This window comes from Exiguobacterium sp. s194 (genome assembly GCF_018618275.1).
Lineage (GTDB): Bacteria > Bacillota > Bacilli > Exiguobacteriales > Exiguobacteriaceae > Exiguobacterium > Exiguobacterium chiriqhucha.
This window is the reverse complement of sequence record NZ_JACSLT010000003.1, coordinates 112683-226572: the sequence shown is the minus strand read 5'-3', so window position 1 is coordinate 226572 and position 113890 is coordinate 112683. Positions and strand designations below refer to the sequence as shown.

119 protein-coding genes and 1 pseudogene (1 of these 120 running past the window's edge) are annotated in these 113890 nt (G+C 52.2%); 77 read left to right on the top strand and 43 right to left on the bottom strand.

What is annotated here, in order from left to right:
- A protein-coding gene (locus KNP85_RS05035; protein WP_214801734.1) for a chitobiase/beta-hexosaminidase C-terminal domain-containing protein crosses the window boundary here: on the bottom strand, positions 1 to 2754 show its 5' portion. It extends 753 nt beyond the left edge of the window; 2754 of the gene's 3507 nt are visible here — the first part of the coding sequence; its start codon is at positions 2752 to 2754; the stop codon falls past the left edge of the window.
- A gap of 384 nt (positions 2755 to 3138) precedes the next feature.
- Here KNP85_RS05035 and KNP85_RS05030 point away from each other — a divergent pair, with 384 nt between their 5' ends.
- The 6 genes from KNP85_RS05030 to KNP85_RS05005 all read left to right on the top strand — a co-directional run bounded on the left by KNP85_RS05030 (position 3139) and on the right by KNP85_RS05005 (position 8360).
- Positions 3139 to 3894, top strand: coding sequence for an alpha/beta hydrolase (locus KNP85_RS05030; protein ID WP_128123028.1), 756 nt, complete (start codon positions 3139 to 3141; stop codon positions 3892 to 3894).
- A 141-nt stretch (positions 3895 to 4035) separates the two neighbouring features.
- Positions 4036 to 5733: a glycoside hydrolase family 13 protein gene (locus KNP85_RS05025; protein ID WP_214801732.1), complete on the top strand. Its 1698-nt coding sequence runs from the start codon at positions 4036 to 4038 to the stop codon at positions 5731 to 5733.
- A 48-nt stretch (positions 5734 to 5781) separates the two neighbouring features.
- Positions 5782 to 6114, top strand: coding sequence for a hypothetical protein (locus tag KNP85_RS05020; protein ID WP_214801730.1), 333 nt, complete (start codon positions 5782 to 5784; stop codon positions 6112 to 6114).
- A 64-nt stretch (positions 6115 to 6178) separates the two neighbouring features.
- The gene (locus tag KNP85_RS05015) at positions 6179 to 6382 is read left to right on the top strand and encodes a YwbE family protein (RefSeq protein WP_021067949.1); all 204 of its coding nucleotides are present in this window, start codon (positions 6179 to 6181) and stop codon (positions 6380 to 6382) included.
- Between the two features lies 1 nt (position 6383).
- Positions 6384 to 6551, top strand: a complete 168-nt coding sequence (locus KNP85_RS05010) for a hypothetical protein (protein WP_021067950.1) — start codon at positions 6384 to 6386, stop codon at positions 6549 to 6551.
- 345 nt (positions 6552 to 6896) lie between these two features.
- Positions 6897 to 8360 carry an alanine/glycine:cation symporter family protein gene (locus KNP85_RS05005; RefSeq protein ID WP_029596374.1) on the top strand — a complete coding sequence of 488 codons (1464 nt, stop codon included), beginning with the start codon at positions 6897 to 6899 and terminating at the stop codon, positions 8358 to 8360.
- Positions 8361 to 8411: 51 nt separating this feature from the next.
- Here KNP85_RS05005 and KNP85_RS05000 read toward each other — a convergent pair whose 3' ends face one another.
- Together KNP85_RS05000 and KNP85_RS04995 are read right to left on the bottom strand one after the other, a co-directional pair.
- Positions 8412 to 9212 (bottom strand): formate/nitrite transporter family protein, encoded by an 801-nt coding sequence (locus tag KNP85_RS05000; protein WP_214801728.1) that lies wholly within the window; start codon positions 9210 to 9212, stop codon positions 8412 to 8414.
- A gap of 95 nt (positions 9213 to 9307) precedes the next feature.
- Entirely contained in the window at positions 9308 to 9694 is a 387-nt protein-coding gene (locus KNP85_RS04995) for a VOC family protein (protein ID WP_214718672.1), read from the bottom strand.
- Positions 9695 to 9775: 81 nt separating this feature from the next.
- Here KNP85_RS04995 and KNP85_RS04990 point away from each other — a divergent pair, with 81 nt between their 5' ends.
- The 3 genes from KNP85_RS04990 to KNP85_RS04980 are packed head-to-tail and all read left to right on the top strand — an operon-like array spanning position 9776 to position 13062.
- Positions 9776 to 10894 (top strand): GTPase, encoded by a 1119-nt coding sequence (locus KNP85_RS04990; protein WP_214718671.1) that lies wholly within the window; start codon positions 9776 to 9778, stop codon positions 10892 to 10894.
- A gap of 12 nt (positions 10895 to 10906) precedes the next feature.
- The gene (locus tag KNP85_RS04985; RefSeq protein WP_214799430.1) at positions 10907 to 12049 is read left to right on the top strand and encodes a YcjF family protein; all 1143 of its coding nucleotides are present in this window, start codon (positions 10907 to 10909) and stop codon (positions 12047 to 12049) included.
- A gap of 50 nt (positions 12050 to 12099) precedes the next feature.
- On the top strand, positions 12100 to 13062 hold the full coding sequence (locus KNP85_RS04980; protein ID WP_214708328.1) for a 2-hydroxyacid dehydrogenase: 963 nt from the start codon (positions 12100 to 12102) through the stop codon (positions 13060 to 13062).
- A 46-nt stretch (positions 13063 to 13108) separates the two neighbouring features.
- Here KNP85_RS04980 and KNP85_RS04975 read toward each other — a convergent pair whose 3' ends face one another.
- From KNP85_RS04975 to mgsA, 4 genes are all read right to left on the bottom strand, one after another.
- The gene (locus KNP85_RS04975) at positions 13109 to 13807 is read right to left on the bottom strand and encodes a YflT domain-containing protein (protein ID WP_214801726.1); all 699 of its coding nucleotides are present in this window, start codon (positions 13805 to 13807) and stop codon (positions 13109 to 13111) included.
- Between the two features lie 13 nt (positions 13808 to 13820).
- Positions 13821 to 14336 (bottom strand): YflT domain-containing protein, encoded by a 516-nt coding sequence (locus KNP85_RS04970; RefSeq protein WP_214801723.1) that lies wholly within the window; start codon positions 14334 to 14336, stop codon positions 13821 to 13823.
- Between the two features lie 113 nt (positions 14337 to 14449).
- The gene (locus tag KNP85_RS04965; RefSeq protein ID WP_251130268.1) at positions 14450 to 15259 is read right to left on the bottom strand and encodes a hypothetical protein; all 810 of its coding nucleotides are present in this window, start codon (positions 15257 to 15259) and stop codon (positions 14450 to 14452) included.
- Positions 15260 to 15349: 90 nt separating this feature from the next.
- The gene (mgsA, locus tag KNP85_RS04960) at positions 15350 to 15763 is read right to left on the bottom strand and encodes a methylglyoxal synthase (protein ID WP_214718660.1); all 414 of its coding nucleotides are present in this window, start codon (positions 15761 to 15763) and stop codon (positions 15350 to 15352) included.
- A gap of 223 nt (positions 15764 to 15986) precedes the next feature.
- Here mgsA and KNP85_RS04955 point away from each other — a divergent pair, with 223 nt between their 5' ends.
- Both KNP85_RS04955 and KNP85_RS04950 read left to right on the top strand, forming a co-directional pair.
- Positions 15987 to 17774: a mechanosensitive ion channel gene (locus KNP85_RS04955; RefSeq protein WP_214801720.1), complete on the top strand. Its 1788-nt coding sequence runs from the start codon at positions 15987 to 15989 to the stop codon at positions 17772 to 17774.
- 112 nt (positions 17775 to 17886) lie between these two features.
- Entirely contained in the window at positions 17887 to 19365 is a 1479-nt protein-coding gene (locus tag KNP85_RS04950; RefSeq protein ID WP_214801717.1) for an HD domain-containing phosphohydrolase, read from the top strand.
- A 36-nt stretch (positions 19366 to 19401) separates the two neighbouring features.
- On the opposite strand, the gene KNP85_RS04945 is transcribed toward KNP85_RS04950, so the two are convergent.
- Both KNP85_RS04945 and KNP85_RS04940 read right to left on the bottom strand, forming a co-directional pair.
- Positions 19402 to 19704: an AzlD domain-containing protein gene (locus KNP85_RS04945; protein ID WP_214718657.1), complete on the bottom strand. Its 303-nt coding sequence runs from the start codon at positions 19702 to 19704 to the stop codon at positions 19402 to 19404.
- Positions 19701 to 20429 carry an AzlC family ABC transporter permease gene (locus KNP85_RS04940; RefSeq protein ID WP_214718656.1) on the bottom strand — a complete coding sequence of 243 codons (729 nt, stop codon included), beginning with the start codon at positions 20427 to 20429 and terminating at the stop codon, positions 19701 to 19703. The genes KNP85_RS04945 and KNP85_RS04940 overlap by 4 nt, the downstream gene beginning before the upstream one ends.
- 111 nt (positions 20430 to 20540) lie before the next feature.
- On the opposite strand from KNP85_RS04940, the gene KNP85_RS04935 reads away from it, so the two are divergent.
- Positions 20541 to 21242, top strand: a complete 702-nt coding sequence (locus KNP85_RS04935) for a CBS domain-containing protein (protein WP_214718655.1) — start codon at positions 20541 to 20543, stop codon at positions 21240 to 21242.
- Here the strand turns inward: KNP85_RS04935 and KNP85_RS04930 are convergent.
- On the bottom strand, positions 21225 to 21560 hold the full coding sequence (locus KNP85_RS04930) for an antibiotic biosynthesis monooxygenase (RefSeq protein ID WP_214801714.1): 336 nt from the start codon (positions 21558 to 21560) through the stop codon (positions 21225 to 21227). The two genes, KNP85_RS04935 and KNP85_RS04930, sit on opposite strands and share 18 nt — an antisense overlap.
- Before the next feature lie 78 nt (positions 21561 to 21638).
- Entirely contained in the window at positions 21639 to 22478 is an 840-nt protein-coding gene (locus tag KNP85_RS04925) for a M15 family metallopeptidase (protein WP_214801711.1), read from the bottom strand.
- A 208-nt stretch (positions 22479 to 22686) separates the two neighbouring features.
- Between KNP85_RS04925 and KNP85_RS04920 the strand changes: the two genes are divergently transcribed.
- A complete protein-coding gene (locus KNP85_RS04920; protein WP_021067968.1) occupies positions 22687 to 22905 on the top strand; it encodes a hypothetical protein in 219 nt (72 codons plus the stop codon).
- A 61-nt stretch (positions 22906 to 22966) separates the two neighbouring features.
- Positions 22967 to 23437 (top strand): hypothetical protein, encoded by a 471-nt coding sequence (locus KNP85_RS04915; protein WP_214801708.1) that lies wholly within the window; start codon positions 22967 to 22969, stop codon positions 23435 to 23437.
- Between the two features lie 19 nt (positions 23438 to 23456).
- Here KNP85_RS04915 and KNP85_RS04910 read toward each other — a convergent pair whose 3' ends face one another.
- Complete coding sequence (locus tag KNP85_RS04910; protein ID WP_214718643.1) at positions 23457 to 24563, bottom strand: glycerol dehydrogenase; 1107 nt, start codon at positions 24561 to 24563, stop codon at positions 23457 to 23459.
- Positions 24564 to 24934: 371 nt separating this feature from the next.
- Here KNP85_RS04910 and KNP85_RS04905 point away from each other — a divergent pair, with 371 nt between their 5' ends.
- The 5 genes from KNP85_RS04905 to KNP85_RS04885 all read left to right on the top strand — a co-directional run bounded on the left by KNP85_RS04905 (position 24935) and on the right by KNP85_RS04885 (position 28724).
- Entirely contained in the window at positions 24935 to 25594 is a 660-nt protein-coding gene (locus KNP85_RS04905) for a type 1 glutamine amidotransferase domain-containing protein (protein WP_021067971.1), read from the top strand.
- 113 nt (positions 25595 to 25707) lie between these two features.
- Positions 25708 to 26133, top strand: coding sequence for a DMT family transporter (locus tag KNP85_RS04900; protein WP_214718641.1), 426 nt, complete (start codon positions 25708 to 25710; stop codon positions 26131 to 26133).
- An 11-nt stretch (positions 26134 to 26144) separates the two neighbouring features.
- Complete coding sequence (locus tag KNP85_RS04895; RefSeq protein ID WP_214718639.1) at positions 26145 to 26816, top strand: Crp/Fnr family transcriptional regulator; 672 nt, start codon at positions 26145 to 26147, stop codon at positions 26814 to 26816.
- Between the two features lie 11 nt (positions 26817 to 26827).
- A complete protein-coding gene (locus KNP85_RS04890; protein ID WP_214718638.1) occupies positions 26828 to 27304 on the top strand; it encodes a DMT family transporter in 477 nt (158 codons plus the stop codon).
- Between the two features lie 91 nt (positions 27305 to 27395).
- The gene (locus tag KNP85_RS04885) at positions 27396 to 28724 is read left to right on the top strand and encodes a hemolysin family protein (RefSeq protein ID WP_214718636.1); all 1329 of its coding nucleotides are present in this window, start codon (positions 27396 to 27398) and stop codon (positions 28722 to 28724) included.
- 10 nt (positions 28725 to 28734) lie between these two features.
- Here the strand turns inward: KNP85_RS04885 and KNP85_RS04880 are convergent, their stop codons facing one another.
- Both KNP85_RS04880 and KNP85_RS04875 read right to left on the bottom strand, forming a co-directional pair.
- A complete protein-coding gene (locus KNP85_RS04880) occupies positions 28735 to 29919 on the bottom strand; it encodes a M20 metallopeptidase family protein (RefSeq protein ID WP_251136221.1) in 1185 nt (394 codons plus the stop codon).
- Between the two features lie 14 nt (positions 29920 to 29933).
- Positions 29934 to 30362 carry an NUDIX hydrolase gene (locus KNP85_RS04875; protein ID WP_214801702.1) on the bottom strand — a complete coding sequence of 143 codons (429 nt, stop codon included), beginning with the start codon at positions 30360 to 30362 and terminating at the stop codon, positions 29934 to 29936.
- A gap of 137 nt (positions 30363 to 30499) precedes the next feature.
- On the opposite strand from KNP85_RS04875, the gene KNP85_RS04870 reads away from it, so the two are divergent.
- Positions 30500 to 31048, top strand: coding sequence for a LemA family protein (locus KNP85_RS04870; RefSeq protein WP_021067978.1), 549 nt, complete (start codon positions 30500 to 30502; stop codon positions 31046 to 31048).
- A 21-nt stretch (positions 31049 to 31069) separates the two neighbouring features.
- Positions 31070 to 31951 (top strand): zinc metalloprotease HtpX, encoded by an 882-nt coding sequence (htpX, locus tag KNP85_RS04865; protein WP_286038398.1) that lies wholly within the window; start codon positions 31070 to 31072, stop codon positions 31949 to 31951.
- 290 nt (positions 31952 to 32241) lie between these two features.
- On the opposite strand, the gene nagE is transcribed toward htpX, so the two are convergent.
- From nagE to KNP85_RS04850, 3 genes are read right to left on the bottom strand one after another with little or no spacing between them, the layout of a single operon-like run.
- On the bottom strand, positions 32242 to 33729 hold the full coding sequence (gene nagE / locus KNP85_RS04860; RefSeq protein ID WP_214801699.1) for an N-acetylglucosamine-specific PTS transporter subunit IIBC: 1488 nt from the start codon (positions 33727 to 33729) through the stop codon (positions 32242 to 32244).
- The gene (locus KNP85_RS04855; protein WP_021067982.1) at positions 33726 to 34574 is read right to left on the bottom strand and encodes a PRD domain-containing protein; all 849 of its coding nucleotides are present in this window, start codon (positions 34572 to 34574) and stop codon (positions 33726 to 33728) included. The genes nagE and KNP85_RS04855 overlap by 4 nt, the downstream gene beginning before the upstream one ends.
- Before the next feature lie 19 nt (positions 34575 to 34593).
- Entirely contained in the window at positions 34594 to 35082 is a 489-nt protein-coding gene (locus tag KNP85_RS04850; protein WP_251130266.1) for a PTS sugar transporter subunit IIA, read from the bottom strand.
- 461 nt (positions 35083 to 35543) lie between these two features.
- Between KNP85_RS04850 and KNP85_RS04845 the strand changes: the two genes are divergently transcribed.
- Together KNP85_RS04845 and KNP85_RS04840 are read left to right on the top strand one after the other, a co-directional pair.
- Positions 35544 to 37454, top strand: coding sequence for an endonuclease MutS2 (locus KNP85_RS04845; RefSeq protein WP_214801696.1), 1911 nt, complete (start codon positions 35544 to 35546; stop codon positions 37452 to 37454).
- A gap of 89 nt (positions 37455 to 37543) precedes the next feature.
- On the top strand, positions 37544 to 38251 hold the full coding sequence (locus KNP85_RS04840) for a hypothetical protein (protein WP_214801693.1): 708 nt from the start codon (positions 37544 to 37546) through the stop codon (positions 38249 to 38251).
- A 28-nt stretch (positions 38252 to 38279) separates the two neighbouring features.
- Here the strand turns inward: KNP85_RS04840 and KNP85_RS04835 are convergent, their stop codons facing one another.
- On the bottom strand, positions 38280 to 38849 hold the full coding sequence (locus KNP85_RS04835) for a hypothetical protein (protein WP_214801690.1): 570 nt from the start codon (positions 38847 to 38849) through the stop codon (positions 38280 to 38282).
- A gap of 142 nt (positions 38850 to 38991) precedes the next feature.
- Here KNP85_RS04835 and KNP85_RS04830 point away from each other — a divergent pair, with 142 nt between their 5' ends.
- From KNP85_RS04830 to KNP85_RS04805, 6 genes are all read left to right on the top strand, one after another.
- Positions 38992 to 39639, top strand: a complete 648-nt coding sequence (locus KNP85_RS04830; protein ID WP_214801687.1) for a response regulator transcription factor — start codon at positions 38992 to 38994, stop codon at positions 39637 to 39639.
- Positions 39639 to 40910, top strand: coding sequence for a HAMP domain-containing sensor histidine kinase (locus KNP85_RS04825; RefSeq protein WP_214801684.1), 1272 nt, complete (start codon positions 39639 to 39641; stop codon positions 40908 to 40910). Before KNP85_RS04830 ends, KNP85_RS04825 begins: the two co-directional genes overlap by 1 nt.
- Positions 40901 to 41641 (top strand): AAA family ATPase, encoded by a 741-nt coding sequence (locus tag KNP85_RS04820; RefSeq protein WP_214801942.1) that lies wholly within the window; start codon positions 40901 to 40903, stop codon positions 41639 to 41641. Before KNP85_RS04825 ends, KNP85_RS04820 begins: the two co-directional genes overlap by 10 nt.
- A 212-nt stretch (positions 41642 to 41853) precedes the next feature.
- The gene (gene licT / locus KNP85_RS04815) at positions 41854 to 42705 is read left to right on the top strand and encodes a BglG family transcription antiterminator LicT (protein WP_021067990.1); all 852 of its coding nucleotides are present in this window, start codon (positions 41854 to 41856) and stop codon (positions 42703 to 42705) included.
- A 99-nt stretch (positions 42706 to 42804) separates the two neighbouring features.
- Positions 42805 to 44658 (top strand): beta-glucoside-specific PTS transporter subunit IIABC, encoded by a 1854-nt coding sequence (locus tag KNP85_RS04810; protein ID WP_214801682.1) that lies wholly within the window; start codon positions 42805 to 42807, stop codon positions 44656 to 44658.
- 9 nt (positions 44659 to 44667) lie between these two features.
- A complete protein-coding gene (locus KNP85_RS04805; RefSeq protein WP_031200425.1) occupies positions 44668 to 46119 on the top strand; it encodes a glycoside hydrolase family 1 protein in 1452 nt (483 codons plus the stop codon).
- A 120-nt stretch (positions 46120 to 46239) separates the two neighbouring features.
- Here the strand turns inward: KNP85_RS04805 and KNP85_RS04800 are convergent, their stop codons facing one another.
- Positions 46240 to 46713, bottom strand: a complete 474-nt coding sequence (locus KNP85_RS04800; protein ID WP_125318031.1) for a DUF6188 family protein — start codon at positions 46711 to 46713, stop codon at positions 46240 to 46242.
- A 200-nt stretch (positions 46714 to 46913) separates the two neighbouring features.
- Here KNP85_RS04800 and KNP85_RS04795 point away from each other — a divergent pair, with 200 nt between their 5' ends.
- The gene (locus KNP85_RS04795; RefSeq protein ID WP_214801679.1) at positions 46914 to 48431 is read left to right on the top strand and encodes a sensor domain-containing diguanylate cyclase; all 1518 of its coding nucleotides are present in this window, start codon (positions 46914 to 46916) and stop codon (positions 48429 to 48431) included.
- Complete coding sequence (locus tag KNP85_RS04790) at positions 48428 to 48922, top strand: hypothetical protein (RefSeq protein ID WP_214801676.1); 495 nt, start codon at positions 48428 to 48430, stop codon at positions 48920 to 48922. Before KNP85_RS04795 ends, KNP85_RS04790 begins: the two co-directional genes overlap by 4 nt.
- A 40-nt stretch (positions 48923 to 48962) precedes the next feature.
- On the opposite strand, the gene KNP85_RS04785 is transcribed toward KNP85_RS04790, so the two are convergent.
- Together KNP85_RS04785 and KNP85_RS04780 are read right to left on the bottom strand one after the other, a co-directional pair.
- Positions 48963 to 49835 (bottom strand): ROK family protein, encoded by an 873-nt coding sequence (locus KNP85_RS04785; protein WP_214801673.1) that lies wholly within the window; start codon positions 49833 to 49835, stop codon positions 48963 to 48965.
- A 16-nt stretch (positions 49836 to 49851) separates the two neighbouring features.
- Positions 49852 to 51636: a type I phosphomannose isomerase catalytic subunit gene (locus tag KNP85_RS04780; protein ID WP_214801670.1), complete on the bottom strand. Its 1785-nt coding sequence runs from the start codon at positions 51634 to 51636 to the stop codon at positions 49852 to 49854.
- A gap of 141 nt (positions 51637 to 51777) precedes the next feature.
- Between KNP85_RS04780 and KNP85_RS04775 the strand changes: the two genes are divergently transcribed.
- The 9 genes and pseudogenes from KNP85_RS04775 (at position 51778) to KNP85_RS04730 (ending at position 59009) form a co-directional block, all read left to right on the top strand.
- Positions 51778 to 52074, top strand: coding sequence for a PTS sugar transporter subunit IIB (locus KNP85_RS04775; RefSeq protein ID WP_021067999.1), 297 nt, complete (start codon positions 51778 to 51780; stop codon positions 52072 to 52074).
- Between the two features lie 4 nt (positions 52075 to 52078).
- A complete protein-coding gene (locus tag KNP85_RS04770; RefSeq protein WP_058765348.1) occupies positions 52079 to 52423 on the top strand; it encodes a PTS sugar transporter subunit IIA in 345 nt (114 codons plus the stop codon).
- A gap of 23 nt (positions 52424 to 52446) precedes the next feature.
- On the top strand, positions 52447 to 53757 hold the full coding sequence (gene celB, locus KNP85_RS04765) for a PTS cellobiose transporter subunit IIC (protein WP_214801940.1): 1311 nt from the start codon (positions 52447 to 52449) through the stop codon (positions 53755 to 53757).
- Positions 53758 to 53789: 32 nt separating this feature from the next.
- The gene (locus KNP85_RS04760; protein ID WP_214801667.1) at positions 53790 to 55214 is read left to right on the top strand and encodes a glycoside hydrolase family 1 protein; all 1425 of its coding nucleotides are present in this window, start codon (positions 53790 to 53792) and stop codon (positions 55212 to 55214) included.
- 79 nt (positions 55215 to 55293) lie between these two features.
- Positions 55294 to 56022 (top strand): GntR family transcriptional regulator, encoded by a 729-nt coding sequence (locus KNP85_RS04755; protein WP_214801664.1) that lies wholly within the window; start codon positions 55294 to 55296, stop codon positions 56020 to 56022.
- A gap of 39 nt (positions 56023 to 56061) precedes the next feature.
- Positions 56062 to 56736, top strand: coding sequence for an ABC transporter ATP-binding protein (locus tag KNP85_RS04750; protein WP_029596334.1), 675 nt, complete (start codon positions 56062 to 56064; stop codon positions 56734 to 56736).
- Positions 56733 to 57721, top strand: a pseudogene (locus KNP85_RS15955) (ABC transporter permease). The gene KNP85_RS04750 and the pseudogene KNP85_RS15955 overlap by 4 nt, the downstream one beginning before the upstream one ends.
- Complete coding sequence (locus KNP85_RS04735; RefSeq protein WP_058765356.1) at positions 57718 to 58329, top strand: class I SAM-dependent methyltransferase; 612 nt, start codon at positions 57718 to 57720, stop codon at positions 58327 to 58329. Before KNP85_RS15955 ends, KNP85_RS04735 begins: the two are co-directional and overlap by 4 nt.
- A 17-nt stretch (positions 58330 to 58346) precedes the next feature.
- Complete coding sequence (locus KNP85_RS04730; RefSeq protein WP_214801658.1) at positions 58347 to 59009, top strand: NAD(P)H-dependent oxidoreductase; 663 nt, start codon at positions 58347 to 58349, stop codon at positions 59007 to 59009.
- A 36-nt stretch (positions 59010 to 59045) separates the two neighbouring features.
- On the opposite strand, the gene KNP85_RS04725 is transcribed toward KNP85_RS04730, so the two are convergent.
- The gene (locus KNP85_RS04725) at positions 59046 to 59681 is read right to left on the bottom strand and encodes a nitroreductase family protein (RefSeq protein WP_021068008.1); all 636 of its coding nucleotides are present in this window, start codon (positions 59679 to 59681) and stop codon (positions 59046 to 59048) included.
- The gene (locus KNP85_RS04720) at positions 59678 to 60124 is read right to left on the bottom strand and encodes a MarR family winged helix-turn-helix transcriptional regulator (RefSeq protein ID WP_021068009.1); all 447 of its coding nucleotides are present in this window, start codon (positions 60122 to 60124) and stop codon (positions 59678 to 59680) included. The genes KNP85_RS04725 and KNP85_RS04720 overlap by 4 nt, the downstream gene beginning before the upstream one ends.
- A 181-nt stretch (positions 60125 to 60305) precedes the next feature.
- On the opposite strand from KNP85_RS04720, the gene KNP85_RS04715 reads away from it, so the two are divergent.
- The 6 genes from KNP85_RS04715 (at position 60306) to modB (ending at position 66461) form a co-directional block, all read left to right on the top strand.
- Positions 60306 to 62489: a malate synthase G gene (locus KNP85_RS04715; protein WP_214801655.1), complete on the top strand. Its 2184-nt coding sequence runs from the start codon at positions 60306 to 60308 to the stop codon at positions 62487 to 62489.
- Positions 62486 to 62782 (top strand): hypothetical protein, encoded by a 297-nt coding sequence (locus KNP85_RS04710; RefSeq protein ID WP_021068011.1) that lies wholly within the window; start codon positions 62486 to 62488, stop codon positions 62780 to 62782. The genes KNP85_RS04715 and KNP85_RS04710 overlap by 4 nt, the downstream gene beginning before the upstream one ends.
- 66 nt (positions 62783 to 62848) lie before the next feature.
- Positions 62849 to 64129: an isocitrate lyase gene (gene aceA / locus KNP85_RS04705; protein ID WP_214801653.1), complete on the top strand. Its 1281-nt coding sequence runs from the start codon at positions 62849 to 62851 to the stop codon at positions 64127 to 64129.
- Between the two features lie 148 nt (positions 64130 to 64277).
- The gene (gene ric / locus KNP85_RS04700; protein WP_214801649.1) at positions 64278 to 64985 is read left to right on the top strand and encodes an iron-sulfur cluster repair di-iron protein; all 708 of its coding nucleotides are present in this window, start codon (positions 64278 to 64280) and stop codon (positions 64983 to 64985) included.
- A gap of 106 nt (positions 64986 to 65091) precedes the next feature.
- A complete protein-coding gene (gene modA / locus KNP85_RS04695; protein WP_214801647.1) occupies positions 65092 to 65823 on the top strand; it encodes a molybdate ABC transporter substrate-binding protein in 732 nt (243 codons plus the stop codon).
- Complete coding sequence (modB, locus tag KNP85_RS04690; RefSeq protein ID WP_214801645.1) at positions 65820 to 66461, top strand: molybdate ABC transporter permease subunit; 642 nt, start codon at positions 65820 to 65822, stop codon at positions 66459 to 66461. Before modA ends, modB begins: the two co-directional genes overlap by 4 nt.
- On the opposite strand, the gene KNP85_RS04685 is transcribed toward modB, so the two are convergent.
- Positions 66458 to 66829 (bottom strand): DUF3221 domain-containing protein, encoded by a 372-nt coding sequence (locus KNP85_RS04685; RefSeq protein ID WP_214801642.1) that lies wholly within the window; start codon positions 66827 to 66829, stop codon positions 66458 to 66460. The two genes, modB and KNP85_RS04685, sit on opposite strands and share 4 nt — an antisense overlap.
- Positions 66830 to 66963: 134 nt before the next feature.
- On the opposite strand from KNP85_RS04685, the gene KNP85_RS04680 reads away from it, so the two are divergent.
- From KNP85_RS04680 to KNP85_RS04650, 7 genes are all read left to right on the top strand, one after another.
- A complete protein-coding gene (locus tag KNP85_RS04680) occupies positions 66964 to 68091 on the top strand; it encodes an MFS transporter (RefSeq protein ID WP_214801640.1) in 1128 nt (375 codons plus the stop codon).
- Positions 68072 to 68359 carry a hypothetical protein gene (locus KNP85_RS04675; RefSeq protein ID WP_114164958.1) on the top strand — a complete coding sequence of 96 codons (288 nt, stop codon included), beginning with the start codon at positions 68072 to 68074 and terminating at the stop codon, positions 68357 to 68359. Before KNP85_RS04680 ends, KNP85_RS04675 begins: the two co-directional genes overlap by 20 nt.
- Positions 68352 to 70598: a molybdopterin oxidoreductase family protein gene (locus KNP85_RS04670; RefSeq protein ID WP_058765372.1), complete on the top strand. Its 2247-nt coding sequence runs from the start codon at positions 68352 to 68354 to the stop codon at positions 70596 to 70598. Before KNP85_RS04675 ends, KNP85_RS04670 begins: the two co-directional genes overlap by 8 nt.
- Positions 70595 to 71137 (top strand): 4Fe-4S dicluster domain-containing protein, encoded by a 543-nt coding sequence (locus KNP85_RS04665; protein WP_021068020.1) that lies wholly within the window; start codon positions 70595 to 70597, stop codon positions 71135 to 71137. Before KNP85_RS04670 ends, KNP85_RS04665 begins: the two co-directional genes overlap by 4 nt.
- 20 nt (positions 71138 to 71157) lie before the next feature.
- Positions 71158 to 71664: a QcrA and Rieske domain-containing protein gene (locus KNP85_RS04660; protein ID WP_214801637.1), complete on the top strand. Its 507-nt coding sequence runs from the start codon at positions 71158 to 71160 to the stop codon at positions 71662 to 71664.
- Entirely contained in the window at positions 71654 to 71857 is a 204-nt protein-coding gene (locus tag KNP85_RS04655) for a hypothetical protein (protein WP_214801634.1), read from the top strand. Before KNP85_RS04660 ends, KNP85_RS04655 begins: the two co-directional genes overlap by 11 nt.
- A gap of 111 nt (positions 71858 to 71968) precedes the next feature.
- Complete coding sequence (locus tag KNP85_RS04650) at positions 71969 to 72661, top strand: Crp/Fnr family transcriptional regulator (RefSeq protein WP_021068023.1); 693 nt, start codon at positions 71969 to 71971, stop codon at positions 72659 to 72661.
- Here the strand turns inward: KNP85_RS04650 and KNP85_RS04645 are convergent, their stop codons facing one another.
- On the bottom strand, positions 72662 to 73174 hold the full coding sequence (locus KNP85_RS04645; protein WP_021068024.1) for a hypothetical protein: 513 nt from the start codon (positions 73172 to 73174) through the stop codon (positions 72662 to 72664).
- 222 nt (positions 73175 to 73396) lie between these two features.
- On the opposite strand from KNP85_RS04645, the gene KNP85_RS04640 reads away from it, so the two are divergent.
- The 10 genes from KNP85_RS04640 to KNP85_RS04595 are packed head-to-tail and all read left to right on the top strand — an operon-like array spanning position 73397 to position 80650.
- Complete coding sequence (locus KNP85_RS04640) at positions 73397 to 74713, top strand: MFS transporter (protein ID WP_021068025.1); 1317 nt, start codon at positions 73397 to 73399, stop codon at positions 74711 to 74713.
- A gap of 57 nt (positions 74714 to 74770) precedes the next feature.
- Complete coding sequence (moaA, locus tag KNP85_RS04635) at positions 74771 to 75778, top strand: GTP 3',8-cyclase MoaA (protein WP_214801631.1); 1008 nt, start codon at positions 74771 to 74773, stop codon at positions 75776 to 75778.
- A 5-nt stretch (positions 75779 to 75783) separates the two neighbouring features.
- The gene (locus tag KNP85_RS04630; protein ID WP_021068027.1) at positions 75784 to 76287 is read left to right on the top strand and encodes a MogA/MoaB family molybdenum cofactor biosynthesis protein; all 504 of its coding nucleotides are present in this window, start codon (positions 75784 to 75786) and stop codon (positions 76285 to 76287) included.
- A complete protein-coding gene (locus KNP85_RS04625) occupies positions 76284 to 76826 on the top strand; it encodes a molybdenum cofactor guanylyltransferase (RefSeq protein WP_214801627.1) in 543 nt (180 codons plus the stop codon). Before KNP85_RS04630 ends, KNP85_RS04625 begins: the two co-directional genes overlap by 4 nt.
- A 4-nt stretch (positions 76827 to 76830) precedes the next feature.
- The gene (locus KNP85_RS04620; RefSeq protein WP_214801624.1) at positions 76831 to 78066 is read left to right on the top strand and encodes a molybdopterin molybdotransferase MoeA; all 1236 of its coding nucleotides are present in this window, start codon (positions 76831 to 76833) and stop codon (positions 78064 to 78066) included.
- On the top strand, positions 78042 to 78518 hold the full coding sequence (gene mobB, locus KNP85_RS04615) for a molybdopterin-guanine dinucleotide biosynthesis protein B (protein ID WP_214801622.1): 477 nt from the start codon (positions 78042 to 78044) through the stop codon (positions 78516 to 78518). The genes KNP85_RS04620 and mobB overlap by 25 nt, the downstream gene beginning before the upstream one ends.
- Positions 78496 to 78951 carry a molybdenum cofactor biosynthesis protein MoaE gene (locus KNP85_RS04610; RefSeq protein ID WP_021068031.1) on the top strand — a complete coding sequence of 152 codons (456 nt, stop codon included), beginning with the start codon at positions 78496 to 78498 and terminating at the stop codon, positions 78949 to 78951. Before mobB ends, KNP85_RS04610 begins: the two co-directional genes overlap by 23 nt.
- Positions 78948 to 79175, top strand: coding sequence for a MoaD/ThiS family protein (locus tag KNP85_RS04605; RefSeq protein WP_021068032.1), 228 nt, complete (start codon positions 78948 to 78950; stop codon positions 79173 to 79175). Before KNP85_RS04610 ends, KNP85_RS04605 begins: the two co-directional genes overlap by 4 nt.
- 3 nt (positions 79176 to 79178) lie before the next feature.
- On the top strand, positions 79179 to 79643 hold the full coding sequence (gene moaC / locus KNP85_RS04600) for a cyclic pyranopterin monophosphate synthase MoaC (RefSeq protein ID WP_214801619.1): 465 nt from the start codon (positions 79179 to 79181) through the stop codon (positions 79641 to 79643).
- A complete protein-coding gene (locus KNP85_RS04595) occupies positions 79640 to 80650 on the top strand; it encodes a ThiF family adenylyltransferase (RefSeq protein ID WP_214801616.1) in 1011 nt (336 codons plus the stop codon). Before moaC ends, KNP85_RS04595 begins: the two co-directional genes overlap by 4 nt.
- A 41-nt stretch (positions 80651 to 80691) precedes the next feature.
- Here the strand turns inward: KNP85_RS04595 and KNP85_RS04590 are convergent, their stop codons facing one another.
- Positions 80692 to 81708, bottom strand: coding sequence for a LysM peptidoglycan-binding domain-containing protein (locus KNP85_RS04590; RefSeq protein ID WP_214801613.1), 1017 nt, complete (start codon positions 81706 to 81708; stop codon positions 80692 to 80694).
- 278 nt (positions 81709 to 81986) lie between these two features.
- On the opposite strand from KNP85_RS04590, the gene KNP85_RS04585 reads away from it, so the two are divergent.
- Positions 81987 to 82736, top strand: a complete 750-nt coding sequence (locus KNP85_RS04585) for a FixH family protein (RefSeq protein WP_214801610.1) — start codon at positions 81987 to 81989, stop codon at positions 82734 to 82736.
- Positions 82737 to 82766: 30 nt separating this feature from the next.
- Here the strand turns inward: KNP85_RS04585 and KNP85_RS04580 are convergent, their stop codons facing one another.
- The gene (locus KNP85_RS04580; protein ID WP_214753607.1) at positions 82767 to 84392 is read right to left on the bottom strand and encodes an ABC-F family ATP-binding cassette domain-containing protein; all 1626 of its coding nucleotides are present in this window, start codon (positions 84390 to 84392) and stop codon (positions 82767 to 82769) included.
- Between the two features lie 133 nt (positions 84393 to 84525).
- On the opposite strand from KNP85_RS04580, the gene KNP85_RS04575 reads away from it, so the two are divergent.
- On the top strand, positions 84526 to 85137 hold the full coding sequence (locus KNP85_RS04575; protein ID WP_021068038.1) for a stage II sporulation protein M: 612 nt from the start codon (positions 84526 to 84528) through the stop codon (positions 85135 to 85137).
- Positions 85138 to 85160: 23 nt separating this feature from the next.
- On the opposite strand, the gene KNP85_RS04570 is transcribed toward KNP85_RS04575, so the two are convergent.
- The 5 genes from KNP85_RS04570 to KNP85_RS04550 all read right to left on the bottom strand — a co-directional run bounded on the left by KNP85_RS04570 (position 85161) and on the right by KNP85_RS04550 (position 88783).
- Positions 85161 to 85844 carry a DNA/RNA nuclease SfsA gene (locus KNP85_RS04570; RefSeq protein ID WP_214801607.1) on the bottom strand — a complete coding sequence of 228 codons (684 nt, stop codon included), beginning with the start codon at positions 85842 to 85844 and terminating at the stop codon, positions 85161 to 85163.
- A gap of 41 nt (positions 85845 to 85885) precedes the next feature.
- Positions 85886 to 86332 carry an SACOL1771 family peroxiredoxin gene (locus KNP85_RS04565; RefSeq protein ID WP_214801604.1) on the bottom strand — a complete coding sequence of 149 codons (447 nt, stop codon included), beginning with the start codon at positions 86330 to 86332 and terminating at the stop codon, positions 85886 to 85888.
- 55 nt (positions 86333 to 86387) lie between these two features.
- Positions 86388 to 87626 carry a peptidase T gene (gene pepT / locus KNP85_RS04560; RefSeq protein ID WP_029596316.1) on the bottom strand — a complete coding sequence of 413 codons (1239 nt, stop codon included), beginning with the start codon at positions 87624 to 87626 and terminating at the stop codon, positions 86388 to 86390.
- A 129-nt stretch (positions 87627 to 87755) separates the two neighbouring features.
- The gene (locus tag KNP85_RS04555) at positions 87756 to 88430 is read right to left on the bottom strand and encodes an LrgB family protein (protein WP_214801601.1); all 675 of its coding nucleotides are present in this window, start codon (positions 88428 to 88430) and stop codon (positions 87756 to 87758) included.
- Positions 88427 to 88783, bottom strand: a complete 357-nt coding sequence (locus KNP85_RS04550) for a CidA/LrgA family protein (RefSeq protein WP_214801599.1) — start codon at positions 88781 to 88783, stop codon at positions 88427 to 88429. The genes KNP85_RS04555 and KNP85_RS04550 overlap by 4 nt, the downstream gene beginning before the upstream one ends.
- A gap of 151 nt (positions 88784 to 88934) precedes the next feature.
- On the opposite strand from KNP85_RS04550, the gene KNP85_RS04545 reads away from it, so the two are divergent.
- Positions 88935 to 89672: a YwqG family protein gene (locus tag KNP85_RS04545; protein ID WP_214801595.1), complete on the top strand. Its 738-nt coding sequence runs from the start codon at positions 88935 to 88937 to the stop codon at positions 89670 to 89672.
- A gap of 44 nt (positions 89673 to 89716) precedes the next feature.
- On the opposite strand, the gene KNP85_RS04540 is transcribed toward KNP85_RS04545, so the two are convergent.
- A complete protein-coding gene (locus tag KNP85_RS04540) occupies positions 89717 to 92860 on the bottom strand; it encodes an efflux RND transporter permease subunit (RefSeq protein WP_214801593.1) in 3144 nt (1047 codons plus the stop codon).
- Between the two features lie 24 nt (positions 92861 to 92884).
- Complete coding sequence (locus KNP85_RS04535) at positions 92885 to 93457, bottom strand: TetR/AcrR family transcriptional regulator (RefSeq protein WP_021068045.1); 573 nt, start codon at positions 93455 to 93457, stop codon at positions 92885 to 92887.
- 228 nt (positions 93458 to 93685) lie between these two features.
- On the opposite strand from KNP85_RS04535, the gene KNP85_RS04530 reads away from it, so the two are divergent.
- From KNP85_RS04530 to KNP85_RS04520, 3 genes are all read left to right on the top strand, one after another.
- On the top strand, positions 93686 to 94756 hold the full coding sequence (locus KNP85_RS04530) for a Fe(3+) ABC transporter substrate-binding protein (RefSeq protein ID WP_214801591.1): 1071 nt from the start codon (positions 93686 to 93688) through the stop codon (positions 94754 to 94756).
- A gap of 134 nt (positions 94757 to 94890) precedes the next feature.
- Positions 94891 to 96528 carry an ABC transporter permease gene (locus KNP85_RS04525; protein WP_058765398.1) on the top strand — a complete coding sequence of 546 codons (1638 nt, stop codon included), beginning with the start codon at positions 94891 to 94893 and terminating at the stop codon, positions 96526 to 96528.
- Complete coding sequence (locus tag KNP85_RS04520; RefSeq protein WP_021068048.1) at positions 96528 to 97235, top strand: ABC transporter ATP-binding protein; 708 nt, start codon at positions 96528 to 96530, stop codon at positions 97233 to 97235. The genes KNP85_RS04525 and KNP85_RS04520 overlap by 1 nt, the downstream gene beginning before the upstream one ends.
- A gap of 96 nt (positions 97236 to 97331) precedes the next feature.
- Here the strand turns inward: KNP85_RS04520 and KNP85_RS04515 are convergent, their stop codons facing one another.
- From KNP85_RS04515 to KNP85_RS04505, 3 genes are all read right to left on the bottom strand, one after another.
- Positions 97332 to 98228 carry a class F sortase gene (locus tag KNP85_RS04515; RefSeq protein WP_214801589.1) on the bottom strand — a complete coding sequence of 299 codons (897 nt, stop codon included), beginning with the start codon at positions 98226 to 98228 and terminating at the stop codon, positions 97332 to 97334.
- Positions 98229 to 98248: 20 nt separating this feature from the next.
- Positions 98249 to 99589 (bottom strand): globin family protein, encoded by a 1341-nt coding sequence (locus tag KNP85_RS04510; RefSeq protein ID WP_214801587.1) that lies wholly within the window; start codon positions 99587 to 99589, stop codon positions 98249 to 98251.
- A gap of 82 nt (positions 99590 to 99671) precedes the next feature.
- Positions 99672 to 100451, bottom strand: coding sequence for a helix-turn-helix domain-containing protein (locus KNP85_RS04505; protein ID WP_214801585.1), 780 nt, complete (start codon positions 100449 to 100451; stop codon positions 99672 to 99674).
- Between the two features lie 114 nt (positions 100452 to 100565).
- Here KNP85_RS04505 and KNP85_RS04500 point away from each other — a divergent pair, with 114 nt between their 5' ends.
- Together KNP85_RS04500 and KNP85_RS04495 are read left to right on the top strand one after the other, a co-directional pair.
- Positions 100566 to 102215: a glycoside hydrolase family 13 protein gene (locus KNP85_RS04500; RefSeq protein ID WP_214801583.1), complete on the top strand. Its 1650-nt coding sequence runs from the start codon at positions 100566 to 100568 to the stop codon at positions 102213 to 102215.
- 103 nt (positions 102216 to 102318) lie between these two features.
- Entirely contained in the window at positions 102319 to 102825 is a 507-nt protein-coding gene (locus KNP85_RS04495) for a flavodoxin domain-containing protein (protein ID WP_021068053.1), read from the top strand.
- Here KNP85_RS04495 and KNP85_RS04490 read toward each other — a convergent pair.
- Positions 102789 to 104387, bottom strand: coding sequence for a glycoside hydrolase family 55 protein (locus tag KNP85_RS04490; RefSeq protein WP_214801580.1), 1599 nt, complete (start codon positions 104385 to 104387; stop codon positions 102789 to 102791). The genes KNP85_RS04495 and KNP85_RS04490 overlap by 37 nt on opposite strands.
- Before the next feature lie 267 nt (positions 104388 to 104654).
- Between KNP85_RS04490 and KNP85_RS04485 the strand changes: the two genes are divergently transcribed.
- From KNP85_RS04485 to KNP85_RS04470, 4 genes are all read left to right on the top strand, one after another.
- Positions 104655 to 104855, top strand: a complete 201-nt coding sequence (locus tag KNP85_RS04485) for a cold-shock protein (RefSeq protein WP_016507985.1) — start codon at positions 104655 to 104657, stop codon at positions 104853 to 104855.
- A gap of 126 nt (positions 104856 to 104981) precedes the next feature.
- Entirely contained in the window at positions 104982 to 105395 is a 414-nt protein-coding gene (locus KNP85_RS04480; RefSeq protein ID WP_021068055.1) for a pyridoxamine 5'-phosphate oxidase family protein, read from the top strand.
- A gap of 191 nt (positions 105396 to 105586) precedes the next feature.
- A complete protein-coding gene (locus KNP85_RS04475) occupies positions 105587 to 106090 on the top strand; it encodes a DoxX family protein (protein ID WP_021068056.1) in 504 nt (167 codons plus the stop codon).
- A gap of 82 nt (positions 106091 to 106172) precedes the next feature.
- The gene (locus KNP85_RS04470) at positions 106173 to 106469 is read left to right on the top strand and encodes a DUF3817 domain-containing protein (RefSeq protein ID WP_214718520.1); all 297 of its coding nucleotides are present in this window, start codon (positions 106173 to 106175) and stop codon (positions 106467 to 106469) included.
- Positions 106470 to 106490: 21 nt separating this feature from the next.
- On the opposite strand, the gene KNP85_RS04465 is transcribed toward KNP85_RS04470, so the two are convergent.
- Entirely contained in the window at positions 106491 to 107744 is a 1254-nt protein-coding gene (locus tag KNP85_RS04465; protein WP_214715122.1) for an MFS transporter, read from the bottom strand.
- 110 nt (positions 107745 to 107854) lie between these two features.
- Between KNP85_RS04465 and KNP85_RS04460 the strand changes: the two genes are divergently transcribed.
- Entirely contained in the window at positions 107855 to 109045 is a 1191-nt protein-coding gene (locus KNP85_RS04460) for a helix-turn-helix domain-containing protein (RefSeq protein WP_214801577.1), read from the top strand.
- A 4-nt stretch (positions 109046 to 109049) separates the two neighbouring features.
- On the opposite strand, the gene KNP85_RS04455 is transcribed toward KNP85_RS04460, so the two are convergent.
- Together KNP85_RS04455 and KNP85_RS04450 are read right to left on the bottom strand one after the other, a co-directional pair.
- Positions 109050 to 110057, bottom strand: coding sequence for a S66 family peptidase (locus tag KNP85_RS04455; RefSeq protein ID WP_214801575.1), 1008 nt, complete (start codon positions 110055 to 110057; stop codon positions 109050 to 109052).
- Positions 110058 to 110120: 63 nt separating this feature from the next.
- A complete protein-coding gene (locus KNP85_RS04450) occupies positions 110121 to 110447 on the bottom strand; it encodes a winged helix-turn-helix transcriptional regulator (RefSeq protein ID WP_214715116.1) in 327 nt (108 codons plus the stop codon).
- A gap of 106 nt (positions 110448 to 110553) precedes the next feature.
- Between KNP85_RS04450 and KNP85_RS04445 the strand changes: the two genes are divergently transcribed.
- A complete protein-coding gene (locus KNP85_RS04445) occupies positions 110554 to 111354 on the top strand; it encodes a VOC family protein (protein ID WP_214718516.1) in 801 nt (266 codons plus the stop codon).
- 13 nt (positions 111355 to 111367) lie between these two features.
- On the opposite strand, the gene KNP85_RS04440 is transcribed toward KNP85_RS04445, so the two are convergent.
- Entirely contained in the window at positions 111368 to 112360 is a 993-nt protein-coding gene (locus KNP85_RS04440; protein ID WP_021068063.1) for a 5'-3' exonuclease, read from the bottom strand.
- A gap of 192 nt (positions 112361 to 112552) precedes the next feature.
- Positions 112553 to 113875 carry a hemolysin family protein gene (locus KNP85_RS04435; protein ID WP_035385700.1) on the bottom strand — a complete coding sequence of 441 codons (1323 nt, stop codon included), beginning with the start codon at positions 113873 to 113875 and terminating at the stop codon, positions 112553 to 112555.
- Positions 113876 to 113890 lie beyond the last annotated feature (15 nt).

Here is a 113890-nt window from a genome sequence, read left to right as displayed (position 1 = left end):
TTTCGAGTTCCAGTGGTTGGCGATGACGACGACGTTCTCGCCTTGGAAGTCGAACTGGGCCGCGAGCGGTTTACGTGAGCTGTTGAACGCTGGGTTGAGCGGGTCGATGCGGCCCGGGTTGTGCGTCAACTTGCCGTTTTCATAACCGACAGCTGTCGTTGCGTCACCGGCAGGGATGCCTTCTGTGAGCGAGACACGTTCCGGGTCATACAAGAAGCCGACACGGATGTTGGCATTTGGTGCGCCGCCGTCTTTATTGTACTCAGGGTCGATGTTGACGTACTTGTACGATTTGCCGCCAATCGAGACGATATTGTCGATCAAACGTTGGTAGCTTTGATCGGCCGCAGAATCGCCTGTACCTTCCCCGTTGTTATCTTGGACTTCGGTCACGCCGATGATGTCCGGGCTGTTCAACTCCTCGACGAACGCTTTCGCGAGTTTGAGGGCTTTCTCGTCCGACGTCTCTTTGACGTTGTTCGAGAAGTTCTCGAGGTTGTAAGAGGCAATCGTCAATTTGTCCTCTTCAGCTTCGATGAACGTCGTCTCGCGCTTGGCATCACCTTTGACGAAGGCAGCCTTCATCTCATCAAGACCAGCTTGAATCTTATAGTTGCCGTACGAGTATCCAACGACACCGACGATCGGGCCGTTGAAGCGGTCACCGGTCGCGACATCGAAATCACGAGCGTCGGCATTTGGTTCGAGACGGAATTGAATCCGTTCCGGGTTGGCATCATCTTTTTTCAACAGAATACCACCGTTGAACGTCTCGGTCGGTGTTGCTTCGAGCACGGTCACGAGGTCGCCGTTCTGTTGCGGTGATACCGATTTGAGGTTGCCCGTCTCGACGCGCATCCCTTCAAGGCTCTCCCAGAAGTCGATGGCGTCTTTGTCCGGGTTGAAGACGGCGAGGGCATCGCTGTCGATGAACTCGGTCGGCAAGTTCGACGCGTCGATTTTCACTGGCGTCGGGAGTGTGACACCGCTCTTGACGACGTTGACACTTCCGTTGCGTGTATCGATTTGCGTCATCTTCATATCCGTCTGTTGACGGTCGCTGTAGCCTTCGATGGCGTACTCGCTGACGAGACCTTTCACGTTGACGAGGTCACCGACTTGGATGCCCGCGATTGAACGGCCACCATACAAGATGATTCCTTCTGACGTTCGTGCATCTTGGTCGGCTTCCGTGTCAGGCGTTTGGATATAGTAATACGTGGTACCCATCGATACGAACGAGTACGTGACGACGCCCTCGACGCCTTCAACAGTCTGTCCGTTCATCGGTGACGTATGGCTTGCGCCTTGGATGTCATGAATGCGGATTTTGTCCGTGATTTTATAGTCGAACGTCGTCACGGCGCTGAACGCATCACCCGATTTGACGGCAACTTTGAGCGTTTTCGTCTCCTCGATGCGGACTGGTGACGTATAAAGGGTACCGTTCACTTTCGGGTCCGACCCGTCGAGTGTGTAATAGATGTCAGCGCCCGCTGTCGTCGTCGAAAGTGTCACGTCTTGTGGACCGACGAACGTGCCTGCACCTGGCTTCGCTGTTGCCGGACGGAGTACCGATGCGTCGATTACTGCGTCAGATACGTCGCGCGGAATGATTTGATACGTGTTATCGAACTGTTGCACGATACCCGTGATTGACGAGTAGTTGACGTCCGTCTGTAAATCGAGAATGCCGCGCTCATCACGCACGACGAACTCTTTCGTTCCATCCGTGGCCGTCAAGTTTTGCCCGCTGCCCGAGAGTTTAACGTTCTTCACGGTGACGAGTTCCGACTCGACGTCCTCATTGATTTGTTCGCCAGTTAGGACTTGCGCAGCTGGTACGCTCGCCGCTTGTTTCGAGACGACGACGGCGCTGTTCAATTGAAGGAGTTCGCGGTACGAACCGATGGCACCCGTGACGACGACTTCATCACCGACGTTGACGGCGAGTGACGTCGGACGGACCGAGAGGCCGCCTGTCGCATCTTGAATCGAAATCGTATTGGCCAGCTTCGCTGTGACGACACCTTTAATCGTGACGGTTTCGCCTTCGGCTTTCGACCGGGCGTCACTGATTGAAATCGGAGTGACCGGAGCCGGTGGTTCGACCGTACCGCCATCGCCGTAGACGACGCCTTGGAACGTGTGCGATCCGAGGTTCGTGAACGTATCGATTGGTTGTGAGTTCCATTCAACGGCCGGGTCGAACGCATCCGCTCCGTTCGCATCGCCAGTCGTCACCGTATCTTTACGGACTAACGACTGGTCCACCGTGGCGACCGTCGTTCCCCATTTCGTGCCCGGGTCGAATCCGATTTGACCGAAGACGTCGAGCACCGTGTCTCCTTTTTTCAAGACGAGCGTGTCGTCGCCGTTAAAGTTCGTCACACCGCTCGTCGCGTTCGATTTTGCTTTCAAGGCATCGTTCGCACTGCCGTTGACGATGACGTATGTGCCACCTGGTTGAAGCGTACCTGTCAAGTTGAGCGTCGTGCCTGGAGTGGCCGCTCCGTTCGCATACAATTCAAGTCTATAGGCCGAGAGGTCGATGGCCGCATTCGTTCCATTGAACAATTCGATGGCTTTGTTGTTACTAGACCCTTCAACGTATTCCGAGATGAATAGGTCTGAAGCGTTCAATGTCTCTGCGTGTACGTTTGCCGCGATCGGCGTCATGCTGCTGACGATGAGTCCGGCTGATAAGGCGAGGCCGGTCATTTGTTTGAATGAACGTGCTTGTGGTTTCCCCATGTGTTAGTCTCCCTTTGATTATGTAGATGGCCGATACGATGTCCCAGTTCGTGTGGTCACTTGCTTGAGCGGATGCCCCCTTAATCCAAAAAAATGATAGCGCTTACATTACTCGACTTGACGCCAGGAAGACATAATCGTACTTCCCCATCGTTTGACGTATTTCACTATCATTTACCAACTTTTCAACTACATGTTAAACATAACCAAGCAGACGTCAGAACTCAATCCACTTATTGCGAAGTTCATATTACAGTTTGATTACAGACATGAAGAGAACTGAGCAAGTAGGCAATCGGGTTGACGCGACGTGTTGCAACTCTTACAATTCATTAATACAACTAAGTGTATCGGTTAACTGTGGATTAAATAGGGAGGAAACGAATGACGACAATTACTTATCCGGTCATCCCGGGAGCGGGCGCGTTTTATTATGAAGGAAATGATATTGGCATCTTGTTATGCCATGGCTTTAACGGGACGCCTCAAAGTGTGCGTGACGTTGGAACCGCCTTGATGGAGAAAGGATTCACCGTCTTCGCACCGCGGCTCAAAGGACATGGGACGGATCCGGAAGAGTTTCGGCAATCGACACGCCGCTGCTGGTATGAGTCGATGGAAGCCGGTATCCGTCTCTTGCGTGAGCGATGTCGACACGTCATCGTTGTCGGGCAGTCAATGGGCGGGACGCTGGCGATGAAGGCCGCTTTGGCCGGGCAGGCCGATGCGATCGTCACCATCAATGCGGCCTTGTCCGTGCCAGGCTATGCCTGTCACGCCACGGACGATGTCTGTCGTTTCATTGATGAAGACGAACCGGATATCTGTGCGCCGGGTGTGTATGAAATTGTCTACGACAAAGTGCCGACGTCAGCCATTCGGGAATTACTCGCGCTCATCGAGGAAGTGCGACCGATGGCGGCCGAGGTGACCGTGCCGACGTGCGTCATCCATTCGGCCATCGATAACGTCGTGCCGCCCGAGGACTCGATGTGGTTGTACGAAACTGTTCAAGCCCCAAAACAACGAGAGGTGCTCGAACAGTCGTATCATGTGGCGACGATGGACCATGACCGGGAGCGGTTAGCGGACGTCATCGGTGCATTCTGTGAACAAGTTGCGACAGCCCCGAAAATGTAGTCTCCGGACTACATTTTTTTATATCTCATTATTTGCAAACGCTTGCACAAGTGCTATTGTAGTATTAGATTCAGCCTAAAACAGGTATTGCTGTTCAAGTACATAAAATATAAATGATGAGATGTAGGAGGCAAGCGGCGTATGGAGTCAATGGTCAGCAGAGAACAAGTGGCGAAAAAAACGGTCACCCGCACGTGGTGGAAAGAAGCGATCGCGTATCAGATTTACCCGCGTAGCTTTAAAGATTCGAACGGAGACGGGATTGGTGATCTCCGCGGTATTATCGAGAAGCTTGATTATTTAGAAGACCTTGGCATCGATGTGATTTGGCTATGTCCGATGTACAAATCTCCGAACGATGACAACGGCTATGATATCTCGGACTATCAAGACATCATGCAAGAGTTTGGGACGATGGAAGACTTTGACGCATTGCTCAAAGCCGTCCATGCACGCGGCATGAAGCTGCTCTTGGACCTCGTCGTCAACCATACGTCCGATGAGCACCCGTGGTTCGTCGAATCGAAACGCTCGAAAGACGACCCGAAACGCGACTGGTATATCTGGCGCGATGGGACGGATGGGGGACCCCCGAACAACTGGGCGAGCATCTTTGGTGGTTCAGCGTGGGAGTACGATGAGACGACCGAGCAATACTATTTGCACGTCTTCTCCAAAAAACAGCCGGACTTGAACTGGGAAAATGAAGACGTGCGTGTTGCCGTCTACGATATGATCAACTGGTGGCTCGACAAAGGCATCGACGGATTCCGGGTCGACGCAATCAGCCACATCAAGAAGATGCCAACCGAGACGATGTTGCCGTCCCCAGACGGAAAACCGCACGTCACGGCGTTCTCGATGTATTCGAACATCGATGGCATCCACGACTATCTCCAAGAGATGAAGCAGGAGACGTTCGCCAATTACGATATTATGACGGTCGGCGAGACGAACGGGATTGAACCGCAAGCCGCCGATTTATGGATGGGGCCGGAGAACGGGGCGATGAACATGGCGTTCCACTTCGACCATGTCGATATCATGCGGCAATCACGTCTGGCGCCGCTCGATGTCGTCAAGCTGAAGCGCATCTTTGACAAGTGGCAACAAGGCCTACTCGAGACGGGATGGAACGCTCTCTATATCGAGAATCATGACATGGTCCGTGCCGTCTCGCTCGTCGGGGATGAGAACCACTATTGGCGCGAGAGCGCGACTGCGCTTGGTATGACGTATTTCTTCATGCACGGGACACCGTTCATCTATCAAGGGCAGGAAATCGGTATGAAGAATGTGCCGCTTCCGTCCATCCATGACTATGACGATGTGGCGACGAAAAATGAATACTTCGAACGGATTGCCAACGGGATGAGCGAAATCGATTCGATGCAGCACGTATGGGGCACATCACGCGACAACGTCCGCACCCCGATTCAATGGGACGCGTCACCGAACGCTGGTTTCTCGACAGCGTCGCCATGGATGCCGATTCATGAAGAGTATGAGACGCTCAACGTCGACGCCCAATCGAAGGATGCCCATTCGATTCTTTCGTTCTATAAAGCGATGATTCGTCTTCGTCGGACGGAAGACACGTTCACGTACGGCAGTTACCGCGATTTGTTGCCGGAACATCTGCAAGTGTTCGCCTATGAGCGCACGTTCGAACAACAGACGTTTTATGTCATCGTCAACTTGACGGCAAACCCTGCCGAGACGACGCTGCCTGGTCTCGACAAAGCGACGCTCGTGTTAACGAATGAGATGGATCCTGAGACGATCGAGACGGACACGTTTATGCTACGGCCGTTCGAAGCAAGACTGTACCGCTTATAAAGAGAAGACACCTTCCCGGCGAAGGTGTCTTTTTAGGAGGTAAGGAACATGCATCACATCGAAATGGGAAACGATGAGACGATATTCGAGTTCGTCATCGCGGAAGCGTCACGCGACACGTTACGACTCGTCCATGCGCAAGTCATCGAGACGGTCCGGACGGAGGCGTATGTCCAATTTGCACGGGATTTGACCCATGCCTTTCACGCGTTGCAAGGAGTGGCTCGATTACAAAATGAGGCAGGGCGAGTGATTTTGACAATCTCGTTCGAACGAGGCCGCGTCGAGGTCGAGACGGCTTGGGGGAAGGAGACGAACCGATTCGAGACCGATCAAAGTTATTTGACGAGGACGGTCGGACAAATCGGCATCGTGGAATAGATTGTGACAAACGCGGGAAAAGAGCATATGATAGAGGTTGACTATACGGAAAGGGGTGTCGGGTATGGATGGCACGAAACGCGCGGACATTCGCCCAGGGCTCCACGTCCAGATTGTCCTAAAACAAGATCAGCGGAGTGGGAAGTTGACGTCAGGCGTCGTCAAAGACATTTTGACGAACTCGCCGCGTCACCCGCACGGCATTAAAGTACGCTTAAGCGATGGACAGGTCGGTCGGGTGAAAGTGATCGAAGCTGGAGGTGAATGACATGACTGAAAAGAAATTAAGTTTCCAAGAGGCGATGAAGCAAAAGCTCGCCGAGAAGAAACAGAACGAGACGAAAGTGCCGACAGGACTTCGTGGGACGAAGCAAAAACCGTTGACGAACCAGTTGACGAAGAAGCCGAACAACCAGAAGAAACGGACAGGCGTTTAAAAGCAGCCGCTCAATGAGCGACTGTTTTTTTATTTCCCAAATAGGAAGTGAGATTGATACTTTCTACACATTAAAACCTATTCACAAAGCGAATAGTTTGAAACAAGTTGAATGAGGACGTCAAAATACAGCAGGGAAATAAAGATTTATTATTTCTTTCAGATAACTTTGTAAGCGCTTTAAATAAAGCTATAACTCAACTTTTGTTATATAACATATGAAATAAGTGTGAACTGACCTATAAAAAAATTATTGATAATTGTCAGAATCTTTGTATAATTCAAAACAAGACATTATAAAACATCTTAACAACTTTAGATTCACACAACAGGGAGGAACTTATTTATGGAAGCCGTGCAAAGCATGTTACAAGGAAGCGTCGATTACATGAACAACATCTTATGGACGTATGTTCTCATCGTCGCGCTCGTCGGAGCCGGGATTTACTTTACAGTGAGGACACGCTTTATGCAGTTCCGTTACTTAAAAGAGATGTTCCGGGTCGTCGCTGAAAAACCGGAGGTCACAGACAGCAAGAGCATCAGTTCAATGAAATCGTTCTTCATCGGAGCAGCCACACGAATCGGGACGGGTAACTTGGCCGGTGTCACCGTCGCCGTGACGGTCGGTGGACCAGGAGCGGTCTTCTGGATGTGGATCGTCGCGCTTCTCGGTGGAGCGACAGCGATGATTGAGAGCACGCTCGCACAAGTCTATAAAGTAAAAGATGACGTCGCGTACCGCGGCGGTCCAGCATACTACATTGAAAAAGGACTCAACAACCGGGCCCTTGGTATCGTCTTCGCCGTCTTAATCGCGGTGACGTTCGGTCTCATCTTCAACTCAGTGCAATCGAACACGATCGCGGCCGCGTTTGATAACGCGTTCGGCATCGATGCCGTCGTCGGTGGAGCCATCCTCGTCGTCTTGACTGGATTGGTCATCTTCGGTGGTGTACACCGTGTCGCCAACTTCTCGGCAATCGTTGTACCGATTATGGCTGGATTGTACTTGGCCATCGCCGCTTATGTCGTCGTCGTCAACATCACAGAAATCCCAGGCGTGTTCGCGATGATCTTCCAGAGCGCATTCGGTCTTGAGCAAGCGTTCGGTGGATCGGTCGGAGCAGCCATCTCGATGGGTGTACGTCGCGGTCTCTTCTCGAACGAAGCAGGTATGGGTTCGGCACCAAACGCGGCAGCAGCCGCAGAAGTTTCACACCCAGCGAAACAAGGTTTCCTTCAAGCGCTCGGCGTCTTCTTGGACACGTTGATCGTCTGTACGGCAACAGCGGCCATCATCCTCCTCTCAGACAGCTATGCTGCCGGTAACGGAGAAGGAATCGTCATGCTTCAAAATGCATTGAGCGAACAAATCGGATCATGGGCGCCAGCGTTCGTCGCTGTCAGTGTCTTCTTGTTCGCCTTCAGTTCAATCGCAGGTAGCTACTACTACGGTGAAACAAACATCGAGTTCATCAAGAAGAGCAAAAACGCAGTTCTTGGTTTCCGCCTTGCGACAATGGCGTTCGTCTTCATCGGAGCGGTCGCAAGCCTCGGCTTCGTCTGGAGCTTGGCTGACTTGTTCATGGCAGGGATGACGTTAATCAACATTGCAGCCATCACGTTACTCGGTGGCGTCGCCTTCAAAGTCCTTCGCGACTACGAAGAGCAGCGTGCCCAAGGGCTCAACCCACGCTTCTCGGCCCGTAAACTTGGCATCGAGAACACGGAATGTTGGGACGTCGAAGAAGAAGAAGTCGCACAAGGTGCAGTCCAAGCGGCTGCTGCCGATACGACAAAAGGTTAATTCGTTCAATGTGCAACAACAGGGGCCCTGCGCATCGGGGTCCCTGTCTTTTTATGCTTGTTGACGGATGGATTCGATTTTCGTATCGGCTGGCTTGGAGTTCAAATGGACGTACGTCCCGGCGACGAACAAGGCACCGCCCACGATATTGCCGAGTGTGGCAAAGACGAGGTTATGCAGCGCCAGACCGATATTAATCGCCTCGGACGGCACATAATAGAGCGCGAGCCCGAAGATGCCCATATTGGCGATCGAGTGCTCGAAACCGGCGGCAAAAAAGACGATGACCGGTAGCATCGTCAGCATGATTTTGGCGACATCATTCTTCGTTTTCAGCGGCATGAAGATGGCGATACACACGAGGATGTTACACAAAATCCCTTTTAAGAAAATCGCGAACGCCTCGCCGCCCATCTTTTTCGCAGCGACGACCGACAACAGGTGATCCGTATCGATGTCACCCATGCTGTGGGCCCCGATGACGAGTCCGACGAGGAGAAGCGCACCGACGAGGTTACCAATCCAACTGATGCCCCAGACGGCCGTCAAATCGCGCCAGTCGACACGTCCGCGTTTCGCGCCCGTATACAAATACATCGTGTTGCTCGTGAACAGCTCGCCGCCCATCCAGACGATGAAGACGAGGGCGACCGAGAAACTCATCCCGGCAAACAGCATCGTCCCGGGAACATCGATGAACATGTTACCGACCGAAAAGGCAAACACGACCCCAATACCGATTAGAAACCCGGCGACGATGGAGCGGAGTGCGTAGTGACCGAACGCATGACGCAACAGCGTCGCTTTTTTATAGGCGGCTTCTTCCATATACTCGACAGCTTGTTTTTCCATTTGAACACGGCCTCCTTTAGACAACTTAAGTCTAGGAGGTCCACTGAAAGTTTGCAATTGTTTTCACAAACTTTTTTGAAAGCCGTTTCAACTGTTCACATCGTTGCCACGAGTTCGACTTTCATGCGGTCGGGATCCTCGAAATAAAGAGCGATATAGTTCGGACCACCGGCGTAAGGGAATCGATCGGCATAGAGCTCCGTGAATCCGTGCTGAGGCAATTCTGAGCGCAGTCGCTCGAGTTGCTCCAATGAGGAGGCATGAAAAGCGAGGTGGTTCAACCCCGTCTTTTTACGATGATAGGGCGGTTCGAGGTGGTCGGCCTCGGTTTGGACGAAGACAAGATACGTGGCGCCGAAGCGATAACTTCGCCCTTCGTCCCATTGTTGATAGACGGTATAGCCGAGCTCGGTGAGAAGCCAGTCCCAAGCGTTGAGACTCTTCGTTAAATCGGAAACGTACAGTTCGACATGGTGCAGCATCGGTCTCATCCTTCCGTCGGACGTTTCAAATGCGTCCGTTTAGTATAATGGTTATTATATAACGAATGCAGGGGGAACCATATGGACAACACGGGGCTTGTCTCGAACATATTGATCGCCGGGAAGACCGGGGTCGGGAAGAGCGCTTTTTTAAATTACATTTATGGGCGTGACGTTGCCGAGTCACGTGCCGGCAGCCCGGTGACGGCCGAAGGACTTCACGAATACGAGTACTACGATCTCGAGCGCGGTATCCTGTTCCGTTTCTTCGATACGTGGGGACTCGAAGCGGACCGGTCCGACGAATGGCATGAAGCGGTCCTCTCCATCGTCAACAAGCGAGAAGGTGCGCTCGATATCGCCGACTGGTTCCATACCATCTATTATTTACTCTCGATCAACTCGGGGCGCGTCGAGGCGTACGAACTCGAATCGATTCTCAAACCGCTCTACGCGAAGCGAAGCAATGTGACGATCATCTTGACGAACTATAACCCAGACAGTGCGATGAACGTCGAGAAGGCGGAAGCGATGGAGGACGTGCTCATGCGCGAACTCGGAATTTCACGGGATGCGATGATTCGCGTCAACAGTGTCGAAAAGAAATTGCTCGGCGGACAAGTCGTGCCGCATATCGGCTATGAAGCGGTGTGGCAACGTAATCGGACCAACCTTTGGAAAGACGTCGAACGAAAACTACCGCATAACTTGACGCGTCATTTATTGACCGAGTTAGAGGCGTGGCGCGCCCGGAGCTATCATTCGGCTGAGACGATTCGCATGATCACCCCGCAAGTGATGATCAGCTGGAAAGCCCGGCAAATCGAAAAAGACTTGGAACGAACGCTCGAAGCGGCCGCTGAGACGACAGAGGCGGCGATGGCCCAAGGCGTTCGGCATTATATTCAATTGATGGAACGCTACCCGCTCGTCGGCGCCCCGTCCGACCTTGTTTTTAAAACGCGTCGGGTCGAGCTCGGGTTTGATTATTCGTTTAACCGGACCGTCCGAAAGATGGTGCTCGGCATGATTCCGGGCGTCCACTTCATTTACTGGGCGTTCAAACGGCGAACGGCGGAGCGCGGCATCAAGAAAGCCGTCAATCAACAGTACGAGCTGGTCAAACAGACGATCGAGCTGGACGTGCACCGCGGATTCGAGGAAGAGATGCGACGGCTCGGCCGGACGCTCAATCAATGAGGAGGAACGGACATGGATAAACAGACCCCATTCAATTTTGATACGTACGATTTGAAGGAAGAGCTCGACCGATTGCGCGGAAAAGTCAAAAAACCGAATATCTTAATCGCGGGAGCGACCGGATCAGGCAAGAGTTCCGTCGTCAACCACGTGTTCGGTCGCGACTTGACGAAAGTGGCCGCCGGTGAACCGGTGACGCGAGGGATTCATCAGTTCATGAGTGATGAGATCGCCATCGTGCTCTACGACAGTGAAGGATATGAAATCGGGAGCGCCCGGCAACAAGCGTATGCCGATGAAGTCATCGGTTTCGTTGAGCGGGCCCAGACGAAAGGGGCGGCCGAACAGATTCATCTCGTCTGGTATGTCATCAACGCCTCGATGAAACGGGTCACCCCGCTCGACCGGGCGCTCATCAAACAGTTGAACGAAGCGACATCGGTCGCCGTCCTGTTGACTCAAATCGACCAAGTCGATGTAGATGAGCTCACGGCCCTCCGACAGGAATTAATGGATGTGGTACCTGAAGAGGCCGTGTTCCAAGTCAGCGTCGCCGCCGAGCTGTTGAATGATCCGGAATTACGGGCCCATCTCGATTGGGAACGTCTTGTCACGTGGTCGGTCGAACAGCTCGATCACTCGCTCCAAGAAGGGTTGCTTATGGAGATTCATGCCGAGAGTGAGGCGATGCTCAAATTGAAGCGGAAGAAGGCGAACCGCATCATCTCGGGTTATGTCGCCAGTGCCGGAACGGCGGCCGCCGTTCCGCTTCCGTTCGCTGATGCGATCGCGCTCACACCGATTCAAGTGACGATGAGCGTTCACTTGTTCCGCTACTGGGGCGTGAAAGCGAACGACGATATGCTGAAGACGCTGATCGGCAGCACCATCATCCCGCAAATCGGACGGGCGCTCTCGAAGACGATTTTACTGAACGTCATGAAATTCTTCCCGGGGGCGAACGCGGCGGCGAGTGTCATCAATGCGACTGTCGCATCAGGCATCACGTGGGCGATCGGCCTCGCCATCAACGAAGTCGCGTACCGGAACGCGATGGACTCATCGAAGACGATTGAGCAACTGCTCGACAGTGACTTTGGCTCGTTGTTCGAAAAGTTCATGGAACAAAATCCAGTGACGAAAAAGAAGTCTTGATTGAACCGGTTTGATACACTGGTCGAGACGAGACAAAAGGGGGAAACGACATGAAGAAACGAATTTACATCACGAGACGATTACCGGAAGAGGCTGTGGCACCGCTACGGGACAAGTACGAGGTCCGCATGTGGGAAGAAGAAGCGAAGAGCGTCCCGCGCGACGTCTTGTTGAAAGAAGCGGCGTCAGCGCATGCGCTCTGGACGATGCTCAGTGATACAATCGACCGGGAAGTGATTGAACAGGCCTCGCAACTCGAAGTCATCTCGAACTTGGCGGTTGGCTATAACAATATCGATATTGGAGCGGCCAAGGAACGCGGCATCGTCGTGACGAACACGCCGGACGTGTTGACAGAGACGACGGCCGATCTCGCGTTCGGATTGATGATGATGACGGCACGTCGGCTCGGGGAAGCAGAACGCGATTTACGAGACGGCGAATGGAAATCGTGGACGCCGATGGGTTACGTCGGGATGGACTTGTATCGGGCCAAACTCGGGATCATCGGCATGGGTCGAATCGGGGAAGCAGTCGCACGTCGGGCCCGCGGCTTCGACATGGATGTGTTGTACCATAATCGGACGCGTCGCCATGAATCGGAATCGATGTATGGCTTCGTCTATGCGGAACTCGACGAGTTGCTCGAACAGTCCGACTTCGTCGTCGTCCTCGCGCCGCTCACCGAAGAGACACGTGGGATGTTAGGCGCAGAGCAGTTCGCGAAAATGAAAGAGACAGCGGTCTTCATCAACGTCGCTCGTGGCGAGATTATCGATGAGACGGCGCTCTATGAAGCACTGAAGGAACGGCGGATTTGGGCGGCGGGACTTGATGTGTTCGCTAAAGAACCGGTGGCGATGGACCATCCACTCTTGACGCTCCCGAACGTGACGACGTTGCCGCATATCGGCAGCGCCTCCATCAAGACAAGGCTTGCCATGATGGCGCTCAATCGGGAAGCCATCGTGAACGTGCTCGAAGGAGAAGAGCCGAAAAACCGATTAACGTAAAACAAGGACCTGACCGGGTTGTGGTCAGGTCCTTGTTGCATCTTGGTTAGAAACGGCGGATATTGTCTGGATCTTCGTAATCGTTTCGGAGGGCCCGGTCATCGAGTCCACGCAACTTGTTCTCACGGTCAGTCAACTCGGATTTTTTATCCAATATGTCCTGCTCGGGGTCGACGGCCCGGTTCGGATTATCACCGACCGATTCATTGTACGGTTTAGAATCGATTTCTAAGCCGTCAGATGAGGGCGACCGATCAGACCGGCTTGTGCCATCGGTCGTACGGTTTGGATCGTTATATGGAGTCGAATCGATTTCGAGACCGTCGGCCGTATGATGGCCTTGGTGGCTCGTATCGTGTCTTGTGTCGTTATACCGTGTCGAATCGACCGTCAGTCCTTCATTGTGGCGACGTTCGAAATCTTCGTCCACATAAATCAAGATTTTTCCGGCCTCGACGTCGCTATAGTGGCGATTTACCTCTTCTTCGCTCAATCCCATATTTCGAAGTCCCGCGTGTACATCCTCATGCCCGCTCAAGAAAGCCCGAACTTTATCGAACCATCCGGTATGGGGCGACGCTTCGGTATGGACGTCTGTCTGATGACGCAAAATTGAGACATTGTCCTCATGCTTGGCGACGACATAGATGTCTGAATCTTTGTAGCCTTTTGCACGCAACTCCTCGACTTTACCGAGTGCCGCGTCTTGCGTGTCATACATGCTGATAAATCGTTTCTCACTCATAGTGTTTTCCTCCTTATAATCGGCGATGGTCTTCTAAGCCAGAATGTCCGCGGACGATCGGGTCCTCTTTCGTGCCACGTGGTTCTTCGTCGTGATCATTGAACGGTTTCGCATCGAAGGCGATGCCGTCCGCATCTTCCCCTTTATCATGGTCGAGCTCACTATCTTTTTTGTACATGTTTGGATAGCGTTCGTACGAATGCTTATCGACGTATAGCAGTAGTTTGCCGGCATCAATTGACGTGTAATACTCTTCAGCCTCCGCGTCGCTGAGTCCCATGTTTCTCAACTCATCGCGAATGCGGTCGCTTCCGTGAAGGAACGCTTTCACACGGTCCAACCAGTTGACATCACGAATCCCCGATTCGGCGTTCACATCGGTGTGGTAACGCAAGGCAGAAATTTCCCCATCCCGCTTGGCTACGACGTGCATGTTTTTCTCTGCTTCCCCAGCTTGCTTGAGTTCATTCACTTTATCCATGACTTCTTGCTCATTATGGAATAACCCAATGATTTTGCGATCCGACATGTTGTGCCTCCTTCGTAATCGTTTATTTGTTAAATCGACGTCACGCTATTAGTAATTTCCGTTCTAACAAAGGTTCAAACAAAAAACGCCATCTCAAGGCGAGAATGGCGTCATCAATAATAAATCATCAATGTTTCGTTTCCGAGATGGCATCGCGTGTTCTTCCAAACGAACTCGACGAGTGTCCACATGGCCATGAATCCACTGATCGCGAGCAGAATGAGCGCATACACAGGCGTCAATTGAATCAAGAATGACCATCCGAGCGAGAACAGGATGGGCTGGGTCAGTAAAACGAACCCGACGTATACGGCAATGATGAGCAAGGCGAATAGAATCCGTCGTCCTAACGTCTGAAAGTGATGGCGAAACCGCGTCAAAAGTCCAAACACGGCACCAGTCAACAACACTGGGAGCACGAATCCGAAGTAGTCGAGCGGATAAGGCGTGGCCGGTGCCGTGAACAAGCGCAAACTGAATACGTCATCCATAACGAGCAACAGATTCGCATAGGCGAACGCTAAAATCATGCCGAGCAGCCAACCGAATTGATTCCAGACGCGACGCGATGATTTGATGGCCTCGATTTTTGTATAGGCCAAAAAGGAGACGTCACGCATCTCGACATCTTGAAGCTTGACCTGGACGTCGTTGAGCCGATCGATGGCCCAGTCGAATTCCCGATTGGCTTGAGTTTTCTCATGCGATTTCAATTCTTCTGACGCCTCGATCATCGTATGGTAGCGACGGCGATACTCTTCGTTCGTCGTCGGTTGTTCGATTAAGAATAAGGCATAGTCCTTCGGGTTTTGCTTGGTCAGCCCCTCTAGCGACTGTTCGTTCTTTTCCGCTTGTCGAATATAGCCCGCTAAACTGTCGAGCAACCGATCGGCTTTCGTCTCATCATTGAGCAGGTCGTGCAAGTGCGTTCGGACTTGATCGTAAAACTGTTGAACGATTGGGTCGTTCGATACGTGTGATTTCAGAAAAATTCCTCTCTTCTCATAGTTGGATTATTCCGGGGGTGGGTCGTTATGCGATAGCGTCAATGATTCGAAGTCCCCTTGTTCGATGCTGCGGATGAGAATCTCACTGCCTCCCATATTCGTCGCTAGCGGAATCGAATACACGTCACAGAGACGCATCAAGGCGCTCACATCGGGTTCGTGCGGCTGGGCCGTCAACGGGTCACGGAAGAAAATAATCATGTCTATCTCGCCTCGGGCGACGGCGGCACCGATTTCTTGGTCCCCGCCAAGCGGTCCGGATTGAAAACAATGGACCGGTAAACCAGTCGCCTCGGCGACGCGCTTCCCGGTTGTGCCGGTCGCGAATAATTGATGTTGTTTCAAGACGTGGGCGTAGGCTTTTACGAGCACAATCAAATCATCTTTTTTCTTATCGTGGGCAATCAGGGCGATGTTCATCTTGATTCCTCCTCAAAAGACTTCTTCTTTTAATTCGTATCACATTTACTGGAGAAAGACACGACTTCTTTCTTATAAGAGCACTTTCTAAAAAACGTTTTGACGAGAATGATTTATAGAGGAATAGGAAATGGCAAGGTTTAGGCAGATGAAAATGTTGGTATTTATACAAAGAGTCAAATAAATGAAATCATTTCAAAAAGAGATTGGAGGAAGATGTTAAATGAACGATACTACTTATAACTTCAACACATTCATGTCATGGCTGCCTGAGCTTTTGCTTGCCTTGGTCATTCTTGTCGTCGGATTCATTTTGGCGAAAGTTCTTGAAAATGTGACGCGCAAAGCGCTTCGCAAAGCACGTCTTGACGACCGTGTAGGGGTAAAACAAGAAGGTGAACCCGGAAAGCCTAGAAGAGAGGAAAAGCGGTGGACGCCTGAACGCATCATCGCAAAAGTCGTCTTCTTCGGCGTACTGCTTCTCGCATTCTTAATTATCTTTGAATTCTTGAACGTACCAGCTGTCGCTCAACCGTTCAGTCAAATCTATGCCGGCTTCTCTGGCTTGATCACAGGCGTGATTAAAGCAGGTCTCATCCTGCTCGTCGCATGGATTATCGCCACGCTCTTGAAGAAAGGGATTCAAATGGCAGGTCATCGTCTCAACTTGAACAAGTTGATGGAGAAGACAGGCCAAGAGTCGACTAGTGTCAATCAGACGAAATGGGTTGACACGGTCGCCAATATCGTCTTTTACCTTGTCCTATTGTTAGCTCTTCCAGCGGTACTCGATGCGCTTGGGTTACGAGGCATCAGCGGTCCGTTTGAAGACTTGTTGAACAGTTTCCTTGCCTTCATTCCAAAACTTGTCGCTGCAGCCCTTATCTTCGCGATTGGTTATGTCGTTGCGAAAATCGTCCGCGATATTTTGACGAAGTTCTTGGAAGCGGCAGGTCTTAACCGCTTCGCCGAGAAACTTCACTTGGCTGATTACGTGAAAGGGTCAAGTCTCGCAAAAGCGGTTGGAACGATCGTCTTCATCTTGATTATGATTCCGGTCACGATTTCAGCGCTTGAAGCACTTGATGTTCGTGGAATTTCAGATCCGGCCATCTCGATGCTCAATGATGTCTTGGCGATGATTCCGAATATCATCGTGGCAATCGTCTTGATTCTCGCCGGTGTGTTTATTGCCAAGTGGTTGAAAGGTGTCGTCGTGTCTCTCCTTGAGAACTTGGGCGTCAACTCACTCGCTAGCAAAATGGGTCTCGGTGGCCGCTCAACATCATCGACATCGATTGCACAAGTCATCGGAACCATCGTTCAAATCATCATCATCTTGTTGTTCGTATCAGAGGCACTTCAAGTCGCGAACCTCGACTTTATGGCTTCGCTCGCAACAGCAATCTTCGCATACTTGCCAATGGTCATCGCAGCCATCGTCATCTTGGCGGTCGGTTTCTGGCTCGCGAACATGGCAGAGCGTCTCGTCGGTAGCGTGCTCGTAGATGGAGCTGGCCAACCGAGCGTCTTGCGCCACGTCGCGAAATACGCGATTCTTGGAATCGCTTTCTTCATGGCAATCAGCCAACTTGGCATCGCGCCAATGATCGTCAATACGGCATTCTTGCTCATCCTCGGTGCAGTTGCCCTCGCCTTCGGTCTTGCCTTCGGTCTTGGTGGACGCGAGACAGCAGCTCGCTACTTGAAGAAAGCGGAGAAACGAATTGATGAGACAGAAGTATCGAAAGAAGGTCTCGAGCAAGAAAAAGCCCAAATGAATCAAGAAGCCGAAGCTGCGAAGCAACAGGCGAAACAAGGTGTGGAGCAGTCGAAACGTGAAGCGAATCAAACGAAACAAGAGTTGAAACGCGAAACGAATCGTCCCCAAACCCCACAATCTGATGTGACGAACGTAGACGGTCCAGAGCCGAACCCGTTCCATGACAACATCACACCAGATCAAGATAACCGTTCACTTGATGACAACGAAGGTCCACTTCGTCCATAACAGTGAAGGACGGGTCCCTGTACAGGGGCCCGTTTTGTTTTGCTGTAAAATGGTGTCACTTTTGTCGATATAATAAGAAACAGGTCGGTAAGAAGGCAGGAGTGACATACATATGTTCAAACAGTTTCAACGTACGCTCATTATGAACTACATATGGGGATCAGGCATCGCTGTGTTTGGGGTCGGGGGACTGTTTATTTTTCAGACGCTCAGTCTTTCCCCGGCCGAGATGCTCATCTTGGCCGTCATCATGGGGTTGTCGGGCATGACGATGATTGGGCTTGAATTACTCCTCTATCGGCGTCACATTCGTCCTATCTATCACGTGTTCCATACGGATGCACCGACCTATGAGGCGTTACAACAAGCGTTCAATCAGACGAGTCACTTTCCCACGTTGACGGTAAAGCGGATTCTTGGTCCGCACTTATTCGGGTTATCCGTTCCAGCGATGAGTTTGACGGCATTTGCCATTCACCAAGGCTGGATCGACCTCCCGTATCGGTTGATTGGTTTGGCGGCATTCGGCGCCATCTTGATTGCCATCTTACACGCGCTTATCGAATTCTTTTTGACGTACCGGTCGGTGGAAACGCTCTTGCTCCAATTGCAAGAGATGAGCCATCGCCTACATCAACGTCCGCTGCAAGCGACGTATCGGTCCATCAGCGTCCGAACGAAGTTGTTGATTAGCATGCTCGTCATCGGGGTCTTCCCGGTCGCATTGTTCATTTTAGCGTCAGGAGTGCAGCTGTCGACGGTAGAACAAGCCGATGCGTATTGGCAGTGGGCGGCTTTGATTTTGGTCGTCATCATCGGAGTTGCGACGTTCAGTAGTTTTTTGTTGTATGACAACATCAAGCGTCCAATCGGGGCCTTGACCGAAGGGGTCGCCGCATTGGATGCCGGACGGTTGAACACAATCGACAACCCTTACTCCGATGAGTTCGCCCAACTCGTCACCGGGTTCAACCAAATGGTGACGAACGTCACGTACCGTGATCAGGAAAACGAACAACTGTTAAATAGCCTATTTGTTTTGTTCGCCGCGACACTCGATGCCCGCGATTCGTATACGGCCGGACATTCTGAGCGGGTGGCCGCCTATTCAGTCGAATTGGCACAGGCACTTCAGTTGCCGAATGAACAGATTGAACTGCTCCGCAAATCGGCGTTGCTACACGATATCGGGAAAATTGGGATTCGTGACGATGTGCTGTTGAAAGAAGGAAAGTTGACGGACCATGAGTTCGCCCAGATTCAAGAGCATCCGACAATCGGCATTCATATATTGAATCAAATCGCCTTGCCCGAGTCACTGCAACCGATTATGGCCGGGGTCCGGTCTCACCATGAACGGATTGACGGGCGCGGATATCCGGACGGATTGGTCGGAGAACGTATTCCGCTCTTCGGTCGCATCATGGCGATTGCCGACGCGTATGACGCCATGACATCGGACCGTCCGTATCGGAAGGGGATGCCTGTCGAAAAAGCACTCTCGATTCTCGAGAGTGGACGTGGTACCCAGTGGGATGCCGCATTCGTCGACGTGTTCGTTCAATTACGACGTCAGGCCGTCTCTGCCTAAACAAACAAGTCCGCCCAAATCGGGCGGACTTGTTTGTTAGAGAAACGCATCAACGAGATACACCCCGGCGATGCCGCCGATGACGACGAGCATCAAGTTGGCCCGGAGTAATGCGAGCGCTGCGGCGACCATCCCACCCGCTAAAGCGGACGTGAGACTGTTCGTCGCCTGTAGGATGCCCGGAAAAATCAGGCTGGCGAGCACCGCATAAGGCGTGAACAGTAAAAATCGCTTCAAGAGCGGCGGCAACTTGACGTCCCGGAGCCAAAGCAGCGGAACGAGCCGCGGGATGTATGTGACGAACGCCATGGCAAGGACGAGCAAAAACAGACTGATCATACCTCATCCTCCTTGTATACGAAAGCGCCGATGCCGGCTGCGACCATCGTGGCCAAGATGATGCTCAAACCGGACGACAGCGGGATGAATGGAGAGACGCCGAAGTAGAGAATGGCTTGAGTCAAGACGGCGATTGCAGCTACGACGATGACCGGTTTGCGGGTAAGGGATGGGACGAGTAGGCCGATGAACATGGCGTACAAGGCGATGCCCATACTCGTTTGGACCGAGGCGGGCAAGCCGAAGGCGAGAAAGACGCCAATCCATGTCCCGACGTTCCAAGCCAAGAAGGCAATCATGTTTAGCCCGAGCACAAAGTGGCCGCGCGTCGACTCGTCACGCGTCGAGGCGACACTGAACGTCTCATCGGTCACGCCGAACGCGATGGCGGCCAGAAATCGATTCGAGGTCGTCTCGAGACGTTGGGACAACGACGCCGACATCAGGAAGTGCCGTAAGTTCAGGATGAACGTCGTCAAGATAATCTCCCAATACATCGAACCGGCCATAATCAACTGGACACCGATGAACTGACTGGCACCGGCAAAGATGAATAAGGACATGGCAAGCGTGATGACGTTTGGCATATCGAATGATTTCGCAAGCAGGCCGAAGGCGATGGCAATCGGGATGTAGCCGACGGCGACGGGAATGCCGGCACGCATGCCAGAACGGAAGGCGTCCTTATTCGGAATCGGTGTCATTTGAGAGACCGGGGTTGCCATGAGACCTCCTCCATTTCATAGATGATTTAATGTGGATTCGAGATTGGGTCACGCTTTCCTGCTCGAAACTAAAAAAATAGGGTATATAAAGGCGATAAGGAGCGTGAATGTATGAGTCGAGCTGAAGAATTTATCGCATCGTATCATCGGATTGAGGATTACTTGAGTCGAGAGATGGGGGACGGCCAGCATTTCAGTTTCAGCAACATGGTTAACCGTCTTGCCAAACATAATCCGATTATTGACAGGTATAAAGAAGATTTACATCAAATGAGTCAGTTGCGGAACGCCATCGTCCACGAACGGCGGGAGCCGGACTTCATCATCGCTGAACCGCATGACTCGATCGTCAATTTGATTCTCGAAGTGGAGAAAGAACTGCTCCATCCGCGTCAAGTCATCCCGCTGTTCCGTAAAATCGTGACGACGTTTGACGCCGACGATTCGCTCGTCGCCGTGCTCGGCGAGATTCGAGACAAGAATTATTCGCAGTTCCCTGTCTATAACCAAGACGGGTCGTGGCGTGGGTTGTTGACGAAAAAAGGAGTGACCAGTTGGCTCGCCGAAACGGTCGACGGGCCGCATGTGTCACTCGAAGGCGTTCAAGTCAAGCACGTACTCCAACACGACCCGCACCGGCGACGGTACCGATTTATCGCGCAAGAGACGTCGGTCATCGAGGCGCACCATCATTTCATTAGTATGAAGGATGGCGTCCGTCTCGATGCCTTGCTCATTACCGAGACGGGACAAGAAGATGAGCCGTTACTCGGGATTATCCGACCACAAGATATTTTATACGTCATCGGTTGAGGCGCCGTGCTCGATGGCGACCTCATATTGAGTGACCGTGTTTCCGAGGACGATGGGCTTCACTTCAGAAGTGCCGTCGTCCCGTTTTTTGTGGGCATGTTTATACGCACCGCTATCGCGCCAATTCTCAAAGCTCGCCGCGTCGCGCCACGTCGTTATGATGACGACCTGATCTTTCGTCTCATCCGATGTATCCGTCAACACTTGCATCCGGATGAATCCATCCATCGACTCGATGCCTTTCGTCGTTTGGAAACGGGCGGTGACCGCCTCAATCTTCCCTTTTTCAACGTCTAGTTTGTTCATGACAATCCACATGCACATGTCCTCCTCTGCGATATCGTACGGGTTCATTATACATGGAACACGATCGATGCCTCGCTCGAGATGCTCGCATCAACGTTCGGCCCACCACTCCTCGAACGTCCAATTTTGTTGTTTCATCGTTGTCGCTTCTTTCACACCGACGTACCGTAGATGCCATGGCTCGTAGTTGTAACCGGTGATTTTCTCTTTGCCTTTCGGATAGCGGACGATAAATCCGTAACGGTGTGCCTGTTGGAGCATCCATTTGCCTTCTGGGGTCTGGTCGAACGAGGCATAGAGTCCCATCTGCATGCGTGCACTCGTCATATCGACGGCGAGGCCGGTTTGATGCTCACTATATCCAGGACGGGCGACATATTTTGAGGCGTACGCCGTGCCTCGCGTGTTGACCCAATACGTATAAAGTGATTTTTGAGTGGCGTAGGAGCGATAGGCGCTGAGGGCATACAACGTGTGGCCTTCTTTTCGCCCGGCGTAATAGAGGAGGGCTAGCGCGTGAGCGGCTTCAGCGGCCATGAGGGTTCGCTCGCTTCCTTTCGTGTAGACGGTCGGGATGGTCAACGTGACGAGTTGCCGCGAACGATACGTGCTCGAGAGGCCGTGTTGTTTATTGACGAGTCGAATCCGTTCCGCAGGCGCAAGTTTCGGGATGCCAGCTTTCAAGTTGCTCGACGGAGTATAGTAGCGTGTGCCATCGATATAGACGTTTGACCAACTGCGATTATACATCGTGTAACGGACAGGTGTGTTCGTGGACAGCGTCTTGGCGACCGGGGACGCTTGCATGGCCCGCCAGTACAGTTTCGTCGTTTTAATCGTGTAGCCTGGCTGGGGTGACGGGGTTGCGGCGGAAGTGGATATGACGGGAAAGATGAGTATCAGGACGAGGAGTACACGGATGAGTTTCATGAGGATGACCTCCTTTTGAGTCGTTGCTCTTCTTTTCCCTTTTTTTCAAATGATGAAAAGATAACGAATCAGGGAATAAGAGATAAATCGTCTCCGTCTCTTGACCTGAAGCGTGTACTGCCTGAGCCCGATGTGCCGGCAGCCCAAAAAAGATACACTTATCGTGTAGGAAAGAGATGGATCGAAGTATCGAAAGGAGTGAGCGCATATGGAACTCATTTTTGGTTTACCATTGTTATTGCTTGTCCTATTCTTTGCCTTTTTGTATTTCAACATCAAAGGGCTATCGAGTATGTGGAAAGATTACAATCGGACGAAATCGATGATTCCTCTCGGATTCTTCATCATCGGGATTATCGGGATTTTCACCGGCGTCTGGACGTGGCTCGTCATCTTGATTTACTATGCCGTCCGTCCAAAAGCTTGACCGGACACCATGTGCGAAAGTGCATGGTGTTTTTTTGCTATACTGAGGACGAGGTGTTGTCATGGATAAATTGATTAAGGCGTGGTTCATCATCACGCTCATTACGTTTGTGCTTTTTAAGCTAGGTGAGACGATGACCGCCGCTTATACGGAACCGGCGGGCGAGGGGAATCCGTACGTACTCGTTTTGCTGGTCGGTTGGCCGTTCGTCCTTTTGTTCATTTGGATTACGATTCGGCTCGCGCAGCGCACCGTCGCGTCGGTAAACCGTTTGGCGCGAATCGGTCTCTTGGTGGGGAGTCTCGTCATGGCGGGAGTCAGTTTCTATATTAACGCCGAGCAGGCTGCTTCGCTCCGCGCAGGCATCCGTGCTTCTGAGAACGCGGCCTATGCGTCAGGGTGGAATCAGTTCACGAACATCATTTATGCGAACCAATTGACGTTTTTCGTTTTGACGGTCAGTTGTATGGCACTTGGAGTGGCGTTTTCCTTCGTCACCCGCAAACAAACGAACGAGGAACGGCTCAACTAGCCGTTCCTCGTTCGTTTGTTTAGCTTAGTTTACTTTGATACAGGAGGGCGTAGCGGTCGGCCGCGATGATGGCATCGGCGACTTGTTCTGGGGTCACATCGAATCCGCTATGAATCGTCTCGCCTTCTGCGGTCGCGGCTTGGCCGACTTTTAGGATGTCCTCGCGGGAAGCATCTTTCAATTTCACGTCTTCAAGCGTGACCGGCAAATCGAGCGCCATATACAAGGCGACGTAGCGGTCAAACTCTGCCTGCGTCCGGCCTTCGAGTGCGAGTTGGACGAGTGTACCGAAGGCGACTTTTTCGCCGTGCGTCAAATGGTGAATGTCGCCATGCAGGGCCGTGAATCCGTTATGGATGGCATGCGCAGCGGCTAATCCACCACTCTCGAACCCGAGACCGCTCAAGAGCGTGTTCGCTTCGACGACGGACTCGAGTGCCGGCGTGACAACTTTGGCTTTTACGGATTCGTAAGCTAAAATCCCGTAATCGAACAGCACTTCTTCACAGCGTTTGGCAATTGCCTCCGCGGCAATGGTCGGGACACCGCCCGCCATCGTTTTTCCCCCAAAGGCGAGGACGCTTCGAACCTCGACCCATGTCGCGAGCGCGTCGGCAATTCCTGAGGCGAGGAAACGAGCCGGGGCCTCAGCAATCAGTTTCGTGTCGACGAGAACCAAATCCGGATTCTTTTTATAGAACCGATACGTCTCAAAGTTTCCTTCATCCGTATAGATGACAGAGAGGGCACTCGTCGGCGCATCCGTCGAAGCGATGGTCGGTACGATCACGATGCGGGCATCTAGTTCGTCAGCGACGGCTTTGGCCGTATCGAGCGTTTTTCCGCCGCCCATCCCGATGACGACTGCGGTATGGCTCTCTGCGGCCGCTTTGGCAATCCGTTCAATCTCGTGACGCGAAGCCTCCCCGACGAAATCAGCCTTCTCAGCGTTGACGCCGCTCGCTTTAAGTGAATCGGTCACCCGCTCCCCAATCAAGCGCCAGACGATGTCATCGGCGATGAGCAGCGCCTGTGACCCGAAGTGACCGACATGGTCCCCAATCCGATCGATTGTATTCTTGCCTTGCACGTACTTGGCTGGACTGATAAATACACGTTCTGACATATTCAACATCCTTTCTGAAGTAACGGTAGCGATAGGGCAACAGTAGATTTGTTCCCGATTCAACTCTAGCTTCAAACAGTCATCCTTGTGACAGCTCCGTGAATCCAACCTGAACATCGTTCACAGCCCACTCATCATCACGAGTAACACAATTAAAACGGCGACGGCAAGAAATCCCCAATCGAGTACGTATTTCATCACAATCGTTCCCTTCTACTATTATGTGATGAGTATAGATGATTGGCAGGCGGACGCCATTTCCAAAATCGGACCAGGTCAAAAAAAGACCGACGTCGCAGGTCCAGAGGTTTGAATGGAGCCAGAGCGGGAACAACTCTTTCGTATGCTTAATTTAGAAGGAGGAATTTTCAATGTCTAAACATGTACTGATTGTCACGACGTCTGCCGATCAATTAGAAAACGGTCACGCGACAGGGCTTTGGCTCGAGGAATTTGCTGCACCGTACCTTCAATTTGAGAAGCAAGGCTATAAAGTCACAGTAGCGAGCATCGAAGGCGGAGACGTGCCAATCGATGCGAACAGCTTAGAGGGCGAATTGCCGCAAGAGGTGTTGGATACGCAGCATCTATTGAAAGATACAGCCCGACTTGATCAAGTGGCGGATGACACGTATGACGCTGTTTTCCTTCCGGGTGGGCATGGGACGGTCGTCGACTTCCCGAACAGTGAGACGCTACAGCGTGTCATCCGTGACACGTATGAAGGTGGAAACGTCGTCGCAGCCGTCTGTCATGGCCCGATCGGTCTCGTCAACGTCAAGTTAAGCAACGGAGAACCGCTCGTCAAAGACAAGCGCGTGACAGGATTCACGGACGCAGAAGAGCGCGAGATGCAGCTCGACTCAGCGGTGCCGTTCCTACTTGAATCAGCAATGCGTGAGCGCGGTGGGAAATTCGATAACGCCGACAACTGGGCCGTCAATGTAGCCGTGGACGAGCGCCTTGTCACGGGTCAGAACCCGCAGTCGTCAGAACAAGTCGGCGCGGAAATCGTCAAATTGCTTGGATAATCGTAACGACAGCTTAGAAATCATTTCTAAGCTGTCTTTTTTTCGGACATATGTCCTTTTCAAAGCGCTCCATCTCACGTACAGTCAGACGAGGAGATAGGAGGGGAACTTGTTTGGGAATTTTATTTGCCGTGCTCTCGGGCACGTTCATCGCGCTGCAAGGTATTTTTAACGCTAAGCTCGGTTACGCGGTCGGCGCCTGGTTGTCGGTCACAGTCGTCCATCTCGTCGGTCTCGTGCTCGCACTCCTCATTTATGCGTTCAAACGGGATGCAGATTTGACAGCGTTTCGGCGCGTGCCTTGGTATTACAGCCTCGGCGGGTTGTTCGGAGTCTTCGTCGTCTTCGGGGAATTGACAGCCATTCAACAGCTCGGTGTCACGTGGGCCATTTGCGTCTTGCTCGTCGCCCAATTGATTGGCGCATTCTTGATTGATGTGAACGGGTGGTTCGGTGTGAAGCAGAAACCTGTCAATCAAGGTCAGCTTATGGGGCTCGCTTTAATGATCATCGGGATTGGGATTTACACGTTCACGTAAGGAGGAGCCAGATGAGAGTAGAAACAGCGTTAACACGGCTCGGGTGGGCCCATCTGTTTTCAGGACAAACGTTAGAGGCGTCGACAATCATGACCTATCCGTCCGGGGCGATGCTCTGCACGAATGGTAACCCGATTGAGTCACTCTTCGTCGTGTTGTCGGGACGTGTCAAAATCTATACGTTAAGCGAGGAAGGCAAGTTGCGCTTACTGCGTTTAAAGATGGCCCCGACGTTGATTGGAGATATCGAATATGCGAGTGGACGCAACGTTCTCCACACGGTCGAGACGGTCGGCCCGGTGACGTGTCTGCGCATCCCATTCGATGTGTTGCGCACACATAACAGGACGATTGAATTTACGGAGCACCTTCTCCGCGGCGTGTCTGATAAGTTGTTCATCGAGGCGAACGCCTCATCGAACCATCTCATGTCGACGCTCGAAGAACGGTTGGCGGGTTATCTCGTCTCGCTCAGCGAGTCAGGGAATGAGTTGTTCCAAGATGAGATGAGTCAGTTGAAGCGAAAAGAAGTCGCGGAATGGCTCGGGACGAGCTATCGCCATTTGAACCGGACGTTACAGGCATTCGCGGATGAGGGACTCGTCGAGAAAACACGGACGCAAGTGACGATTTTAGATGCGACTCGATTAAAAGAACGTGCCAATGGCATGTTGTACGAATAAGGAGGCAATTCATGATAGTAGGAATTATTTGTTCGGCAGTGGCCGGTGCGTTCATTAGTGTCCAAGCGGCGGTTAATGCAAAAATGAACATCTATTTAGGCGCCTGGGCGACGACGGTGCTCGTCTTTATTGTCGGGCTAATCGGTTCGCTGATCCCACTCATTTTATTTGGCGGCAATCTGCAGGGACTGTTTGATATCTCTCCGATTTACGCGCTCGGCGGTCTGCTCGGTGTCGGTGTCGTCTTCTGTGTCATGCGAAGCATTCAATTGCTCGGACCGACCTTATCGGTGTCGATTATTCTCGTCTCTCAATTGATTTGGGCACTTGGTGTCGACTTGTCCGGAGCGTTCGGAATGCCACAGTTGTCATTGTCCCCAGGTCAGGTCATCGGACTGATGGTGCTACTTCTCGGTGTCATCGTCTTCAAGCAGTCACAAGCAACGGCTCTTCAGCAAGAAAGTTCAAACGAAGCGACTTCACGTTGAAGTGGCTTCTTTTTGAGCAAAACGGGTACAGGTGGATAAAGAATCTCTGATAGGATAGAGAGGGAAGCAGTACGAAATATACGTAGAGGTGATGAAAACGGTGGATTCTTCCATAGTAATCGATTTACTGATTGTTTTATTCTTGATTGTGTTGAACGGGATTTTCGCGATGACGGAAATCGCGCTCATCTCGTCTAAACCGGCCAAACTTGAAGTCGAGGCGAACCGCGGTAAGCGCAGTGCCGAAATCGCACTCAAGTATTCAAAAGATCCGACCGACCTGTTATCGACGGTCCAAGTCGGAATCACGTTAATCGGGATCATTAACGGTGCCTATGGGGGTGCGCGTTTCTCGGCACCGCTCGGCGAATTGTTCGCGGAGCTCGGAATGAGTGCCCAATACGCACCGACCGTCGGTTACGTCGTCGTGGTCACGCTCATCACGTACTTGTCGCTCATCATTGGTGAGCTCGTGCCGAAACGAATTGCCCTCGTTGCACCGGAAAAAGTGACGATGGCCATCATTCCAGCGCTGGACGTGTTCAGCAAAGTGATGCGACCGTTCATTTGGATTTTATCGAAATCGACGTTGTTCCTCTTTAAACTGCTCGGCTTGAAAGCAGAACAATCGAGTGGCGAGACGGAGCTCGAGATTAAACAGCTCTTATTCGAAGGGGCTCAACAAGGGGCGTTCGCTCACGAAGAAGTACAACAGGTCGAGCGCGTGTTTGCGTTCCATGACCAGTTGATTTATGAGTTGATGCAGCCGCGGACGACGCTCGAATGGGTCGACCTCGAAGATGATATGGACGATATCAAGAAATCGATTTATGAGAGTAAACACAATAAACTCCCGGTCGGTCGCGATACGCTCGATGAATTCGTGGGCTATATCGATGTCCGCGATATTTTGACCTTGCCGACGCTTCGGGAGCCATCGCAAATCTTGAAACGAATCAAACAACCGCTCGTCGTGCCAAAACAGCGAGAAGCGAGCCAAGTCTTGCAGATGATGCAAAAGAACGGCGTCGAGATTGCCTTCGTGCTCGATGAGTATGGTGGATTCCTCGGAATGGTCACGTTGTTCGATATCCTTGAAGAAATCGTCGGCGAAGTGATGATCGAAGAAGAGACGCCGGAAGTCGTGCGCCGTGAAGACGGATCGTACTTGGCAGACGGCCTCCTCGGAATTGAAGATTTAAAACGGACGTTCGGGATTCGAGATAATCGTTTCGATGAAGGACGAAGCTCGTATCATACGCTTGCCGGTCTCGTCATTTACGCGCTCGGGGACTTCCCGAAGCGAGGTGACGTCGTCGAGGCGTACGGCCTCCGGTTCGAAGTCGTCGATATGGACGGAAAACGTGTCGACCAAGTACTCGTATCTGAATTGCCAGCAACCGAAATAGAAGAAGACTGACGCCGCGGCGTCAGTCTTCTTTTTTGTACGTGTTCCAGGTCTCGAACGCCGCCTGCATGAGGATGCGGGCAGTATGCAGCATCGCCCGTTCATCGACATCGAACCGAGGGTGATGGTGTGGGAATACGGCACCGACTTCCGGGTTGCCAGCCCCTGTGAAAAAGAAGCTACCAGGAACGTGTTGCATATAGTAGGCGAAGTCTTCACCGACCATGAGCGGTGCCATCTCGATGACGCCATCCGTCCCGACGACACGCGCGGCACTGCGACGCACATGGTCAGTCTCGGTCGCATGGTTGATGACGGCGGGATAGCCGCGAATGTAATCGAGCTCATAATGTGCCTCGCTCGCCAAACAGATGTGGGCGATGGTGCGCTCCATCTCGGTGATGATACGTGTCTGTGTCTCCGGGGTGAACGTCCGCACCGTGCCGGACAGTTTCGCCTCGTCAGCGATGACGTTGAACGCTTGACCGGCGACGAACGTGCCGACGGTCAAGACGGCCGGTTCGAGCGGGTCGATGCGGCGGCTGATGATTTGTTGCAACTGGCTGACGATATTGGTTCCGACCATGACGGCATCGACCGTGTGTTGCGGGATGGCCCCGTGACCTCCCTTGCCTTTGACGGTCAGTTCGAACCGGTCGGCCGCCGCCATGATCGGTCCGGTCTTCACACCAACCGTGCCGAATGGAAGCGGCGTCCAAATATGAGAACCATAAATGTAGTCGACCCCATCGAGGCAGCCATCTTCGATCATTGGTTTGGCCCCGCCTGGTGCGAGCTCTTCCGCGAACTGATGGATGAGGACGACATCTCCGGGAAGATCGATTTCCGTAAGGGCTTTCGCCAAGACGAGCAGCGTCGCCGTATGGGCATCATGACCGCAAGCGTGCATCGAGCCGTTCACTTTTGAACGATACGGAACATCTTTTAAATCTTGAATCGGTAACGCATCGAAGTCGGCACGAAACGCGATGGTTGGACCGTCACCGCCATGAATCCGTCCGACGACACCGTTGCCGCCGACGTGTTCGCGCACATCGAGCCCGAGCTCACGTAAATAGGCCGCAATCGTCCGCGGTGTCTCCCGTTCTTTAAACGAGAGTTCGGGATGTTGGTGGAAGTGGCGTCGAAGCGACACCATCTCTTCGTATAATTCAGTCAATCGGGAATCGAGGTCAGTCACAAGCATAGCAAGCACTCCTGTCAGTTGATTGTTTTTGTTTGAATCAAGGTCCATACGTCATGTGAATCCAAATCATCGAGAATCGGTTGAAGTAACATCTGTCGTGCTTCATCAGCCGTCACCCATCTGGCATCGCTATGCTCTTCAGAGAGAGTGATGGTTGTTGCGACGGGATGAGCCCAGTACGTCATCAGAACGACTTGACGATTCGAGTCGGTCAAAAATGTCGTGGCGTACAGTAAGTGTTGAATCGTTACGCGTAGCCCAGTTTCTTCGAATACTTCCCGTTCCAGGGACTGTTCGAGCGTCTCACCAAAATCGAGCTTGCCGCCGACAAGCTCCCACGTGCCAGGATGGATTTCATCATCGGTTGCCCGTTTAATGATGAGGAGCCGGTCGTCTTGCACAATCACTGCCTTCACAGCGACGACGATAGATGGAATAGACATCGTGACACTCCTTTGTATGAAATCGTGAGGAAGCTCACTGTAGATATGAATCATTTACTATATTTTCCTAAGTTATGCTTATGGTATACGACGAGAGGGAATTAATACAGGAGAAAATCATGAAATGAGGTGTCGAAATGGGTTGGATTATCGCAATTGGGATTATCGTTGTCTTGGCGTTCGTCTATTTTTCGATGTACAACGGACTTGTCAAATATCGAAACTGGGTCGACGAGGCGTGGGCACAGATTGATGTACAGTTGAAACGGCGGTACGATTTGATTCCAAACTTGGTCGAAACGGTGAAGGGCTATGCCAAACACGAGCAAGAGACGCTTGCGAAAGTCGTTGAGCTCCGGAATCAGCTCGGGTCGAAGACGAGCCGTCAAGAACAGATGGAAGTGAACGATCAATTGAGCGGCGCGCTGAAAAACTTGTTCGCTCTCCGTGAGGCATATCCAGATTTGAAAGCGAACGAGAATTTTAAGATGCTTCAAGAAGAACTGACGCAGACTGAAAATAAAGTCGCCTACTCACGACAGTTGTATAACAATACGGTCATGAAATATAACACGAAAGTCGAATCGGTCCCGACGAACATCATCGCCTCCGTTCACAACTTCGAAAAACGCGACATGCTCGAAGCTCGTGAAGAAGAACGCGAAAACGTGCGTGTTTCATTCTAATGGATTGGAGTGGCGACGATGATTTTATATGAACAGATTCGCAAAAATAAAATCAAGACCGTGTTCATCGTGGCCGGATTCGTCCTTCTCGTCTTAGGCGTCGGGGTGGTCATCTCGTATTTGAATTATGGTGACCCGCTCCCAGGCCTCATCTTCACGCCGGTGTTCTCGCTGTTTTATATCGGGATCGTCATCATGTCGAGCACGAACATCGTCATGAAAATGAACCACGCCCAAGAGATCACTTCGGTCGACCAGCACCGGTTTCTCTGGCACACCGTCGAGAATATGGCGATGGTCGCGCGCGTCCCGATGCCGCGCATCTTCATCATCAACGATGCGTCACCGAACGCGTTCGCGACCGGCCTGAAACCAGAAAAGGCAGCTGTCGCCGTGACGACCGGACTGCTCGACCAGTTGACGCGAGAAGAAGTCGAGGGCGTCATCGCCCATGAAGTCGCCCATATCAAAAATTACGATGTACGACTGGCGACAGTGACGCTCGCCCTCGTCTCGGTCATCGCCATCATGAGCGATATCGGGTCGCGGATGCTGTTCTTCCGCAGCGTCGGCGGCCGTCGCGACAACAACCAAAACCCGATTTTTATGATTGTCGGGCTCGTGTTGTTGATTCTCGCACCGCTCATTGCCACGCTCGTTAACTTGGCCATCTCACGGAATCGTGAGTTTTTGGCGGACGCGAGCGGGGCCGAATTGACGCGTAATCCGGATGCCCTCGCATCGGCGCTCGAGAAAATCGCCAATATCCAGACACCGGTGAAGGAAGCCTCACGTGCCTCGGCGTCGCTCTACTTTTCAGACCCGCTCAAGAAAAAGCTGAGCGGTCTGTTCTCCACGCACCCGAACCCGGATGAACGGATTGCCAGACTGCGAAGTATGTAGTGCATAACGAAGGTCCTCTTTTTAGGAAGAGGGCCTTTGTACGTGAATCGGATCAGCCCATTTCACATACCCAGTTTGTATGAATAGTGAATGGGAATGATAGTAAAAAGAGGACGGATTGGAGGGGACTTCATGTTTGAGTCGGCACTTGAGTTAGGCATTGTCATCTTCTTATTGATTTACTCAGTCACGGTTTCGCTGATGTTGATGTCAGTCAAAAAGAAGAGCTGAACTAACATATGAGCAAAGGCAGTAAAAAGCCACCCCGCGCGCGAGGTGGCTTTCGTCAGTTACCCGGCGCGATGGCTCCGGAGTTTTTCAATCTCTTCGAGGACGAATTGGACGTTCGTTCCGACGATGACTTGAATGTGGTTCGGGCTGACAACCTTGATACCAGGGATGCCTGCTTTCTTGATTTGGGCTTGGTCGACCGTATCCATATCTTTCACATCGACACGAAGGCGCGTGACGCACGATTCGATGCCCGTGACGTTTTGATCGCCGCCGAGACCGTCGTAAATCATGGCTGCCATGGCAGAGTACTGTCCGCCGGCTGCGACTGGAGCCGTGCGTGTTTCACCTTCAGGAGTCGTTTCCGTTGCGACCGCGTCAACCGCTTCGTCTGACTCACGACCAGGTGTCGCCAAGTTGAGCTTGACGATCATGAAGCGGAAGATGACGTAGTAGATGGCACCGAAGACGAGACCTTGGACGAGCAACATGTACGGCTGGTTCGCGAGCGGTAACCGTGAGCTGAGGACAAAGTCGACAAGACCAGCGCTGAAGCCGAATCCGGCCGTCCATTGGAACGTCGCCGCGATGAAGAGGGAAACCCCTGTCAAGACCGCGTGGACGAGGTAGAGAACTGGTGCGAGGAACATGAACGAGAATTCGAGCGGTTCCGTGACACCTGTGAAGAACGATGCGAACGCTGCGGCGAGAAGGAGCGAGGCCGCTTGTTTTTTACGTTTTGTTTTCGCGGTGTGGTACATGGCGAGGGCTGCTGCCGGAAGACCGAACATCATGATTGGGAAGAATCCAGCTTGATATCGACCAGTGATTCCTTTCACGCCTTCGCCTGACCAGAAGTTACCGATGTCGTTGATACCGGCCACATCGAACCAGAATACCGAGTTCAAGGCGTGGTGAAGACCAGTTGGGATTAACAGACGGTTGAAGAAGCCGTAAAGGCCTGCCCCGATTGCACCCATTTTAGAGATCGTTTCCCCAAATCCGACGAGTCCTGTGTAAACGACCGGCCAGACGAAGTAAAGGGCGACCGAGACGAGAATCATCGAGAATGCCGTCATGATTGGCACGAGACGCTTACCACTGAAGAAAGCGAGCGCGTCTGGAAGCTTCACATGGCTAAAGCGGTTGTACATTTGAGCGGCGACGATACCTGACAAGATCCCGACGAACGCGTTGGCAATTTTACCGAATGCTGGGTTGACGGCTTCGACGTCGATACCTTGGAACAAGGCGACAGTAGCCGAAGACAAGAGCGTCGTGACCGTGAGGAAGGCGACAAGTCCGCTTAGAGCGGCTGAGCCGTCACGGTTTTTCGCCATTCCGAGGGCGACCCCGACTGCGAAGAGAATTGGAATGTTATCGATAATGGCTGCACCGGCTTTGATCAAGAATGCGGCGGCGATGTTTTCAGAACCCCAGCCGACGGGATCAATCCAGTAACCAATCCCCATGAGAATGGCAGCTGCAGGAAGTACGGCAACTGGCAACATGAGGGAACGTCCGAGACGTTGTAAAAAGTTCATCATTGTGAATTTCCTCCTTTTTGATGGTGTTGATCTTGCAGGCGTTGAATGTGGAGCGTAATATAACCAAGCTCTGATTCGGGCAAGACGATGCCGTATAAGTCTTCCATTTCGTTTGCGACGTCAGACGCACATGCATAGGCCGACGAGAACTTCGTTTGAATCATGAGAAGCATATCTTCGTCGATCGTATGGTGATCGTAATGGTTGACCCGATCCATGACGAATCGTAAATGAGTTAATAAGCGTTGATAGGATAAGTCATCTTCTTCTATAGATAGATCGAGTCGTCTCGAAATCGATTGAATCATGTCACGTACGATTGTCGTCTGTTTGACCGTCTTGCGTAAATCACCTCCCTTCACTTTTAGTGTATGGATGTGCAGCGCGATGAAGGCCGCCTCATCTTTCGGCATCTTGACGCCGAGTTTGTCCTCGATGAGGTGAAGCGCCCATAGTCCGATTTCGTACTCGTTGCGATATAAAATCTTAATCTCGTTCAACAGTTTATTTCGGAGCGAGATGCCTTCTTGCTCGCGCTCGATGGCGAATGAGATGTGATCGGTGAGGACGATATGGATGTGTTCGTTGAACGTCGTCTCGAGCCGTTTTTCCGCATGCGAAATGATTTCTTCTGAAATCGTGAAGTGCTCGATTGGAATCCGCGTCAGCAGTTGTTGAAATTTATCGTTCTCCGACATGACGAACAGCTTTTCAACTTTATGCGGATTGACGATATCGTTGCGTGCCTTCTTGAATGCGACGCCCGGTCCGATGGCGATTTTCTCTTCACCCTCATCTGAGACGATGACCGCGTTGTTGTTTAGAATCTTTTTGATTTTTAACATGTGTCCTCCTATCGAGGAGTCATTGTCCCGCTTGAGCGACGACGGTCTTCCCAGGAAGCGATGGGCCGCCTGCATGGAACGAGTAGGGCTGTTCCAAAGCGCCTCCGTTCGTGATGACCATTGGGGTGACCGTGTCTTTTCCGGCTTGTCGGATTTGTTCCAAGTCGGCCGTCAACAGTGGCTGTCCGGTCGTGACCGTGTCACCGACTTTGACGTGGACATCGAACGGGCTTCCCGCAAGCTCGACCGTATCTAGTCCGACATGAATCAAAATTTCAGCTCCGTCTCCCGAACGGAGCCCGATGGCATGCTTCGTCGGTGCGACTTGGACGATGGTCCCATCAGCCGGGGCGACGACGGTTCCGTTCGTCGGCATGATGGCAATCCCGTCGCCCATCATCTTCTCGCTGAAGACAGGGTCGGTCACTTCCTCAAGTGGAATGATGTCTCCTTCCATGGGTGCATAAAGTGTCAGTGTATGTCTCTTCATCCACTTATTCAATAACATCTTCGAATCATCCTTTCGCTTGAAAAATGATTGTGAAAAAACAAAACAGGCATGGAGTATAGACGGGTGGCCTGAGCCTTTCGTCTTACCCCATGCCTGATCGAATCAGTCACATGTGATCATTATTCGTTTCGTCACCCTCAAGATAGCACGCCGATGTATAGATATCAAGACCTAATTTGAAAGCGTTCTCTAGAAATTTTACTTCTTCGAAAATCTGTTGTATAGTTAGGGCGAAACTGAATGAGAAAGGTGTTGCATGTTAATGAGTGAGGTTGTATCTGCCTAACGAACTGAAAAAATGTTGGATGACACGTCTTTTCGTCATGCCTTCATGTTCTGTTACAGATACCGCCCTTCATAAACTGCCAGACACCGGTCTGTCTTTTTGCGTTGGTCGTCATCGGCCGACGCTTTTTGTTTGCGCGGTATCTCCATCCCATTTTTAAGGAGACTCCATCATGAATGAACAAACTTTAGACAAACTACAATATAACGACTTGATTCAACACGTCGAACGCTACTGCATCAGCGGATTCGGACGCAACTTGTTACGAAACCAGCGTCCGACGAGCCATTTGCAAACGGTAAAAAAACGGCTCCAAGAGACATCGGAAGCACGCGCGATTCTCGACGCGACGTCACACGTCCCCTTTATCGGGGTATCCGATATGGAACCACTCATCGGTAAAATCAGCCGGGGTATCCAGCTCGAGGCAAGCGAACTCGAAGCCGTCGCCGAATTTTTCCGGGGTGCCCGGAAACTGAAGCGGTTCATGGCCGAGCAGGCGTTCTTTGCACCGCTCTTGTCCCTTTACGCGGGAGAGATGAGCGAGTGGCGCAGTATCGAGGAAGACATTATCCAGTCGATTCGCGGGGGACGTGTCGTCGACGAGGCGTCCAAAGAATTGAAACGGGTCCGCAAACAAATCGACATTCTCGAAGGACGGATCGAGGAGCGGTTGAGCAAGTTCTTGAAGAGCGCTGCGAACCGGGAAGCGATTCAAGACGGCTTTGTGACTAAGAAACAAGACCGATTCACGATTCCGATCAAAGCGTCGTATAAACATAAAATCGCCGGGACAATCGTCGACACGTCGAGCCGCGGCACGACTGTGTTCATCGAACCGGAAGCGGTGGCGAAGCTGAACGCGGAACTCGTCGTCAAACGGACCGAGGAAGCAGTCGAAATCTATCAAGTGCTCGCCACGCTTACCGGCATAGTGGCGGAGGCGTTGCCGACCATCGAGGCGACGCTCGACGTCATCGCCCAATACGACATGGTGTTCGCGAAAGGGAAGTATAGCCAAGCCATCGATGGCATCGCCCCGCGCGTGAACGGTGTCGGGAACATCCGTTTGAAACAAGTCCGCCATCCGCTTCTCGAACGAGCGGTCCCTCTCGACTTCTCACTCGGGGACACGTACCGCGGTCTGATTATCACCGGACCGAACGCCGGCGGGAAGACGGTCGTCTTGAAGACGATCGGTCTGCTAAGTTTGATGACGATGAGCGGGCTTCATATCCCGGCCCATCCGGACACGGACATCTCGACGTTTGACGACGTATTCGTCGACATCGGGGACAACCAGGACATGGGTTCGGCGCTCAGTACGTTCTCGGCCCATATGCATAACGTGGCGAGCATCATGCAGGAGGCTGGGAAACGATCATTACTATTATTCGATGAGATCGGAAGCGGGACCGAGCCGAACGAGGGTGCGGCACTCGCCATCGCGATTTTAGAAGAGGCATACAAGCGCGGCTGTCTCGTCGTCGCCTCGACCCATTACGGCGAAATCAAAGCGTACTCAGAGACGCATCCGGACTTCATGAACGCGGCCATGCAGTTCGACCCGGACACGCTCGAACCGAAGTATCGGCTGTTGATTGGGCAGTCCGGCGACAGCAACGCCCTGTTCATTGCCCGGAAAATGAAATTGCCCGAATCGATTTTGAAGCAGGCGGCCCGCTATATGCACGACAAGACGTATGACCAGTCGCTCCTTGATGCGACGCGCCTGACACAAGAAGTCGTCCGCCCTGTCGTCGAACCTGACCAAATGCTAGCGAAAGGTGACCGGGTCCGCCTGCTTGAGACGAATCAAGTTGGTCTTGTCTATGCGATGGATGAATCGTTGCGCCAAGTCACCGTGTATGTCGACGGTGTTTTCAGTGAGCACCCGCTCCGTCGAGTTCGACGCGAGGCGAAAGCGCTCGACTTGTATCCGGCTGGTTATGACCTGGAAACGTTATTCGTCGAATACCGGAATCGGAAAGAAGCCCATGACTTTGCTCGCGGTTCAAAGAAGGCGCTCCGTCGCGTCGAGAAAGAGATTCGAGCGCGGCAACGTGCCGAACGAGGCGAATGAGTGTATCCGGCAGGACACTCGGGTAAGGAACAAGGACCGGGAGTCATCACAGCAGTTCGGCTTACGGGTAACGTGTCGGAGGTGACTGGATGTTTTGGTTAAGTTTATTGTTCGCCATCGGATTTGTCTTGATCCACTACTTTTCAGGACAGTTGATTCACGTGCGCGAGACGCCGCGGAGCCGGTTTCTGTCACTCGCCGGCGGAGTCGCCGTCGCGTATGTGTTTCTTCATCTCTTGCCTGAACTGAACGAATATCAACAAGAACTCGAAGGACATCTCGAGAGCGGACTGTTCGCCTCAATCGAAAACCATATCCTCGTCGTCAGCATGCTCGGTCTGGCGGTATTCTATGGTTTGGAGCGATTGGCCACGCAAATGAAACAACGTGGCAACGGTAACGTGTTTTGGATTCACATGGCGCTGTTCATCGTCTACAACTTCAGCATCGGCTATGTGCTCGCGGAGAGCGAGTTCGATACGGCATGGGCAATGACACTCTACTTTGTCGCATTAGGGATTCATTTCATCACGGTCGACCAGGGTCTGAGGCATCACCATCAGGAGTCGTACGACAGGCGAGGCCGATTGTGGTTGTCGTTGGCCGTGCTTGCCGGGTGGAGCGTCGGCGCATTTTCAGCGCTCCATGAAGTGACGCTGTCGATGATTGTCGCGTTCTTGGCCGGGGGGATTATTTTGAACGTCATGAAAGAAGAGCTGCCAGAAGAACGAGACAGCAGCTTTCGTGCGTTTGCTGTCGGGCTCATCGGATACGCTTTACTGTTATTGGCCATATGAAAAGGCAACCGCGAGGTTGCCTTTTTGCTTACAGTGAATTGGTGCTCTGATTGTCTACGTTATCATCGGACGCAGGTGTGTCCTCATCTTGGTTAGGTCCACCGAATTGACCACCGTGATGTGGGCCATGCCCACCCCCGTGACGTCCACCACCAAAGCCACGCATGTCGCCTAAGTCGTCGTAACTCGTGACGTCAGCAAAACGTTCTTCATGGTCGGCAAGAATCGCGTCGGCCTCATCTTGCGTCAAGTCACCGGATTCGACGGCTGCGTCAAGTTTCGCTTCATGAGAAGTGATGATCGCCTCGATGAACTGTTCGATGGTGATCCCTGTTTCTTCCGCGAGTTCAGAAAGCGATTGTCCTTCTTCACGCGCTGCTTCCACATCAGCTTCGGTCAACCCGAGCGCCTCGAGCAAAGCGGCTTGCCCGGCTGCCCGGTCACCGAACATACCCCGCTCACCGCGTTCTCCGCGTTCGCATTGGGTCGTCGTTTCCGTTCCGTCGGTCGTTGTCGTATCGTTCGTGGCGGCATAGACGCCGGTTCCTGAGACGGCCAGTAGGCCGGCCAAGGCGATGGCTAATTTAGATGAATTCATATTAATCTCCTCCTTTACTACTTCAAGTGTAGGGCGGGGACGTTCAAAAGTTGTGAGGGAGTTGCAAGGTTTCTGCAAATTGTCTTTGGGAAATGATGGGTTCGTTTCACGATGCGATATAATGAGAGTGGAGGCGATAAAGATGAACGTACTCGTAGTCGAAGATGAACCGAAATTAGCGGACGGGCTCGCCCGCTTTTTAACGTACGCGGGGTTTCATGTCAGTGTGGCCGGCACGCTCGCCGAAGCGAAACGACAGCTTGAGCAACCGTTCGATGCAGTCTTGCTCGACGTTCGTTTGCCGGACGGAGAAGGATGGACGCTCATTCCAAAACTGAAGGCACTTAAGCCACGGCCGGCCATCATCTTGGCGACGGCACGAGGAGAGGCAGATGACCGTGTGTTCGGTCTCGAGCTCGGGGCCGACGATTATTTGGTCAAACCGATTGTGCTAAAAGAACTCGAAATTCGTCTGAAGCGTCTCGTGAAACAGACGGACGAGATTTCGTTCGGCGACATGACGGTGGACGCACGTTCTCGCATAGTGATTGACGCCGGGCAAGTGATTCGAATGACCAATAAAGAATATGAGTTGTTACTCTACTTCTTGAAGCATAGCGGAGAAGCGCTCGATCGGAACCGCCTACTCGACGAGGTGTGGGATTATACGTTCGCCGGGGATACGCGGACGGTCGATACGCACGTCAAGCAGTTGCGCGACAAATCACCGACGATGAAACGGCAATTGAAGACGGTACACCGCGTCGGTTATCGATTGGAGGAAGTCTGATGAGCCGTTTGATGAAGAAACTGCTATGGACGGCAATCCTTCCGCTCGTCGTCATGGCGTTGCTCACGTTCGGCCTGACGTCGCTATTGATTGGACGTTTCGCTGAGACGGAAAGCTATGACCAATTAGCGCGTGAAGCGGATATCGTCTACGAGGCACTCGTGGATGGGCGCGGCATACCCGGACAGCTCGATGTCCTCGTGTTTCAAGACGGGGAGGCGGTCAATCTTGAACGGGGAGGTAGGATGCGTCGACAGATGACGCCGATGCTCGACCCGGACGGATTGTCCGAGCGAGACGAGGTCAGTGTGAACGGGATGCGGCTATTGACGTTCCTTCGGGAAGAAGGAGATGTTCAAATCGTGACGTATGCACCTGTCCCGCTGTCGAACCCTCAGTTTCGCCAAATTTATGTCATTCTTGGCAGCGGTTTTTTGCTCGCACTCCTCGTCGCCGTCGGTGTCACATATTGGATGGGTCGGCGTTTGACGTCCCCGCTCATCGAGCTGAAGCAAGCGACCGCGTCCATCATGTCGGGTCGTCATGATCTCACGTTGCCACCGGTCACTGACGATGAAATCGGCGATTTGACGGAAGCGGTCCGTCAAATGAACACGTCGCTCGAAGAGAAAGAGCGACTGCAAAACACGTTCATCTCGGGAATCACGCACGACGTCCGCACCCCGCTCGCCATCGTCCGAAACGAGGCAGAAATGCTTGAACTCGGTGTCGTTAAACAAGAAGACGTGGCCGAGACGGGACGCAGCATGACCGAAGAGGTCGATCGCATCGACCGGCTCGTCACCCAGATGCTCGAATACTCGAAGCTATCGGCAGGCAAGCTGGCGCTCACGATTGAGACTGTTCACATGAATGAATTGATTGAAGCGACGGTCACGCGGATGGAGGAATGGTTCCGTCACAAGCAAGTGACGGTCACACTTGAACTCGTCGAGGATGCGGTCGTTCAGGCGGACCGGTTGGCGATGGAGCGCATCTTGTCAAACTTTCTTCAGAACGCGTATCATGCGAGTCCGATTGGCGGAATGATTACAATCAGGCTCACCGAGCGACGGCTTGAAATCGAGGATCAGGGTCCGGGCATCACAGCATCGATGCTTGTCAACATCTGGGACATGTATGTGAAAGGCGACCGCTCGAACGGGCACGGGCTCGGTCTGGCTATCAATAAGCTGTTACTCGAGGCACAAGGGCTGTCGTACGGGATTGAGTCGAGAGAGGGGGCGCTGTTTTGGATCGAATGGGATTAAACTTATTTTTGCGGGGCGTGCGCTTGGAACGGGACCGGATTGAGACACCGGGCTATCCGTTCTCGCTACCGATTTTTGAGGGGTTTGATGAACTGACGCTGACGAAGCCGGTCACGTTCTTGGTCGGCGAGAATGGGAGTGGAAAATCGACGTTGGTCGAAGGGATGGCCATCGCCGCCGGATTCAATCCGGAAGGTGGGGCGACGACGTTCCGTTTTGAGACCGAGGCAACGCATAGCCCGTTGTTCGAGGCGCTCCGTCCGATTCGGGGTGCCTATCGACCGAAGGACGGATTTTTCCTCCGGGCCGAGACGGCATATCAATTGTCGAGTTATGTGGATGAGATTGCACGAACGTCGCCCGACCCGGAACGGTTCTATGCGTCTTACGGCGGTCGATCGCTCCATGAGCAATCGCACGGGGAGGCGTTCTTGTCGCTCATGCTCCATCGTTTCCGGGATGGCGGGCTCTATATATTGGACGAGCCTGAGGCCGCCTTGTCCCCGATGCGGCAGTTGACGATGCTCGCGCGGATGCATGAACTCGTCCAATCGGGCAGTCAATTCATCATCGCGACCCATTCACCAATCCTCATGTCGTATCCTGACGCCGACATACTCCAAGTCGAGACGGGACTCCAGCCGACGACATTCGACGAACTCGAGCACGTCCGTGTCATGCGTGACTTTCTAGCGGCACCAGAACGGATGCAACGCATCCTGTTCGAGTGAAAACGGTCATGGTGTAAGCGTTTTATTTTTATGTTGACGTCAAGATTTCAAGGGAGTATGCTAGTAGCGAGAAGAAGAAAATCCATTTTGGGATTGTTACTGGTCAAGCAGGCAAAACCTAAATTGATGCCGATCATCCAAATTTGGGCGGACCGGTGTGAATTTAGGTTTTTTTCTTTTCACTCGAACTTGAGCGGAGGTGAATTGATTCCATGCAGATTTCAAAAGTGTTCAACAATAACGTCGTGGCCATTCAAGCGAACGGTCAAGAACAAGTCGTCATGGGACGGGGGATTGCGTTTCAAAAACGTCCGGGTGATGCGATTGATCAAGCGCGGATTGAAAAAGTCTTTACGCTCGAGAGTAAAGAGAGCCACGAACGGTTCGTTCATTTTTTGAATGAGATGCCAGCGGCGGAGATGGATACGGTCAAAGAGATCGTCAAGTTGGCGGAGACGCGGCTTGAGAAGTCGGTCCATGATTCGCTATATGTGACCCTCGCCGACCACATCCATTTCGCCCTCAGTCGGTATCGGGATGGAATCATCATTCGGAACCCGCTCGTTTGGGAAGTGAAACGATTTTACGGACCCGAGTTCACCATCGGGAAAGAAGCGGTCGCCCTCATCAATGAACGGCACGACGTCAAATTAGACGAAGACGAGGCGGTCGCCATCGCGCTCCATCTCGTCAACGCAACGATGTCGGGTGCCAAAGGTGAGAATTTGCATCTCGTCACTGAGATGACACGCGCCACACAAGCAATCCTCACCATCATCACGTACCACTTTCAAATTGATTTGGATGAAGAATCATACGCCTATTCACGATTCTTGACCCACTTGAAGTATTTCGTCCAACGGCTTGCCTCAGGTGAGAAGATTAAGCAGGGGGGCGACGAGACGCTGTTCGAGATGGTGAAGCTGCGCTATCCGGACGCTTACGAATGTGTCGAGAAAATCGCCGGTCTAATCGCCACGAAGTACAATTACGAGGTTTCGACCGATGAGCGGTTGTATATGATGATTCATATCGAAAACTTAATGAAAGAACGACGATCCTAAGGATGGTTACTGATGATGCAGGCCAAACCTAAATGACGACACCTCCCGTGTGCGTTCATTTAGGTTTTTCTTTTTATACAAATTGAAGGAGTGAACAGTATGAGCCAAACAAAAACGCTCGCCGCGGACATCATTCGTCACGTCGGCGGGAAAGACAACGTCAAAAGCGTGTTCCATTGTGCGACACGGTTACGTTTTAAATTGAAAGATGAACAGAAAGCTAACCCCGAAGCGTTAAAAAATCATGACGGCGTCATCACGGTCGTCCAAAGTGGTGGCCAGTTCCAAGTCGTCATCGGCAACAACGTCCCATACGTCTACAAGGACGTGGTCGAGGCCGGTGGATTCCAGACGTCATCAAATGACGATACGGAAAAAACGGGCGTCTTTAACCGTTTGATTGATGTGATTGCGGGGATTTTCACCCCGATCCTCGGACCTATGGCCGGTAGTGGTCTATTGAAAGGTTTGCTCGCCATTCTCGTCGCCCTTGGCTTACTGACACAAGACATGGGCACATACATCGTCTTGAACGCAGCGGCCGACGCGCTCTTCTACTTCTTACCGGTCATCCTCGGCCATTCGGCAGCGAAGAAGTTTGGCGGCAATCCGTATATTGGGATGATTATCGGGGGTGCGCTCGTCTATCCGGCCATCGTCGCGATACAAGGTGCGGGCGAGTCACTCTCATTCCTCACGGTGCCAGTCGTCTTGATGAGCTACGCGTCCTCGGTCATTCCGATTATCTTGGCGGCGTACGTGTCATCGAAAGTAGAGACGTTCTTCAACAAACACACGCATGAGGCGGTCCGTAACTTCACGACCCCGATGATGGCACTCTTGATTGTCGTCCCGCTCACGTTCCTCGCCATCGGTCCGGTCGCGACATACGCGAGTCAAGGTCTCGCCGGCGGCTACTCGTTCTTATATGAACTCAGTCCAGTCGTCGCCATCGCTTTCATCGGTGCATTTTGGCAAGTGCTCGTCATGTTCGGTCTCCATTGGGGGCTCGTGCCGATTATCATCAACAACTTGGCAGTCGTCGGCATGGACACGATTGTCGTCGGGGTCCTCATGGCCACATTCGGTCAAGTCGGGGCAACGCTCGCCATCACATTGAAGGCGCGTGACCCGAAGACGAAGGGACTCGGTACCTCGTCGACGATCGCTGGTGTGTTCGGTATCACCGAGCCGGCGATTTACGGATTGACGCTCCCGCGTAAAAAACCGTTCGTCTTTGGGATGGTTGGCGGCGCGGCCGGCGGTGTCGTCGGCGGTATGCTCGGGACGGCCGCTTATGCGATGGGTGGTCTCGGCGTGTTCAGTATCCCGGTCATGATTCCGGCAACGGGCCTTGATATGACATTCTATGGTGCGTTGATTGGGATGGCAGTTGCGACGCTCGTCTCGTTCGGACTCACGTTCGCATTCCATAAAGAAGTAGCATCGGAAGAAACGTCGCCGCGTGTCGAATCAGCACCTGTCTTGACTGATCACGTCGGTACACCGGTCTCCTCACCGGTCAAAGGGGAAGTCGTCGCACTTGAGACCGTTCGCGATGAAGTGTTCTCGAGTGGCGCGATGGGGAAAGGAATTGCCATCATGCCGACAGAAGGCGTCGTCTATGCGCCGTTCGACGGGGAAGTCGTCACGGTCTATCAATCGAAGCACGCAATCGGACTCCGGTCGCATAGCGGTGTCGAAGTATTGATTCACGTCGGGCTCGACACGGTCCAGCTCGGGGGACAACATTTCGAATCGTTCGTCACAGACGGACAACAAGTGACCGAAGGCGACGTGTTGGTGAAATTTGATTTAGAAGCCATCGCTCAAGCCGGTTACGACACGATAACTCCGGTAATTGTCACCAATACAGGGAACTACTTAGATGTCTTGCCGACACATAGCGGCATCGTCGAACCAAACCACGGCGTCTTGCGCGTCTTAGCCTAAAAGGAGGAAATGGATATGAAACAAGTAGCGAAAAACTTTTTATGGGGTGGCGCCACAGCGGCGAACCAATTTGAAGGCGGATATCAAGAAGGCGGCAAAGGACTGTCGATCGCGGATGTGATGCCGGGCGGCAAGGACCGGATGAAAATCATCCATGACCCGACGTTCGATTTCGAGCTACATGACGAGTATACGTACCCGAACCACGAAGGCATTGACTTCTATCATCACTACAAGGAAGACATCGCTCTCTTCAAAGAGATGGGCTTCAAGACGTTCCGCATGTCAATCGCTTGGTCGCGCATCTTCCCGAACGGTGACGAACTCGAGCCGAACGAGGAAGGTCTTCAATTCTATGATCGCGTCATCGACGAGCTCGTCGCGCAGGGGATTGAGCCGCTCGTCACAATCTCGCACTATGAGTTGCCGCTCCACTTGGCGACAGCATACGGTGGTTGGCGTGACCGCCGCCTCGTGACATTTTTCGAGCGGTACAGCCGTGTCTTGTTCGAACGTTACCAAGGCAAGGTCAAGTATTGGCTCACGTTCAATGAAATCAACGGGGCCCAATTCATGCCGATGCTCAGTCTCGGGATGGCGATCCGTGAAGGGGATGACCAGTTGCAATTGACGTATCAAGGGTTGCACCATCAACTCGTGGCAAGTGCGCTCGCGACAAAAGCGGCACGCGAAATCGACCCATCGATGCAAATCGGCTGCATGCTCATCGCGGCGCCGGTCTATCCGTACAGCTCGAACCCGGAAGACATTTGGTACGCGCATGACGCCGAGCGCATGATGAACTTCTTCTGCGGCGACGTTCACGTTCGCGGTGAATATCCGTCGTTCGCGAAACGATTCTTCCGTGAGAACGGGATTGAACTCGTGATGGAAGACGGCGATCTCGAGACGCTGAAAGCACACACGGTCGACTTCTTCTCACTCAGCTACTATATGTCGCGTACCGAGAAAGCGGAGAAGACAGAAGACGAAGCAGCAGGGAACATTATGAGCGGTGTGAAAAACCCTTACTTGAAAGCAAGCGACTGGGGTTGGGAAATCGATCCGATGGGACTTCGCGTCATTTTGAACAAACTGTATGAGCGTTATGAATTGCCGCTCTTCATCGTCGAGAACGGTCTCGGGGCTTATGATAAGGTCGAAGCGGACGGTTCGGTCCATGACGATTATCGGATTGAGTATTTGCGTGACCATTTGAAAGCGATGGTGGAGGCGATTGAAGACGGTGTCGACGTCATCGGTTATACGAGCTGGGGCTGTATCGACCTTGTCAGCGCATCGACCGGGGAGTACAGCAAACGTTACGGTTTCATCTACGTCGATAAGCACGACGACGGGTCAGGGACGCTCGAACGTTCACGGAAAGACTCGTTCTTCTGGTATCAAGACGTCATCCAGACGAACGGGGCAAGCTTGTTCGAGGACGAGACGGTGAAATAATAAAAGAGCGGCCGCGGCCGCTCTTTTATTATGCTTTCGTGATTTTTCGCAAAACGATGATGGCGAGACTGACGCCGCCTGCAATCAACATATATGTGAGAATCTCTGTCCAGGCTGCCATCAGACGTCATCTTCGGCGAAGACGGCCAAGTCTCCTTGAGGCATGGCGACGAGTAAAAAGTGCTCGCCTCCGAGCGGGCGGGCGTCTCCGGCCTGCCAACTCTCGTACTGCTCATGATAACCGTTCACGAACAAGACCGATCCGGATTCAAATGTGAGTTCAAGGTTGGGGTTGTCTTCTGTTAAACGGACGGAGCGGACGCGTTCGCGTCGCAGTCCGACGAGGTGATGGAGTTGTTCATCTTCATTGAACGACGGACCCGATGAATGGACGTACCAGGGTCCTTCGATTGAGAGCCAAGACTCGTTGCCATCTCGTTTAAAGTAAAGTAGGTGATGGTTTGGGCCGGAACCGAAGTCGATTCCGACGAAGGAAGACGCGTTGAATAGATGTTGTAAAATCCGTGTAGCTTCTAGATGTTCGGTACGGGTCACGCTTCCACCTCGCTTAAATAGGTTAGTTAATTCCATCATTCCACGTTACTCCACTAAAGTAAACGAAAGGATTATGTGAAATCACTCATACGAGAGGTAGATAAAGACGTTCGACATCTTATGGAAAATACTTCAAGGAAGTTAAAAGTTTGGTCAGTGATTGGGCGAATTCGGTCCCGCCTTCGAAGATTCGATTTATAATCAAAAGTATAGATGAATCGATGAAACGAGGGGTAACCATGGTTTATGGCTTATTGATTGGCGGTACCGTCCTAATCACCATCGTCCTCAACGTCCTCCGGTTGATGACGACCCCCGCCCTGAATCGCTGGCTGCTCGCCGGGACGAGCAGTCTCGTCGTGATTTGGCACGGGGCGTTGTTCGACTTTTATGATTTACATTGGTCCGTACTGTTGTTGATTGTGACGGGACTCGTCTGTTTTCACTGGAAGGGCATGGTGACGGCCATTCTGGTCGGTTGGATTTTGGTGTACAGCCAATCGGGAACGTTGTCGTTCCCGTTGTTACTCAGTTATATCTTTTTCGGACTAGGTGCGGCGTTGCTCTTCGGCTATGTCAAACAGTTGAAGCGTGAGCGATCGGGACGGTTACGGATGTTGACGGCAAGTTCTCGTCAATTGAACGTGTTTCGGGAAGTCAGTTTTACAATGCAAGACACGCTCGATCCGGATCGGTTGCTGCAAACAATTTTGACATCGGTGACGGCGGGGCACGGGCTCGGGTTTAACCGTTCAATCATCTTCTTTGCGGATTTGGAAAAAGATAGCATTTACGGAGTGATGGGGACAGGACCTATGAATCCAGAAGACGGCTTTCAAATTTGGGAAGAAATTACGCGCCAACATTATGACCTCCAAGGACTGATTGATGAGAAGGAGACGGACTCGACGCACGATGAACAGTTGAACGAACGGATTCGGAAGATGACGATCCCGTTTCATGGCAACCACCTGTTCAAACAGACACTCGATTCAGGACGACCGCTCCATGTCTACGCGAGCATCACCGATGACCCGGTGCTGCGGATGCTACATACCGATTTACAAATGGATGAGTGTACGATTTTCCCGCTTCACCATCAAGGCATTCCTTACGGACTCCTTGTCATCGATAACGTCGTCAATAAAAAGCCGATTACCCCTCAAAAAATTGATAGCGTCCGTCCGATTGCGGAGCAAGCCTCGCTCGCGCTCCATCAAACGATGTTGTACCAGCGCATCGAGACATTAGCACTTCGTGACGGCTTGACGCGTCTTAAAAACCATCGCTCATTCGAACAAGATTTGGACGTCTTGTTCCGGGAGTGCGAAACGGACGAGCTGTCACTAATTGTCATGGATATCGATCATTTCAAGCACTTCAACGACACGAATGGTCACTTGGCTGGAAATGAGTTACTCACGCGACTCGCGAGCGTCATTCGACGGAGCGTGCCGGATGAACAGATGGCGTATCGGTTCGGTGGCGAAGAGTTTGTCGTGCTATTGCCGCAGTATGACGAGGTCGAGGCAGCACAGGTGGCGGAGACAATCCGCAGCGCCGTGCTCGGAACGAACTTTATGAACGGAGAACGACAACCGGGTGGACAGTTGACGCTAAGCTTCGGCGTCGCTTCAAAGCACACCCTTCATGAACAGTCCCTTGAACAGTTGATTGAGTGTGCCGATCAAGCCCTCTATATAGCCAAATCAAAAGGGAAAAACCAAGTTTGTCGTTGGGAAGGGGTGCCGCTTTGACCGAATTCAGTGTCATGATTATGACCGTCGCCTTTATCGGTTCAATCTTATTGACGAGTCAGCCGTGTTATCGTTTCGTGACAGGTAAGTTAGCGAGACGACATGCTGCGGCGCTCGGCGTCTCATTGAAAGACGTCTCGTTCTCGTTCGATCAAATGGTATATTTCATCGCGTTGCCGACGACGATTCCAGAAGTCCGAGATGCGGGGAAATCAGAACTGGTCGTCGAACCGTATTATGAATCTTATTTCTTTCCAGAAGTGAACGGCGTGCAAGTCTCGGTGAAGTCAGGGTCAGTCGTGATTGCTATCGCCTATTTGCCGATTGACGACTTCAGCCTTCCCGTGTTGGATCGACACTTGGAGGCCGGCAAGATTAATGAACGCGTTAACCGGACGATTCGGGAGCATATGATTGTCCATGATCGTACGCTCGCAGCGATTCGAGACGAGGTGTATCATCAACTCCATGAAGATCGCCTCGCAAAATAAAAGGGTTTCCATCACAGATTCGTGATGGAAACCCTTTTTTTTACTGCGCTAACATGTGAAACCGTGCGGCACCAATCAAGTTGGCCTCGTTGAAATGGGCACACGTCTCGATGTCGATGCGGAACGTGCCGAACGCGTCACAGAGCGCATCCAAGTGTCGTTTAATCCCGTCCCGGACTTCCGGACGGCGACTGATGCCACCACCGATTAAAATCAGATCCGGGTCGAGCCCGAATTGGAGATTGTACATGCCGATTGCGTTCCAGCGATAGAAGCGCTCTAATTCCGTTTGGATGACCGGATCGGTTTGAAGCGCGAACACATCTTTTCCGGTGAGTGGACGACCGAGCTGTTCGCTGCAACGCTTGACGAGGACGGCCGTCGAGCCGATGGCGCTCCATGTTCCGTCAGGATGAGGTAAGTTCGGGTCCAAAATCCAGTACCCGTACTCACCGCCGTGGAAGTGCGACCCGACCATAAGGACGTTCGAGTCGACGAACGCTCCACCGATGCCGGTTCCGATGACCACGGTCGCATAGCGTTTCACGGATGCGGCCGCACCATTCCATCCTTCTGCAAGTGCTGCCGCATTGGCATCGTTCAAGACGGTGACCGGTAAGTCGTAACGGTCTTCGAACGGCTGTAGAAACGGACGATTGTGGATATAAGGCAATGCGCTGATGCCATGAATCACACCGGTCGTCGAATCGACGGAGCCGGGCGCACTGAAGGCGATTCCGTCGAGTGGGGCCTCGACGTTAGCTTCGTTAAAAATCACATCGACGTGATCAAGCAGGCCGTCCCACGTCGCTGGGGTTGGGACGTGTTTGTTCGACAGGAGGTTGCCGTCGGCTTGGACGACTCCGTATTTGATACTAGTACCACCAATATCGATGGCTAAATAATGTTGCATGTCTTGTTTCCACTCCTTATGGCAAGAACGCGGCCCCGATGACGCCAGCGTCGCCATGCAGTTGCTGCAGGACGAGGGGGGTCGCTCCTCTCAAATGAGGGTATACTCGCATCGCGACCGCGTCTTGTAACTGATTCCAGTATAACGGAGCCGAAGCCGTCACACCTCCTCCAAGAATGATGACGTCAGGGTCGACCGTGTGGATGATATTGGCGAGACCGGTCGCTAAATCCTCGACGAACGTGTTGCGTTCGATTTCGTCTGTCAAAAGCGTCATCGAATCAGTCATTCCTTTAGTGCGGGCACGTTCGTGAAGTGCCGTTCCACTCGCATGCGTCTCAAGCGCTCCGACGTTCAGCGTCGGATGTGTTGGTCCGTCCGTACGAATAATCATATTGCCGACTTCTCCGGCGCTACCATGAGCCCCACTAATCAAATTTTGCTTATAGACGAAGCCGCCGCCAATACCTGTGCTGACCGTGACGTAAAAGACGGAGTCGACATGACGACCAGCCCCGAACTTCGCTTCAGCGAGTGCCGCCGCATTGGCATCATTCTCTAACGTGACAGGTAGGCCGAGCAGAGTGCATAGCGGCTCCACGATCGTCTGATGGTGCCAGTTCGGGAGGTTCGGCGGGGTCAAGAACGCACCTCGTTTTAAGTCGAGCGGACCAGGAGCCGCGATGCCGACGTGCGTGATGTCATATTCGAGTTGGAATCGTTCGACGGCAAGCTTGATTTGGTTCAACAAGGTGTCGAGCTCAAGGTGTGGCTGTGTCTTCAACTTATATTGTTTCTCGAGTCGCCCTTCTGTCGACACGACGGCGATTCGTGTGTTTGTGCCGCCCAAATCGATGCCGATGCGGGCTTTTTGTTTCGTTGGAGAGGATACGCCGGTGACGAGGCACGTGGCCGTTCCGTCCAACTGAAATGACTGACCCGCTGGCAAAAGCAACGTCGCACCAATATCGAAGGACGAACCGTCAATCTCAAGTGTCCCATCGACGACCGAGAGCAAACGGAACGTGTCCGTCGAGACGGATTCTTCGCGTTCGATCGTCCATTTTTCGACAAAGAAATACGGATTGCGCGTCAACTGCGTCCGGAAATGATTCAGTGACAGGACATGTTCCACATAGTCGAGATGGGGTGCAAAGGAGGCAAGGGTACCTTGATTGACGTGGAGATCACGTGTGCGGCCCGTCGTCGGTTCAGTGCGTCCGTAATCATAGAGACGGTACGTCGTATCCGAACTTTGTTGAATCTCGAGAACAGATACGTCTTTCGTCAAAGCGTGGACAGTCCCGGCCGGCACGTACAAAAAATCGCCGCGGCTGACAGGTCTTCGAATTAAACCGGACATGACATCACCAGCCTCGAGCGCCTGTTGTAACGTCTCTTTCGACTCGAACGTATGCCCGTAGATGATTTCTCCCCCTTCTGGCGCGTCGAGGATGTACCAGCATTCATTCTTTCCATACGGTTGACCCTCGAGCGACTGCGCCAACTCGTCATCAGGATGGACTTGAATCGATAAATCATCGTTCGGATCAATCCACTTGATTAACAATGGAAATACCGAAGCATCGATACCGAATAGTTCACGATGCGTGTTGTACAGTTCGCCTAGTGGCGTCCCCGCGTAAGGGCCAGCAGACACGACGGAACTGCCTTGCGGCAACGCCGAGGCGGTCCATGCTTCGCCAATCGAGACTTCATCAAAATAAAAACCAAAACGCTTTAAGCGGTCGCCTCCCCAAAGACGATATTGATAATGCGGCTGTAACGGGATGATTTTCATCGTCAATTCCCTCACTCTCATTTATTATCGTATACACTTTTAATTTTAAAAACTAAACAAACTTTAAATCAAGTATAGACATGAAATTAATCATGTGTATAATAAAAGTTGTAAACGATTTCAAAAAAGGAGTGATCGAACATGAAGAAGGTATTACTTGCTTGTAGTTCAGGAATGTCGACGAGCCTGCTCGTCACGAAAATGCAACAGCACGCGGCGTCAATCGGGGACGAAGCGAAAATTTGGGCAGTCGGTCAAGACCAGGTTGGTAAGGAGATGGAAGAAGCGGACGTCATCCTCATCGGACCGCAAATGCGCTTTTTGCTCGATAAATTGAAAGCGCAAACATCGAAGCCGGTCGAAGTCATCGACATGATGGCCTACGGAACGGCGAATGGGAAAGCAGCGTATGAGCAAGCAATCAAATTGATGGGGTGAGGTCATGGAAGGAACGGAAGAGTTAACGTTAGAACAGATGGCGTTCATGATGATTTTGCATAGCGGGAACGCTCGGAGCACGATTCAAGAAGCAATCCAAACGTATAAGAACGGTTCCTACGAAGCGTTTGAAGCGCAGCTAGCGACAGCACGTGAACAGTTAAAAGAAGCGCATCAGACGCACTTTAGCCAAATTCAAAAAGAGGCGAACGGGGAGAAGACGGACATGTCACTGTTGCTCCTTCACGCCGAAGACCATCTCATGTCGACTCAGACGATGCTAGATTTGACGGCAGGTCTGATTGAGATGATGGAGCAAAAGATTGTAAATCCTAATCAAGAAGGGTGAATCCTATGTCACAGGACAACAAAATGTTCTTATTGATCAGCAAGTTGCTCATGCCGATGGCGACTTACTTGAACAACAGTCGGTATTTGCAAGTCTTACGGGATGCGTTCATGCTCGCGTTCCCGATTACCATGTTCGGTTCAATCGTCGTCGTTATTGCCAACTTGCCGTTCTTAGACAAATTCATGTCGGAAGGGACGCTGAATGCGTTCAAATCGTCACTCGGTAACGCCCCATCGGCCACGATGGGAATCATGTCAATCTTCGTCGTTTTCGGTATTGGCTATTATCTTTCGAAAAGTTACAACGTCGAAGCCGTCTTCGGTGGGGCGATTTCGCTCGTATCGTTCCTCTTGTTGACACCGTTCCTCATTGAAGTCGAAGGAATGACAGAAGCGGTCGGTAACGTCCTCCCGCTCGATCGTCTTGGCGCCAAAGGAATGTTCCTCGCCATGATTACAGGTTTCCTCTCAGGTGAGATTTATCGATTCGTCGTTCAAAAGAACTGGACGATCAAAATGCCGAATGGCGTACCGCCGGCGGTTGCGAAGTCGTTCTCGGCGCTCGTTCCGGCCTTGTTGACGCTCACGGTCTTCTTGCTCCTCAACATCGGTGTGACGAGCTTGTTCAATACGAACTTACATGACGTCATCTTCAACGTCGTGCAACAGCCGCTCGTTAAATTGGGTAACGGTCTCGTCCCAACGTTGATCGCCATCTTCTTCGTCCAATTGTTCTGGTTCTTCGGGTTGCACGGACAAGTCATCGTCAACTCGGTCATGGATCCGATTTGGAATACGTTGTCGCTTGAAAACTTGAACGCGTACACGGCGACCGGAGATGTGCCGAACATCATCAGTAAACAGTTCGTCGAAATCTATACGGTCGGCCTTGGTGGCTCCGGCTCGACGCTTGCCGTCATCGTAGCGATTTTGTTGTTCTTGAAATCGAAGCAGTTGAAACAAATCGGAAAACTGTCACTCGGACCAGGGATTTTTAACGTCAACGAACCGGTCATTTTCGGTCTGCCGATCGTCATGAACCCGCTCATCATGATTCCGTGGATTGTCGCCCCACTCATCACGGTCACAGTCACTTACTTTGCAATGTCGACAGGGCTCGTCCCGCCGCCGACAGGGGTCGCGGTACCTTGGACCGTCCCGATGTTCATCAGCGGGATGATGGCGACGAACTCACTTGCCGGCGGATTGCTACAACTCGTCAACTTCTTGATCATCTTGGCGGTCTGGTTCCCATTCCTTAAATTTATTGACCGTTTGAACTTGAAGAAAGAACAGGAAGAAGCCGCTAACCATAAAGACGAAGCGGTATGAATGAGAAATAGAGAATAAGGGAGAGAAAGTTTATGACGAACCCGACAGAAACGAAAACATCAGCAGCAGTGACGTATCAATTCCCGACCGATTTTTGGTGGGGGACGGCCTCTTCGGCGACGCAAATGGAAGGTGCGGCTTTTGAGGGAGGCAAAGGCTTAAATATTTGGGATTATTGGTATATGCAACAGCCGAACCGATTCTTCAATGGCGTCAGCGCGACGGAGGCGTCTAACTTCTATCATTTGTACGAGCAAGACATCGCACTCATGAAGGAGCTCGGACATAACACGTTTCGTTTCTCAATCTCGTGGTCACGTCTATTCCCAGAAGGCGTCGGTGAGGTGAATGAAGAGGCGATCACGTTCTATAACAATGTGATCAATTGCCTCATCGATCATGACATCGAGCCGTTCATCAACTTGTATCACTTCGACATGCCGATGGCGCTTCAAGACCGAGGCGGTTGGGAATCACGTGACGTCGTCGACGCTTACGTACAGTTCGCGAAGACGTGTTTCGAACTTTTCGGAGACCGTGTGACGACATGGTTCACCCATAACGAACCGATTGTACCGGTCGAAGGCGGCTACTTGTACGATTTCCACTATCCGAACGTCGTCGATTTCAAGCGTGCCGTTCAAGTCGCTTACCATTCGATCTTATCGAGCGCGCTCGCTATCCAGGCGTATCGGAAGCAGGGACAACCCGGTCAAATCGGGATCATCCTGAATTTGACACCGTCGTATCCGCGCAGCCAACATCCGGCCGATCTGAAGGCGTCGCGCTTGGCCGACGCCATCTTCAACCGCTCGTTCTTGGACCCATCCGTGCTCGGGACGTTCCCTGAAGAACTCATCGACGTGTTACAGGAACAAGGCGCGATGCCGGAGATGCAGCCGGGCGACTTGGAACTCATTCGGACGAATACGATTGACCTCCTTGGCATCAATTACTATCAACCGCGTCGGGTCAAGGCCAAAGCGTCGCTTCCGAATCCTGATGCGCCGTTCCTGCCTGAGAACCTGTTCGACTTCTATGAGATGCCGGGTCGTAAGATGAACCCGTATCGTGGTTGGGAAATTTATGAACAGGGCGTCTATGACATCTTGATCAACTTGAAAGACAACTATGGCAACATCCCGTGTTTCATTTCTGAGAACGGGATGGGCGTTGAAGGAGAAGAACGTTACCGTGACACCGACGGCAGCGTCCAGGACGATTACCGGATCGATTTCATTCGCGAACATTTGAAATGGACGCATCGGGCGCTCGAAGAAGGTGCGAACGTGAAAGGGTACCATTTATGGACGTTCATGGACAACTGGTCATGGAGCAACGCCTATAAAAACCGCTATGGGTTCGTTGGTGTCGACTTGGCGACCCAGGAACGGACCATCAAAAAATCGGGTCACTGGTTCAAACAAGTGATTGCCAATCATGGATTTACAGAATAATAGGAAAAGCTGACAAGGACTACTCTTTGTCAGCTTTTTTTGATATATTATTTGTATATGTCTATACATGAGGTGGAATATGTCTACAAAGAAAAAACCAAAATATGAATCGATTGCTGATGAGATTCGGCATCGCATCAATGAACAGGCTTATGAACTCGAAACACCGCTCCCAGATGAGATTCAATTGGCAGAAGAGTTTGGCGTCAGCCGCATGACGATGAAGCGCGCCCTCGAGATTCTCGTGATGGAAGGCTTGATTTATCGGAAGCGTGGCAAAGGGACGTTCATCTTGCCAGCCAGTTTCCAAAAAGAACGCATCAACATCATCAGTAAAGAGACGCGAGGATTGACGCAAGTCATCGGCGACCGCAGTTTGCGCAGTGAAGTGCTCGATTTCGAAGTGAAGTTCCCGACCCAGGAAATCGCTGACCATTTGATGATTGAGCTGACGGAACCAGTCTATGAGATTCGTCGTGTCCGCTATGTGGACGAAGAGCCGTATGTCATCGAATTGACGTACATGGTCGCCAATCTAATTACAGGACTGTCGCGTAAAATTTTAGAGAAGTCGGTCTATAGCTACATCCAACAGGAGCTAGGTTATACAATCACGAGTTCACACAAGATGATTCGAGCCGACAAGCCTGACGAGTACGACCAACGCTACTTGAAGAATGACATTACCGACCCAATCATCGAAGTCGAACAAGTCGTTTACTTGAGTAACGGGAAGCCGTTCGAATATTCATTCGCCCGGCACCGCTATGACAAGTTCGTTTTCTCTTCGGTCAATATCGTTCGATGACGTCGCCTGAAAAGGCGACTTTTTGCGAAGGAGGTTCGAATGGACGTTCACATTGAACAAGCCGGGTATGAACGCGGTGAGTCGGTCATTGAGGACATCGAATTTGAGGTCCGACCGGGCGAAATCGTTGGGATGATTGGGTCGAACGGGGCCGGGAAGAGCACGACGCTCGCCTGTCTCACCGGAACAATCCCGTGGATGCGTGGAACGGTGAAAATCGACCGCTACGCCTATATCCCCGAGCAACCGGTTTACTATGATTATTTGACGCTCGAGGAACATATCGCTCTCGTATTGGAATTGACGAGTGTTCACACTCGCGAGCGGACAGACGAATTGCTGCGTCTGTTTCGGCTCGAGACGGTCCGGTACGACTATATCGCCTCGTTCTCAAAAGGGATGAAGCAAAAAGCGATGATTCTGTTGGCGCTCATCCAAGAGGCGAAGTTTCTCCTTGTCGATGAGCCGTTCGTCGGACTCGACGCGACGACGACGATTCAGTTGCTTCGTTTACTTGAAGCGGAACGCCGTCAAGGCACCGGGGTGCTTCTCGTCACCCACGTCCTCGACACGGCAGAGCGGTTATGCGACCGCTTCGTCTGGATCGATGACGGACGCATGCTCGCAAGTGGGACGAAAGATGAATTGCGTCTCAGCCTGCAAACCGAAGGCGAGTCGCTGTTCGATATGATGGAAGATGTGGTTATGCGATGAATGAACATCAGCTGTTTGCTAGACGTATTCGAGTCCATATGACCAAGCAGTGGAAGACGTGGCGGCTCATTTTGGATTGGACAGTCGTTCTTTACGGAGTCATTCCGTTCGCCATCTTTCTCGGATATCAATACCGATTGCTTTGGCAAGGTGAGCTTAGATGGGTGAGCCAAGTACCGATGTTCGTTTGGGCGCTTGGAATTGGAATCGTACTACTCAGAAATCAGTTTTTCGTCTGGATCGAACGGGCGGACGTGACGCTGATCGCCAAACGTTCTTTGATTCACAGATTGAAGCACGATTCGTTGTTTTATTACGCCATCAAACTAGGTTCAACGCTCCTCTTTGTCCTATTTGGCTTGACGGTTGGCCCGTTGTCTCCATATCCGCATTTGGGATCAGCCTCCTGTTTTTGACCGGGATTCATACGTGGATCCGTTATCAGTTGACAGTCCGGCGCAGCCATTGGATGTTACGAGTTACGGTCACGTGTGTGACGTTCGTTTGTATGTATGCGCTCCTCAGCGACTCGCCTTTAGGGGCGGTCGTCCTCGGCAGCGGCCTCGTTGCATTTGCGATTTATATCGGAGAAGGATGGCTGTCACGCCACCCATATCTTAGTCAAGAACTCGAACGTAGTGAGGCGCTGCGTATGGCTTTCGACCGGGCCGTATTATCCACGTCGGGTGCGATCGAGAAACCAAGTCGGCGCAAACGTCCGCTTTATCGACCGAGACCTAATCGGTTTGGGTCCGCCCGGCGTACGTCGGCCATTTTACTCTATATACGGACGCCGCGTCATCGGAACCTATGGTTGCGTCTCGTCCCACTTGCCGTCACCGGAATGCTCCTCGTGCCGAGCTGGTTCAAGTTGCTCATCCCGCTCTATGTCGGCTATGTGATGTGGCAAGAACGACAGGCGTTCAAACAAGAGATGGAGCGTCATCCGTTTTTCCGCGCCATCCAAGAAAGGACAGATTTATGACTGAACAAGATTATGAACGATTGCTTCAAATCGAGACGGCGAAACCGCAACAAGGGTTCCCGGCCTCGGCTGAATACCATCGCTATGAACCGACTCCTTATGAGGCGCTCGACTTGTTGCGTGACGCCTATCCGCTCGCCGCAACGGACACGGTCGTAGATTTCGGTTCGGGGAAGGGGCGGCTTCCGTTTTATCTCGCCTATACGTTCCGGGTCCGGGCCATCGGTGTCGAGATGGACGGCGGCTTCCACGAGGCGGCGCTCGAGAATTGGATGAACTATGCCAAGAAACATCGGACGCGTGGCAGTGTTCAGCTCGTCCGCGGCTACGCCGAACAGTTTGAGGTGCCGGCTGAGGCGAACCGCTTTTATTTCTTCAACCCGTTCTCGGTGAACGTGTTCCGGCAGGTAGTCGCGAATATTATCGACTCGGTCGAGCGCACACCGCGCCCGGTCGACCTCATCCTCTATTATCCGGCCGATGAGTACTTACATTTTTTGAACGATGAGACGCCGTTTCGCTACGTGCAGGATGTCCGATTACCATTGAAGAATCTTCATGAGCGCTTTCTCATTTATCGTTTTGATATGATGGAGTCATCTTGGTGAATGGGGAGTGGAAAATCGTGAAAAAAGAAGATATTTTAGACGCGTATCGTTGGCGTCAAGCGACGAAAGAGTTCGATGCGGACCGAAAAATCGATGAGGAAGATTTCGAGTTCATCTTGGAGACGGGCCGTTTGTCACCGAGTTCGTTCGGTTTCGAGCCGTGGCAGTTCGTCGTCGTTCGTCGCGAAGACTTGCTCCAAAAGATTAAAGACCATGCTTGGGGTGCACAAGGACAAGCGTTGACGGCAAGTCATTTCGTGTTGATTTTGGCGCGGACGCCTGAAGCGATGCGATATGATTCGGACTATATCCGTCACGTCGTCACGGACGTCCAAGGTCGGACGGAAGACGAATATGCCCTCCGTGTGAAGCGTGTCCGTGAGTTCCAAGAACAAGATTATCGATTGTTGGACGACGAGCGTGTGTTCCAAGAGTGGATTAAACGTCAGACGTACATTCCGCTCGGCAACATGATGACGGCTGCTGCCCAAATCGGTGTCGACTCATGCCCGATTGAAGGGTTCAATCAAGCAGATATTGACGAATTGTTGATTTCAGAAGGTGTCATGGAACGAGGCGCTTGGTCGCTCTCGGTCATGGTCGCGTTCGGACATCGGGCCCGTGACTTCGCGCCGAAGACACGCCGTGACTTCAACGAGGTCGTCAAATACATCGGATGAAAAAAAGCTCAAGCGCCTCGGCGCTTGAGCTTTTTCTTATTTCCAGTCTGTGATGCGGTCGATTGGGAAGCGGACTGATTGGTAACCGTCTTCCGCGGCTTTTCCGATTGAGAGGAGCATGACCGGAAGGTAGCGCTCTTTTTCGAGGCCGAACGCTTCCGCGATGTTCGCTTTGTCATAGCCACCAATCGGGTTCGTGTCATAGCCGTGGGCGCGGGCGACGAGCATGAGCTGCATCGCGACGAGGCCTGAGTCGAGCAAGATACTGTCTTTGATTGACTCTTTCGGTGCATCTTTGAAGATGCCTGTAATCATATCGACTTGACGGTCGCGGACGTCTGGCGGCATGAGGCCACGTTCAACGGCCGTATCGAAAATCTCTTCTGTGTAATCGGCCATTTGATAATCGGCGAAGATGGCGATGACGGCAGATGACGTCTCGACTTGGCGTTTGTTGAAGCTTGCGAGCGGGAGGAGCGTGTCTTTGCCTTCCGCGCTATCGATGACGACGAAGCGCCATGGTTGCAGGTTAAGTGACGACGGAGCCGTAGTCGCTTCCTCCAAGATTTGTGTCATCTCTTCTTTCGAGATTTTGACGTTCTCATCGTATACGCGAATCGAGCGGCGTCCTTTGACGATCTCCATAAAGTCTTTTTGTGTAGTCGTGTTCATATAAGGGTCTTCCTTTCGTGTTGAATGTTGGTTTGTAATGTATTTAACAATTCGAGTAGCTGTTGTTGATCCTCTACCTTCATGTTTACAAAAAGTCGGTCCGATAAGCACTTCTTTTGCTCGGTCCAATGTGCAATCCGCTCACGACCGTCATCCGTCAAATCGACAAAGATGACCCGATTGTCTTGAAGACATCGTTCGCGCGTGATTAAGCCCTGTGTCTCAAGCTGTTTTAAGTGACGCGTGATGGCGGCATGGTCGACGCCGACCCGTTGTTGCAATTCACGTTGCCGTAACGGTCCGACGTGATGCAGGTTGCTTAAAATATCGAAGCGGGTCGAACTGAGCCCGTCCATTTCCGTATCGAACAGTTGGGCGAGTTCTTTTTGTACGGTGATGACGTGGTAAAGGATTTCGTCGCTGAGCGAACAGGCGTCGCGCATGAGACATCCTCCTTAAAACTAATTGATAAATCAATCATTGATAGGTCACACAATTCATCCTAATCGGTTTGAAGAGAGAAGGCAAATAAAAAGATTCAAAAAAACTGTTGTCAAACTGTTATATAATAGTCTATATTATATTCAACTGATATATAACAATTATTCGAAAGGATGTGACGGATTGGAACAATACGTAAGGATTGGCACATACCGTGTCCATCGTGCACTCGTCAACTTGATTGCGCAGCGGGTATTGCCCGAAGAGGCTTCCCGGCAACAGTTTTGGGTGGGGGTCGGTCAAATTCTAGACGACTTCACGGAGCGGAACGAAGCATTGATGGAAGAACGAGTAGCATATGAACGATTGTTACAGGACTGGTACAAGGAACATGGTCCGACCTTCGAGCAACATCGATACGAGGCGTTCTTGCAAGACATCCACTACATCGAGCCAATCGTTCCCGATTTTACGATCGACGTCACGAACGTCGACTCAGAGATTATACAGGCCGGGCCACAGCTCGTCGTCCCGCTCGATAATGCGCGCTATGCGTTGAACGCGGCGAATGCTCGCTGGGGCAGCTTGTACGACGCCTTGTACGGAACGGACGTCATCGACACGGACGAGGAGCCGACGGCTGGATATAATCCGGAACGGGGGGCGAAGGTCATCGCCTACGCCAAACAGTTTCTCGACGATACGTTTCCGCTCGGGGAAGGCTTACATGAGGAAACGGACGGCTATCTCGTGTCAGAGGGCAGGCCGTACGCCATCATCGAAGGGAACCGCATCGCGTTCCAAGACGATTGTCTCGTCGGCTATGTCGGGGAGGCAAGTGATCCGAAGAAGATCCTGCTCGTCCACAACGGGATTCACGTCGAGCTGAAGTTTGACCGGAACCATCCAATCGGAAAAACAGATCGAGCGGGACTTGTCGATATCGAGCTCGAATCAGCGTTATCGGCCATCATCGACTGTGAGGACTCGGTCGCGGCCGTGTGCGCCGAAGAGAAAGTCCAGCTCTACTCGAACTGGCTCGGTCTCATGGACGGAACACTCGAGGCGACATTCATGAAAGGCGGGAGACGACTCACACGGAAATTGAACCCGGACCGGCATTATATCGGACCGGAAGGACGTGAAGTCACGCTACCGGGACGGTCACTCTTGTTCATTCGCAACGTCGGACACTTGATGACGACGGATTTGATGCTTGATGAGGCAGGGCGTGAAGTGCCGGAAGGCATCCTGGACGGGATTTTCACAGCGCTCATCTCGAGCCGTCATCTCGACGCTAGACACAATTCTCGCGAACGTTCGATCTATATCGTCAAACCGAAAATGCATGGCTCGAAAGAAGTCGCCTTCACGAACGATTTGTTCGACGCGATTGAAGACGTGCTCGAGCTGCCGCGTCACACGATTAAAGTTGGTGTGATGGACGAGGAGCGTCGGACGTCGCTCAATCTAAAGAACTGCATTGAACGAGTGAAAGAGCGCATCGTCTTTATCAATACAGGCTTCCTCGACCGGACCGGGGATGAGATTCACTCCTCGCTCACGCTCGGACCGATGCGCCGAAAAGGTGAGATGAAAGCCTCGGCTTGGCTCGACGCGTATGAGCGGTCGAACGTCCGGTGCGGACTCGACGCCGGATTCCATCGAAGCGGACAAATCGGGAAAGGAATGTGGGCCATGCCGGACCGTATGGGCGAGATGATGCGCGAAAAAATCAACCATGTCCGGTCCGGGGCGACGACGGCCTGGGTCCCATCACCGACGGCCGCCACGCTTCATGCACTCCATTACCATCAAGTCGACGCCTTTGACGTCCAACGTGAAGTGGCCGCTCGTTCGTTCGATCATGTGATGGAACGGAGTCGGTTGCTTGAAATCCCACTCGCCACGCGAGACTACACGGACGAAGACGTGAACGAGGAGCTCGAGAATAACTTGCAAGGCTTACTCGGGTATGTCGTCCGTTGGGTCGAACAAGGTGTCGGCTGCTCGAAAGTGCCCGATATTCATCATGTCGGCTTAATGGAAGACCGGGCGACGCTCCGCATCTCGAGTCAGCACGTGGCCAACTGGTTGTATCATGGCGTCTGTAGTCGAGAGCAAGTGGAAGCGACGCTCGTCCGGATGGCCGGTGTCGTCGACGCGCAAAACGCGTCGGACCCGTACTATCGCCCGATGACGCCTGACGTGGAGCGTTCGATCGCCTATCAAGCGGCGCGAGATTTAGTATTCGAAGGCGGCGAATCGCCGAATGGATATACGGAACCGATTTTGCACCGGCGCCGTCGACAGTTTTTACAACAAGTGACATTAGAACCGAACTTAAAAGGAGGAGCATCATTATGACAACGAAAAAAATCGAAAGCGAACAGTTAATTGAACGTTGGGTCGTCCGTCGAATCATCTCAGGGGAATCGACAGCGACGCTCGCGAACACGGCGTTCGTCTACGGGAACGATTTGATGCGCCTCGTCCTAGACCGGGCCGACGGATCGCTCCAAATCATGAGAGAGCCAGTCGAAGAAGTCGTCGTGTTCCGCAAACCGGAAGAACGTGATGAAGAGAACGTCTGTCGCTGCTGCGGCATGGAACACTCATCCTTCAAGTCGGCGCTTGAGTGCTGCGCATACTTGGATTAATCATGCACCATCTGTTATATAACAAATGATTAAATATAAAATTAATATAATACAGGAGGAATAGGTATGAACGAACAACGCGCACAAGTTGAGGAAATGATACAGTCGGAACGATTTATTGGGGTCGAACGTCCATACGGAGTGGAAGACGTGATGCGACTTCGGGGGTCGGTGTTAATTGAACATACGCTCGCGACAAAAGGAGCGGAACGGTTATGGGAGTTACTCCACGAGCGGGACTACGTCCACGCGCTCGGGGCGTTAACGGGGAACCAGGCCATCCAGCAAGTAAAGGCTGGTCTTGAGGCCATCTATTTGAGCGGTTGGCAAGTTGCCGCCGACGCGAACTTGTCGGGACATATGTATCCGGATCAAAGCCTGTATCCGGCCAATTCGGTGCCGAGCGTCGTCAAACGGATCAATCAGGCGCTTCAACGCGCCGACCATATCCAAACGGCGGAAGGAAAAGGCGATACGCATTGGTTCGCCCCGATTGTCGCTGACATGGAGGCCGGTTTCGGCGGTGTGCTCAACGTGTTCGAACTGACGAAGGCGATGATTGAGGCGGGAGCGGCCGGTGTCCATCTTGAGGATCAATTGTCGTCAGAGAAGAAGTGCGGACATCTCGGCGGGAAAGTGTTGCTACCGACACAGACGGCCGTGAAAAACTTGATTGCCGCTCGGCTCGCGGCAGACGTCATGGGGGTGTCGACGATTATCGTCGCCCGGACGGATGCTCACGCGGCGAATTTGATTACGAGCGACATCGACCCAATCGACCATCCGTTCATCGTCGGTGACCGGACACCGGAAGGGTTTTACCGCACCGAGGCAGGCATCGAGCAGGCAATCGCGCGTGGTCTTGCCTACGCACCGTACGCCGACCTCGTCTGGTGCGAGACTTCCGAGCCCGATTTGGACGAGGCACGCCAATTCGCAAATGCGATTCACGCGAAATATCCGGGCAAACTGCTTGCTTACAACTGCTCACCTTCGTTCAACTGGAAGAAGAAGCTGTCAGACGAGGAAATCGCAACGTTCCAACAAGAAATTGGTGCGATGGGGTACAAGTTCCAATTCGTCACGCTCGCTGGTTTCCACTCGCTCAACTTCGGAATGTTCGAACTCGCACGCGGATACAAAGCCCGCGGGATGGCTGCCTATTCCGAGTTGCAGCAAGCTGAATTCTCGGCGGAGCAGCATGGCTATACGGCGACACGTCACCAGCGCGAAGTCGGGACCGGGTACTTTGATGAAGTGTCACTCGTCATTTCTGGAGGCCAGTCGTCGACGACGGCACTGGCCGGATCGACAGAGGCAGAGCAGTTTGAAACGCCTTCCCATTAATCGACGCCCCTCACAAAATGAGGGGCTGTTTTGTGTCCAAATTTGGAACGAGGCAATCCCGTTCACCTAAATGTGACGTATTTCACATTTTTGTCGTCAAACTCTTGCTACGCTAAACATGTCAAAACGAATATGGAGGTTATGACAGATGACACAGACATTCACGGGCGATACGCACGTATCTGAAATCGTCAAACAATGCCCGCAAGCAGCAGACATCTTCAAACGGAACCGAATCGATTTTTGTTGTGGTGGCAACCGACCACTCGCTGAAGCGACTGACAAATCGAAACGGTCGACAGAAGATATTTTAGAAGAAGTCAATGCGCTCTATCAACGCAAGCAAGAGATGAACGAGAAGAGCATCGATTGGGATGCCGCTTCTTCTTCGGAATTGATTGAGCACATCATTTATAAGCATCACCAGTTTTTGACGGACGAATTGCCTCAGCTCACACCATATGTGACAAAAGTGTTCCGGGTTCACGGACAAAATCATCCGCACCTCGGTCGCATTCACCAATTGTTCAATCAATTGAAAGTGGAACTTGAACAACATATCGTCAAAGAAGAGACGGAAGACTTCCCGACGTTGCTTCGTCATGAGACGGCACCGACAGCTGAAACGAGACGGGAGCTTGATGACATTTTGGCTTTGCTCGAGTCAGAACATGCAGCAGCGGGTGACATCTTGAAAGAGCTTCGGCACATCACGAACGACTATACGCCGCCTGAAGGTGCGTGTGGGACGTATCGTCTTGTCTATCAACGGTTAGAAGCGCTCGAATCGGATACGTTCGAACATATTCATCTCGAGAACAACATTTTATTCCCGCGGGCGCGCACGTTCGCTTAATAAGGGCACACCTCTACTGACGTAGGGGTGTATTTTTGTGACGTTTGATACAGATGGGAGGCGAAGCAATCGCTACGATAAAAGAGAAGCAAAGGAGTGATCAATCATGAAACGGGTGAGTGGAGTCATCATAGGGATGGCAGTCGCCTTATTACTAAGTCAAGTCTGGTCGAGTTCAGATTCGGAGGACACTGTGACCATCCTGGCAGCGGCGAGCTTAGGACCGGCTTTGGAAGAGATCGAGCGACAACTTGAAGCGGAATTCGATGGGATTGATGTTCGGGTCGTGACGAACGGGAGCGGCGCTTTGCGAGCACAAATCAATCACGGGTCTCCGGCAGATATCTTTTTAGCCGCGAGCGTTGACGATGTCGACCGATTACAAATCCCGATTCTAGAGCGGGATATGTTCTTGCATAACGAATTGTGGCTCGTAACACCGAAAGGGAAACCGTGCGCGGAGACGTGGGACGACTTAAATACATGTGCTCGCATCGTCATCGGTGATCCAATCAATGTCCCGGCCGGTCGTTACGCAAAAGTGGCGCTCGAAGGGGAAGATGTGTGGGAGGAAGTGGAGCCGCGAGTCATGTTCGCCCAAAACGTGAGACAAGTGCTGACGCTCATCGAACAAGGTGACGCCAATGCGGGATTCGTTTATAAAACGGAACTCACGACGGACATCGAGTCGATTCAGTCGGTCCCGTTTGAAGCGACGGGTGCGATTTCGTATCCGGCAGTTCGCTTAACGCATGATCCATACGTCCGCGATATCTATGCGCGTTTGTTTGATGATGAGATTCAAGCTCACTTTTTGGCGAAAGGATTTTCCAAATGACGCAATCTCCACTTCAACTCACATTCGAAGTCGGGATGATGGCGACGGTGAGCGCCTTCGTCCTTGCCTTCGGAGCGGCCTATTTCATGCATCACCGTCAATTTAAAGGAAAGCGGCTGCTGGAGACAGTGTTTTTACTGCCGCTTATCTTGCCGCCGACAGTCATCGGGCTATACGCCTTGATTGTCCTCGGGAACAACGGGATCGGTGGGTTCTTGCCCGTCACGATCTTGTTCACCAAACAGGCGAACGTCATCGCGTCCGCCTTGGCCGCGTTTCCGCTCATCTACCAAACGATTCGTCTCGGGCTCAAACAACTCGATGCAGAATGGTATGAGGCCGGACGCGTGCTCGGCGGGTCAGAGCGTCAACTGTTCACTTACGTGACGATTCCACTGCTGCTCCCCGCGTTGACGAGCGGCTTCGTCCTCGGTTTCGCACGGTCAATCGGCGAGTTCGGGATCACGATGATGATTGCCGGGAACATTCCGGGCGAGACGATGACACTTGCTACTGCGATTTATATGGCGACAATCAACGGTGATATGACCCAGGCACTCGTCTGGAGCGGATGGTTGGTTGGTTTGGCGTTTTTAGTCCTATGGCTGAGTGAACGTTATGGCAAACGTCAATATTAGTCAATCACGTCGACTTTTTTCACATAAGACCGGTTCGGAGTATTTAAGATACTTGGGCCGGTCTTTTTCCAAATGTGGACGTGGTCCCCGACAGCGATTTGTTCGAACGTGGCTTTCACTTGAAACTTGAACCAACTTACGTCTTCCGGTTCACTTTGCGCGAAAAGAGTGTCAGGAGAGAGCGTCGCCTCTTCTGCAGTGATACCACTGATGACGAGAGCGGTGCGGTCAAACTCATTCACTTCAATCACATATCCTTCGACGTCTGGCTCGGTCGTCGCGCGGTTAGCGAAGACAAACCCGATGGAAAAGACGACAAGCATGGCTGCGATGGCGAGAAATAACATGATTTTGAATGATGATTTCATAAGGGAACGCCTCCTTCGTTCATTATTCTGTCACGTCTCGAATCGCTTATCTGTGAAAAAAGTAACAGTTAAGTCGAGATGTCATCTTTATGATGAAACTATGAAGTCGCTCGGAAAGAGAAGGAGGAACACATATGTCCGATCGTTATTTTTATTCGACCGCTGCAAAGTGGTCGTTCGTAGGATTCACCGCCTTGGTGCTCTCGACGTGGGTCGCGTCGGCAGGATTTGAGCACGTGGACATGGCGTTGTTCGGCTACTATATCGCCGCCGTCATTTGCATGATTGGGATGGTCGTTCGTTTGACGTTATTCTTTGCACGGCCGGCCACTTCGCAAGTATTGAAGCGGAGCCTTAAACAAATGAAGGCAGAAAAGAAACGGACCAGTAAAGCCGTCGCCACGACAACTGTCAATAACATCGTCTTACAGAAGTTCATCTGGGAACGTGGCTGGTACCGCTGGACCCAACATATGTTGATCGCCTGGGGATGCCTCGGGTCGTTCGCCATCACGTTCGGCTTGACGTTCCAATGGATGCGCTTTGATTTGATTGATATCGAGACGTATCAAATCGTCGTCTTCAACATCCCGACCATCAAAATGGCCGCGCACGGGTTGTTCGCCGAGCTCGTCTATAACGGCTTGAACATCACCGCGCTCATGTTGCTCGTCGGCGTGCTCATGGCACTCTATCGCCGGATTAACGACCAGGACGTGAAAGTGACACAGCGGTTTGAATTTGATATTTTACCGCTCCTCATGTTGCTCATCGTCACCGTATCAGGTCTCTTGTTGACCGTGTCGTACGTATTCTTCGGCGGCTTCATTCATCATGAACTCGCCTTGTTCCATCAATTGACCGTCATCATCTTTTTATGCTACTTCCCGTTCGGTAAACTGTTCCACTTGCCAGTCCGACCGATGGCAGCCAGCGTACCGATGAACTACCGGGAAGTCGAAGCGGATGAGACGCGTGTCTGCGCTGGTTGTGGCACACGCTATGCAACGGACAATCAAGTCGAGGACGTCCAAGCGATTTTACAAGCACAGACGATTCAGCTCGGACTCAGTGACGGGACCCAGCTGTCGGATTACTGCCAACCGTGTCGACGTTCGATGCGTGTGAAGATGCAGTTGAACTTGATGAATGGACAGTTGTCGACGCACCCGGTCGATACGAATACCGGCATGTCGATGCCAGGGTTCGGCCGGCCGAAGGAGACGAAAGATGAGGCAAAAGATGAGACACCTGTGCGTTAAATGCGGAGAACCGACCGGGACGCTTGAAGAAATCGAGCAAGTGAAACAATTGCTCGAAGGGTCGGACCAACTCGTAAAAGTCGATGCGGCACATACGGTCCAAGACCTCTGTCACGCCTGTCGTCGTCGGGCCCGGCTCGATTCGGCGCTCGGACGGCCAGGAAGTGACGGGATGCATTATCCGCTTCAAACGATTAACGGCTATCACGTCAGTGGATTTTCAAAACGAAGAGCGGAAACGTTCTATGGAGGGGAAGACGATGAGTGACTTTTTAACGTCGCCAGAAGTACAGAACTTAATCAAACCTGGTGAGAAACTGATTACGACCCATTGTTGTTACTGCGGTATGCAGTGCGGCATGCACATCCGGGTCGATGAGAAGACCGGAGCCGTCAAAGGCGTCGAACCACGCTACGATTTCCCGGTGAATAAAGGCAAGCTTTGTCCGAAAGGCGTCACGGCCTATCAAACGATTGAGCATCCGGACCGCATCCTCACACCGCTCATCAAGCGGAATGGCAAGTTTGAGAAAGCGACATGGGACGAAGCGCTCGACGTGATCGAAGCGAACTTTAAACGGATTCAACGAGAGCACGGAAAGGATGCGGTGTCTGTCTTCGGCGGCGTCTCGATGACGAATGAGAAATGTTACCTCGTCGGGAAGTATGCGCGGGTCGCACTCGGCACACGATTCATCGACTATAACGGCCGCTTCTGTATGTCATCTGCTGCCGGCGGTTTCTTAAAGACTCTCGGGATTGACCGCGGGGCGACGCTCCCGTGGACGGAGTTCGAGCATGTTGACACGTTCTTTGTCGCCGGTTCGAATATCGCCGAATGTCATCCGACGACGACGCAGCATATTTGGAAAGCGAAGGACAAAGGCGCGAAAATCATCGTCGCCGACCCGCGTGAGATTCCGATGGCGCGTGTCGCCGATGTCCACCTCGATTTGAAACCGGGGACGGATGCGGCGCTTGCGATGGGACTGCTCAACTTTTTAGTCGAACACGATTATGTCGATCAAGCGTATGTGGATGAGCGTTGCGATAACTACGAAGAGTTGAAGGCGTCGGTCCGTGACTGGACGCTCGAACGGACGAGTGATGTGACGGGGATTGCTATCGAAAAGCTTGAAAAGGCAGGTCACATTTACGGAAAGAGCCCACGGTCGGTCATGTTGTTTGCCCGTGGTGTCGAACAACAGTCAAAAGGCGTCGACAACGTCTCGCTTTACACGTCGATGGCACTTCTGCGCGGCATGGTCGGAAAATTCGCCTCGGGTGTCGCTACGATGACCGGGCAAGGGAATGGCCAAGGCGGACGGGAACATGGACAAAAAGCCGATTTGTTACCGGGCTACCGGAAGTTAACTGACCCGAAAGCCGTCGAATATGTGAGCGGTGTCTGGGGCATCGATCCTTCCGAGATGCCAAAACCAGGTGTGTCTGCATTCGAAATGTTCGATGAGATTCAAGCGGGAACGATTCGGGCGATGCACCTCATGTGTTCGAATCCGGCCGTCTCGGCACCGAACCTACCGTACGTGTGGGACAGTTTCAATAAGCTCGATTTCTTCGTCGTCAGCGACTTCTTCATGTCAGAATCTTGCGAGTTCGCGGACGTCGTCTTGCCGGCTTGTTCGTGGGCCGAAGATGAAGGGACGACGACGAACCTAGAAGGACGTGTCATTCGGATCCGGAAAGTACGCGAACCTCTCGGAGACTCGCTTCCAGACTGGGAAATCATGAAGCGGATTGCTGAACGGATGGGACGCGGACAGTACTTCCCGTACGAGACGGCGCGTGACATTTGGGAGGAGTTCCGCATCGCGACAAAAGGTGGAGCGGCCGACTACTCCGGAATCACGTGGGAACGAATCGACAACGAATATGGTGTCTTCTGGCCGTGTCCGTCTGAAGACCATCCGGGCACACCGACGATGTTCAAAGAACGGTTTGGGACGGCAAACGGGAAAGCGAATTTGCCCGTCGTCACGTATCGACCGGCCGGCGAATATGCGAATGAAGAATATCCGGTCACGCTCACGACAGGCCGTGTCGTCTTCCATTACTTGTCGGGCAACCAGACGCGTCGTGTCGATTTCTTGAGCACGATGTCAAAATTGCCGTTCGTGGAGATTCATCCCGAGCTCGCCTCAAGTTATGGCCTACAAACAGGTGACAAAGTCGAATTGCGGACACGCCGCGGAGCGATGGTCGTCGAGGCGCGTTTGACGAAGGCGATTCGAAACGATACCGTCTTTGTCCCTTACCATTGGGGCAAAGAGCTCGCCATCAATCAATTGACGAATCCGTGCCTCGATCCGATGTCACGCATGCCTGAGTTCAAAGTATGCGCGGTTCAACTGAAGAAGTTACCGGCGAATACGCCGCTACACATTAACCCGTTGACGGTGCCACTCGGTTCGAGCGTACCGTTCATGGCGGACCATGCGATTGCGACGAGCTGTCACGTCATGGATGAGGAGGTTCATACGAAATGAATAAAGTCATGTATTTAGAATTTGAACGCTGTATCGGCTGTCGAGCTTGTCAGGCGGCTTGCCGCGAATGTGGCGATCATGACGGACTTGAGCGCAACTACGTGGACTATATCGATTTCTCGGAGAACCGTCAGACGTTCCCAATGATCTGTATGCAATGTAAAAATCCAGCTTGTGCTCAAGTGTGTCCGGCCAATGCGATTCAAATCACGCCAGAAGGTGTCGTCTTATCGGCTTCCGAAGAAAAATGTATCGGCTGCCGGAACTGTACGTTCGCTTGTCCGTTCGGGATTCCGAAGTTCGATTTTGAGAAGAACAAGATGTATAAATGCGACATGTGTTACGACCGTTCCAAACATGATATCGCGCCGATGTGTGCGTCAGTTTGTCCGTCAGATGCGATTCGTTTCATTGACCATGACGAGATGATGCAACTGCGTCGTCAGCGCGTTCAAATGAACATGATTGAAGGAAAAAAACCTTCACAAGACGATAAATGGAATTACGTCCCTGAATTCTTTGGCGTCTATTCCGACTGAGGCAGAAAGGAAGATGACTTATGTCGAAAGATTCAAAAGAGCGGGAACGGTTATCCGCACTTGTCGATAACTTGAGTCGGGCCGATGATGTGAAACTGAACCGACGGGCCTTCATCAAATCGACGTTTGGGGCCGGCATCGCGCTCGGTCTCGCGACGGTCCCGTTCAATATCGCGACCTTCGTTCGAAGCGAGCCGAGAACCGACCGTCAGTTCATCACGACGGTCGAGGCGCTCGAGCGCGGGAAATCACTCGAATTTGAATATCCGGGTACGGAACCATCATTGCTTGTTCATTTAAAGACCGGTGAGTTCGTCGCCTATAACAACAAATGTACACATCTGCAGTGTCCTGTGTTTTATGTAGAGGAAGAAGATGTGCTCCTCTGCCCATGTCACCGCGGCTACTTCGATCTGGATGGGCAGCCGCAAGCGGGTCCGCCACAACGGGAGCTTCCTAAAATCCTACTGGAGATTGAGAACGGGAAAATCTTTGCGGTCGGAAGAGAGATTCATCATGGGGCGTAACGGTTGGAGTTTAATCGGACTGGTCGTGTTGCTCGCGACGAACATGGTGCTGTTGCAATATACAATTGAGAGCTATATGGTGTATGATCATGTCTCGATGCGACTATATATGGCCATCGCCATCATCAATGTCGGATTGATCGCCTTATTATATCGATATTGGAAAAAAATTGAATATCGTACGAAAGAATAGTCGTCCCCTTGAAACGCTTCCAAATGTTGATTGCGTTTCGAGGGGGTTTGTGTTTAGAATGAAGGCAAGCTTTCATATGGTGCAACGTGTTTTTAAGGAAGGTCGGTGGAAATGGCTCATTCAAGTAAATCGATGGTGCTCGAGGAAACAAAAAAATTGGCACATCGAATCATTCATGTCCCCAAAGGCGGGTTTCTGTTCCGGGAACAAGAAGACGCATCCGAATTTTATATTGTAAAGAGTGGACTAATCCAAATTTCGAAATTGACGGAAAATGGAAAAGAATTGACGTTACGTTGTTTAAGCGCTGAGGCTTGTTGCGGAGAATTGACGTTGTTCGCAATCGATCCGAAATATCTGTTTAACGCGAAAGCGTTAGAAGACAGTGAAATTTATGCGGTCAAAATCGAACGGATTGAAACGATGATTTTGTCATCGAATCCCGAGTTCGTCCGCGAGTTCATGATTATGATTAACGAACATATGCGGAAGCAGCATACGAAATTTAGAGACTTGGTGTTGAACGGGAAGAAAGGGGCGCTTTATTCGACGCTCATTCGCATGGCGAACAGCTATGGGGTGGAAGTCGAAGGTGGCATTCTCATCGACTTGAAACTGAAAAATCAAGAGCTCGCCAACTATTGCGGAACGTCGCGCGAACGCGTGAACCGCATGTTGAACGAGCTCGCCCAAGAGGGGATTTTGTCGCTCCCGTCTCGTCAAATCATCATTCATGACCTCGACCGCTTGAAACAGCTCAACCATTGTGAGGACTGTCCCATTTCAGTCTGTGTCATCGATTGATCACATCACGGCGGCAAGTGATAGCTCGCCCTCGAAATGTTCTAACCCATCGGCCTCGATTGTACAGGCCGATACATAAAAATCGCCATCTTCCATCAACTCGTAAGACCGAAGTACTCCTTCGGCTAGCTTGACCCCGTTAGCACGGACTTCGACGACGACACCTTCCATCGAGCGAACGCGCGCTGCGGACAAAAAGTCCAGCCAACGTTTGAAGTGGCGATAGACGGTGACCACCGTCCCGTCCCCTAGGTAGCCGATGACCGCCTGGGTATCATCGATCGTCACGTCGTGGTTTGTATCGATTCGGACAAGCAAGTCATGCAGGGCTTGCAGTTCTTCCATCGGACTTTCCAGTGGGAACGTGACGGTGATGCCCGTCTCCGTGAACGCCGCTTCGGCAATCGAGACACCGAAGACGCGGAACACATGGGCCCCATCTTGACTGAAGAAATATGGCTGCAGCGCCAAACGAGCCTCGGATGCGCAATGAATTTGAATAAGATGTGACACAGTTATCCCTCCTCTATTCCTTACGATAAGGAATCGGGGAGGGTTTTTCTGTGTTCAATGTCACAGAACCGAAAGAAAGGCGATTTTGTCACAGATTGATGACAAGCCGATAAAAAAACTCAACATGCGAAATAAGTGTGAAAGAAGGCACACTTTTTTAAGGGAGGGGTCGATAGGATGGGATTAGGATACGAATTGAACCGTTTAGAGGAGGAATAGACAATGCAACAATTAGACAAAGGGTCGCATGCACTCGCCGAGTGGAAGCCAGAGGACGTGGGGTTCTGGGAAGGGACGGGGAAACAAGTCGCCAATCGCAACCTACTTGTCTCAGTCCCGGCCCTGACGCTTGCGTTCATCGTTTGGCAGATGTGGTCGGTCGCGGCCGTCCAATTGAATTCGATTGGATTCAGCTTTACTCAAGGCCAATTATTTACGTTGGCCGCACTGCCTGGACTTGTCGGGGCGTCGTTGCGCTTTTTCTACACGTTTGCGAACAGTATATTCGGCGGGCGGAACTGGACGATCTTCTCGACGTCGATTTTGTTGTTGCCGCTCCTTGGTATCGCCTACGCCGTGCAAAACGTCAACACACCGTATTGGGTGTTCATGATTTTGGCCGCTCTTTGCGGACTAGGTGGGGGGAACTTCTCGTCGTCAAACGCCAATATCGGTGCGTTTTATCCGAAAGCGAAAAAAGGGACGGCGCTCGGGATTAACGGAGGCATCGGGAACTTGGGCGTCTCGCTCGTTCAATTGATCACACCGCTTGTCATCACGACGAGTATATTCGGATTCATTGGCGGCAACGCCCTCGTGACTGAGACCGGGCAACAGATTTGGCTCCAAAACGCGGCGCTGCTTTGGGTCGTGCCGACCATCATATTGACAGTCTGTGCCTACTTGTTCATGGATAACTTACCGACGGCACGCCAATCGATTCGAGAACAGGCGAGCGTGTTCAAAGACAAGCACTTTTGGATTCAAACGTTGCTCTACACGGCGGCCTTCGGTTCGTTCATCGGATATGCCGCTGCGTTCCCGATGATTTTGAAATTAAAGTTCCCTGAATCGGACTTGTTGGCACTCGCCTTCCTTGGTGCGTTCCTCGGCGCTTCCTCACGTCCATTCGGAGGTTGGATTAGCGATAAGGTCGGAGCGGCCAAAGTGACATTGGTCGTGTTCGGTGTCATGGCGCTCGGGACGATGAGTGTCATCCTGGCCATCACGAACGACAACTTGACGATGTTTTTCATCTCGTTCGTAGTTCTGTTCATCGCGACCGGACTCAACTCCGGTGCGACGTTTGCGATGATTCCCCACGTGTTTGTGGCAACGAAGACACCGGCCGTCGTCGGATTCTCGGCAGCGTTTGCCGCTTACGGCGCCTTCTTCATTCCGAAAATGTTCGGCTGGTCGCTCGAACTCGTCGGTTCGTTCAATGGCGCGTTGTTCGTCATGCTCGGACTCTACGCGATTTCAATCGTCACTACAATTTATTACTATTTGCGGAACGGTGCTGAAAAGCCGATTCGCTGACTTTTGGGAAGGGACTTAGGAGGTCCCTTCTGTCGTTGACAGAAAGGATGAACCCATATGACACCATGGACCGATCGTCGGAGACGACCGTTGGAAGATTTGCGTATCTCGGTGATTGATAAATGTAACTTCCGATGCCGCTACTGCATGCCTGAAGAAGCGTTTCGCCACCACCAATTTTTAAAGCGAGATGAATTGCTATCATTCGATGAGATTGAGCGATTCGTTCGGATTATCGCCCCGCATGGCGTGAAGAAAGTGCGCTTGACCGGAGGTGAACCGTTACTCCGAGCGAATCTCGATGAACTGATTCACCGTCTCCGAGCGGTCACGACCATCGAGACGATCGGGTTGACGACGAACGGCGTCTATTTAGAACGGATGGCGAAGGCGTTGAAACAAGCCGGGCTGGACCGGGTCAATGTGAGTCTAGACGCCTTATCAGCCGAGACGTTCGGGATGATGAACGGGCGCGGGACGTCGCCCGAGACGGTGTTACGAGGCATCGATGAGGCGAAACGACAAGGGCTTGAGGTGAAAGTGAACATGGTCGTCCGGAAAGGATGGAACGATCATGAAGTTGCCCCGATGGCCGCTTATTTCAAAGAACGGAATATCACGCTTCGTTATATCGAGTTCATGGATGTTGGCACGGCGAATGAGTGGAATGTCGAACATGTCGTATCGTCCGAATCGATTCTCGAGGTGTTGCGCCAACAGAACGGCTTGCTCGAACCACTTGCTCCCGAGGCGCTCGGGGAGGTGGCCAAACGTTACCGCTACGATGATGGAGCAGAAGTTGGTTTTATCTCTTCGGTCAGTCAACCGTTCTGCGGGACGTGCACACGAGGTCGGCTATCGAGCGATGGCAAATGGTATACGTGCCTGTTCGCGGAAGAAGGGACAGATATTCGCGAGTTGCTTCGCAGCGGAGCGAGTGACGACCTCATCGCGATGACGTTAAAAATGGTATGGGAAGTGCGCGACGATCGCTATTCGGAAGAACGATCACGAAATGGGAACCGGACACGCAACCGGATTGAAATGAGTTACATCGGAGGGTGAAAACCATGCAGACACACAATCACGTACATGAAAATACAAAGCGTGTCCGGGCCGCGATTTTAACAATCTCGGATACACGCACGCTCGATACGGACGTTTCGGGAGAACATATTTGCTCATTGTTAAAAGCAGAGGCCCACACAGTCACATACCGTGAAATCACGAAAGATGATCCGATAGAGATTGAGGCGGCCGTCAGACGAATGGTTGATGAGAAGATGGATGTCATCTTGACGACCGGTGGGACGGGAATTACGAAGCGCGATGTCACCATCGAGACGATTCGACCACTGCTCGACCGGGAGATGGTCGGCTTTGGCGAGTTGTTCCGTCACGTCAGCTTCACGGACGACATCGGACCGGCCGCGATGTTGTCGCGCGCTCTCGCCGGACGTATCGGGGATACAATCATCTTCTCGATGCCAGGGTCACGGGGCGCCGTCGACTTGGCGATGACCCGTTTGATTCTCCCCGAGCTTTCGCACATCGTCTGGGAAGCGACGCGATGATTGGCATCGTTTTGGCGGGCGGCCAATCGCGTCGGTTCGGCGCCCCTAAATGGCAAGCTCGCTACAAAGACGCCTCGTTTGAAGAACGAGCAAGGAACATCCTTGCCACGACGACGGCGACCCAGTGGAGCGTCGTTCCGGCCGGACAGTCGACGACCCCATATCAACTCGAAGACGACACGGAATGGCGAGGCATGGGCCCTATCGCAGGCATCGTCACTGTCATGCGGCACGTTACGAGTGATTGGTACGCCGTCTGTGCGTGCGATACGCCCTTGGTGCCAGCAAGTGTTTATGAACGCCTAGCGATGGAGCGAAGAGATCAACCGGTCGTCGCCTACGCCGACAATCGAATTCATCCGCTCATCGCCCTCTATCCACGGGCGATGGAATCGCAGTTTGTGGCTGCCTTACATCGAGGTGAACGGGCGGTCATGCCTCATTTGACCGAGGCGACCATCGTCTCGTTCGAAGAACGGGACTGGTTTAAAAATGTGAATACGCCAAATGATTATGAAGCACTGCTTGGAAGGAAGTGAAGTGATGGAGAAGAGATCGACCCTATTTCGAAAGCCGCTCGCCGTCGACGAGGCGATTGCACTCGTCGAAGAAATGTCGGGGCGAGCCAAGACGGAAACGGTGCCATTGTATCGAGCGCACGGAAGAATTTTAGCGATGGACCTCGTCGCGACGCATGACGTTCCAGCGTTCGATAAATCACCGTATGACGGCTTTGCCGTCCAGTCCGCGGACTTGTTGACTGCGAGTCGCGACGAACCGGTGACCTTGCCTGTTCAATACGTGCAGGGAGCTGGACACGTCGGAGAACCGCTATGCGCTGGCCAAGCGATTCGCATCATGACCGGAGCTAAAATCCCAGACGGGGCGGATGCGATTGTCATGCTTGAGCTCGTGCAAGCAGATGAACGAGTCGTGACGTTCAAACGACCGGCCCGTGACGCCAATATCTCCTATCGCGGAGAAGATGTGGCGATGGGGACGAATATCGTTGACCGAGGCACCCGCATCAATCCGGGCGTGATCGCCTTGCTCGCGACGTTCGGCTACGAACAAATTGACGTGTACGTGAAACCGCACATCACCGTATTCGCGACCGGAGACGAGCTCGTCGAACCGGGACGCAAGAAAGGCGACGGTCAAATTTATAATTCGAATGCGTATATGATTCTTGCTCAGATTGAGGAGCTCGGTGGCACAGCGACATATGGCGGCATCTTGCCGGATACGTTCACTTCGACGAAGCGGGCGGTCGAAGAAGCGCTTCAGTCGAGTGATGCCATCGTCACGACAGGCGGGGTATCGGTCGGCGATTTCGATTATTTGCCCGATGTGTATGATGCGCTCGGAGCGACAGTACTGTTCAATAAAGTCGGGATGCGGCCAGGGTCCGTCACGACAGTCGCGCACCTCGAAGGTCGGCTGTTATTCGGATTATCTGGCAATCCGTCGGCCTGCTTCGTCGGCACGGAACTATTTGTCGGGACGTATATGAAGACGTTATTCGGGCAAGCAGAGCGTCCGGTCGTCGAAGCGACGCTTGGTGCTGATTTCCCGAAAGCAAATCCGTTTGACCGATTTGTACGTGGACATATAACAATCGACGAGGTCGGACAGGCGGTCGTTCATCCGAGTGGTAAAGATAAATCGGGAATCGTCTCTTCGCTCGCGACGTGCAATGCATTGATTCATTTGCCGGGCGGGACGAGAGGGTTTCAGAAGGGGGACACGGTTCGATGTCGAATCATCGATCAGCTTTGATTTTACAAGTGGTCGGCTATCAAAATAGCGGCAAGACATCGTTCGTTTCTGATTTGATAGCGCGGTTGTCGGCGAAGGGGCTCCGTGTCGGCGTCATCAAACATCACGGTCATGGTGGAGCAATCGACGTACCGATGTCGGACTCGCATCGTCACGCCTTGGCGGGTGCGGTGTTATCGAGTGTGATTGGTGAAGACAGCACGTTAATCGAATGGCAAGCCGGTGACACGTTCGAACTACTCTTGAACTTGTATGAGTCTCACGTCGACATCTTACTCATTGAAGGTTATAAGCAAAAAGACTATCCGAAAGTGGTGCTCGTGCGAGACGGACAGGAACAACCGATTGGTTTGATGAACGTCATTGCACGCGGAGATGCTATGGCAGACCGGGCACGCTTGCTGGATATGGTAGAAAGGTGGATGGCAGATGAAGTGGTATCAAGTAAATGAACATCCGCTCGAGCCGATGGCACTTTACGAAACGGTCCGACATCGAAATGTCGGTGCGGTCGTGCTCTTTATCGGAACGGTGCGGGAAATGACCGGTTCTAAACAGACTGAGCTCCTCGAGTACGAATCGTACGTACCGATGGCTGAGAAGATGCTCGAGCAAATCGGGCATGAAGTCTCAGAACGATGGCCTGGTGCGTTGACAGCCATCCATCACCGAATTGGACGTCTCGATATCCTGGACGAAGCAGTCGTCATCGCGACGAGTTCTTCCCATCGAGCCGACGCGTATGAAGCAAATCGCTATGCTATCGAACGGATCAAAGAGATTGTCCCGATTTGGAAACGGGAGCACTGGACCGACGGCACGAAATGGATTGGTGACCAAAAAGAACAATTACCCGGACGCCCGGAAGGAGTGACGTACTCATGATAGAAGTATTATGTTTTGCCCATGTGGCAGAGGAGCTCGCGATGCGGTCTTACACGGTATCGGCACCGACGACAATCGCTTCGTTGCGGGAAGGGTTGATGGAACGTGGCGTGTCGGGAGCGGAACGTCTCATGTTCGCGGTCAATGAACGTTATGAGACAGATGATTACATGATTGAAGACGGAGACACGGTCGCCGTCATCCCGATGGTGAGCGGAGGGTAAACGATGGAATTAACACATATGAACAACCAAGGACGGGCGCAGATGGTCGATGTATCCGGGAAAGTAGAGACGACACGGACGGCTCGGGCCCGTACGTCGGTTGAACTGAGTCGTGAACTCAAACAGCTCATCACAGACGGCGGTCTTGCAAAAGGAGATGTGCTCGCCGTCGCCCAAGTGGCTGGCATCATGGCCGCTAAAGAGACGAGCCGCATCATCCCGATGTGCCACCCGCTCGCCTTGAAAAAAGTCGACTTGACGTTCGAGTGGGACGGGACGCAGCTCATCATCGAGGCGTTCGTGAAGACGAAAGGTGATACCGGTGTCGAGATGGAGGCGTTGACGGCCGCGTCCGTCGCCGCCTTGACCGTGTATGACATGACAAAAGCCGTCGATAAAGGGATCGTCATCGGACCGACATATCTGCTCGAGAAACAAGGTGGGAAGTCAGGGGATTACGTCCGATGACACACGCCTCGGAGCGCTATGCGCGGCAGGCCCGGTTCCACGGCATCGGAGCGGAGGGCCAAGAACGTCTGATGGAGAAACGGGTGCTCGTCATCGGTCTCGGTGCGCTCGGTGCGGCCGTAAGTGATCAGCTTGTGCGGGCCGGTGTCTCGCTCGTCCTCGTCGACCGGGATTATGTCGAGGTGACGAACTTACAGCGACAGACGCTTTACGTAGAACAGGATGCGATCAGTGAGACGCCAAAAGCGATTGCCGCGCTCGAACGTTTACGGGTCATCAACTCGGACATCGAGTTAGACGCGCAAATCGTCGACGTCTCGTGGGATTGGCTTCGCGCCTTGCCTCACGTCGATCTCGTTTTGGACGCAACAGACAATGTCGAGACACGGCTGTTGTTAAACGATTTCGCACTCGACCGCGGCATTCCGTTCATGTTCGCCTCGTGCGTCGGGGCGTACGGCATGAACTACACGGTGATGCCGGGAGAGGCCCCATGTCTTCGCTGCCTCATGCGTCACTTACCACTAACTGGACAGACGTGTGCGACAGCGGGAGTGGTGGCACCGATTGTACAACACGTGGCGAGTCGTCAAGTCGTCGAGGCGTTGAAGTTTTTGACGGGTCGTCCTGAAAAGATGGAACGTCGGCTCTTGATTGAAGACATGTGGGAAAATCAGTCGCAGCGACTCGATGTCGCGCGGCTCATCGACGTGTCTTGCCCGTCTTGTCAGACGCATGACTATCCGAGCCTTGTGTCAAATCGACAGCAGACGTCGCTTCTATGCGGACGTGACGTCGTTCAAGTCCGTCGGTCCATCGAAGGACTGGCCCCTATCGCCAATCTGCTAGAACGTGCTGACATTGCGGTGAAGCGAACACCGTTCACGTTAGAATGGCGCTGGCGGAATCATCGGATGCTCTTATTCAAAGACGGCCGTGTCCTCGTCCACGGGGTCAATGACGCGCATGTCGCGGTCGCGATGGTCGATGAATGTCTTGGCACATAAAAGAAGTGCCCGCGGAATGTGTGGCGGACACTTCTTTTTGGTTAACGTGGAATCGTGAGCACTTGCCCGACGTAAATCAAGCTCGTGTTCGTAATATTGTTGGCGGCGGCAATCTTGGCGACGGTCGTATTATACATCGTCGCAATCTTATAGAGCGTGTCGCCCGATTTGACGGTGTACTTCACTGTCGTCGGAGTTGTTGTCGTACCTGGGATGACGAGCACTTGTCCGACATAAATCAAATTGTAGTTTGTGATTTTATTGGCGGCGGCGAGGGCAGAGACGGTGACGCCGTAAGCACGAGCGATGCTATAGAGGGTATCACCTGATTTGACGGTATACGTTTTGGCAGTCGAAGTAGAACGATAAGCAAGGAGTTGGGAGACAGTGACGAATTTATAGCCCTTCGCTTTCAATTGCGAAATCATCGTCGGCAAGGCGAGCGGTGTGCCCGGAGCGCCGGCACCGGTGTGCATTAAGACGATTGAGCCCGGTTTGATATTCGCTTGTACTTTCGTATTGATTTGACTAGCGGTGACACCTTTCCAGTCGACGGTATCGATGTTCCATTGAATCGTGTAGCCGTAGCCTGCTGCACCAACTCCGCTCAACACGGCGCTGTTAACGGCGCCGAATGGGGCCCGGAAAATTGGTTTTGTTGTTTTACCGGTAATCGATTTAATTTTCGCTTCCGTCCGATCGAGTTCCGATTTCATCTGCGTGGCGGTCAACTTCGTGAAGTCTGGATGAGTATACGAATGGTTACCGAATTGGTGACCTTTAGCGGCGATGTTTTTGATGTATTGAGGATGGTTATTGGCGCCCGATCCAGTCAAAAAGAAAGTGGCTTTGACATTGTTCTTGGCAAGTATGTCCAAAATCTTATTCGTATTCGCACCATCCGCTCCGTCATCGAACGTCAACGCAACGACTTTACTCGTCGTGTTCACGCTCGTGATGAATTTCGACGCGGCGGCATCGGCCGATTTTGGATAAGCGACTAACGGTGCCAACATGATCAACAAGGCCATTAACACACGTACGAACCTGCTCTTCATTTTGGTTTCGCCTCCATTCTTGGGTGTATGTATCTTGATGTTAAGGCTTTCCATATATTGAGCTGTGTATATATTTTATATACCCCCTTTTGATGGCAAACATCGTCCAATCCTAAAATAAGGCAAAGGATTTTTTGGATAATATCTCTCAAAATTTGTGTTCAATTTATGAGTGGTAAACTCGGAAAATATCACACAATCCTCACACATTTCCGAAAAAAGGGTGCTATCATGAACAATGTGTGAAGAATGTAAGCGATTGAATAGGGGGATTCAATATGAACACCATGATGAAACGATTGGGTGTAACGTTTGGACTGGTCGGTCTATTCGTTCTCGGAGCGTGCGGGACAGATGAGACAACAAAAAGCGCCGAGACCACGCCATCGATGGAGCCGGTAGAAGCAGAATTGAACGTGCCGGCGACAGCCGATAAAGACGAGGCGGTCACATTGGCGGTTCGCGTCACACAAGACGGGAAAGCGGTCGATGACGCCGACGAAATTAAGTTCGAAGTCTGGAAGAACGGTGCCAAGGAAGAGAGCGAGATGACAAAAGCGACGCTCACAGAAGACGGCGTATATGAGGCGGAGACGTCGTTTGCCGAAGAAGCGGTCTATACGGTTCAAGTGCATGTAACGGCTCGGTCGATGCATACGATGCCGACGACGAACGTGACGGTCGGTCATCCAGAGACAGCGGCGGAAGCAGAGGCTGAAGAAGATCATCACCATCACGCCGGAGCGGACATTGTCCTCGACCCGACACAAGCGGTCGCCGAGGAAGCCCAACCGTTCACCGTCAACGTCGAGATTGAGCATGAGGCGTTGACAGGTGCGGATGTTCAACTTGAAGTGTTTAAAGACGGTGCAGACAAACACGAGTGGGTGAAACTCGAAGAAACGGAAGGCGGAAACTATGCGGGTGAGCATACATTCTTTGAGGCCGGTACGTATAACGTTCAAGTCCATGTGACAAAAGGACACGACATCCATGAACACATCATGGAGACCGTCGAGGTCAAATAAAAAACGATCGGCCGCGGCCGATCGTTTTTCTTATGCGTTCTGATAAAGTGATTCGACTTGTTGTTGGAGCGATTCGTTCTCGAGGAACTCGTCGTACGTCGCTTCTTTGTCGACAATCCCGTTCGGCGTCACTTCGATGATGCGCGTGGCAATCGTTGAGATGAGCTGATGGTCATGCGAGCTAAAGAGGAGTACGCCTTTGAACGTCTCGAGCCCGTTGTTGAGCGCTGTGATCGACTCGAGGTCCAAGTGATTCGTCGGATCGTCGAGGACGAGGACGTTCGAGTTCGACAGCATCATTTTCGAGAGCATGCAACGCACTTTCTCTCCCCCTGAGAGGACAGATGCTTTCTTCATGACTTCTTCGCCTGAGAAGAGCATACGACCGAGGAAGCCGCGAAGGAACGTATCCGACTCGTCTGCTGGTGAGAACTGGCGTAACCAATCCAAGATGCTCTTATCCGAGCCTTCGAAGTATTCTGAGTTGTCTTTCGGGAAGTACGACTGTGTCGTCGTGACGCCCCATTTGACCGTACCTGCGTCAGGCTCCATCTCACCCATGATGATTTTGAAGAGTGTCGTGATGGCGACGTCCGAACGGCCGACGAATGCGACTTTGTCCGTCTTGTTCAATGAGAACGTGACGTTGTCGAGTACTTTGACGCCATCGATTGTCTTCGAGACGTTGTCGACGTAGAGCACGTCGTTCCCGATTTCACGTTCCATCGAGAAACCGACGAACGGATAACGGCGTGACGATGGACGGATATCGTCGAGCGTGATTTTATCGAGCAACTTCTTACGCGACGTCGCTTGACGCGCCTTCGAGGCGTTCGAGCTGAAACGGGCGATGAAGTTTTGAAGTTCTTTAATCTTCTCTTCTTTTTTCTTGTTCTGGTCGTTGGCCATGCGTGAAGCAAGTTGGCTCGACTCGTACCAGAAGTCGTAGTTCCCGACGTACAATTGAATCTTACCGAAGTCGAGGTCGGCCATGTGCGTACATACTTTGTTCAAGAAGTGACGGTCATGGGATACGACGATGACGGTGTTCTCGAAGTTGATTAAGAACTCTTCGAGCCATTGAATCGCTTTAAGGTCAAGACCGTTCGTCGGCTCATCGAGGAGAAGAATGTCAGGTTTGCCAAACAATGCTTGCGCAAGGAGAACTTTAACTTTCTCGCCACCTGTGAGCTCACTCATGAGCTTGTGGTGTGACGCGTCCGTGATGCCGAGTCCTTGAAGGACCATGGCAGCTTCTGATTCGGCTTCCCAACCGTTCATCTCAGCGAATTCGCCTTCGAGTTCAGCAGCGCGCATACCATCTTCGTCAGAGAAATCTTCCTTCATATAGATGGCGTCTTTTTCTTTCATGACTTGATACAAGCGCTCGTGGCCCATGATGACCGTCTCGAGTACCGCTTGATCTTCGTACGCATAATGGTCCTGTTTAAGGACAGCGAGGCGTTCGCCAGGCGAGAAGCTGACGTCACCTGTCGTCGTGTCTTGCTCACCGGCAAGAATTTTTAAGAATGTTGACTTCCCGGCGCCGTTCGCACCGATCAAGCCGTAACAGTTGCCTGGTGTGAACTTGATGTTCACGTCTTCGAACAACTTGCGTCCACCGAATTGGAGACTTACGTTATTTACTGTAATCATGTATAGGATCCCTCGTTTTTCTGATTAGTTTACGACGTGTATTGTATCACGTTTTTTGAAAACGCGCAGTCGTGGGTAAAAATGAAACAAACAGCAACCTGATTCGTATAGAGAATAAAAGGGGGAATCAGTCATGAAAACAACGCTCCCGCTGAAAGAAGCGTGGTCGAACTATTATCGTAGAGATTTCTTCCGTCTATGGGTCATTTTCCTCGTGACGGGTATCGGGTCGTATTTCTTGTTTCGATCGTTCATCGCACCCGATCAAATAGACGAGATTTTAGCGCAGCTCGGAGATACGTTTGAATCGAGGGGCTTGACGTTCGATTCGAGCGCCCATGAGACGATGATTGCCTTGTTCGTGAACAATACGCGTGTCACGCTGTTCGCCTTCCTGCTCGGGATGATTCCACTCTTCATCCCGTACGTGTTCGTCGTCATCAACGCCGCGGTCATCGGGCTGGTCGCCATGCTCGTTGGGTTTGCCGGCGAATCCGTGATTCGGGTCATCGTGCTCGGCATTTTACCCCACGGTGTCACGGAGATATCGGCCATCTTACTCGGAGCGGCGATGGGATTATCGCTCAACCGTTACGTGTGGAAGAAACTGCGCGGTAAAGAGACGGACGTCACGTTCAAGGCGCTATTTGTGGCAGGCGTGAAGATGTTTCTCTTCATCGCGGTGCCGCTCCTCGCCATTTCGGCCGTCATCGAGGCATACGTGACCCCACTGTTATTACAGTAAAAAAGCCATCAGCGATGGCTTTTTTACTTGAAATGATTCGTTGTCTCAACACATCGGATCAAACGAATCCCTTCTCTGGACAGGTCGCCGTTCACTTGCCAAATTTCTAATCCATTCGTGATCGCATCGCGAATCAGCTGACGAATCCGCGCGTCTTGTTTCCGGTTCGGATTGCCGGTGAAGACGGGCGCATCATATAAGAAGACATACAGCAGGACGGCCCGTTTGGTTGCAGGCAACGTCGCAATCAACGTCTCGAGATGGCGAATTAATCGTTCGGTCTCGATCGGTCTCGTCACCGCACGGCGTTCAAAGCGGGGGAGAGGCGTCACGAACAACTCGGTGAGTGGTGCCTTCACTTCCATATAGACACCATCAACTTTGAAATCGAGTCGTGACGTGCCAATGACTTGCTCGCGTTCCACATGTTTCGAGTAAGGAAAGACCGGTAATGCGTCCGTGTCCAAGCAATACGCGACGAAATCGTTGGCGCGACCTTGATGAATCCCAATCCATTGTCGGTCTGCATCAATCGAGATGGCTTCTACTGTGAAGGCGGTGTTCCGTCGCGGATCGTTCGTTGTCGAGATGAGGCAAGGCACCCCGTCAAAGACGAGGTCACCGATGCGGCCTGTGACCGGACAGTGGCAGGCGACGACGGTGTCGCCGATCAATACATCCATCACGAACCGATTGCGTCGTTTCAAAATGATGCCTTCTTGCAGGTCTAGTGCGAAGCGATACATCGTCAGTCGACGCGTGTGACCGTCGTGCTGAGCTCGAACGTGACGTTGCCGGCCAAGGCGCGTGAAATCATGCAGCCGTCCTTGGCTTTCTTGGCGATCCGTTCGACGAGCGTGATATCACGGTCTGTGGCATCTGTCGGCACGTTGATGCGGGTCGTGTAGCGAATCGTCTCATACGTGAAGACACCGTTCGTCACGTCGACGATGCCTTCGGCGTCAATCGTGATTCCGCGATGTGGCAGTTCGCTTCGCCCGAGCATAGCCGCGAGCGTGATGATATAGCAGGTCGCCGCAGCACCGAGCAACATCTCATCGGGGTTCGTCCCGATGCCCGGACCATCCATTTCCGGGGGAATCGAGATTTGTGTCTTTAACCGTTCGGCCTCAATCGTTCCGACGTCGTTGCGTCCGCCGGTCCAGTCGAGGTTCATTTGAAACGTATGCTTCATAAAAAATCGCCTCCAATGTCTCTATTCTAGAAGAGAACGATTGGAGGCGCATGTGTTATGCTCGCGCGCGTTCAGCGAACGTGCGGAGCGTCTGGATGATGACGTGGGTCGCTTTTTCCATGTTGTTGACGGAGACGTACTCGAACTTGCCGTGATAGTTCTCGCCGCCCGTGAAGATGTTCGGGGTCGGGAGTCCCATATACGATAGTTGCGAACCGTCCGTACCACCGCGAATCGGTTCGATTTTCGGTTCGATTCCAAGTTCGCGCATGACGTCGGCGACCGTATCGACGATGTGTTTCACTGGCTCGATTTTCTCGGCCATGTTGTAGTATTGGTCGTCCATTTTTAAGTCAACGCGCGCTTCGCCGTACTTCTGTTTCCATTCGACGACGAGCTTTTCAAGCAACGCTTTGCGCGCCTCGAACTTCGTGCGATCGTGGTCACGGATAATGTATTGCAGCGTCGTCGTCTCCACGTCGCCAGAGAAACCGTTCAGATGGAAGAATCCTTCGTAGTCGCTCGTATGCTCTGGGGCCTCATCAGCCGGAAGGCGGTTGTGGAATGCCATCGCCAATTTCATCGAGTTGACCATCTTGTTTTTGGCACTGCCCGGGTGGACGTTCGTCCCATGGAACGTGACCGTGGCACCAGCGGCGTTGAAGCTCTCATATTGGAGTTCGCCGAGGGGACCGCCGTCCATCGTATAGGCGAAGTCGGCGTTGAAGCGAGCGACGTCGAACTTGTGCGGGCCGCGTCCAATTTCTTCGTCCGGTGTGAAGGCGATCCGGACCGGTCCGTGCGGAATCTCCGGATGGGCCAATAAGTATTCGACCGCAGTGACGATTTCGGCCATACCGGCTTTGTCATCGGCACCGAGCAAGGTCGTGCCGTCTGTCGTGATGAGCGTATGTCCGACATAGCCGTCGAGCTCCGGGAAGTCACGCGGCGACAAGATGACTTGGAGCGCCTCGTTCAAGACGATATCGCCACCCTCGTAATGTGCGACGAGTTGCGGGTTGACGTTCGTCCCGGTGAAGTCGGTCGCCGTATCGACGTGGGCAAGTAAGCCGATCGTCGGTACATCATGGTCGACGTTACTCGGAAGTGTCGCGAACAAGTAACCGTACTCATCCGTCTCGACGTCCTCGAGCCCGATTGCTTTCAATTCGGTCTCGAGATGGCGAATCAAATCCCATTGTTTCGCCGTCGACGGAGTCGTCTCACTCGTGAAGTCGGACTGTGTATCAATTTTTGCATACGTGATTAAACGTTCAATCAATTTCGATTGCATGGTCTGCCTCCTCTGATGAATCTGTTCTCATTTAGTTTAGCATGAGAGCCGTTTTGAAAAGTATCGAAATTGTTTGAAAATAAAAAGAGAGGCGCGATGGCCTCTCTTCGTGCCCGATTTCTTCCCGAATCAAAACAGAAGAGGAAGTAGAAATGGCAACACAAATGACGTGAAGATGGCAGACAGACCCATTGCCGCTCCCCCTGTCGCACCGGATAATGGGTGTTCCGTCGCAGCTTGAGCCGTCCCGATGCCGTGGCTGAGCGTCCCGAGCGCAAGTCCGCGCGTGAACGGGTCGGTCACGTTGAAGCGCGTGAGAATCATCGGACCGAGCATGGCCCCGAGGATTCCGCAAGCGACGGCGACCGACGCGGCGAGTGCGGCGTCACCTTGTAGTTGCCGCGCCAATTCTAAGGCGATTGGTGACGTCACTGATTTGACGGACAAGGCGAGCAAGACGTGATCCGTCAATTTGAGCGCGGTCCCTAACCCGACAGCGACGAAAATCGTCGACAGCGTCCCGAGCATGATGGCCCCGAGCGCCCGTTTCGCGCGAGCGAGCAAGATAGGCAAGTTGCGATAGAGTGGTAATCCGAGTGCGACCGTGGCTGGTCCAAGCAGCGTCGTGATGGCGTCTCGAGCCGGGGCGTACGTGTCGTACGTCTGTCCGGACAAGAGCAAGATGACAATCAATGTCGCTGTACTCAAGAAGACGACGTTTGTGAAGGAGGACGCCCATTTGAACGATAGTTTGCGGCTCAACATGTAGACGCCGATGGTGACGAGCACCCAAAATAATGTCATGAGGCTTCACCTCGTCTTCCAGAGATGAGTGCGGTGACGATGAGACCAACGAATAGACTGATGATCAAGGCGGCAAACAGTGGCACACCTTCCGCCTTCAATAAATCACTGTAAGACATGAGTCCGACCGCAATCGGGATAAAGAAGAAAGCGAGATGCTTTGTCAAAAAACCAGCGCTGTCTTCAATCCACTCGGCACGGATCAGTTTCGTCATCAATAAGAGCAGTAAGAGGACCATTCCGATGACGCTTCCAGGAACTTTTAAATCAAGCGCAGCGACGATCCAATTGCCGAGTGAGCTCAAGCCAAACAAGAGCGAAAGGCCAATCACCCATTTGATGAGACGTTGCATATATGACATCCTTTCGCGAATAAGTTCAAAACGTATGCATTTTCTCAAGTTTCATTCATTCGGTCAAGATAAAGGCTATATAAAAAATGATAAAGGGTACACACGTTCGGTATGGTAGACTACTTTTATCATATCCGAATGAGGTGTTCGAATGGAACTTCAATCAATCAAACAGTTTATTGATCAGCACGGGCTCGAACAGGGTGATGACATCTTGGCGGCGTTCACGAAGCGCGTTAACTTGAAGCTTGAACCCCGAACGACACGAGAAGAAGTCGCGATTGGTCATTCGAAATTTGGCGGCTACCCAGATTTGCCGAGTGCGTCGGACCATCCTGGAGAGAACTTGACGTTGTTGGCACAGTTCCGGCTGAGTGACTTCACTGGATTTGAATCGGTCGAAGCGCTTCCGAAAGAAGGGATGTTATCGTTCTTCTATGATTTGGACGAACAACCGTGGGGTGACGCGGACGAACGTCACCTTTGGCGCGTCCTCTATACAGATGCGACGGCGCTTGTAAGGGTCCGCGTCGGCGAAGCACTCAACGAGAGGGCTGTCGCATTCGAAGAAGGCTATGCGCAGAACGATCACGACTTGTTTGATCTGATGAGTGAGGACGAGTATTCCGCGTTTGAGGAGTTATTCAATGAAGAAGAGGCGCATGCGGTCGGCGGTCATCCAGACGAGGTGCAACATGATGTGTTTGAAGAGGTTGAAGAGACCCATGGGGAACGATTCAGTGACCCGTTTCTCTTATTCCAAATGGACTCAAGCGATGAACTTGACATCATGTTCGGCGACGCCGGCATCCTCTATTTCCTGATTCCGATCGAAGCGCTCCGAGCCAAGCGGTTTGAAGAAGCTGAAATCATCATGCAATGTTACTGAGCGCAAAAAGAGAGTCGACCCTTTATGGGCGACTCTCTTTTGAATTACGCTTCTTTTTTCTTACGGAACCGTGCGAAGAACTCATACACGATTGGGACGATAAGGAGCGTCAACAGCGTCGAACTCGTCAGTCCGCCGATGACGGTCACACCGAGACCTTTCGAGATCAAGGCGCCGCCTTCAAGGCCGAGAGCGAGCGGTGCGAGGGCACCGATCGTCGCGAGCGCCGTCATGAGAATCGGACGGAGACGCGTACCGGCTGCTTCGAGCAAGGCATCGCGTGTCGAGAGACCGGCCGCTTCTTTATGAATGACGCGGTCAATCAAGACGATGGCGTTCGTGACAACAATCCCGATTAACATGAGCGCACCGATTAAGGCAGATACCGAAATCGTTTCGCCTGTAATGAGAAGGGCGACAAGCCCCCCGATAATCGCGTAAGGAAGCGAGAACAGGACGACGAACGGTGTGACAGCACCACCGAACGTGATGACGAGCACCAAGTAGACGATGGCGACGGCCGCGAGCATGGCGAGACCGAGCTGGGTGAACGATTCTTGAATCTGTTCAGTGACCCCACCGACGTCATACGAGACACCAGTCGGGAGTTCGATATCAGATACACGTTCCTCGATGGCAGCCGAAGCTTCCGTCGCTTTGTCGGTGCTGAGCTCGACGTTGACGCGAGCTAGGAGCTTCCCGTCACGTTGGACGAGCGTATCCGGTGTCGTTCCTTCCTCGACTTCGATGAAGTCCGAGATTGGGCGAGGGCCGAACGGTGTTGTCACTTCTTGTTCCTGCAAGTCTTCAATGCTGTCGTACGTGACTTGTTCCGTCGGGATGATGACATCGAGCTGCTTGTCATCGATTGTCACGGTCGAAAGCGGGCTTTCTTGCGCTTGGAACTGTCCAATCGTCTGGGCGAGCTGAGCGGCCGAGACACCTGCCTCAGCAGCAGCTTGCTGGTCGACGTTGAACGTGTATTGCACGTACGATTCGCGAAGGTCAGACGTTGCTTGACGGACGTAATCCGTCTCTTCTTCAATCGTCTCAATGAATGTCGGGACGATTGCTTCAAGCTCTTCAAGTGAGTTGGCATAGACGTTATACGTCACACCGCTCGTTCCGGCGCCGCCGGCGAAGTCTTGTTCTTTCCACTCACCGCCTGAGGCGAGTTCATTCAACCGTTCGACGTCGGCGATTTTGACATCGGCGAAATCTTCCGTGTCCGGATCGTACTGGACGATGAAAATCCCTTGTTTGTTGTTCCCAGGGTTGAGCGGGTTCTCGCCACCGACCGTGAATTGAACGTCGGTCGCGTCCGCTTGCTCTTCCATGAAATACGTCTCGGCGATTTCGGCCGCCGCAATCGAATCATCAAGCGTTTGGCCCGGTTCTGGGTCGAACGTGACGTAAAGCGTCTTCTCAGACTCTTGGTTCAAGAAGTTGACCCCAATGGCTGGGACGAGGGCGAAACTTCCGATTAAGAGAAGCGTCGCTAATCCAAAGACGACGAGTTTATGGTTGAGCGACCAGTTGAGGACGCCGCGATACCATTCGGCGAGCTTCCCTGGTCCTTCTTCCGGTTTCAATTTGTCGCGGTTCTTAAAGAACGAGTCGGCCATCATCGGTACGACCGTGATCGCGACGAGTAGCGACGCGAGCAAGGCGAAGACGACGGTCAAGGCGAACGGTAAGAACAGCTCGCCGACGAATCCTGTGACGAAACCGAGCGGCAAGAAGACGGCGATTGTGACGATTGTCGACGACGCGATCGGAATGAACACTTCCTTCGTCGCAGCGATAATCAGTTCTTTGCCGCGCAATGTCTCGTTCGGACGTGTGAGGCGACGGTAAATGTTCTCAATGACGACGATAGAGTCATCGACGACCCGCCCGATGGCGACGGTCATCGCGCCGAGCGTCATGATGTTGAGCGTGATGTCGAGCTGTTTCAAGACGATCAACGCCATCAAGAGCGAGAGCGGGATGGAGATGACCGCAATAATCGTCGAGCGGAAGTTACGAAGGAACACGAGAATAATCAAGATGGCGAACAGACCACCGAGTAACGCTTTCGAGACCATCGTCTCGACCGATTCTTCAATCGGTTGGCCTTGGTCGAGCGTGACTGTGACGTTGGCCGTGTCATAGTCGGCTTCGAAGTCGGCGAGCACATCTTTGACGGCGTTGACGACATCGACGGTGTTCGCGTCTTGCGTTTTCGTCACTTGAATCCCGATGGAACGTTCCCCGTTCGACCGTGAAATCGATTCCTCGACGCCGCGGTCTTCAATCGTCGCGAGTTCGCTCAAGGCGACGGTCGGGACGGTTGTCGGGACGTTGGCAGGTGGGACGGCACCTGGCACTTCAGTCGGGACTTGTGGGGTCTCGCCAGTCGGAAGTTCCGTTGGCGCACCTGGCACCGGCTGTTCCGTTTGTGCGGGTGAATATGGGATTTGGAGGTCGCGGAACGCTTCGAGCGTCTCCGACTTCCCGTCGATGACGACGGCTTGTTCCGTATCACCGAGTTCATACAGGCCGAGCGCGATGCGGGCATCGTTCGCTTGAATCAACTGTTTGACCGTGTCTTCCGTCAAGTTGTAGTCGGCGAGTGCCTCCTCATCGAACTGAAGCTCGACACGACGAATCTCTTGTCCGGCGATTTGGACGGTCTGAGCGCCTTCGACCCCTTCAAGGGCCGGTTGTAACTCATCTTCGACCAATTTCGTCAATTCGGCCAAATCGAGACTCTCATCTGAGACGGCTGCCCCGATGACCGGGAATGCGTCAAAGCTGAGACGCGACACTTGCGGGTCTTGGACGGCTTCCGGCAACTCGACGTTGCTGAGCGCGTCTTTGACGAGTTGTTCAGCTTCTTCCATATCGGTGCTGAAATCGTAATCGATTTGAATGTTTGAAGCGTTCTGGAACGAAGACGATCGAACTTGTTCGACCCCGTTCAAACTCTTCAAGCGCTCTTCGAGCACGGTACTGACTTCATCGAGCACTTGTTCAGGTGAAGCACCTGGGTAAATCGTCGTCACCGAGACGGTCGGTGTCGTGATGTCAGGCAACGTTTCTAGTTTCATCGTCAAGCCGGCGAAAATTCCGGCGGCCGTCAAGATGATCGTCATCAACCAGACTGCGAACTTGTTGTTGACGGAGAAGGACGTGATTTTCTGCATGGGGTTCATTTCTCCTCTGATGGGTTAGTCTGTTTTACCCGAATCGATGTTCCGGGCTCGCTCGATCAAGCGAGCGATAATGTCTTGTTTTAGGGCGGGAGGGGCGATGCCGACGTTAAAGTGCTCGGACATCATCATCCCTTCGAGTGCATAACGGATAATCATCGTCTCGACGGGATCGCTCGTCTGTTGAAACGCTGCGAAGAACGTGTCGAGGTCGTGCTTCCACCGTTCGGCGTATTCCTGGTCGACAGCGAATAGCGTCAAGAAGGCAATCATTTTCTCGGCGTCGATGTGAATCGGTGAACGCTCGGGATGGAGTTTCGTCTCGTCAAACAGGCGAACGAACGCTTCGACAGGACCGTTGCCGTCGGCTTGAAGCGACTCGTACAACTCGTTTTGCTCGGTTTGGAGCCGTTCGACGATTGCGGTCAACAGCGCTTCTTTGGATGGATAATGATATAGGAGACCACCTTTCGAGACGCCAGCCGTCTTGGCGACTTCATCTAATGTAAGATGATGTACACCATGCTCCATGATGATATCCGTCGCGGCATCCAACAATTTCTGTTTCGTGATCATTGATCGGTTTGTCATGTCATGCCTCCTTTCTGTACCGACCAGACGGTTTGTTCTCTTTCACTATAGGGGGCTAGTCATTTTGAAGTCAAGACATGATGATGTTAAAACTGTTAAGTTATGTGTTTATAACTGTGGTAAACGATTTCAAAAAAAGGTTGACGTGAGAATGATTATCAGTGATGATAGTAACTGAGAGTAATTATCATTACCAATATTAGAGATGAATAAGTGGGGGATTATGAAATGAACAAAAAGTACATGGCACTTGGCCTTTCGGCTGCGCTCACGACATCACTTCTTGCGGCTTGCGCCAGCACAGAAGAAACGACGACTTCAAGCGACAACGAGACAGCAGAAGAGTCAAAAGTCGTCAATGTTTACTCGAGCCGTCACTATGATGTCGATAAAGAGCTTTACAAGCAGTTCGAAGAAGAGACAGGCGTGAAAGTCAACGTCGTCGAAGGGAAAAGCGATGAGTTGCTCGAGCGTTTGAACACAGAAGGCGACAACACGGAAGCCGATCTCTTCATCACAGCGGATGCAGGGAACTTGTATCAAGCCAAAGAAGCGGGACATCTGCAAGCGGTCGATAGCGATGTGCTTGAGTCAAACGTCCCTGAGAAATACCGTGACACAGACAAAGAATGGTTCGGTCTCACGAAGCGGGCCCGTGTCATCGTCTACGCCAAAGACCGCGTGAAACCAGAAGACTTGTCAACGTATGAAGCACTCACAGAAGAACAGTGGAACGGCAAAGTTCTCGTCCGTCCGTCTGAGAACATGTACAACATCTCGCTCCTCGCCTCGTTCATCGAAGTGAACGGTGTCGACCAGGCAAAAGAGTGGGCGAAAGGTATGGTCAACAACTTTGCACGCGACCCACAAGGAAACGACCGTGACCAAGCGAAAGCAGTCGTGGCCGGTGAAGGTGATGTCGCCATCATGAACACATACTATATGGGTCTCATGTTGAACTCGGAAGACGCGGAAGAGAAGAAAGTGGCTGAGCAACTCGGTGTCTTCTTCCCGAACCAAGATACGACGGGGACACACGTGAACATCTCAGGAATCGCGATGACAAAAGCCTCGAAGAACGAAGACAATGCGAAGAAACTCATGGAATTCATGTCTGACCCGTCAGCACAAGAACAGTTCGCGAGCGCGAACTATGAGTATCCGGTCAACGAGTCGGTTGAACCGAACGAACTCCTCCAATCATGGGGTGAGTTCAAAGAGCAGGACATCAACCTCTCGGCACTTGGAGAACACCAACAAGAAGCCATCCGTCTCTTCAACGAAGCGGGCTGGAAATAAGAAGACTTCGGCTTGAACAGACGTTCAGGCCGAAGATTTTTGCGTTTCTTGACACGCTAGCGGTACAACGAGAGCGTTGAACCTGATATGATGGGACAGGAAGTGACTGAACGAAAGAACGGGAGTTGTACGACATGAACTGGTACGCGCTGAAACGACAACTGAATGGATGGGCCATCCTCAGCTTTATCGCGCTGGTGTTCATCGTCCTGCCAGGCGTCGTCGTCTTGGTCGAACTGTTCGCACCGGTCAACGACAACTGGCAACACATCCGCGAGTACTTGTTACCGACTTATGTGCGCAATACGCTGTTCATCATGCTCGCGACCGGATTGTTGACGACCATCATCGGGACGAGCTTGGCTTGGTTCGTCACCGTCTATGACTTTCCGTTCCGTCGGTTCTTCAAATGGGCGCTCATCTTACCGCTCGCTATCCCGCCTTATATCGGGGGATACACGTATCACGGAATCTTGAACTATACGGGCGTCATCCAGACGACGCTGCGCAATGAGTTCGGCATCACCGTCGACCAGACGTACTTCAACATCATGACGATTCAAGGGACGGTGTTCATCTTCACGCTGTTCTTGTATCCATACATTTATACGATCACGCGGGCCTTCCTGCACAATCAATCGTCCTCGATGATTGAGAACGCCCGCATCCTCGGCCGCGGCTCATGGGACATCTTCTTCACTGTCGTCATCCCGATCTCGCGCGTCGCCATCATCGGCGGGGTCAGCCTCGTCTTGATGGAAGTATTGAACGACTATGGGGTCGTCAAATACTTCGGGATTCAGACGTTCAGCACGGCCATCTTCAGTACATGGTTCGGGATGAAAGATACGTCCTCGGCGCTCAAACTCGCCGGGACGCTCATGATTCTTGTTATCGCCATCTTGACGATGGAACGGCTCGTCCGGGGGCGGAAGCAGTTCAGCTATGCGACGACAAAAGTGAAGCCGCTTAAACCGAGACAATTGACCGGGTGGCACCGCTACGCCGTGTTCGGCTATGTGGCGACCATCTTCGCCGTCGCGTTTCTCATCCCGTTCGTACAACTCGTCGCTTGGACGGTATTGACGTTCGAGCAAGTGTTCACGGCCGAGTTTTTCCGCCTCGTCTGGAACACGGTGAGCGTGGCGTTCATTGCGACCGTGATCATTCTTGTGTTCGCGCTCATCATCGCGAACTACACGCGCCTGTTCCCGTCGAACATGACACGCGTCATCTCGAAAGTGACGACGCTCGGTTATTCGATCCCGGGAGCGGCCATCGCCATCGCCGTCATCACGTTGTTCTTGCTGCTTGATGAGTGGGTGTTGAACGTGGCGCTCGCTTTGGACTTAGGCCAGACGTTCGTATTCAGAACGACACTCATCATGCTCATCTTCGCCTACGTCATCCGCTTCCTCGCCATCGGCTATAACTCGATTGAGAGTGGATTTGAGAAAGTCGGGAAGTCGTTCACGGAAGCGTCACGCATGCTCGGGTGGGGGACGGTACAGACGTTCTTCCGGGTCGATATCCCGATGATTAAAGGGGCGATCATGAGCGCGTTCATCCTCGTCTTTATCGATATTATGAAAGAATTGCCGCTGACGCTGTTTTTACAGCCATTCAATTTTTCGACGCTCGCCACACAGGCGTTCAAATATGTCAGTGACGAGAAGATACATGAGGCAGCGCTCGCCTCAATCGTCATCGTGCTCATGAGCGGACTGTTGATCTTTGTGTTCCATAAGGTGCTTGATAAGGAGGCCGACTAATGTTTGTTCAAATCAACGATTTACACTTCAGCTATAAAGGTGCGCAAGCCGAGACGATTAAAGGATTCTCAATCTCGATCACGAAAGGTGAAATCGTCTCGCTTCTCGGTGACAGCGGTTCTGGGAAGAGTACGATTTTACGCCTCATCGCAGGGCTTGAGATGCCGAATCAAGGCGTCGTCGTCGTTAACGACTGTGTCTGTTGCGACGATTGCCAGTTCATGCCGCCTGAACAGCGTGGTGTCGGGATGGTGTTCCAAGACTATGCGCTCTTCCCGCATATGACCGTTGAGAAGAACATCCGCTTCGGTCTGCATAAATTGAGCCGGAAAGAGCGGAACGAGCGTGTCGAAGAGATGCTGACGCTCGTAAACCTGTCCGAGTTCCGTCACCGCTATCCGTATGAGCTCAGTGGTGGTCAGCAACAGCGTGTCGCGCTCGCGCGTGCGCTCGCACCGAAACCATCGCTCCTCATTTTAGATGAGCCGTTCAGCAACTTAGACACGTCGCTCCAACATCGCATTCGGGACGATTTGCGCCGCCTCCTCAAACAGACGGGGACGACGACAATCTTCGTCACCCACGATGAAGAGGACGCGGAGGCGCTCGCTGACCGTATCGTCTATCTCGGCGAAGGCAAAATCAAAAAACAGATCATGACGGAGAACAATAAGACGTTCAACCCGCAGATTCCGTGTTTCGTCTAAACGAAAAAGCATTCCTCATCGAGGGATGCTTTTTTGCTTGAAGTTGCAAGTTGATAAAAAGCACCCACAGATGGCGGTCTGTGGGTGCTTCGATCATCACTTCGTCTGTGCGGAAGGACTCGACTCGTTCCCGAGTTGATCGATCGCTGTCACGTAATACGCTGCCTGCTCGTTCGTGACTTCGATGCTCTTCCGGGCGTGCGACGGGATACTTTCGATATGTGTCGCTTCACCGTCGACCATTTCGTAGACGCGATAGCCGATGACGGCGTCGTCACGGACGGCGTGCCACGTCAATAAGTTCCCGCGGAGTTCGACGCTCGTCGGTGCGTCGAGTTCGACTTCGGTATTGATCTCGGTATCGACAAGTTCGGTATAGACGACGAAACGCTCGTCGTAACCGCCGTCACCGAATGTACCGGAACACGTGATCAAGTTCAAATGTCGACTCGACGTGGCCCCGAAGATATCCTCGATCGGTGCGTTTTTCGTATCGTAGCTCTCTGTTTTTGTGACACGAAACGTCAACATGTTGCCATTCTCGTCAATAATCGTCACGGCATCGCCTTTCTTCAATTGATCAAGGTCATAGAAGACGGCAGGGCCGGTCTTGCTGTCGACGTGTCCTGCGATGACGGCATTTCCTTTACTACCAGGTTTGACACCCGGCTCGAACCAACCGACTTGGTTCTCGTCTTTTGGGACGCCCATCTGTCCGTTGTCGAGCACACCGACTTGCTCGATCGCGGTGTCGACCTTGATTTTGGGAATTTGAAGTTGGACGGGTGTTGCGGCCTTGGCACTTTCCTCTTCCTCGGCTAATCGGAGCTTCTTCACCTCTTCCTGTAGAAGTGAGAATTCAGCCGATAAATCTGGGCTCTCCTCTATTTGTTTTTCTTCTACAGGTGGTGACGACGATTCTTGGGCGCTCGTCCACGTCCAGAAGCCAAAACAAAAGAGAGAGAGCGCCAGAAACAAATGGCGCTTGTTCATGGGGCTCCCTCCTTATTGAATTATTGTTCAGACACTTTACGGTTGCGAAGCGTTACAAAGGCGAGCAAGATTCCACCAAGTACAGCAAGGCCAGCGTAGAGCGTGTTCATTGATTGTTCTTGTGCACCACCGAGACCTGTTTCAGGCATCTCTTCAGGCATTGTTGTTTCAGCGAACTTGTCAGGCATTTGTGTCACGATCGCGTTACCGAGTGTCTCACCAACACCGAACATGAACGCGTATCCTTCACGGAATGACATCCAAGCGGCATCCGCGTCACCAGCTACATACTGATCGAACGTTTGAAGCACGAGGGCCTCATGTTGTTTGATGGCTTCTTGGCCAGCTTTTTGTGGCAAGTTACCTTCTGTCGCTGCGTCGAGGAATGTGCTGAAATCGACAGCGAACTGGTCGAGCTTCATGCGTGCTTCTTCAATTTTAGCTTCATCGCCTTCAAGTGTAGCGGCAACGATGTCACCTTGTGCTGTGATGTGGTTCCCGTTCCATACTTTTTCGAATTGGGCCGCACCTTCATCACCGTAGACTGAACCGATGGCTGCTTTGAAATCGAGTGTGTTCTGATCTTCAGCCCAGCTCACGTAGTCGAAGTCTTCTGCTTGATCGTAGCCTTTTTGCATGCCGATTGCTGCGAGTGCGAAGTGTTCACCAGCAAGGCTGTTCAATGTTGAACGAAGCTCGACGGCCGGTGTGTCAGCAGCAGTTTCAAACTTGTCAGGCATCTGTGTGACGATTGCGCCTGAGAGGGCTTTACTGATGTCGAACATGAGCTTGTACCCTTCACGGTACGTCATGTATGCCGACTCGTAGTCACCTGCGACATAGTTGTCGAATACTGAGAGAACTTGGTCTTCGTGAAGCTCGAGTACGTCAGCTGCAGCGTCTTTTGGTAAGTTACCTTCTGTTGCTGCATCAAGGAATGTTGAGAACTCTTCGACGAATTCGTCGACCTCAGCTTCAGCGTCAGCGCGAAGCTCTTTGTCTTCTGATTTAGCCGCTTCAACGAAGTCAGCTGAGTAGTCGTTGTGACCAGCGAAGATGTCTTCGAACTGGGCTGCGCCCTCATCTCCATAAATTGAAGCGATGGCCGGTGTCATGTCGAGTGCGTTTTGATCGAGTGCCTTCATCGCGACTTCAGCGTCTGGTGCTCCATCGTAAGCTTTCATCATCGATGTGACGGCTAAGACGTAATGCTCAGACAGTAATTGGTCGAGCGTGGCTCGTAAGTCACCTGCTGGTGTGCTTGCTGTCGGCGCGTGATCCGCTGCCTGTGCATTCAATGGTACGAGTAAGCCGAGTGCGAGTGCCGGTGCTACAATCTTGTTCATTGTTTTCTTCTTCATGGGTAATCGCTCCTTTTTTTGAGTGGTTGTCGTTGTTTACACCCATCTAACGGAGCGGTTCAAAAAATGGATCACTCTTTTTTTATTTTTTTTCGTTTTTTTGTTGAAGTGTGCGATAAACCCCTGGTGCGACGCCATATTTTCGTTTAAAGATACGATGAAAATATGGATAGGAGCGGAATCCGGACAGTTCGGCAATCCGTTCGAGAGAGTGTTGGGTATACTGCATCTGTTCTTCGGCGAGCTGGAGTCGAATCGATTGAGCATAGGCGACAATCGTCATACCGGTCACTTCTTTAAATAAGTGGACGGTCCGCGATACACTGAGCCCGACCGCGTCGGCGACGTCCGCCACTTTGAAGTCGCTTGTAACGTTTCCTTCTATATAACGCATCATGCGTGACACGACAGGTGGTCGCACGTTTGCTTGCACTTCTTGGACTGAACGGTCGAGCATGAGGAGCAAGGCTTCAATCAGTGTTTCAATCAAGTCCGGACTTTGTTCAGTCGTCGGGCGTCGCGCCTCTTCGGTGATATGCTGCCAGAGTGACAACAAACGAGGGTCGATCGAGATGGACGTGATGCGGGAACGATCGACCGCCATCCACCATGCATCGAGGGTCGGACCGTCACAGAAAAGATGATAATCCCCGCTTGCCGGGGTATCGACATGCAGTTCGTACGCGTCACCAGGTTTGACGAGCAACAGGTCGCCAGGGCGTGCCGTATACGTCTTCCCATTGACGACGATGCGCGCCGTGCCTTCTGTCTGCAAGCGAATCAAATACGTCTCCAATCGATTGGGAAAAGGAAAAGTATAGGTCGTTGTATGATACGAATAGCCACAAAAGCCAATTTCCATCGAATCATCCTTTCTTAATAGCAAAATTGTGCATATTTTCATCATATCATGGATAGAAATCAAGGCGACGAGCGGGTACGATGAAATCGACAGAACGTATGAGGAGGATGAAACATGAAACAATGGTGGAAAGAAGCGGTCGTCTATCAAATTTACCCGCGTAGCTTTAATGACTCGAACGGTGACGGGATTGGGGACATCCCTGGAATCACTGAGAAGATGTCGTATTTGGCGGAACTCGGCATCGATGTCATCTGGCTATCGCCGGTGTACGATTCACCGAACGACGACAACGGATACGACATCCGCGATTACCGGGCCATCATGGATGAGTTCGGAACGATGGACGATTTCGATGCGATGCTCGAAGAAGCGCATCGTCACGGCATCAAAATCATGATGGACCTCGTCGTCAACCATTCGTCGGACGAACACCAATGGTTCATGGAATCGCGCTCCTCAAAATACAGCCCGTACCGGGACTACTACATTTGGAAAAAAGGCGAGAACGGTCAGCCGCCAACGAACTGGGGCGCTTTCTTCGGAGGGAGTGCGTGGCAATACGATGAGGCAAGCGACGAATACTACTTGCATCTGTTCAGCAAAAAGCAACCAGACTTGAACTGGGAGTCAGAGACGTTGCGCCGTGAAGTATACGATTTGATGACGTACTGGCTCGATAAAGGAGTCGACGGTTTCCGAATGGATGTCATCAACATGATCTCGAAAGATCCGAGCTATCCAGACGGCGAGACGCGTGGGACGGGTTATGGGGACGGCACACCGTTCTTCTTCAACGGGCCGCGCATCCATGAGTTCATGCAGGAGATGAACCGTGAGGTCTTGTCGAAATACGATACGATCACGGTCGGTGAGATGCCGGGCGTCAGCGTCGACGAGGCGAAACTTTATACGGGAACAGACCGTGACGAGTTGAACATGGTGTTCCATTTCGAACACGTCGACGTCGGCAACGGCAGTTTCGGCAAATGGAATCCGACGGACTGGAAGTTGACGGACTTGAAGACAATCTTCTCGCGTTGGCAAGAAGGTCTTGAAGAAGATGGCTGGAACAGTCTCTACTGGAGCAACCATGATCAACCGCGAGCCATCTCACGGTTCGGGAACGACTCGGACGAATACCGTGTCGTCTCCGGTAAAATGCTGGCGACGCTCCTGCACATGTTGAAAGGAACGCCTTACATCTATCAAGGTGAAGAGTTGGGGATGACGAACGTGGCGTTCGACTCGATCGATGAGTACCGCGATATCGAGACGCTCAACGCGTATCGGGATTACACGACGAACGGACTGTTGACGCATGATGAGATTTTCCGCGGCATTCACGCACGTGGGCGCGACAACTCACGGACGCCGGTCCAGTGGTCGGCCGAGGCGCAAGGCGGATTCACGTCCGGCACGCCTTGGATCGGGGTCAACCCGAACTATGTGACCGTGAACGCGGAAGCGGCACGACGCGATCCGGACTCGCTCTTCCATTACTATCGCCAATTGATTCAGCTCCGTAAACAACATCCGATTGTCGTCTACGGGAAGTATGAGTTGTTGCTGCCGGACGATGAAGCGGTATACGCCTTCACACGTACGTTCGAAGGCGAGACGTGGCTCGTGCTCTGCAACTTCTCAGCTGAGACGGTGACGCGGGAGCTGCCGTATGACGTGACAGAACGCGTCATCGGCAACATGGAACCAATCGAGCCGTTCACGCTTCGTCCGTACGAAGCGCAAGTGTATAAAGTGTGACGAAAAAAACTCGCCTCCTTGGCGAGTTTTTGTTGTGTCGTTAGTAAAGATGACCCGTTTCGGGAATAAGGATAGTAGAGTCTGACCGAAAGGGGGAAACACGATGAATACGTTAATTGCTTATTCGACCCGCTACGGGACGAGTGAGAAAGTCGCCCATCTGTTGGCGGAGCGGCTTCCGGGAGACGTCCACATTCAAAACGTGGTCGAAGCACCGGACGTCGAGTGGGGGACGGTCGACCATGTGATTGTCGGCAGCTCAATCCGGATGGGCAAAATTCAAGACGAGATGACGGCTTGGCTGCACATCAACGAAGCTCAATTGCTCAAACGACCGCTCGGCCTCTATTTATGTGCCGGTACGCCGACCCCAGCCGAACGGCAACGGGAGCTCGAGGACGCGTATCGAGAAGTGTTGCGTGCACACGCTTATTTTGTCGAGGTCGTCGGCAACGGCTATGATTTCGAGCGGATGGGCTTTCTCGACAAAGCCATCGTCCGCATGATGGCAAAACAGACGGTGAGTTCGCTCAATTTAGACGAGACGATGCTCGATGAACTCGTCGAGGCGGCTCAAACATCGTTGCGTACACGGTCTGAGAACCCGTAAGCAAACAAGTCGTGAGCCTCGATTGGACTACTCGTGGAGATGAGCACATCTCCACTTTTTTGTTCGCCTTCGATTCGCTGGAGCGTAATATTCGTCAACTGGCCACCAATTTTCAATGCGACCGGGGCCGAGTTGCGACAGATAACGTCCTCGATCGTGACGTGGTCGGTCCGGTTATCGCCGCCGAACAGTTCAATGTCGGCCCGACCCGATGCAAATCCGCTCGTCGCAATCCGTTTCAAACGTACGTTGCGAGATTTATATTGGACGGCGAGGGCTGGATTGGCGCGATAATCGTAATCCGGATTGCCGATGGCCGTAAATCCATGAATCAAAACGTCCTGATACGCCGACACGACGAGGCTGCGTGCCGAAGATTTCGTATACAGCTTCGAGCGGACCGGTTCCATCGAGACGAGATTCGTCCCTGAAAGGAAGCGTGCCGTCTTCGACTGTGGGTCATCGGCCAAGTGATGGCTGATGTGACGGAAATTGAACGACCGATTGTCGTGATACGAGAAGTGTCCGAATATGTGGACATCGTGAGCGGCCGACGACGTCCCGTGCGCTTTCACTTCGACGCCCCCGAAACAACCTTCGCTCATATTATTGACGAGCGTGACGTGGCGTGACCCGTCATCAATCTCGATCCCGTTCGAGTTCGAGAAGCCATGGGCGTGGGTGCGTCCGTGTGGATGATGGCAGTAACAGTTCGTGATATAGAGGGCGTCGCTATGATGGGTCGTAATGCCGTCGTCCCCGTAATTCGTCGCTTCGCAATGGTCGAGCCACACGTACCGGCTCCCTTTTTTGGCGCGAAGCCCGTCCCCTAAGTAATGATAATGAGGAGACGTGATATCGAAGGCATGGAGTCCAGCGTTTTTCGCCGTGACATGGTGAATCCAACCGAATTTGACGTGCGCGAACGTCAATGCGCTCGAAGCGGTATCGCCACTCGAGGTCCGGTCGACGTCACCGAGGCGCTCCACGTTCCAGTCGAGCGTCAAATGTGCGACTTCAATATGGTGGTTTCCGGCGAACGGGGTTGCATTTCGAAGCAACCGTCGATGTTTCGGAGCTCGGTCCGAGAGCTTGATGATCGTTTCCTGCTGGCTTGCCCCTTCAAGCACACAGTTCGACGGGATGCGGATGCCGCGGACGACATACACGCCGGCCGGCACGTGGACGTGGCGGTTCGACCGGAGGGCGAGCCGGAAAGCGAGCGTGCAATCGGTCAAACCATCCCCGACGGCCCCGTAGTCGGTGACGTCGACATGTTGGCGTGTCGCTTGTCTCAAGTTCAAGTGCTCGGCGTCGAGCCGACGCATCCATACCGGGCGGACGATTCCGTCCACTGTCTCGAGGGGTAAGGAACTTGTCACTGGGACGATGCGTTCGGTCATCGGCAGGTGAGAGAGATAGGTTTTCGCTTGGTCGGGATAGTGGTCCTGTCGTGTCGTCTCATGCCAATCAAGTGTTTCTTTCAAGAGATCACCGAGCGCCCAGTTCGAATGGTGGGCGATGGTGGCAGCGATATTCGAGCGATCAATGTATGCGGTCATATGCTTCATCCTCCTAGCGTTCACTACAATTGAATGTACCCGTTTTAAAAGTATTTTTAGCAAACCGAAGTATTTAGTAGACAGAAGCATTTATCCGTGGTATATTCTATATGTGCTTAATTAAGAATAGCTGGAAACATAATTCACAAAACGCTTTGGATTATTTTTCGTTTAAGATAATCCTAGAGGTTTGTGATTTTTTATTGGTCAGTTTTTTCTAGTAAGGCACTACTAGAACGCACAGCGTTTATTTCAGGAGGGTTCATTATGAACACAGGTAAAGTAAAATGGTTTAACTCAGAAAAAGGTTACGGCTTCATCGAAATGGAAGGCGGAGACGACGTATTCGTACACTTCTCAGCAATCCAAGGCGACGGCTTCAAGACACTTGAAGAAGGCCAAGCAGTAACTTTCGAAATCACTGACGGAGCTCGTGGACCACAAGCTTCTAACGTTGAAAAAATCTAATCTTCCTTCCTAAGGAATTTTATAACCTGCTCGCTTCGGCGAGCAGGTTTTTTGTTGTCCGCGTGTTTAATCACTTGTCCCAGGGGAATGAATATACGAGTGACTACCACAAGGAGGTTTTTCAGAATGGATGCAATGCAAACGGCAAGACAGATTTTAGATCATAGTAACGTGGGCACGATGGCGACGGTCTATAAAGGAAAGCCGCACAGCCGTTATATGACTTTTTTTCATGATGAGCTGACACTCTACACGGCAACATCGAAAGACACGGATAAAGTCGATGAACTGAAGAACAATCCGTATACGCATATTCTGATTGGCTATGACGGCGATGGCGTCGGGGATACGTATCTTGAGATTTTGGGGGAGACGACGGTATCCGATGACGAATCAATGAAAGAAAAAGTATGGAACGAGAAACTCGAAGGCTGGTTCGACGGTCCGGATGATCCGAAACTCGTCATCTTAAAAATCTCGCCGCAATCGATGCGTGTGATGAATAAAAAAGGGCAGCCGCCCCAAGAAGTAAATCTGTAATTCAAACAAAGACGTCCCGAGTGGGCGTCTTTTGTAATTGACCAATTTCCAAAAAGTGACTGACCTGTGACACACATATGAACGAAACGTGAACTGTTATCCTAACCTATGTGAAAAGATGAACATGGATGTTATATTGTGAATGTAATCACATATAAGACATCATTCACTCATTCTAAGGAGGAATTATCATGTTCACAAAATTTTGGCAGAACCACAACGTCGCCACCGGTATTTTGACAGTCCTTCGTGTCTGGCTCGGCTATCACTGGCTCACAGCAGGTTGGGGCAAGATCACAGGCGGATTCGGTTCAGAAGGTTTCCTCAATAACGCACTGACCCTCGCAACAGGCGATCACCCAGCTGTAGCCGGTTGGTGGGCAGCATTCCTTGAAAACTTCGCCATCCCGAACGCTGCCTTGTTCGATGTGTTGATTCCATACGGTGAATTCCTAGTGGGTCTTGGGCTCTTGGTTGGTGCCCTCACACGTAGCGCAGCCTTCTTCGGTCTCGTGATGAACATGGCGTTCTTGCTCTCAGGTACGGTCAGCACGAATCCAACGATGTTGATTGTCTCAGTCCTCATTCTTGTCGCAGGCTATAATGCTGGGAAACTTGGTGTCGATGGATTGTTCCTACGCAAATTCGTGGAAACAAAAGTCATGCATCGTTCACCAAATCGTCAAATAGCGTAACGACTTTATGACGTTCTCCTGTGACAAACATCACCTCTTTCGGCTACGATGGACGTAGCATCGATTGAAAAGGAGAACGAATATGAACGCGACACGTTTTAAATGGCTTGGATACACAGAGGGGATGTCTTTCTTACTCTTGTTGCTCTTCGCGATGCCGCTCAAGTACTTGGCGGGCATGCCGCTTGCCGTCAGCATCGTCGGCGCGGCCCACGGTTTCTTGTTCGTCGCTTATGTGGCGGCAGCCGTCTATATGGCATGGCGTTTCAACTGGGGCTTCAAAGTGTTGGTCCTCGCGGTTATGGCATCCGTTATCCCGTTCGGACCGTTCTTGTTAGAGAAACGAGTCCTACCATCTACAGAAAAGACATCGAATTGAGGTTCGATGTCTTTTTTGCGTTCATGCACTTTCTGCTTGCGCTGACACAGCGGCTTTTTCGGCAGTGATGTCGTGACGGATCCGATACATCGCGAACAACGTGATGGTGAGCAGGCAGAGCATGCAAATCGTATAGAGTGAAGCGACCGGCATCCATTCGCTTAATAGGCCAAACACGATGAAGCCGAACGGTGTGATGCCCATCGCGAGGGATTCGAGGACACCAATCACGCGACCGAGATAACTCGGTTCCGTGTTCGTCTGTAAATAGAGCTGGATGGGGATATTGACACGGATGATGAAGAACCCGCTTAATAAGGCGAAACCAGCGAAGAAGACGATAGCTGGTGTGACTGAGAAGTCGAAATAGAGCGGGACGGCCGGTCCGATAAAGAGGCAACTCATAATGATCAGCGCGGTTCGGGTCGTGGCTAGCCGATGTTTGATTTGAAAGACCGGCAATGCATGGGCGAGCGAGGCGACTAAAAATCCGACGGCGAACATGCTTTCTAAAAATCCGAATTGAAGCGGGCTGACGCCGATTTCTTGTAGGGCGGCAATCGGGAACAGCACTTCGGTGGCAACAAAAAAGAAATTGAGCAAGGCGGCCAAGAGGGTCAACGTCCAAAGTACGCGCTGGCGTTTCAAGTAGCGGAAGCCAGACCGGACCTCGGACCAAGTCGATTGCTCGCTGGGGACATGGTCGTACGCTTTAAAGTGGAGACGAGAGGCGACAAGAGCGGCGATCATAAATAAGAGAGACGAGCTGAAGAGAAACGCTGATACCGGAAGTAACGTGAACAGTGCCCCGGCGAGCAGCGGCGTGCCGATGCTTGAGATGGAGATGGTACTTTGAATGAGGGAATTGGCGCGTTGGAGTCCGTCTTCGTCGAACAAGAATGGAATCGAACTCGATAATGTGACGGATAAGAAAGTCGAGACGACAGAGAGCAGACATGTGATAATCAAGAAAGCAGGAACGCCGAACGTCCAGACGAGACTCGCGATGCCGGCAGCTAAAAATAATAAGGCGTTCACGGACTCCATCGTAATGATCACGCGCTTGCGATCCAGTTTGTCGGCAAACGCCCCAGCAAACGGAGATAATAAGACACGTGGCACTGTGCCGGCAAGCAAGACGAGTGCGAACTGTAGTCCCGAACCGGACGTCGTCAGAACCGTCAGTCCCGCGACGAACGTGAAGAGACTGGATGCAAACAACGACATGAATTTTCCGAGCAATAATACATACAAGTTTGATGAAGTGGTCGTCATATCGATTCTCCTTTACAGTTAAGTTCAATCTGATTTAACTTTATAGTAAACGATGACACTCGATTTGTATACAATAAGTTCAATTAAATTTAACTTTTAAGAGGTGCTCTATGATTGGACAACGGATTAAAGCGTTACGCAAAGAAAAAAAACTGACGCAAAGCCAGCTCGCTGAAGGCATCATCACGAAATCGATGCTCAGTATGATTGAGAACGGCAAAGCAGAGACGTCGATGCGCAGCCTTCGTGAAATCGCGAAACGACTCGACGTGTCGGTACAGTCATTGCTCGTCGATCCTCGCGAGGAGGACTTACAGAAAATCGTCGAGGAGATTGAATATACGCAAGGAGGTCTCCACTCATGGGAAGACGAGGCCGTTCAGAAGGCGCTCCTCCCTTACGTGGACGTTGAGATGAACTCGGTATGGCAAGGGAAGGCGTACACGTTACTCGCGGACAGTGTATTTTATAGTGGGAATCAACAACAACTGTTGGAGTGGTATGATCGGGCAATCGCGGTGTTTGAGCGGCTCGAGGAGAAAGAAGAATTGATTATGGCCCGCATCAGCCAAGCGTTTTATCTGCTTATGTGGAATCGGTTTGATGAGGCAATTGAACGGATCGATACGATTGAATTGATTGATTCGAGAAGCATGAAGACGAAGACCCGCGTCGAATTCAGCATGTTGATGGTGTTTCGAAATATGTTGTATGACGATGATTTACCAGGCGCGATTCGTCGTCTCGAAGATACGCTTGATTACATGAAACGAACGAAAATGTACTATCGGGTCGACGATGTATATCGAACGATTGCCATTTGTGCCCTTTATTTAAAAGATGAAGCAACGATTGTCGATGCGCTACAAAAAGCGAAACAATACACGAGCTTCACGGACGACGTGACGATGAAAATACGCCTGGCGATGACAGAAGCGCTCTATGCGATTGAATATCGGAAGACGGATCTTCTACAGCAACAGATTGCTGTCATGAATCAGTTGCTAGAAGGAAATACAGAATTCATCGCAGCGTTCGAGATGAGTAAAGGCGTCTATTTCGCGTTGACTGGTGAGATAGAGGCAGCCCGGAAATCGTTTTTGAAACTGTTGGAGCATCATGATCAATGGTCGAAGCATGGATTTGTCGATCAAGCGATTTATTTCGAAGGGTTATTAATTGGAACGAGTCACGGGTGTGGGGATGAATGGGTCCCGTTGATCGAACGAGAAGTGGGTCTGTTCCCGGAAGGTCGTTTCCGCAGCCATCTGATGTCGCTCATCAAAAAAATCAAGGGCTGACGCGTCAGCCCTTGAACGTTTGAATGAGTGTACCTTTGCCGTCCTCGACTTGAATCGAGGCGTGGGCACCGTTGATGAGTGTCATTTGCGGCGGGACGTGCCCGCAGTCGATATCGTAAATGACAGGGACGTCGAGCAAGTACTGCAGTTCCGCATACACGTCTTCTGCCGTGTAGCCTTGGACGGGCTGTTGGGCCGCGCTACGCCCGAACAGAATGCCAGACGTATGATTGAACCAACCGGCCCACTTCATTTGAAGCAGGGTCTGTTTGAGTGCCGGGACATCGAGCTCGGCGTTTTCGAAATACCAAAGGATCGGCTCCCCGTTCAAATGGGTCTGTTGGAACGTGGCGACGTCGCCGTACGGTGTACCAATCGTATGCATCAGGACATCGATACAGCCGCCGAGCAGTCGTCCGGTCGCTTCTGTCCCGCCGAGTGATTTCCACTCCGTCGGTTCGGTCAAATGATAGACGTGCGGGCTCGGGTTCTCATGTTGCCACTCTTTTTGGAACTGTTCCGAGGCGAGCTGGATGACCGTCTCGCCTTCTTTCGCTGAAACGACGTCGAGCCAACGTGAGCTCGTCGCATCCCATTCTTCGCCGCGCAGGTCGACGAGGTTCGTCCCGTGAGCAGAGGCGATGCCGGTCTTGAGCGTATACACGAATAGGAATAAGCTGACGTCCGAATAGCCGAGCATCCATTTCGGCGGGAGCGCGTCCCAGTCAATCGCGTCTAGCAACTCAATCAAAAGGACGCCGCCCCATGGCGGGATAATTAAATCGATGGCGTCATCGTGGAACAAACGCGTCAATTCATCGGCCCGGACTTTTGCCGGTGCCGATTTTGCTTTGTCTTGCGTACAGACCGATGGCTCGAATTGGAGCGTGAACCCGTGGCGGCTGAATGTCGCCTCGGCTTCATGGAGCAGTCCATGTAATTCAGCGGGAACGCCAGACGAAGGGGCCGTCACACCGAAGTGATGTCCGGTCAATTGTGGATAACGAATCATGTGAGCCTCCTGTGGATAAGTGATGGTTGGTGTTGCGGGAATAGGTTATCCACATGTGGACAATTATTTATTGCGCATACGTTCTGCGTGTTGGATGCCCCAAGCGTTCATCGTCTCAAGAACGGGAATCAACGTCTTCCCATATTCGCTCAAGCGATAGTCGACACGAGGCGGGACTTCCGGATAGACGGTGCGGATGATGATGTCTTGCTCTTCTAAATCGCGAAGCTGTGCCGTCAAAATCTTTTGACTGATATTTGGGAGCGAGCGTTTCAATTCGCTGAACCGCAACGTGTCTCCATTAATGAGCGCGAGTAAAATCGACGGTTTCCATTTCCCCGTGATCAACTCGAGCGCGGTATCGACCTCACAACTTGAAATCAGTGGCATCAGTCTCACTCCTCTCTACAGTATCCTTGAGGTAACTATACCACCTTTTTGTGCCGTCTTCTGTCGATGCTACTTAGCGGGTATACTGAGAAAGAGGTGATCAAGGATGAACTTAACAAACATTAAACTCGGCGCCGTCACATTGCGCGTCAACGATTTAGAAATGATGAAAACATATTATGAGCGCGTCATCGGAATGGATGTACTCGAGACGTCAGAACATCGCGTCACACTCGGAACGAACGAAATGGCGCTCGTCGTCTTACATGAGGTGAGCGGCGTGCGTCCAAATCCACGAACAGCTGGCTTGTTCCATATGGCGATCCTATTGCCAAACCGCGTCGAACTCGGACGGATCCTTCGTCATTTGATTGAACAACGGATTGAAGTCGGACAAGGAGATCATTTGGTCAGTGAGGCGTTCTATTTGAGCGACCCGGAAGGTAACGGCATCGAGCTCTACGCCGATCGTCCCCGCGAGCAGTGGGAATATGAAGCGAACGGTCATGTGAAGATGTCGACGGACCCGGTTGAATATGAATCGATGCTTGAGGCGGCGGCCGACCGTCCGTTCACGGGTCTTCCGAACGGGACGACGATGGGGCATGTCCACTTCAAAGTACGTTCCCTAGAAGCGGCAAAATCATTCTATCAAAATCGTCTCGGTTTCAAGGTGACGACCGATTCGTATCCGGGCGCCTTATTTTTAGCGGCCGACGGGTATCATCACCACATTGGCGCGAACGTCTGGGCCCGACCAAGCCAGCCGATGGGACAAGAGGCCGGTCTGGAGGCGTGGACGCTCTTGGTCGATACGGCCACGAATCGCGAACTCGGCGGGACGACATCGGAATGGTCGCTCACCGATGACGACGGCATCACGGTCAATATAAAAAGCGTGGACTAATGTCCGCGCTTTTTTAGCGTGCTGAAATTTTCTTTTGACTTGAATCAAACGAGAGGCGAATGCCGCGCTTTTGATACGCTTGTTCGACACGTTTTGAATTGATACTGAGCTCAAGATGAGCGAGTTTCAAGTGTTCAAGTTCTGGCACCGTGACATCGAGACGGACGAGCTCCATGTTGCGCTCGGCCTTTTTACGTGTGCGTCTCAAGTTACGGGGCACTTCTTCTGACGTCAGTGCCGCGATCGTTTCATTGATCAATTGTCGTTTGTCGCCTTTGACGCTGAGCGCCGTATAGAGCTTATCGAGCGAACCGAAGCGTTTGATTAACTGGACCGATTGACTTTCATCTAATCCGGCCACAGGTGGAATCCCGTCTGAACGGTCTCCTGTCAATGCTTTGACTGCTGAGAGCTGTTTTGGCTTCAATCCCTCGTACAATGCCGCAATCTCCTCAGGGCGAATCTCGAGATGTCGCTTGAGCGGGAGCGGGCGATTGTCTTTGATGTCGCAACGAGCCTGCATTTGTTGCAGCTCTTGCGTTTGAAGCCAGACGGTGATGCGTGGGCTCACGAGCTGAAGCAAGTCCTTGTCTTTCGTCATAATGACGACAGGGGCGCTACAGCTAAACTTCCGAGCGATATGAGCAATCAAATCTTCACCTTCATAGCCTTCGACTTGATATTGCGGAATGCCGCTCTCTTCAAGCAATTGGCGCATGAGTTCCATTTGTGCTTTCAACTCGGGTGGTGTCTGGCGGCGACGGCGTTTATAGCCTGGATAGAGCTCGCGGCGCCATAATGTTTCACGTGAGACGTCCCACACGACGACGAAATGAGTCGGACGATGTCTGCGTAGAATCGTCCGGATGAGGCCGGTCATACCGATGACGGCACTCCGATCGTTTTTAGATACCTCGCGTCCTTTTTTCGTTCGGCTCGCGGCGGCACCATAGTAGGCACTGGCCAGCATGGAGTTTCCGTCAATTAAAAATAGTTTACGTTCCATGCGTAACCTTCTTTCTGTAGTTGTTGGACCGAACATTGATGAACTGTTCGGTGATGTTGTGTCAATGAGTGACACGCACTCAAATTAGCAACATATGTGCAGTATATCACGACAAGACATGAAAATATAGCGACAGTTCGACCGCTCCACGAAAAGCCCTCCCCGAAAAATCGGGGAGGGCGGTCCATTGAGTCAGTCGAGTTCAGGTTGAATCTCGTCTTTATGGGCTAAAATCAAATCGACGAAAACGACGCGGTGATTGTCGATTTCACGGACGATCAGTTCATGTTCGCCCGGTAAGACGAACCGTTCACCGGTGCGGGCATTCGCTTTTTGCGATAAGACGAATCCGCCGATTGTATCGACGTCATCCTCGATTTCGATGCCGAACCGTTCTTCAATCTCTTGCGTCAAGACGAGACCGGACAAGCGGTAATGACCGGGTGTGACTTCGGTGATTTCAGCCTGTTCGTCACGGTCGAACTCGTCACGAATCTCTCCGACGATTTCCTCGAGGATGTCCTCGATCGTGAGAAGACCGGCCGTACCGCCGTACTCATCGATGACGAGACACATCATCGTCCGCGCGTTCTGCATTTTCACCATCGCTTCTTGGAGCGGTGTGAATTCCGTCACGAGCGGAAGCTGATGAATGAACGTCTCGAACGGGGCATCGCTTTTGACGAGTTGAGCGGTGAATAATTGTTTGGCGTTGATGAAGCCAAGCACGTCATCGCGGTCGCCATCACGCGTGACCGGATAACGGGTGTATTGATGTTCTTGGACGGTAGCGATAATCGTCTCAATCGAGTCTTCTTCGTCGATGGTCACCATGTTCATTCGTGGGACCATCGCGTCCTTGGCGATCCGTTCGTCGAAGGAGAAGATGTTTTGAACGTAGGCGAGCTCATTCTCGTTGATTTCTCCGCTGCGGAAGCTCTCGGTCATGATGATCTTAAGTTCTTCTTCCGAGTGCGCCGTCTCTTGTGCGGTCGTCTGCACGCCGAACAAGCGCAACGTCAACCGGGCCGTCCCGTTCAACACATGGATAAACGGATACAGTAATTTCGTGAAGAAATAGAGCGGTCGGGCGACGAGTAACGTCAAGCGTTCGGCTTCATGCACAGCAAGCGTTTTCGGGACGAGTTCCCCGATGACGACGTGTAAGAAGGCAATCAGCAAGAAGGCAATCAAGAAAGATAGGATGGTCGCGAGCGACGATGAGACGTTCAAGCGGTCGACGAGCGGTTGAATCATCCCTTCGATTTGGTCCGCGCCAATCCAGCCTAGCCCGAGGGCAGCGAGTGTGATGCCGAACTGTGAGGCCGATAGCGAGTCATCGAGATTCTCAATCACTTTCTTGGCGACAGCGGCCCGTCGGTTTCCTTCGAGCACGAGTTGGTCGAGTCGGGCCCCACGCACTTTGACGATGGAGAATTCGGCCGCCACGAAAAAGGCGGTCATAAAAATGAGCAAGGCGACGATCAATAAGCTGAGTAACATGGGACTGTCCAAAAATTCCCCCAAAAA

Bases quoted from the DNA above. Each gene is read 5' to 3' on its own strand.
- KNP85_RS05030 (WP_128123028.1), top strand. From the start codon at position 3,139: ATGACGACAATTACTTATCCGGTCATCCCGGGAGCGGGCGCGTTTTAT.
- KNP85_RS05025 (WP_214801732.1), top strand. From the start codon at position 4,036: ATGGAGTCAATGGTCAGCAGAGAACAAGTGGCGAAAAAAACGGTCACC.
- KNP85_RS05020 (WP_214801730.1), top strand. From the start codon at position 5,782: ATGCATCACATCGAAATGGGAAACGATGAGACGATATTCGAGTTCGTC.
- KNP85_RS05015 (WP_021067949.1), top strand. From the start codon at position 6,179: ATGGATGGCACGAAACGCGCGGACATTCGCCCAGGGCTCCACGTCCAG.
- KNP85_RS05010 (WP_021067950.1), top strand. From the start codon at position 6,384: ATGACTGAAAAGAAATTAAGTTTCCAAGAGGCGATGAAGCAAAAGCTC.
- KNP85_RS05005 (WP_029596374.1), top strand. From the start codon at position 6,897: ATGGAAGCCGTGCAAAGCATGTTACAAGGAAGCGTCGATTACATGAAC.
- KNP85_RS05000 (WP_214801728.1), bottom strand. From the start codon at position 9,212: ATGGAAAAACAAGCTGTCGAGTATATGGAAGAAGCCGCCTATAAAAAA.
- KNP85_RS04995 (WP_214718672.1), bottom strand. From the start codon at position 9,694: ATGCTGCACCATGTCGAACTGTACGTTTCCGATTTAACGAAGAGTCTC.
- KNP85_RS04990 (WP_214718671.1), top strand. From the start codon at position 9,776: ATGGACAACACGGGGCTTGTCTCGAACATATTGATCGCCGGGAAGACC.
- KNP85_RS04985 (WP_214799430.1), top strand. From the start codon at position 10,907: ATGGATAAACAGACCCCATTCAATTTTGATACGTACGATTTGAAGGAA.
- KNP85_RS04980 (WP_214708328.1), top strand. From the start codon at position 12,100: ATGAAGAAACGAATTTACATCACGAGACGATTACCGGAAGAGGCTGTG.
- KNP85_RS04975 (WP_214801726.1), bottom strand. From the start codon at position 13,807: ATGAGTGAGAAACGATTTATCAGCATGTATGACACGCAAGACGCGGCA.
- KNP85_RS04970 (WP_214801723.1), bottom strand. From the start codon at position 14,336: ATGTCGGATCGCAAAATCATTGGGTTATTCCATAATGAGCAAGAAGTC.
- mgsA (WP_214718660.1), bottom strand. From the start codon at position 15,763: ATGAACATCGCCCTGATTGCCCACGATAAGAAAAAAGATGATTTGATT.
- KNP85_RS04955 (WP_214801720.1), top strand. From the start codon at position 15,987: ATGAACGATACTACTTATAACTTCAACACATTCATGTCATGGCTGCCT.
- KNP85_RS04950 (WP_214801717.1), top strand. From the start codon at position 17,887: ATGTTCAAACAGTTTCAACGTACGCTCATTATGAACTACATATGGGGA.
- KNP85_RS04945 (WP_214718657.1), bottom strand. From the start codon at position 19,704: ATGATCAGTCTGTTTTTGCTCGTCCTTGCCATGGCGTTCGTCACATAC.
- KNP85_RS04940 (WP_214718656.1), bottom strand. From the start codon at position 20,429: ATGGCAACCCCGGTCTCTCAAATGACACCGATTCCGAATAAGGACGCC.
- KNP85_RS04935 (WP_214718655.1), top strand. From the start codon at position 20,541: ATGAGTCGAGCTGAAGAATTTATCGCATCGTATCATCGGATTGAGGAT.
- KNP85_RS04930 (WP_214801714.1), bottom strand. From the start codon at position 21,560: ATGTGGATTGTCATGAACAAACTAGACGTTGAAAAAGGGAAGATTGAG.
- KNP85_RS04925 (WP_214801711.1), bottom strand. From the start codon at position 22,478: ATGAAACTCATCCGTGTACTCCTCGTCCTGATACTCATCTTTCCCGTC.
- KNP85_RS04920 (WP_021067968.1), top strand. From the start codon at position 22,687: ATGGAACTCATTTTTGGTTTACCATTGTTATTGCTTGTCCTATTCTTT.
- KNP85_RS04915 (WP_214801708.1), top strand. From the start codon at position 22,967: ATGGATAAATTGATTAAGGCGTGGTTCATCATCACGCTCATTACGTTT.
- KNP85_RS04910 (WP_214718643.1), bottom strand. From the start codon at position 24,563: ATGTCAGAACGTGTATTTATCAGTCCAGCCAAGTACGTGCAAGGCAAG.
- KNP85_RS04905 (WP_021067971.1), top strand. From the start codon at position 24,935: ATGTCTAAACATGTACTGATTGTCACGACGTCTGCCGATCAATTAGAA.
- KNP85_RS04895 (WP_214718639.1), top strand. From the start codon at position 26,145: ATGAGAGTAGAAACAGCGTTAACACGGCTCGGGTGGGCCCATCTGTTT.
- KNP85_RS04890 (WP_214718638.1), top strand. From the start codon at position 26,828: ATGATAGTAGGAATTATTTGTTCGGCAGTGGCCGGTGCGTTCATTAGT.
- KNP85_RS04885 (WP_214718636.1), top strand. From the start codon at position 27,396: ATGAAAACGGTGGATTCTTCCATAGTAATCGATTTACTGATTGTTTTA.
- KNP85_RS04880 (WP_251136221.1), bottom strand. From the start codon at position 29,919: ATGCTTGTGACTGACCTCGATTCCCGATTGACTGAATTATACGAAGAG.
- KNP85_RS04875 (WP_214801702.1), bottom strand. From the start codon at position 30,362: ATGTCTATTCCATCTATCGTCGTCGCTGTGAAGGCAGTGATTGTGCAA.
- KNP85_RS04870 (WP_021067978.1), top strand. From the start codon at position 30,500: ATGGGTTGGATTATCGCAATTGGGATTATCGTTGTCTTGGCGTTCGTC.
- nagE (WP_214801699.1), bottom strand. From the start codon at position 33,729: ATGATGAACTTTTTACAACGTCTCGGACGTTCCCTCATGTTGCCAGTT.
- KNP85_RS04855 (WP_021067982.1), bottom strand. From the start codon at position 34,574: ATGTTAAAAATCAAAAAGATTCTAAACAACAACGCGGTCATCGTCTCA.
- KNP85_RS04850 (WP_251130266.1), bottom strand. From the start codon at position 35,082: ATGTTATTGAATAAGTGGATGAAGAGACATACACTGACACTTTATGCA.
- KNP85_RS04845 (WP_214801696.1), top strand. From the start codon at position 35,544: ATGAATGAACAAACTTTAGACAAACTACAATATAACGACTTGATTCAA.
- KNP85_RS04840 (WP_214801693.1), top strand. From the start codon at position 37,544: ATGTTTTGGTTAAGTTTATTGTTCGCCATCGGATTTGTCTTGATCCAC.
- KNP85_RS04835 (WP_214801690.1), bottom strand. From the start codon at position 38,849: ATGAATTCATCTAAATTAGCCATCGCCTTGGCCGGCCTACTGGCCGTC.
- KNP85_RS04830 (WP_214801687.1), top strand. From the start codon at position 38,992: ATGAACGTACTCGTAGTCGAAGATGAACCGAAATTAGCGGACGGGCTC.
- KNP85_RS04825 (WP_214801684.1), top strand. From the start codon at position 39,639: ATGAGCCGTTTGATGAAGAAACTGCTATGGACGGCAATCCTTCCGCTC.
- KNP85_RS04820 (WP_214801942.1), top strand. From the start codon at position 40,901: ATGGGATTAAACTTATTTTTGCGGGGCGTGCGCTTGGAACGGGACCGG.
- licT (WP_021067990.1), top strand. From the start codon at position 41,854: ATGCAGATTTCAAAAGTGTTCAACAATAACGTCGTGGCCATTCAAGCG.
- KNP85_RS04810 (WP_214801682.1), top strand. From the start codon at position 42,805: ATGAGCCAAACAAAAACGCTCGCCGCGGACATCATTCGTCACGTCGGC.
- KNP85_RS04805 (WP_031200425.1), top strand. From the start codon at position 44,668: ATGGATATGAAACAAGTAGCGAAAAACTTTTTATGGGGTGGCGCCACA.
- KNP85_RS04800 (WP_125318031.1), bottom strand. From the start codon at position 46,713: ATGATGGAATTAACTAACCTATTTAAGCGAGGTGGAAGCGTGACCCGT.
- KNP85_RS04795 (WP_214801679.1), top strand. From the start codon at position 46,914: ATGGTTTATGGCTTATTGATTGGCGGTACCGTCCTAATCACCATCGTC.
- KNP85_RS04785 (WP_214801673.1), bottom strand. From the start codon at position 49,835: ATGCAACATTATTTAGCCATCGATATTGGTGGTACTAGTATCAAATAC.
- KNP85_RS04780 (WP_214801670.1), bottom strand. From the start codon at position 51,636: ATGAAAATCATCCCGTTACAGCCGCATTATCAATATCGTCTTTGGGGA.
- KNP85_RS04775 (WP_021067999.1), top strand. From the start codon at position 51,778: ATGAAGAAGGTATTACTTGCTTGTAGTTCAGGAATGTCGACGAGCCTG.
- KNP85_RS04770 (WP_058765348.1), top strand. From the start codon at position 52,079: ATGGAAGGAACGGAAGAGTTAACGTTAGAACAGATGGCGTTCATGATG.
- celB (WP_214801940.1), top strand. From the start codon at position 52,447: ATGTTCTTATTGATCAGCAAGTTGCTCATGCCGATGGCGACTTACTTG.
- KNP85_RS04760 (WP_214801667.1), top strand. From the start codon at position 53,790: ATGACGAACCCGACAGAAACGAAAACATCAGCAGCAGTGACGTATCAA.
- KNP85_RS04755 (WP_214801664.1), top strand. From the start codon at position 55,294: ATGTCTACAAAGAAAAAACCAAAATATGAATCGATTGCTGATGAGATT.
- KNP85_RS04750 (WP_029596334.1), top strand. From the start codon at position 56,062: ATGGACGTTCACATTGAACAAGCCGGGTATGAACGCGGTGAGTCGGTC.
- KNP85_RS04735 (WP_058765356.1), top strand. From the start codon at position 57,718: ATGACTGAACAAGATTATGAACGATTGCTTCAAATCGAGACGGCGAAA.
- KNP85_RS04725 (WP_021068008.1), bottom strand. From the start codon at position 59,681: ATGAACACGACTACACAAAAAGACTTTATGGAGATCGTCAAAGGACGC.
- KNP85_RS04720 (WP_021068009.1), bottom strand. From the start codon at position 60,124: ATGCGCGACGCCTGTTCGCTCAGCGACGAAATCCTTTACCACGTCATC.
- KNP85_RS04710 (WP_021068011.1), top strand. From the start codon at position 62,486: ATGACAACGAAAAAAATCGAAAGCGAACAGTTAATTGAACGTTGGGTC.
- aceA (WP_214801653.1), top strand. From the start codon at position 62,849: ATGAACGAACAACGCGCACAAGTTGAGGAAATGATACAGTCGGAACGA.
- ric (WP_214801649.1), top strand. From the start codon at position 64,278: ATGACACAGACATTCACGGGCGATACGCACGTATCTGAAATCGTCAAA.
- modA (WP_214801647.1), top strand. From the start codon at position 65,092: ATGAAACGGGTGAGTGGAGTCATCATAGGGATGGCAGTCGCCTTATTA.
- modB (WP_214801645.1), top strand. From the start codon at position 65,820: ATGACGCAATCTCCACTTCAACTCACATTCGAAGTCGGGATGATGGCG.
- KNP85_RS04685 (WP_214801642.1), bottom strand. From the start codon at position 66,829: ATGAAATCATCATTCAAAATCATGTTATTTCTCGCCATCGCAGCCATG.
- KNP85_RS04680 (WP_214801640.1), top strand. From the start codon at position 66,964: ATGTCCGATCGTTATTTTTATTCGACCGCTGCAAAGTGGTCGTTCGTA.
- KNP85_RS04675 (WP_114164958.1), top strand. From the start codon at position 68,072: ATGAGACACCTGTGCGTTAAATGCGGAGAACCGACCGGGACGCTTGAA.
- KNP85_RS04670 (WP_058765372.1), top strand. From the start codon at position 68,352: ATGAGTGACTTTTTAACGTCGCCAGAAGTACAGAACTTAATCAAACCT.
- KNP85_RS04665 (WP_021068020.1), top strand. From the start codon at position 70,595: ATGAATAAAGTCATGTATTTAGAATTTGAACGCTGTATCGGCTGTCGA.
- KNP85_RS04660 (WP_214801637.1), top strand. From the start codon at position 71,158: ATGTCGAAAGATTCAAAAGAGCGGGAACGGTTATCCGCACTTGTCGAT.
- KNP85_RS04655 (WP_214801634.1), top strand. From the start codon at position 71,654: ATGGGGCGTAACGGTTGGAGTTTAATCGGACTGGTCGTGTTGCTCGCG.
- KNP85_RS04650 (WP_021068023.1), top strand. From the start codon at position 71,969: ATGGCTCATTCAAGTAAATCGATGGTGCTCGAGGAAACAAAAAAATTG.
- KNP85_RS04640 (WP_021068025.1), top strand. From the start codon at position 73,397: ATGCAACAATTAGACAAAGGGTCGCATGCACTCGCCGAGTGGAAGCCA.
- moaA (WP_214801631.1), top strand. From the start codon at position 74,771: ATGACACCATGGACCGATCGTCGGAGACGACCGTTGGAAGATTTGCGT.
- KNP85_RS04630 (WP_021068027.1), top strand. From the start codon at position 75,784: ATGCAGACACACAATCACGTACATGAAAATACAAAGCGTGTCCGGGCC.
- KNP85_RS04625 (WP_214801627.1), top strand. From the start codon at position 76,284: ATGATTGGCATCGTTTTGGCGGGCGGCCAATCGCGTCGGTTCGGCGCC.
- KNP85_RS04620 (WP_214801624.1), top strand. From the start codon at position 76,831: ATGGAGAAGAGATCGACCCTATTTCGAAAGCCGCTCGCCGTCGACGAG.
- mobB (WP_214801622.1), top strand. From the start codon at position 78,042: ATGTCGAATCATCGATCAGCTTTGATTTTACAAGTGGTCGGCTATCAA.
- KNP85_RS04610 (WP_021068031.1), top strand. From the start codon at position 78,496: ATGAAGTGGTATCAAGTAAATGAACATCCGCTCGAGCCGATGGCACTT.
- KNP85_RS04605 (WP_021068032.1), top strand. From the start codon at position 78,948: ATGATAGAAGTATTATGTTTTGCCCATGTGGCAGAGGAGCTCGCGATG.
- moaC (WP_214801619.1), top strand. From the start codon at position 79,179: ATGGAATTAACACATATGAACAACCAAGGACGGGCGCAGATGGTCGAT.
- KNP85_RS04595 (WP_214801616.1), top strand. From the start codon at position 79,640: ATGACACACGCCTCGGAGCGCTATGCGCGGCAGGCCCGGTTCCACGGC.
- KNP85_RS04590 (WP_214801613.1), bottom strand. From the start codon at position 81,708: ATGAAGAGCAGGTTCGTACGTGTGTTAATGGCCTTGTTGATCATGTTG.
- KNP85_RS04585 (WP_214801610.1), top strand. From the start codon at position 81,987: ATGAACACCATGATGAAACGATTGGGTGTAACGTTTGGACTGGTCGGT.
- KNP85_RS04580 (WP_214753607.1), bottom strand. From the start codon at position 84,392: ATGATTACAGTAAATAACGTAAGTCTCCAATTCGGTGGACGCAAGTTG.
- KNP85_RS04575 (WP_021068038.1), top strand. From the start codon at position 84,526: ATGAAAACAACGCTCCCGCTGAAAGAAGCGTGGTCGAACTATTATCGT.
- KNP85_RS04565 (WP_214801604.1), bottom strand. From the start codon at position 86,332: ATGAAGCATACGTTTCAAATGAACCTCGACTGGACCGGCGGACGCAAC.
- pepT (WP_029596316.1), bottom strand. From the start codon at position 87,626: ATGCAATCGAAATTGATTGAACGTTTAATCACGTATGCAAAAATTGAT.
- KNP85_RS04555 (WP_214801601.1), bottom strand. From the start codon at position 88,430: ATGACATTATTTTGGGTGCTCGTCACCATCGGCGTCTACATGTTGAGC.
- KNP85_RS04550 (WP_214801599.1), bottom strand. From the start codon at position 88,783: ATGCAACGTCTCATCAAATGGGTGATTGGCCTTTCGCTCTTGTTTGGC.
- KNP85_RS04545 (WP_214801595.1), top strand. From the start codon at position 88,935: ATGGAACTTCAATCAATCAAACAGTTTATTGATCAGCACGGGCTCGAA.
- KNP85_RS04540 (WP_214801593.1), bottom strand. From the start codon at position 92,860: ATGCAGAAAATCACGTCCTTCTCCGTCAACAACAAGTTCGCAGTCTGG.
- KNP85_RS04535 (WP_021068045.1), bottom strand. From the start codon at position 93,457: ATGACAAACCGATCAATGATCACGAAACAGAAATTGTTGGATGCCGCG.
- KNP85_RS04530 (WP_214801591.1), top strand. From the start codon at position 93,686: ATGAACAAAAAGTACATGGCACTTGGCCTTTCGGCTGCGCTCACGACA.
- KNP85_RS04525 (WP_058765398.1), top strand. From the start codon at position 94,891: ATGAACTGGTACGCGCTGAAACGACAACTGAATGGATGGGCCATCCTC.
- KNP85_RS04520 (WP_021068048.1), top strand. From the start codon at position 96,528: ATGTTTGTTCAAATCAACGATTTACACTTCAGCTATAAAGGTGCGCAA.
- KNP85_RS04515 (WP_214801589.1), bottom strand. From the start codon at position 98,228: ATGAACAAGCGCCATTTGTTTCTGGCGCTCTCTCTCTTTTGTTTTGGC.
- KNP85_RS04510 (WP_214801587.1), bottom strand. From the start codon at position 99,589: ATGAAGAAGAAAACAATGAACAAGATTGTAGCACCGGCACTCGCACTC.
- KNP85_RS04505 (WP_214801585.1), bottom strand. From the start codon at position 100,451: ATGGAAATTGGCTTTTGTGGCTATTCGTATCATACAACGACCTATACT.
- KNP85_RS04500 (WP_214801583.1), top strand. From the start codon at position 100,566: ATGAAACAATGGTGGAAAGAAGCGGTCGTCTATCAAATTTACCCGCGT.
- KNP85_RS04495 (WP_021068053.1), top strand. From the start codon at position 102,319: ATGAATACGTTAATTGCTTATTCGACCCGCTACGGGACGAGTGAGAAA.
- KNP85_RS04490 (WP_214801580.1), bottom strand. From the start codon at position 104,387: ATGACCGCATACATTGATCGCTCGAATATCGCTGCCACCATCGCCCAC.
- KNP85_RS04485 (WP_016507985.1), top strand. From the start codon at position 104,655: ATGAACACAGGTAAAGTAAAATGGTTTAACTCAGAAAAAGGTTACGGC.
- KNP85_RS04480 (WP_021068055.1), top strand. From the start codon at position 104,982: ATGGATGCAATGCAAACGGCAAGACAGATTTTAGATCATAGTAACGTG.
- KNP85_RS04475 (WP_021068056.1), top strand. From the start codon at position 105,587: ATGTTCACAAAATTTTGGCAGAACCACAACGTCGCCACCGGTATTTTG.
- KNP85_RS04470 (WP_214718520.1), top strand. From the start codon at position 106,173: ATGAACGCGACACGTTTTAAATGGCTTGGATACACAGAGGGGATGTCT.
- KNP85_RS04465 (WP_214715122.1), bottom strand. From the start codon at position 107,744: ATGACGACCACTTCATCAAACTTGTATGTATTATTGCTCGGAAAATTC.
- KNP85_RS04460 (WP_214801577.1), top strand. From the start codon at position 107,855: ATGATTGGACAACGGATTAAAGCGTTACGCAAAGAAAAAAAACTGACG.
- KNP85_RS04455 (WP_214801575.1), bottom strand. From the start codon at position 110,057: ATGATTCGTTATCCACAATTGACCGGACATCACTTCGGTGTGACGGCC.
- KNP85_RS04450 (WP_214715116.1), bottom strand. From the start codon at position 110,447: ATGCCACTGATTTCAAGTTGTGAGGTCGATACCGCGCTCGAGTTGATC.
- KNP85_RS04445 (WP_214718516.1), top strand. From the start codon at position 110,554: ATGAACTTAACAAACATTAAACTCGGCGCCGTCACATTGCGCGTCAAC.
- KNP85_RS04440 (WP_021068063.1), bottom strand. From the start codon at position 112,360: ATGGAACGTAAACTATTTTTAATTGACGGAAACTCCATGCTGGCCAGT.